The organism is Paraburkholderia sp. BL17N1 (assembly GCF_003634175.1).
GTDB lineage: Bacteria > Pseudomonadota > Gammaproteobacteria > Burkholderiales > Burkholderiaceae > Paraburkholderia.
In genome coordinates this window covers 2,747,814-2,863,156 of sequence record NZ_RBIW01000001.1, presented here as the reverse complement: position 1 = coordinate 2,863,156, position 115,343 = coordinate 2,747,814, and the positions used below count along the sequence as shown (strand labels likewise).

Genomic DNA, 115,343 nt, shown 5'->3' with positions numbered 1-115,343 from the left:
GCAGGGTCTTCTCGGCCAGATCGCGCGCGATGCGCCGCTCCCCCGAGTTGTACGCCGGTTGCCCGCAACAGGTTTGCGCAGGCGGCACCATCACCTCGAATCCGGCGCCTTCAATCAATTTGATGACGGAAAAACCGATCTCGGGACGCATCAGGTCGATCAGGCAGGTAACGAACAATCCGACTCGCATGAGCCCTCCTTCGGGAAAACGTGCCTGATTATCCGCTGTTTGCCGCACAATACCAACGGCCGGAAGGCATAGGACGAAAGCGGCCTGATTTGGAATAGGCGTTCCAACCGCTTTCCATCTTTTCACGATACGGGATACAATCAATTTCCGCTGTTTGACGCGTCAACCGATTCCTCCCATGAGCGATACGAACCCGGATCCCAAAACTTCGATCCAGGTGATCGAACGCATGATGCGCTTGCTCGACGCACTGGCTGCGCATAGCGACCCGGTCAGCCTGAAAGAACTCGCCATCCGCACGGAGCTGCATCCGTCCACCGCGCACCGCATCCTGAACGATATGGTGATGTGCCGGCTGGTCGACCGGTCGGATCCCGGCACTTACCGTCTCGGCATGCGCCTGCTCGAGCTGGGCAATCTGGTGAAGGCGCGCCTGTCGGTGCGCGACGCGGCGCTCACGCCGATGCGCGAACTGCATCGTCAGACGGGCCAGACGGTGAATCTGTCGGTGCGTCAGGGCGACGAGATCGTCTATATCGAGCGCGCGTATTCCGAGCGATCCGGCATGCAGGTGGTGCGGGCGATTGGCGGACGGGCGCCGTTGCATCTGACCTCGGTGGGCAAGCTGTTCCTCGCCGCCGACGAATCCACTCGCGTGCGAGCCTACGCCACACGCACCGGTTTGTCGGGCCACACGCAGAACAGCATCACCGACCTGACCAAACTGGAGCGCGAGTTGTCGCATGTGCGCCAGCAGGCCTGCGCGCGAGACAACGAAGAACTGGAGCTAGGCGTGCGCTGCATCGCCGCCGGCATTTACGACGACACCGGCAAGCTGGTCGCCGGTCTATCGCTGTCGGCGCCGGCGGATCGCTTGCAAGACTCCTGGATTGGACAGCTTAGCCAGACCGCGTTGATGATCTCGGAGTCGCTCGGCTACCGGCCGCAACCCTCGCAAGACCATTCGCATAGCCATCACGCGTAAGCCGGCACTTCGCTTCTTCCGCTCAAAACAAAAAGCCTCGCATTTTGCGAGGCTTTTTGTTTTCATGTGGCCGGTTGGAAGCGGCCACGGAACAAACGCTTCAGGTCCCCGGGCCGCCGGCGTCCGCGCTGGTAATGCGCGGCTCACCGCCACCATTATCCAGCCAAGTGCGCAGACGTGTGGCGTCCGCGAATCGCGAGTACTTACCCGACGAATCGAGCAGCACCATGATCATCGGGCGGCCGTGAATGGTCGCCTGCATCACGAGGCACTCACCCGCTTCGTTGATGAAGCCGGTCTTTTGCAGGCCAATGTCCCACGTCGGATTGCGCACCAGCGCATTCGTGCTGTTGTACGCGAGCGAGCGCTTGCCGGTGTACACCTCGTAGCTGTGGTCGGTCGAGAACTTGCGGATCAACGGATACTGGTACGCCGCGTTGACCATCTTCACGAGATCGCGCGCGCTCGACACGTTCTGGCTCGTCAAACCCGTGGGGTTTTCAAAGTGCGTGTCGGTCATGCCAAGTTGTCTGGCCTTCGCGTTCATGGCCGCGAGAAATGCCGGACGGCCGCCCGGGAAATAGCGCGACAGCGCCGCGGCCGCGCGATTTTCCGACGCCATCAGCGCAATGTGCAGCATATCTTCACGCGACAGCACCGAACCCACCGACAAACGCGAGCCGGTGTTCTTTTCGTAATCCCGGTCTTCGTCCGTGACTTCGATCTGGTCGGTCATGGCCTCTTTCGAGTCCAGCACCACCATCGCGGTCATCAGCTTGGTGATCGACGCGATCGGCACCACGGCGCGCGAGTTCTTGTCGAACAGCGATTCGCCCGAGTTCTGATCGATCACGTAGGCGACGCTCGAGCGCAGCATGAGAGCGTCCGGCGTTTCGTGCAGACCGAAAGCCTGACCGACGCTCGGTTGACGCGGTTCATACGCGATGCGACGCACCACCGAGTGATGACGGCCGTTCGACGTGTACGTGACGCGCTTGCGCTTGACGCCCGCGCGCGGCGCGTCGTCGTCAGCGGCGGCTACGGTCTTTGCAGCCGCGCCTTTGGTCGCTTTCGAGGCCTTGCTCGACACCTTGGTCTTGGTATCAGACTCCGCAGCCGGCTTTTTCGCCGCTTTGGCGTGTTTGGAAGTTTTTGCAGTTGCAGCGGGCGTAGCGGCAAAAGCGCTCACGGGCGTGGCGAACGCCGCTGCGATGACCATGGAGACGGCCACCGACAGCGCGGTGCTGCGGGCCGCGCCGTGGATCACTTTTAGCGACGAAAACATGTCGGTTTTCATGGGTGTTCGGTAGGGAGCGGCGAGAGGTTTCCGCAAGTGTAGTAAAACAACGAAAAATTAGCAATTTGAAGCACTTATACGCGCTCCTTAAACCGGCTTGTAAGCTCCGATCGCAAAAACACGAATAAGTGCCGCGCATCGATCGAAAAAAACGATCGCGGGCGCGTTACGCCTCGCCGCTGCCGCCCTATGCAGGAATCGAGGTGATTCTTCCAGCATAACGGCAATTTCGAGGCAACCTTGATCAGGGGAAATACGGTAGAGCACGTGCGGTCAAAAACCGCCGGACCAACAGGGCGGGAGTCGAACAGCGAGGTTGTTAAACGCCTGCTGCAGACCGCCAACGCGCATTCGACCAGCATCTAGCATTAACGTTCCGTGACACTTTTCGGTTTACACCGGAACGCCCATCGAGCGCTTTTTTAACAAGTGCCGGCTGTTAGCCGCCCCGCGTTAAGCACGCACCTGCCGCTCAGATAGACCTTACCATTTCGTAATAAATACAGCATGATTGAGCACCAGTGCGGTGCGGCATTTAAGTTGACCTGCGTCATGAAGATGTCATGCCGATCGCATAACGCTATGTTTTATCAGTAGTTTCTTAATATTGTGCGACGCACAAAAAGCACTTGACATTCCTTGCAGCCATCCTAAAATAGCAGTCATTGCTGCGATGCACAATTCATCGCGGTCCGGCGGGATGCACCAATGTGTCCCACCATTCACCCAATGCGGTCCGCACAGACAGACCGCGATTCCAGGAGCGTAAACCATGACTCTGCTGACCCCTGAGCAATTCGCCGCAGCCCAGAAAGCCAACTTTGAAACGTTGTTCGGCCTGACGACCAAAGCATTTGAAGGCGTCGAAAAGCTGGTTGAGCTGAACCTGCAAGTCGTGAAGTCGACGCTCGCGGAAAGCCAGGAAAATGCCCAACGCGCCCTGTCGGTCAAGGACGCGCAAGAATTGCTGGCACTGCAAGCAAGCCTTGCACAGCCGGTGGCTGAAAAGGCGCTGTCGTACGGCCGTCACGTGTACGAAATCGTTTCGGCAACGCAAGGTGAATTCACCCGCGTCGCGGAAGCGCAATTCGAAGAGCAAAACCGCAAGGTCCAATCGCTCGTCGAGAACGTCGCAAAGAATGCACCGGCTGGTTCGGAAACCGCTGTCGCCGTCCTGAAGTCGGCTATCACGGCTGCCAACACCACGTACGACACGGTCCACAAGGCCACCAAGCAAGCTGTCGAAATCGCTGAAAGCAACTTCAATGCAGCTGCAACGGCCGCATCGAAGGCAGCTTCGCAAGCCGCCGCACAAGCATCGCGCTCGGCCAAGAAGGCAGTCTAAGTTTCAGTTTCAAGCATCACCCAACGCCGGCACAGCTTGAACGCTGCGCCGGCGTTACCGCAAGCAACAGCGTAGTGCCGTTGCCGTTCACACGGCGTTACTGGCCGAACGCTCCGATACGTTGAATAGCGTATCGTTTGCCCGGCGAAAGGCCGGGATTTTTTTATGCGACGCTTTCTCGCCGTCGCATGAATCGTTCAGCATGTGTTGATGAGACCGTCGTCCCGACGGCAACCGCACTACTCCGCTGCCCAAAGAAAAAACGGCGCGCCCCGCAAAGGGCGCGCCGTTTTTTGCTTCATCGAGCCCGCCTGCACGAGTGCAGACAGACCGAATCGCGTTACTTCTTTTTCTGCGGCGGCAGGTCGGTACAGACGCCTTCGTACAACTCGGCGGCCATGCCGATCGATTCGCCGAGCGTCGGATGCGGGTGAATCGTCTTACCGATATCCGTTGCGTCCGCACCCATCTCGACCGCGAGACACACTTCGCTGATCAGGTCGCCCGCATTTAGACCGACAATCCCGCCGCCGATCACGCGATGCGTTTCCTCGTCGAACAGCAGCTTCGTGAAGCCTTCGTCTCGGCCGTTGGCGATCGCGCGGCCCGACGCCGCCCACGGGAACACCGCCTTGCCGTACTTGATGCCCTCGGCCTTCAACTGGTCTTCCGTCTTGCCGGCCCACGCCACTTCCGGATCGGTGTAAGCCACCGACGGAATCTGCAGCGCGTCGAAGTACGCCTTCTCGCCGTGTGCGACTTCGGCGGCGACGTGAGCTTCATGCACGGCCTTATGCGCGAGCATCGGCTGACCGACGATGTCGCCGATCGCGAAGATGTGCGGCACATTCGTGCGCATCTGCTTGTCCACGTCGATGAAGCCGCGATCCGTCACCGCGACGCCGGCCTTGTCGGCGCCGATCTTCTTGCCGTTCGGCGAACGGCCGACGGCAACCAGCACCAGGTCGTAACGTTGCGCTTCCGCCGGCGCCTTCTCGCCTTCGAACGACACATAAATGCCGTCGTCTTTCGCTTCGGCTGCGGTGGTCTTGGTCTTCAGCATGACGTTAGCGAAACGCTTGCTGTTGTACTTCTCCCAGACCTTGACCAGATCGCGGTCCGCGCCGGCCATCAGACCGTCGAGCATTTCGACCACGTCGATCTGCGCGCCGAGCGTGGCATACACCGTCGCCATTTCCAGTCCGATAATGCCGCCACCGATCACCAGCATACGCTGCGGGATCTGGCGCAGTTCAAGCGCGCCGGTCGAATCGACCACACGCGGATCTTGCGGAATGAACGGCAGCTTCACCGCTTCCGAGCCCGCGGCGATGATTGCCTGCTTGAACTTGACGACCTTCTTGCCGCCCTCGACCTGCACTTCCATATGATGCGGATCGACGAACGAGCCCGTGCCCGTGACCACTTCGACCTTGCGCATTTTCGCCATGCCGGCGAGACCGCCGGTGAGCTTCTTGACGACGCCCGACTTGAAGTCGCGCAGCTTGTCGAGATCGATTTGCGGCTTGCCGAACGTGATGCCGTGCGAGCCGAGCGCTTCGGCCTCGTCGATCACGAGCGCCGTGTGCAACAGCGCTTTCGACGGAATACAGCCGACGTTCAGACACACGCCGCCAAGCGTCGAATAACGCTCGACCAGCACCGTCTTCATACCCAGGTCGGCCGACCGGAACGCCGCCGAATAGCCGCCGGGGCCCGAACCGAGCACGAGCATGTCGCACTCGATATCCGCGTTGCCGGAGAAGCTACCCGCTTGCGGAGCAGGCGCGGCAGCCTTAGCCGGAGCCGCCGCTGGCGCGGCTTGCGGTTTGGCGTCCGCCTGAGCGGGCGCCTTCTCGGGCTCCTTGGCTGGAGCCTTCGGCGCGTCTTTCGCGGGTGCTGCATCCGCCGATGTTTCGACGAGCGCGATCACCGTGCCTTGCGAGACTTTATCGCCGGCTTTGACGCGAACTTCCTTGACTGTGCCGGCGGTATCGCTCGGCACTTCAATGGAGGCCTTATCGGACTCGAGCGTCATGAGAGCCTGTTCGTTCTCGATGACATCGCCCGCTTTGATATTGACTTCGATGACATCGACGTCTTTGAAGTCACCGATATCCGGCACTTTTACTTCGACGAGACTCATTAGTGTCCCCTTCTCGTATTGATCGTGATGAAGGAAGAACCTACGCAATGCAGCCCAAAAGCTGGCAGCGTGGCGAACAGAATCATCCTTTGCAGTCCGCCTAAGGACGCGCCTTTCTTTTGCCTACTTTTCTTTGGAAGACAAAGAAAAGTAGGTGCCGCCCCGCACAGGGGCGACGCTAATAGACCGACAAGCAATCAGGTTCTACAGAGAGACGCGGATAACAGAAGCAGAAAGAAACCCGCGCCCCACGCAACTACACGATCAAAGAATCACACGCCGGAAATCGGCAAGAAGCGCCCCAAGATACGCATTGAACCTGGCCGCCGCGGCACCATCAATCACACGATGGTCATACGACAAAGAAAGCGGCAGGATCAAACGCGGCACAAACTGCTTACCATCCCAAACCGGCTTCATCGCACCACGCGACAGACCAAGAATGGCCACTTCAGGCGCATTGATAATCGGCGTGAAGTTCGTACCACCAATGCCACCCAAAGAAGAAATCGAGAAGCACCCACCTTGCATCTGATCCGGCTTCAGCTTGCCGTCACGCGCAGCCTTCGACAGCTCGGCCATTTCCTTGGCGATATCGATCAAACCCTTCTTATCCGCATCGCGAATGACAGGAACGACCAGCCCATTCGGCGTATCAGCCGCGAACCCGATATGGAAGTACTGCTTGAACACCAGGTTATCGCCATCGAGGCTGGCATTGAACGTCGGGAACTGCTTCAAAGCCGAAACCACAGCCTTGATCACGAAAGCCAGCATGGTGATCTTCACACCCGACTTTTCGTTTTCCTTGTTCAACTGCACGCGCAATGCTTCGAGCTCGGTGATATCCGCTTCGTCGTTATTCGTGACGTGCGGAATCATGACCCAGTTGCGATGCAGATTCGCGCCCGAAATCTTCTTGATACGCGAGAGCGGCTTCGGATCGACCGGACCGAACTTCGTGAAGTCGACCTTCGGCCACGGCAGCAGGTTCAACTCGCCGCCACCGCCCGCGGCCGCCGGTGCGGCCGCACCAGCCGGCGCAGCACGCTGACCGGTCATGACGCCCTTGATGAAAGCGGTCACGTCGGCTTGCGTGATACGGTTCTTCGGACCCGTGCCCTGCACCTGCGTGACATCGACACCGAGCTCACGCGCGAATTTACGCACGGACGGCGACGCATGACTCGCGTGCCGCGCGCCACCTTCGCCAGCCGGAATCACCGGCGCCTGAGCGAGCGCCGACGGAGCCGCCGGAGCCGGCGACGGAGTGGCCGGTGCATCCGACGGCTTTTCGACCGCTTGCTTCGGAGCCGGAGCCGGAGCAGGAGCCGCGGCCGCGCCGCCTTCGGCTTCCACGACCACGATCACCGAGCCTTCCGACACGGTATCGCCTACCTTAACCTTCACTTCCTTGACGACGCCGGCGGCCGAGCTCGGCACGTCCATGGTCGCCTTATCGGATTCGAGCGTGACCAGCGACTGCTCTTTCTCGACGCGATCGCCGACCTTCACCGCGACTTCGATCACGGGAATGTCTTTGTAGTCGCCGATATCCGGCACTTTGACTTCCTGCAGACCGCCGCCGCTCGCCGCGGGCGCGGGTGCGGCCGCGGGGGCCGCAGCCGGTGCCGCCGACGGAGCCGGAGCCGGTGCGGCAGCAGGCGCCGGAGCCGGCGCAGCCGCGCCGCCTTCCGCACCTTCCAGCACGACGATCAGCGAACCTTCCGACACGTTGTCGCCGACCTTGACCTTCACTTCCTTGACGACGCCGGCGGCCGAGCTCGGCACGTCCATGGTCGCCTTATCGGATTCCAGCGTAACGAGCGATTGCTCTTTTTCGACGGTGTCACCCGCCTTCACCAGCACCTCGATCACAGGAATGTCCTTGTAATCGCCGATGTCCGGCACCTTGACTTCGATCGCTTGACTCATTGTTAGTGTCTCCTGGGCCGCGCACGCGGCCTGCCCCTGCCAACGCAGGAGCGGGCGCGCACGCCATGGCACACGGGGAATGATGCCTTAGACGGTCATCGGGTTGGGTTTGGCGGGATCAAGGTTGTACTTCTTGAGCGCCTCGGCGACTACCTTGCGTTCGATCGTGCCTTCATCTGCGAGTGCATTCAACGCGGCAACCGTGACCCAGTAGCGGTCGACTTCGAAGAAGTGGCGCAGCTTTTCGCGCGTGTCCGAACGGCCATAGCCATCCGTGCCCAGCACGACGAACTTCTGCGGCACGAACGCGCGGATCTGCTCGGTCAGCGCGCGCACATAGTCGGTCGATGCGATGACCGGACCTTGTGCGTCTTTCAGCAGCTTCTCGACGTGCGAGAGCTTCTTTTCTTCCGTGGGGTGCAGCAGGTTCCAGCGCTGCACTTCGTGGCCCTCGCGCGCGAGTTCGGTGAAGCTCGGCACGCTCCACAGATCGGCGGCGACACCCCAGTCGTTCTTCAGCAGGTCGGCGGCGGCGATCACTTCGTTGAAGATGGTGCCCGCGCCCATCAGCTGCACGCGCGGCGCCTTCTTGTCCGCTTCGGCCTTACGGAACGCGTACATGCCCTTGATGATGTCGGCCGCCACGGAGTCGCCCTGCGGAATCGCCGGGTGCTCGTAGTTCTCGTTCATCACCGTGATGTAGTAGTACACGTCTTCCTGATCCGCGACCATGCGGCGCAGACCGTCCCGCATGATGACCGCGAGTTCGTAACCGAACGTCGGGTCATAGCTGACGCAGTTCGGCACCGAAGCCGCCCACAGCAGCGAGTGGCCGTCTTCGTGTTGCAAACCTTCGCCGTTCAGCGTCGTGCGGCCGGCCGTACCACCCAGCAGGAAGCCGCGCGAACGCATGTCGCCGGCTGCCCATGCGAGGTCGCCGATACGCTGGAAGCCGAACATCGAGTAGAAGATGTAGAACGGGATCATGATCTCGCCGTGCGTCGAGTACGACGTCGCGGCTGCGATCCAGTCACACATACCACCGGCTTCGTTGATGCCTTCCTGCAGGATCTGACCGGTTTCCGACTCGCGGTAGAACATCAGCTGGTCGGAATCTTCCGGCACGTACTTCTGGCCTTCCTGATTCCAGATACCGATCTGACGGAACAAACCTTCCATACCGAAGGTACGCGATTCGTCCGGCACGATCGGCACGATGCGCTTACCGAGCGCCTTGTCTTTCAGCAGGATGTTCAGGATCCGCACGAACGCCATGGTCGTGGAGATCTCGCGGCCTTCGCCCGTGCCCTTCAACAGCGGCTCGAATGCCGACAGTTCCGGCACCGGCAGCGAGTCGGCCTTCTGGCGGCGCGCCGGCAGATAACCGCCGAGGTCCATGCGCTTCTGGCGCATGTACTCGAGTTCCTTCGAACCTTCTTCGAACTTGAGGTACGGCACGTTGACGAGGTCTTCGTCGGCGATCGGCAGGCGGAACTGGTCGCGGAATTTCTTCAGCTGATCCACGTGCAGCTTCTTCTGCTGGTGGGTGATGTTCATTGCCTGGCCGGCTTCGCCCATGCCGTAGCCCTTGATCGTCTTCGCGAGAATGACGGTCGGCTGGCCCTGCGAATTCGACGCTTCCTGGAACGCCGCGTAGATCTTGTGCGGATCGTGTCCGCCTCGGTTCAGGTTCCAGATTTCCTCGTCGGACCATTCGGCGACCAGCGCCTTCAGTTCCGGCGTGTTGAAGAAGTGTTCGCGCACATACGCGCCCGACTCCGACTTGTACGTCTGGTATTCGCCGTCGACCACTGCCATCATGCGGCGCATCAGCGCGCCCGACTTGTCGCGTTGGAACAGCGCATCCCAGCGGCTGCCCCAGATGACCTTGATGACGTTCCAGCCAGCGCCGCGGAATTCGCTTTCCAGTTCCTGGATGATCTTGCCGTTACCGCGCACCGGACCGTCGAGGCGCTGCAGGTTGCAGTTGATCACGAACACGAGGTTGTCGAGCCGTTCGCGGCCGGCCATGCCGATCGCGCCGAGCGATTCCGGCTCGTCTGTTTCGCCGTCGCCGAGGAAGGCCCAGACCTTGCGGCCGTCGGTCTTCGCAATGCCGCGCGCCTGCATGTACTTCATGAAGCGCGCCTGATAGATCGCCATGATCGGGCCGAGGCCCATCGAGACGGTCGGGAATTGCCAGAAGTCCGGCATCAGCCACGGGTGCGGGTACGACGAGATGCCCTCGCCGCCCACTTCCTGGCGGAAGTTGTCGAGCTGGTTCTCGGTCAGGCGGCCCAGCAGGAACGCGCGCGAATAGACGCCCGGCGACGAGTGGCCTTGCACGAACACGAGATCTCCGCCATGTGCAGCGGACGGCGCATGCCAGAAGTGGTTGTAGCCGACGTCGTAAAGCGTGGCGGCGGAGGCGAACGAGGCGATGTGGCCGCCGACATTGGTGTCCTTGCCGGCGCGCAACACCATCGCGATGGCGTTCCAGCGCGTGTACGAGCGAATGCGGTGTTCGATGTCCTGATCGCCGGGGATCTTCGCCTGGCGCGAAACCGGGATCGTGTTGATGTACGGCGTGTTGGCCGAGAACGGCAGATGTTCGCCATGCACGCGCGCGAATTCAATCTGTTTCTCGATCAGGTAGTGAGCGCGATCGGGGCCCACAGCAGAAATCACGCCATCCAGCGCTTCAAGCCATTCGCCGGTTTCCTGGGGATCGTCGTCTTTTTCAGCAGCGACATATTTCATGACTTCGTCGGGTACAGCGGACATGCTCGTCTCCTGGATGTAGAGGAACGCTCTTTGAACAGACGACGCGGACGAAGCACGGCCGCGGCAGCTTCGGCCGATTGTAATAAGGGTCCCGACGTCAGCGCAACAAAATTTTCGAATTGCGAGATCGAATCTCATAATGCGGAAAATTGTTGCGGCGCAACCTGATTTGACTGCCGATCGACGGATACGCTGGCTAGTTTGCGCCGATTAATGGTCCTTTCCGCGCTTTTTTGCGCCATTTGCTAGCTTCACGCTGCGCTACAATGCCACGCATGTTGACCGAACGGCTTTTCGCACGCTCGGCGCGCACCGCCGGTTCGCCGACGGATTCGACGCCGTCCTCCCGCTGGCACCATGGACCATGGTGGTCCAATTCCTATTTGCTCACGCCGCTTCTGTCGATCCTGGTGTTCCTGGTCGTCATGAGTCTGATTTTGTGGAGCCTGAACCGGCGCGAACAGCAACAGCAGGAAGACACGCTTTACCGTAACGTCGCGTGGGCGCAGCAGCAGATCCGCCTGTCCATGACCGGCGCGCAGGAACAGATCCAGGCGCTCGCGCGCGATCTGGTCGCCGGCCGCGCCGATCCGCATTCGTTTCAGGTGTCCACCACGGACATCATGCAGGGGCATCCCGAGATCCTCTACATGAACTGGTATACCAGCGCGCAGCAACCGCGCTGGCCCAATACCGCGCTACCCGTGTTCGGCCAGCGCCTCGCCAAGCCGAACGACGCGCAGATGGACGAAGCCGTCAAAGCCGCCTTCACCGAAGCCCGCAACACGCGCCGCCAGGTGTATTCGCCGCTCATCTACGACGACGTCGGCAACGGCTACATCACGCTGCAAACGCCGGTGTTCCGCGACCGCGACTTCCTCGGCACGATCGCCGCGGTGTTCTCGGTGGAAGGGATTCTCAAGCACGACATCCCGCCCGAGTTGTCGGCCAAGTACAAAATCTCGATCATCGACGTGAACAATCGCGAGTTGACCACCACGTCGACCCGCCCGCGCCTGCCGCGCGACATGTTCTACGACCTGCCGCTCGACCCGCCGGGCCAGGGTGTCTCGGTGCGCGTCTACGCGTTCCCGCAGATGACCAACTTCACCAACAACACACTGGTGTGGCTGGTGGCCGGTCTGTCCTGTTTCGTGCTGTGGAGCCTGTGGAGTTTGTGGAAACACACGCGGCAGCGCTTCGAAGCGCAGCAGGCGCTATATGCCGAAGCGTTCTTCCGCCGCGCGATGGAAAACTCGGTGCTGATCGGTATGCGCGTGCTCGACATGCATGGGCGCATCACCCACGTCAATCCGGCCTTTTGCCGCATGACCGGCTGGGACGAAAGCGATCTGGTCGGCAAGAACGCGCCATTCGCCTACTGGCCGCGCGACGCTTACCCCGAAATGCAGCGCCAGCTCGACATGACGCTGCGCGGCAAGGCGCCCTCTTCTGGCTTCGAATTGCGGGTGCGCCGCAAGGACGGGTCGCTGTTCCACGCTCGCCTCTACGTGTCGCCGCTGATCGACAGCTCGGGCCGCCAGACCGGCTGGATGTCGTCGATGACCGACATCACCGAGCCGAAACGCGCGCGCGAAGAACTCGCCGCCGCGCACGAGCGCTTCACGACGGTGCTCGAAAGTCTCGACGCCGCCGTCTCCGTGCTCGCCGCCGACGAAGCCGAACTCCTGTTCGCCAACCGCTATTACCGGCATCTGTTCGGCATTCGCCCGGACGGGCATCTGGAATTGGCGGGCGGCGGGTTCGATAGCGCACAGGCGTCGTCCGATTCGATCGATATGGTGGACACATACGCTGGCCTGCCCGCCGCCGCGTTGACCGAAAGTACCGCGGATGCGCAGGAAATTTACGTGCAGAGCATTCAGAAGTGGTTCGAAGTGCGCCGCCAGTACATTCAGTGGGTGGACGGCCACCTCGCGCAGATGCAGATCGCCACCGACATTACGACACGCAAGCAGGCGCAGGAACTGTCGCGCCAGCAGGACGAGAAGCTGCAGTTCACCAGCCGCCTGATGACGATGGGCGAAATGGCCTCGTCGCTCGCGCACGAACTGAATCAACCGCTCGCCGCGATCAATAACTATTGCTCCGGAACTGTAGCGCTGGTTAAATCCGGTCGGACGACGCCTGACAATCTGCTGCCGGTGCTCGAAAAAACCGCCCAGCAGGCGGTGCGCGCCGGCATGATCATCAAGCGCATTCGCGAGTTCGTGAAACGCAGCGAGCCGAAGCGGCAGGCCACGCGCGTCGCCGATATCGTTGCCGACGCCGTGGGCCTCGCCGAAATCGAGGCGAGGAAGCGCCGCATTCGCATCGTCACGGATCTGCGCTCGCGCCTGCCGGTGATCTACGTCGACCCGGTGCTGATCGAGCAGGTGCTCGTCAACCTGCTGAAGAACGCCGCCGAAGCGATGGCCGAAGCCCGTCCGAATGCAGTCGATCCGGTGATCCGCGTCGTCGTGCGGCTGGAAAGCGGGTTTGTCTGCATCAGCGTCGTCGACCAGGGGCCGGGCGTCGACGAAGCAACAGCCGAGCGGCTGTTCGAACCGTTTTACAGCACCAAGTCCGATGGCATGGGCATGGGGCTGAACATTTGCCGTTCGATTATCGAATCGCACCGCGGTCGTCTGTGGGTGGTCAACAACGTCGAATCCGATGGCCACATCACAGGCGCCACGTTCCATTGCAGTCTGCCTATTGGAGAGCCTGATGGCCCGAGCAACGGCGGGGCACAGGCGCCGACACCACAAACCGTTACGGGAGAGCTATGAACAGCCCAGTCACCACACAGGAAACTGTCTTTGTCGTCGATGACGACGAGGCCGTGCGAGATTCGCTGCGCTGGCTGCTGGAGGCGAACGGCTACCGCGTGCAATGCTTCTCCAGCGCCGAGCAGTTCATCGACGCATGGCAGCCGCATCAGCATCCGGGCCAGATCGCGTGCCTGATTCTGGATGTGCGGATGTCCGGCATGAGCGGGCTCGAGTTGCAGGAACGCCTGATCGCCGACAACGCGTCGCTGCCGATCATCTTCGTGACGGGCCACGGCGACGTGCCGATGGCCGTGTCCACAATGAAAAAAGGCGCGATGGACTTCATCGAAAAACCGTTCGACGAAGCCGAGTTGCGCAAGCTGGTCGAGCGAATGCTCGACAAGGCGCGCAGTGAAAGCACCAGCGTGCAGCAGCAGCGCGCCGCGGCAGAACGTCTCGGCAAGCTGACCGCGCGTGAGCATCAGGTGCTCGAGCGCATCATCGCCGGCCGCCTGAACAAGCAGATTGCCGACGACCTCGGCATCAGCATCAAAACGGTCGAAGCGCACCGCGCGAACATCATGGAAAAGCTCAACGTCAACACGGTCGCCGATCTGCTGCGACTGGCGCTGTCGAACAAGCCGCAACCGGCGCAATAAGCTTCGTACGGCGGCGAATCTCCCGAAGAAGGGCCCTTTGGGGAATTCGTCGCGAGACTGGAAGTGACTGTGCACCAACGGCCGGACTATCCAAATGTCCGGCCTGTTTCGCCCTCTTTTCCCCGCCTTCCCTCCTCTCCATTGCACGGCAATCAACGCTAAACGCGTTATATCGACGCACCCGGCGTGCGCACGATACTACGCATTACTCAGCAATTACTTACACTAATCCGCAACGGGTTATTTCCTCAGACAAGATTGACCGATTCCGACGCGCCCATTAATTTAGGCAGAACTCCTTAGCAGACATCGCCATGCGATGCTCGACGCTGGAGTGGCATGCTGCGAAACGCCGCATACGGTGTTGCCTGGTATTGCGAAAGAATTGCGATGGCTTGAGCAGTTTCCAATGCATCGAGTCGTGTCGACCTCATCGTCCAACCACACACCGGACGCCGGCCCAACGCGTCATTTTCCTCGCCGTATTCCTTCGCGGCGAAGCGACGCAGCCCGCGTTACGCACCGACATCTCGTCGTATAAACCCCACGGGGAGGAATTCATCGTGAAACGATCCGGAGCACACGCCATACGTGTGTTGCTTGTTTGCGCCGTTTTTGCGGGAGCGCCGCTATTGGTCGGACTGGCCGCGCCGAACGCCGTCCATGCGCAAGGTGGCGCAAAGATATCGAGCCAGCAGCTCGATTCGCTGGCCGCCCCTATTGCTCTTTATCCGGACGCGCTGCTCGCCCAGGTGCTGATGGCGTCCACTTTTCCGCAAGCCGTGCAGGCCGCCGCCATATGGTCCAGAGCCAACTCCACGCTGCAAGGCGACAGCGCCGTCAAGGCAGTCGCGTCAGAGCCGTGGGACCCGAGTGTGCAGTCGCTGGTTGCCTTCCCTCAAGTGCTCGCCACCATGGCCTCGAAAGCGGACTGGGTCACGCAACTCGGCAGCGCGTTTCTCGCCCAGCCCGGCGACGTGATGGACTCCGTGCAGCGTCTGCGCAAGCAAGCGCAGGCGGCCGGCAATCTGAGGACGACGTCGCAGCAAACGGTCGTGGTCGAACAGAGCACGATCCAGATCGTGCCCGCCAATCCGCAAGTGGTGTACGTGCCGACCTACAACCCGACGGTGGTGTACGGCGTGTGGCCCTATCCCGCGTATCCGCCGGTGTATGTGCCGCCGCCGCCCGGTTATGTCATCGGCACCAGTTTCTTTGCGGGCCTCGCGTTCGGCGCCGGCATCGCGGTGGCGAACGCGCTGTGGGGCGGCTTCGACTGGCACTCGCATGACGTCAACATCAATGTGAACCGGTACAACAATATCAACGTGCACAACCGCCTCGACGTGAACGGCCGCACGACGAACTGGAACCGCAATGCCGACGTCAATCGCAACATCGGCGGCGCGAATGTCAATCGCGGCTTGAACAACGTCGGCAGCGCCCAGCGCGATGCGTATCGCGCACGCGACGACGCCCGCGCCCGGGCGCAGCACACGCTGCAAAACCGCACGGGCCAGAATCTCGGCGGCAGCGCGAGTCAGCGTGTGCAAGGGATTCATCACGGCGGCACGGCGAACGTCGATTTGCAGAAGCGCGCGCAGAACGTGAATCGCGACAACGCGCTACGCAGCGCCGGCGACGGCAATGCGGCGCGCCAGGACGCCCGGCGCGGCCAGGCGAGCCGCGACGCGCTCGCCGGCCGCGGTGGCCAGCAACATGCAAGTGGAGCGAATGGCGACGGCCTGCGACGCACGAGCGGAGGTTCTGGCGCGAACGGCGGCGATCCGCAACAACGGGCGAGCGGAGGTCTTGGCGCGAATGGCGGCGGCGTCCAGCGCAGCGGCGGCATGAGCGGTGGCGGCGGTGGCGGAGGTCTTGGTGGCGGTGACGGAGGCCGCGCCCTGGGCGGTGGCGGCGCAGGCGAACATCACCTCGGCCGCGGCCGTTGAACAAAAAGGAGCGAGTTCGATGATGCATCTATTCTCACGGGGCACACTGCGCGCCCATGCTCTGACGCTTGCTATCGTGCTCGGCACCACCGGTACACTGCTGCTTGCGCCGGTTCTGCTGATCGGCGCGATCCCGGCCCATGCGCAGGCGGTCTATCCCAGCGCGGACGACGCCGCCAACGCCTTCGTCGAAGCCCTCGCCCGCAACGACGAAGATGCGCTCAAGCGCGTGCTCGGCAGCGACTTTCATCGTTTCATTCCAACCGAAGACGTCGGCCAGGACGACATCTACCAGTTCCTCGGCGAATGGTCGAAAAACCATCAGATCGTCGAGGATCCGATCATGGACAACGGGCTCGCCACCGCGCATCTGACGGTCGGCTACAGCGGCTGGACGTTGCCGATTCCACTCGTGCACGCGCGCAACGGCTGGCGTTTCGATCCACCGGCGGGACGCGACGAGATGCTGACACGACGCATCGGCCGCAATGAACACGCCGCGATCCTGACCTCGCTCGCCTATCTCGACGCGCAATACGACTATCACAACCTGACCCGGCACTATGCACAGCGCTTCGTCAGCACGCCGGGACAGCACGATGGCCTGTACTGGACGACGGCGCCCGGCGAAGCGGAAAGCCCGCTTGGTCCGCTCGCCGCCACCATGCGCGACGGCACGCAGCCGGAAAACGCGTATCACGGCTATCACTTCCGCATTCTCGCCGCGCAAGGGGCGCACGCGAAGGGCGGCGCGAGAAACTACGTCGATAACGCCGTGCTGAGCAAAGGATTCGGATTGATTGCCTCGCCGGCCGACTATGGCAAGACGGGCGTGATGAGTTTCATCGTCAACCAGGACGGGCAGGTCTATCAGAAGAACCTCGGGCCACGAACCGCCCGCGCGGCGGCGGCGATCACATCGTTCGATCCGGACTCGGGTTGGCAGGCGGTCCAGCCGTAGCGGCTCAGGTCGACAGCATTGCTCGCGGCTTGGCTTGGCTTGGCTTGGCTTGGCTTGGCTTGGCTTGGCTTGGCTTGGCTTTGCCCGCCGCACCAAGCCGCGGGCGCGGTCCTGAGCGTGGACCTGCCAGCGGCCGCCCCCCGAAGCCGCCGTCCGAACCGCGCCCCCGTGCGCACCAGGGCACACGCGCAAGGCACGCGGCGCCCGTCTGCGCTGCGCTCCGTTGCGCCGCGCCCGTAATCCCGACGCAGCGCCCCAGGCAGGGCCGGTATAATGTCGCACTTTGCAGCGCCGCTTAACCCCGATTCGCGCCGCGCGCTTTTCACGTGCCGACCCATTCCTGTTGAAAAGCGCCATCGCGCGCGGCATGCACAAGCGTCTGCGCGCTGCCCCGCTTTCCAAACTGCCCATCTCGACCCGACCATGACTGCCAAACTGATCGACGGCCTAGCCCTTTCCAAGACCCTGCGCGCCGATGTCGCCGCGCGCGCCGCCGCCCTCACCGCCCGCGGGCATCAGCCGGGCCTCGCGGTGGTGCTGGTCGGCGACAATCCGGCCAGTGAAGTGTATGTGCGCAACAAAGTGAAGGCGTGCCACGACAACGGGCTCGGCTCGTCGTTCGACCGCTATCCGGCCGATCTGCCGGAAGCCGAACTGCTCGCGCGCATCGACGAACTGAACCGCGACCCGCGCATCCACGGCATTCTGGTGCAACTGCCGCTGCCGCCGCATATCGACAGCCACAAGGTGATCGAGGCGATCGCGCCGGAAAAGGACGTGGATGGTTTTCACGTCGCCAACGCGGGCGCGCTGATGACCGGCCAGCCGTTGTTCCGTCCGTGCACGCCGTACGGCGTGATGAAAATGCTCGCCGCTTACGAGATTCCGCTGCAGGGCGCGAACGCGGTGGTGATCGGCCGCTCGAACATCGTCGGCAAGCCGATGGCGCTGCTGCTGCTCGAAGCCGGCGCGACCGTCACGATCTGCCACAGCAAGACGCGCGATCTGGCCGCTCACACCCGTAACGCGGATGTCGTCGTCGCCGCCACCGGCTTGCGCAACATTCTCACGGCAGAGATGGTGAAACCGGGCGCAGCGGTGATCGATGTCGGCATGAATCGCGACGAAGCCGGCAAGCTGTGCGGCGACGTGGATTTCGCGAGCGTCAAGGAAGTGGCCGGCTACATCACGCCGGTGCCGGGCGGCGTCGGCCCGATGACCATCACCATGCTGCTCGTCAATACGATCGAGGCCGCCGAGCGCGAAGCGGCAGCGAACGCGTAAAGCGGTAGAAGAAAAGCCGGCGAAGCGTCTTCGCCGGCTTCGCGGACTTTTCAACCTTGGCGTCGTGCCAGGGTATCGACATCCCTCGGCGCTAACGCGAGCCACAGTTCTCAGCGTTCGCATCGATCGTCTGAACGCCGGCGAAACGCCCTCGCCGCCTTCGCGATCTTGCTGCCTCGGCGTCTTGCCAAGGTATCCGCATCCATCGGCGCACGCGCGCCTCATACGTCAACGCATCTCAGCGCACAGCCTGATCGCCAGCCGGCATGCCCGCGGCCAACGGCGTCGACGGCCGCGCCAGACGCCCGCGACACCACTTCAGCACCGGCCGCTCCACGAAGTGCCACGACAGCGCCGCGCACAGCAGAATGAACGGCGCGGCGATCAACACGGCTGTCACATGGCTCAACTGCGGCGCGATGTTCGCGACGCATTGCTGCACCATGAAGCCGTACAGATAGATGCCGTACGAATAATCGTGACGCGGCACGAAGCGCCGCAAGAGCGGCGTCGTGCCGATCCACAGCACGCCATACACGAAGGCCAGATAGAACAGCGGCTGCGCGCCGGCGGTGTCGCGGAACACCAGAAACACCATCGTGAACGCCAGCGCGGTCAATCCGTTGATGTCGATCCGTTCACGCCAGCCATACAGCAGCATGCCCAACATGAAAAACGGCTCCGGCCAGAACGAATAGCCGTCGGGCGTTTCGCTGAAATCGCGCAAGCCGATCTGCCAATGCGCGTGATCCACGTGCAGCATGAAGAAGGCGCAGCCGAGCGCGGCCGCGACCACGACACCGCGCGAGCTGGACAGCAAACCCACCATGCCGGTCAGGAGCACGAGCAGATAGCAGCGCACTTCGACCGGCAGCGTCCAGAGCGGCCCGCAAATGTCGACCGGATAACGGTTGTGCTCGAACACGCCGGGCAGCGCCCAGCCGGCCGAGCGCACGATGGTCGAGAAGTTGTCGAGATTGGTCCACGTCATACCGGAGGCGAAATACTCACGCAGCGGCAGCGTCGTGAAAAGCGGACCGACGATGAACACCGTCACCAGCGACCCGGCCGCCACCGCCGGCCAGATCCGCGCGATGCGCAACACGGCGAAGCGCGGCACGGACCGCTGCCGGTCGAAGCTGGCTGTCACCAGCATGCCGCTCAGCAGAAAGAAAGCGTAGACGCCCAGCGCGCCGAAACCGTCGAAACCCAGCGCGTTCTGGACCCAGTCCGTGCTGCCGTCGGGCGCCTGAAGCACATACGAATGGCCATACACGACGGCAACGGCGGCGAACAGCCGTACCAGATCGAAATTGTTGCCCTTGTGCGCGAGAGCGTCCGAAAGCGGATTCATCTGTACCTCTTTGCAAAAAACGCCGCCGACCGACAGCGACGCTCCACATTGCCGCATAGCAGCAATCGAAACCGTGCGCTTTCGCACAGAGCACAGCGGCGAATTTCGGCGCGCGGGGCGCTCGGCTGCGATGTCGCGCTCGCGCACCGGGCCGTGACATTGGATAATTTGTCTGCCGACGGATTGGAATCAACGCGCCCTGCCCCAATAATGTCTGTATCGGCTGTTATGGGGCGTCATAGCGCGCGCCCCGAAGGCAGTCCCCTCGGGGGACGCCCGTCGATGCACCGATTACCCGTTCACCCGCGTCAGACAGGAAGCCTCATGTCCACTACCGCCTCGAATCACGACAATCCGCTCCTCGATTTCTCCGACCTGCCGCGCTTTGGCGAAATCCGCCCCGAACACGTCACGCCCGCCCTCGATGTACTGCTCGCCGATGCGGCCGCCGCCGTCGAGCGCGCTGCCCAGCCGATCACGCCCGCCTCGTGGGCCGACGTGGTCGAGCCGGTCGAGCGCGCCACCGAACCGTTGTCGCGCGCGTGGAGCGTGGTCGGCCATCTGAACGCGGTTGCCGACACGCCCGAGTTGCGCGCCGTGTACGGCGAGAATCTGCCGCGCGTCACCGAGTTCTGGTCGAGTGTCGGGCAGAATCTCGCGCTGTACGAGAAGTACAAGGCGTTGAATGCCAGCGTCGAGTTCGAATCGCTGACCGGCGAGCGCAAGAAGATCCTCGGCAATGCGCTGCGCGATTTCCGCCTGTCCGGCGCGGAATTGCCGGAAGACCAGAAGCCTCATTTCGCCGAATTGCAGGAACGCCAGGCGGCACTTTCGAAAGCGTTTTCCGATCACGTTCTCGATGCGACCAACGCTTACGCGTATATCGTCGAAGCCGGCAATGAAGCCGAACTGGCTGGTTTGCCCGAAGACGTGATCGAAGGCGCGAAGGAAGCGGCCGAACGCGAAGGCAAAACCGGCTACAAGTTCACGCTGCACTTCCCGTCGTATTTCCCGGTCATGCAGTACTCGGAAAATCGTCCGATGCGCGAAGCGATGTATCGCGCCTATGTCACGCGCGCCTCCGAGCTCGGCCCGCAATACGGCAACGGCAAGCCCGAGTGGGATAACACCGCCGTGCTCGCCGACCAGCTGAAACTGCGCGCCGAGGAAGCGCATATGCTCGGCTTCAACAATTTCGCCGAAGTCTCGCTCGCGCCGAAAATGGCCGAGTCGCCCGCCCAGGTGATGAGCTTCCTCGAAGATCTCGCCACGCGTGCGCGTCCGCATGCCGAGCAGGACTGGAAAGAACTGCGCGAGTTCGCCGCCAACGAACTGGGCATGACCGAACTGCAACCGTGGGACATGACGTTCGCCGCCGAGCGTCTGCGTCAGAAGCGCTATTCGTTCTCGGAGAACGAAGTCAAACAGTACTTCCCGGAAGACGCCGTATTCAAGGGTCTTTTCAAGGTCACGGAGACACTCTTCGGCGTGCGTATCCGTCGCGACGAAGCGGCTGTGTGGCATCCGGACGTGCGCTTTTTCCGCGTCGAGAATCAGGACGGCGGCCTCGTCGCGCAGTTCTACCTCGATCTGTATGCGCGCGAAGGCAAACGCGGCGGCGCCTGGATGGACGACGCGCGCGGCCGTCACAAGCACACGCACGGCAGCGTGCAAACGCCCGTCGCGTATCTGACGTGCAACTTCTCGGCGCCGGTCGGCGGCAAGCCCGCCTGCTTCACGCACGACGAAGTCATCACGCTGTTCCATGAGTTCGGCCACGGTTTGCATCACATGCTCACGCGCGTCGATGAGCTGGGCGTGTCGGGCATCAACGGCGTCGAGTGGGACGCCGTCGAACTGCCGTCACAATTCATGGAGAACTTCTGCTGGGAGTGGGACGTGCTGAGCGACATGACCTCGCACGTCGAAACGGCCAAGCCGTTGCCGCGCGATCTGTTCGACAAGATGCTCGCCGCGAAGAACTTCCAGAGCGGCCTGGGCACGCTGCGCCAGATCGTGTTCTCGATGTTCGACATGCAGCTGCATACTGGCTTCGACGCGTCCGGCACGAAGAACGCCACCGAACTCGCAAGCGAAATCAACGAGCGCTTCCATGTCGTGCCGCAGGCGCCGTTCTCGCGTTGGCCGAACACGTTCAGCCATATTTTCGCGGGCGGTTATGCGGCCGGCTACTACAGCTACAAGTGGGCTGAAGTGCTGTCCGCCGACGCCTACGCGGCCTTCGAAGAAGCGGCGCAAACGGCGAGCGGCAGCGTGCTCGATCAGGCGACCGGCATGCGTTACCGCAAGGAGATTCTGGAAGTGGGCGGCAGCCGCCCGGCGATGGAATCGTTCAAGGCGTTCCGCGGCCGCGAGCCGAATATCGACGCTTTGCTGCGCCACAACGGCATGTCGCCGGGCGCGGCGCATTGATCGGTTGATGCAAGCGTCGGCGCTTTACATGGGCCGATAAAAAACCGGTGACCTGCGTTATGCAGGCACCGGTTTTTTTGTTTCGCGCGAAACTCCGAGCCTCGCTGCGATCAGCCGCGATGCAGTTTGAAATCCACTTGCGCAGGCCGGCCTTCGAGCGACAGCGCCGCGCGCGCGGCCGGCGCGCGGCTCACCACCTTGCCGCGGCTCACTACCACAAGGCGCGCGGCGCGCAAGCGGATGGCTTCCACCGGATCGCGCGCGTCGAGCAGCACCAGATTGGCCACGCATCCCGGCGCGATGCCGTAGCCTTCCAGACCGAGAATGCGCGCGGCGTTCACCGTCACCGCGTCGAAACAGGCGCGCATACCGTCGACGCCCGTCATCTGCGCCACATGCAAGCCCATGTGCGCGACTTCGAGCATGTCGCCCGAACCGAGGCTATACCAGGGGTCCATCACGCAATCGTGGCCGAACGCGACGTTGATGCCGGCCGCCATCATCTCCGGTACGCGCGTCATGCCGCGCCGTTTCGGATACGTGTCGCTGCGGCCTTGCAGCGTGATGTTGATCAGCGGATTCGCGATTGCCGCGACGCCCGACTCGCGCATCAGCGGCAGCAGCTTGCTGACATAGTAGTTGTCCATGGAATGCATCGAGGTCAGATGCGAACCGGTGACGCGCCCGTGCAAACCGAGCCGGTGCGTTTCGGCCGCGAGCGTCTCGATGTGCCGCGACATCGGATCGTCCGATTCATCGCAATGCATGTCGACGCGCAAGCCCTGCTCCGCCGCGTACTCGCACAACAGGCGCACGGACTGCGCGCCGTCCGCCATGGTGCGCTCGAAATGCGGAATGCCGCCGACCACGTCCACACCCATCGCGATCGAGCGCTTGAGATTCTCGAAAGCGCCCGGGCTGCGCAGCACGCCGTCTTGCGGAAAGGCCACCAGTTGCAGGTCGAGATACGGCGCGACGCGGCGTTTCACCTCGACCAGCGCCTCGACCGCGAGCAGGCGCGGGTCGCACACATCCACGTGGCTGCGGATGGCCAGCAATCCGCGCGCGACGGCCCAGTCGCAATACTGCAGCGCGCGCTCGATCAACGCCTCCTGCGTCAAATCCGGCTTCAGTTCGCCCCACAACGCGATCCCTTCGAGCAGCGTGCCCGACGCGTTCACACGCGGCAAACCGTACGAGAGCGTTGCGTCCATATGAAAATGCGGATCGACGAACGGCGGCGTGACGAGCGAGCCCGCTGCGTCGATTTCCTCGCGCGCGTTGGCGGCCAGATTCGGCTCGACCGCAACGATACGGCCCGCTTCAATGCCGATGTCGACCGGCTCTTTATGTTGCGGCGCGGCGCCTGGCGGCAGCATCGCGCGGCGGATGATCAGATCCATCTATCGCTCCCTTTGATCCCGTCCTGATTGATTACGATTCTATCGGCGTCAGAAAGCGCGTGGCGGCGATTTCGTTCGACGATTGTTCATTCGGCCGTACCGGCGAGCGGCGCACGATCCGTACCGGCAGTGCATCGCGGCACCCGCCTATACTCGCCGGACAGACGGTCGATGCCGCGCCGTCATCCACTCACGGAGCAAGCACATGAAAACGATCGGCGTGATCGGCGGGATGAGCTGGGAATCGTCCACCGAGTATTACAAGCTCCTCAACCGCCACGCCAAGGCGCGCCTGGGCGGCCACCACAACGCCCGCAGTCTGATGCTCACCGTCGACTTCGCGCCGATCGAAGCGAACCAGCGCGCGGGCGACTGGACCGCGCTCGGCCAGCAGATGGCCGACGCCGCGCGCCAACTCGAACGCGGCGGCGCCGATCTGGTGATGCTCGCGACCAACACGATGCATCGCGTGTATGAATCGATCGAAGCGGCGATCGACGTGCCCTTCCTGCATATCGCCGATCCGACCGGCAGCGCGCTGCGCGTGGCAGGTGTCGAGCGGGTAGGCTTGCTGGGCACGCGCTATACGATGGAGCAAACTTTCTACACGGGGCGGCTGCGCGAGCGCTACGGCCTCGAGACCGTGACTCCCGACGAAGCCGAACGCGCGGACGTGCATCGCATCATTTACGACGAGCTATGCCACGGCAAAGTGAACGACGCTTCGCGCGCGGTGTATCAGCGTGTGATCGAAGCGCTGGCCGCGCGTGGCGCGCAGGCGGTGATTCTCGGCTGCACCGAGATCACGTTGCTGATCAAGCCGGAAGATTCCGCGTTGCCCGTGTTCGATACGACTGCGTTGCATGCGCAAGCGGCCGTTGAATGGGCGATTGATGCGGAGTGAAGGTGCATGCGCGCGTGTGCTTCAACGTATGCGCACGCGCACGCCGCACAAGTTAAAAAGCCCGCGTGGCTTGCGCCAGCGGGCTTTCAACAATGCTTGGTTGCGGGGGTAGGATTTGAACCTACGACCTTCGGGTTATGAGCCCGACGAGCTGCCAGACTGCTCCACCCCGCGTCAGAGAAAACGGATTGTATAGAGATGTTCACAAGACGTCAAACAATCGCGCGAATTATTTCATGCTCGTGAAATGACGCACACGCGGCTCACAGATCCTGGACCGTCGCGCCTTCCACCTTGCCGTCGATAATGTCCGCGCCGTACTGGCTCGCGCTGCGTTTAGCCACGCCGAAATCGGAGAACGTGAGCGGCAGCACGAGACGAAATACGCGGCTCGCCTTCGAGCCGCTGATCGCGCCCGGCCGGCAGACGCGCACCGCGACGTCATAGCCTTCGGAGTGGCGCTTGTGTCCGTCGAACTTGTCGAATGCTCGCGAAAACACCAGCGGGTGCACTTCGAAGTCCTTATAAAGAGCTGGGTAAAGTTCGGCCATGATGCCTCCCCGATGCGCAAAAGCGCGAGTGTGAGTCGTCTCACTATACGCCGCGGCATGGGTGCCTCGCGCTTTTATTTTCGATGCCGCGACGGGACCATTTTCACTGCCGCCTCGTTCGCGCGATAAGATGCGGAACTATCGGAATTACGCAAGAAAAAGAGAATGTCATGAAAATCGCCACCTGGAACGTCAACTCCCTCAAAGTGCGCCAGCAGCATGTGATCGACTGGCTCGAAACCAGCGGCACCGACGTGCTGTGCCTTCAGGAACTGAAGCTGCCCGACGAAAAATTCCCGCGCGCCGAACTCGAAGAGAAGGGTTACCGCAGCTGGTTCGCCGGCCAGAAGACCTATAACGGCGTCGGCATTGTGGTGCGCGGCGGCCTGACGGTCGACGAAGCGAGCATCGTGCGGAATATTCCGGGCTTTGAAGATCCGCAGCAACGTGTGATTGCCGCGACCATCGAAGGCGTGCGCATCATCTCCGCGTATTTCCCCAACGGCCAGGCGCCGGGCACCGACAAGTTCGCGTACAAACTGCGCTGGCTTGCTGCGCTGCACGACTGGATCGCGAGCGAGATGGCGCTGCATCCGAAGCTCGCGCTGCTCGGCGACTACAACATCGCGCCGGAAGATCGCGACGTGCACGACCCGAAAGCGTGGGAAGGCCAGAACCTGGTATCGCCCGAAGAACGCGCCGCGTTCGTGCGGCTCATCGAGCTCGGTCTTCTCGACGCATTCCGCCAGTTCGAGCAGCCGGAGAATATCTACTCGTGGTGGGACTACCGGATGATGGCGTTCCGCCGCAACGCGGGGCTGCGCATCGATCACATCCTGCTGTCGAAGGCGCTGGCCGACGTGTGCTCTTCGTGCGATGTGGACAAGGTGCCGCGCAAGTGGGATCAGCCGTCGGACCACGCGCCGGTCGTCGCGCAGCTCGGCTGATCTTTCCTCACAGCGTCAGGCCTGCGTCGACGGGTTCAACGTACGCCACAGGAATTCGAACACCATCGCATCGTGCTCGGCCTGCTCCAGTTCATCGGAGCCGCCGTGCCCGCCCTCGGTATTCTCCCGATACCACACGTGCTGCGCGCCCAACGCCTGCATATGCGCGGCCATCTTGCGCGCATGGCCGGGATGCACACGGTCGTCGGCCGTCGATGTGGTGAACAGCACAGGCGGATACGCGACGTTCGCCGCCACACGATGATACGGCGAGTAAGCGGCCAGCATGCCTGCCTCATCGGGCTCGTCGGGGTCGCCATATTCGTCGATCCATGACGCGCCCGCATGCAGCAGATGGTAGCGGCGCATGTCGAGCAAGGGCACCTCGCACACCACGGCGCCGAACAGCTCGGGGCGCTGCACCATGCACGCCGCCACCAGCAGGCCGCCGTTGCTGCCGCCCTGAATGCCGAGTTGCGTGGCGCTCGTCACGCCCGTGTCGATCAACGCCTCGGCCACCGCGATGAAATCGTCGAACGCACGCTGGCGATGCTCGCCTTGCGCGGCCGTATGCCAGCGCGTGCCGAATTCGCCGCCGCCGCGAATATGCGCGACCACATACACGCCGCCGCGCGCCAGCCAGCCGATGCCTTGCCCGGTGAGATAGCTCGGCAGCAACGGAATCGCAAAGCCGCCGTAGCCGTTGAGCAGGCACGGGCGCGCGTGCTGTTGCGCATCGCGCGGGCCGACAACGGTGTACGGCACGCGCGTGCCGTCTGCGGAAACAGCGTGACCGCGCGTGACGGCGAACTGGGTCGCGTCGAATTGCGTCGGCCAGCGGTCGAGCAATTCCCATTCGCTCAGATCCTCGCGCGCGAGGTCGGCGAGCCAGTACGCAGGCGGCTGAAGATAATCGTCGGTGTCGACGAACACCTCGTCGTCGAGCGTCGGCTCGACCGGCGACACGTCGGCTTGCGCGTCGTCGCGCGTCGGAAAAACGCGCTGCTGCCAATGCCACGCCTGGTTGTCCGCTTGCGACGGCGTCAATAGCAAGGTCTTGTTCCGCACATCTTGCAGATACGACACGATCAGGTGGTTGAGCGTATGCGTCCACTCGCAGGCCGACGTTTGCGGCGTCGGCGTGAATAGCGGCAGTACGTCGCGCTCGCCGCGCAGGAACGCATCTTCGCGGATCGCCAGCAACGCGCCGCCCGGATAGTGCACGCCATTGCAATCCCAATCGAGCCGCGGCTCGAGCAACAGCCAGCCTTGCCAGCCGCTCACCGCGACGTGCGACGGCACCTCGTAGCGGCGCCATGCGTCGGCGGCCCCTTGGGCGCCATCGAGGTAGTACGTGTGCGAATCGAAGAAGTCGACGCTACTCACCACCGTATGCCGCTGCTCGACCGGATCGTAGTGCGCTTCCACGCCGATATCGCCGAACGCGCCCTTGAACACCACAGGCGCGTCGGCGAGCGCCGTGCCACGCGTCCAGCGCCGCACTTCGCGCGGATAACCGGAGCGCGTCAGGCTCTTGCGGCCGTTATCCCAGCCAACGTAAAGCGTGTACCGATCGATCCACGACGCCGTGTGCTTGCCGGCCTTCGCGATCACGAAACCGTCGTCGACGAAGCGTCGCGCGTCGATGTCGAACTCGCGCACCACGAGCGCGTCCGAGCCGCCCGGCGACAGCGTGATCAGCGCGCGGTCGCCATCGGGATAGAGGATATCCAGCTCCACGCACACCCAGGGCGTGCCTTCATCTGCGCCGAGCGCGTCGAAGTCGAGCAGGTTCTGCCACTCCGGTTTGCCGCCACGCCATGCCGCCCACGTCGTACGCCGCCAGATGCCCTTGGGATTGCGCTCGTCCTGCCACAGGTCGTAAGCCCACTCTTTCCAGCGATCGGGAATCACCGGACGTTCGCGCGGCAGATAGGCGTCGGCAAGCCGCTGCCTGAGCGAGGCGAATTCCGCGCTGCTGCACCACGCGGCGCGCGTGCGCGCGTTCTGCTGTTCGACCCACGCGAGTGCGTCAGGGTCGTCGAGCGCTTCGAGCGACAGGAAAGGATCGGGGGAAAGCGGCCAGGAGAAAGGAGCGGTGAGAGTGCGAGGTGCGGGCATCGTCGGCTGTCGAATGAAAACAGCGTTGATTATGCCTTGTGGGAGCGCGTGGCTCGTTCGACAAGCGAATGAGCGGCGCGGCTCCCGCGCCGCCCCGCTCTGCAATCAGGCACTCACGGCTCGAGATTCAGTTCCTGAATCTTGCGCGTAATCGTATTGCGGCCGATGCCGAGGCGCTCCGCCGCTTCGACCTTGCGTCCGCGCGTGAAGTCGAGCGCTTCGCGAATCACCGCCGCTTCGAAACGGCGCGCGAGTTCGTCCATGACGTCCGCGGCGTTCTCGCGCAACATCCGCGCGACTTCGGTGCGTAAGCCGCCTTCCCAGGCGCTCACGGTAGTCGCGACCGGCATGCCGCCCGCCGCGGCCGGATGCGTTGCCGCACTTGCGCCGTTGACCGGCACGCCGCCCGCGAGAGTCGCATCACCCGCGCCGATCGCCCCGCCACCACCGCCGGTCAGATCGCTCACGCCCGCTTGCGCGGGGCCGAGATCAGGCGGCAGGTCCTTGATCTCGATGGTCTGCGCCGGCGCCATCACCGTGAGCCAGTTGGCGAGATTCTCCAATTGACGCACGTTGCCAGGAAACGGCAACGACGCGAGATAAGCCAGCGCCTCTTCGGACACGCGCTTCGGCTCGACGCCGAGATCGCGTGCGCTCTTCTGCAAAAAGTGCCGCGTGAGCAGCGGAATGTCCTCGCTACGCTCGCGCAAAGCCGGCAAGCGCAAGCGGATCACATTGAGGCGGTGATACAAGTCCTCGCGGAACAGGCCCTGACGCACGCGCGATTCGAGATTCTGGTGCGTCGCCGCGATCACGCGCACATTGGCGCGCAACGGATTGTGGCCGCCCACGCGATAGAACTGCCCGTCCGACAACACCCGCAATAGACGCGTCTGCAGATCGAACGGCATATCGCCGATTTCATCGAGAAACAGTGTGCCGTTCTCGGCCTGTTCGAAACGGCCCTGACGCATGGCCTGCGCGCCGGTAAAGGCGCCGCGCTCGTGGCCGAATAATTCGGATTCCAACAGATCTTTTGGAATCGCGGCAGTGTTCAGTGCGATGAAGGGACCGTTCGCGCGTGGGCTATGTCGGTGCAACGCACGCGCGACCAGTTCCTTCCCGGTGCCTGATTCGCCGGTAATGAGCACGGTTGCCGCAGAATGGGACAAGCGGCCGATGGCGCGGAACATATCCTGCATCGCTGGTGCCTGGCCGAGCATTTCCGGTGCTTCGGTGACGCGTTCATCCCACGTCTGTTCGCCGCGCATGCTTTCGTCGACGGCACGGCGGATCAGTTCGACCGCCTTGTCGACGTCGAACGGCTTGGCGAGGTATTCGAACGCGCCGCCCTGGAATGCGGCGACGGCGCTATCCAGATCCGAGAACGCCGTCATGATGATGACGGGCAAGCCCGGCACCTTGTCGCGCACGGTTTGCAGCAATTCGAGACCGGAGCCGCCGGGCATCCGGATGTCGGACACCAGCACTTGCGGACTTTCATGTTCGAGCGCGGCCGACGCTTCGCGCACGTTCGCGAAGCTGCGAGTCGCGAAGTTTTCGCGGGCCAGTGCTTTTTCGAGCACCCAGCGAATCGATTGATCGTCGTCTACTATCCAGATCGGCTTCATATGGGTCGGTCAGAAGTCTTGAGTACGTTTGAGTACATATGGTGTTAGCAGTCGAGCGGCAGCAGAATCTGAAACTCGGTGTGGCCCGGGCGGCTATCCACTTCGATCAAACCGTCATGCTGTTGCACGAAGGTCTGCGCGAGCGTCAGTCCAAGACCGCTGCCGTCCTCGCGCCCTGACACGAGCGGATAGAAAATGCGGTCACGGATTTCTTCGGGAATGCCTGGGCCGTTGTCAGTGATATGCAAGTCCAGTGCCAGCTTACATAAGCGTTTCGACACCGTAATCTTGCGGGCAATGCGGGTGCGCAATTCGATTCGCGCATCGCCTTGCGAAATACGTTCGCGCAGCGCTTCAGCCGCGTTGCGCACGATGTTCAGGAGCGCCTGGATCAGTTGCTCCTTGTCGCCACGCAGGTCCGGCACGCTCACGTCGTAATCGCGCTCGATGGTGAGGCCGCGCGGAAACTCCGCGAGAATCACCTGACGCACGCGCTCGCACACCTCGTGAATATTCACGTCGCCGACGATATGCGGATGACGGTGCGGTTCGAGCAACCGGTCGACCAGCGTTTGCAGCCGGTCCGATTCCTTGATGATGACCTGCGTGTACTCGCGCAACTCATCGCGTTGACGCTCGCCGAGTTCGAACTCCAGCAGTTGCGCCGCGCCGCGAATGCCGCCGAGCGGATTCTTGATCTCATGCGCGAGGTTGCGGATCAGTTGCTTGTTGACCGCCGTGAGGTCGTTGATGCGCTCCTCCCGGTCGGTGCGCAGATGCCGCTCGTTTTCGAACAGTTCGAGCAGCACGTAGTCTTGCGCGCTTTCCAGGAAGCCGACGATCGCATGCACATGCAGCGGCTCGTGGGCCGGCCGTTCGAGCACGGCGTCGAGATGCGTCGCGTGAAAGCGGTGGGCGGCGATCGCGGAGATGGTCGCGACCAGTTCGTCGGCATTCGAGAAGATGTCCGGCCACGCCATTTGCGTCAGTTGCCGGCGCGAGAGCTCCAGCATCGACTCCGCCGACGGATTCGCAAACGCGACGCGCAGCGTGCGCTTTTCGAGCACCAGCACCACTGTCGGCAACGCCTCGAAGCCCGGCAGCAAACCCGAGCTAACGAGTTGAGCGTCGTCCGAGAGCGCTTGCTCGTGCCCTTTCCTTGCCTTGATCAGATTCTTAAGAACCATCTTGCAGTCTGGCCGATAGGAGATGGTGATAAATCAGGTAGTCCGCCTGCTGTTTTGCTCAATACCTCAACAACGCCCATACGCCGCAAACGTTGTGCGCGGTCTAACGAAAAAGGGACGGCGCCGCCGTCCCTTCGTGACCGATCGCGAGCGTCGGGCAAAGCGCTTCGCCGTGTGAAGGGCGAAGCGCCATGGCCGCTTACAGCGAGTAGTACATTTCGAATTCGATCGGGTGCACCGACTGACGATAGCGTTGCAGCTCGCCCGTCTTCAGTTCGATGTACGCGTCGAGCATCGAATCCGTGAACACGCCACCGCGCGTCAGGAATTCGCGGTCCGCGTCCAGCGCGTCCAGAGCCTGGTCGAGGCCGGCGCACACGGTCGGGATCTTTGCATCCTCTTCCGGCGGCAGGTCGTACAGGTTCTTGTCGGCAGCTTCGCCCGGGTGAATCTTGTTCTGCACGCCGTCCAGACCCGCCATCATCAGCGCGGAGAAGCACAGGTACGGATTCGCCATCGGATCCGGGAAACGCGTTTCGATACGGCGGCCCTTCGGGTTCGACACGTGCGGAATGCGGATCGATGCCGAACGGTTGCGAGCCGAGTAAGCCAGCTTGACCGGCGCTTCGAAGTGCGGCACGAGGCGCTTGTACGAGTTCGTCGACGGGTTCGTGATCGCGTTCAGCGCGCGAGCATGCTTGATGATGCCGCCGATGTAGAACAGCGCGAATTCCGACAGACCTGCGTAACCGTTGCCCGCGAACAGGTTCGTGCCGTCTTTCCAGATCGACTGGTGAACGTGCATGCCCGAACCGTTATCGCCGACCACCGGCTTCGGCATGAACGTTGCCGTCTTGCCGTACGTGTGCGCGACGTTGTGGATGATGTACTTCATTTGCTGCAGCCAGTCGGCGCGTTGCACCAGCGTCGAGAACTTGGTGCCGATTTCGTTCTGGCCTTGGCCCGCGACTTCGTGGTGATGCACTTCGACCGGAATGCCGATCTGTTCGAGCAGCAGACACATTTCCGAACGGATGTCCTGGAACGTGTCGACCGGAGCGACCGGGAAGTAGCCGCCCTTCGTGCCCGGACGGTGGCCGGTGTTGCCGCCTTCGAATTCCTTCGCCGACGACCACGGTGCTTCTTCCGAACCGATCTTGATGAAGCAGCCCGACTGGTCCGTGTTCCACTGGACCGAGTCGAAAATGAAGAATTCCGGTTCCGGGCCGAAGAAGGCCGTGTCGCCGAGGCCCGTGCTCTTCAGATAGGCTTCAGCGCGCTTTGCCAGCGAGCGCGGGTCGCGCTCGTAGCCCTTGCCGTCCGCCGGTTCGACGACGTCGCAGGTCAGCACGAGGGTGGATTCTTCGTAGAACGGGTCGATGAAAGCCGTGTTCGCATCGGGGACCAGCAACATGTCCGAGGCTTCGATGCCCTTCCAGCCGGCAATCGAAGAACCGTCAAACGCATGGCCGCTTTCGAACTTGTCTTCATCGAATGCCGACACCGGCACCGAAACGTGTTGCTCTTTGCCGCGCGTGTCGGTGAAACGAAAGTCGACAAACTTGACGTCTTCGTCTTTGACGAGTTGTACGACGTCGGCCACGGATTTACTCATAACCTATCTCCTGATTAACGAATTCGGCGGATTCAGCCGCCGCCCAATCTAGCTGACCCGTCCCGGCGCGTCCACCCTCAATCGTTGAGGAGGAACATAAAAGTCTGCCTGGACAAATCGATCGGCACCAATAAAGCAGCTTCTGTGCCATGTGTGCGCCAACCCGGCGCAGCGCCACACTGCGCGCGCGATTGCGGGGAATGGGCGCACCGCACCGCATGCAGCCCCCAAATCCCCGAGCCCGAGCTAGCACCAAATGCGTGCATTCACCGGATTGGGAACCGACGACATCTTTATTTTGGTGCATTTCACGAAAATTGCACCATATTTGCGCATTCGCCCGCTTGCGATGCAAGCCTATCTTCGCCGTTCGTGCAAGACGCGCGCGCCGCACGGCGCGCGCTAAAATGGTCGTTTGGTCCGAAGGAGATTTGCGCTCATGAGCACGCTCGAACAGTTGTACGCCAGCGCGGACAAGCGCCGTAGCGAGAACCAGTTGCCGTACGCGGGCGCGATATCGCCCGCCGAAGCGTTCGAACTGCTGCAACTCGACCCGCGCACCCGCCTCGTCGATGTGCGCACCCGCGCCGAACTCGATTGGGTCGGCCGGCCGGTGATCGGTGACGGACAGTATGCACACGTGGAATGGACGCGCTATCCGGGCGCCGTGCCGAACCAGGAATTTCTCGCGCAGTTGAAGCAGGTCGCCACGCCCGATACACCCGTGCTGTTCCTGTGCCGCAGCGCCGCGCGCTCGAAGCTCGCCGCGATCGCCGCCACGCAGGCCGGCTTCACCAAGGCGTATGACCTGCTGGAAGGCTTCGAAGGCGACAAGGATGGCCAGGGGCATCGGAAGACGGTGTCGGGCTGGTGCTTTCGCGGATTGCCGTGGATCGGCGCGTGAGTGCGGCGGTTGGGTGCGGCGGTTGGATGACTGCTGCGTAGCGGCTGTGCGGCAGTTTCAGGCGCTTACGCTAGCGCTGCCCACTCGCAGACTGCTCGCTGATTGCTCGTCGGCAGTCACGGCGGCTTCTCAGGACCGGTTCGACGCCGCTATTTGCCTGCCGCAGATAAGGACAGCCACATCGTCGACGCTGAATATGACAGGCCCATGATCCGCCTCTGCCCCGCTCCGAATCGGCGACGAGCGCGATGAAAAACGGGCGCCGCAGCGCCCGAACCAGAATGAACGTGTAACGCGCGGATCAGCCGCGCGGCTTCACCGCCGCAGCCGCCGCCTCGGGCTCGACAATATCGCCGCCCAGCAGATGCACGCCTTCCCGCAGCTTGACGAACGCCGCCGCCACCGCTTCGGGCTCGCCCTTCACGCCCAGATCGATGTGATGCCGCGCGTACACGCCACCCCGTTCCGCATCGCCGACGCTCGGCAGGCTGAAGACCCGCACGCCCGGAAAATCGCGTTCGATTTTTTCCATGAGCGGCGTGACGCGTGACTCCGGCAACTCGAACACCAGCAGCGACTTCTCCGCGTGCGGCATGGCGTGGTGCAGGTCGGCGTACTGCGTATCCAGCACCCACTCGATCATCGGCCACGCCATCACCGGAAAGCCCGGCACGAAGTGATGCCGATTGATCGAAAAGCCCGGAATCTTGTTGTAGCCGTTCGGAATGATCGACGCGCCCTGCGGATACGTGCCCATATTCAGCCGATGCCGATTCTCCGGCGACTCCAGATCGAGCGGTGCGGCCGCGTTCGCCGGATACATGTCGCGGATACGCTCCTGAATCAGCTTTGCGGCCTCCGGATGCAGTTCGAGCGGCACGCCGAGCGCGGCCGCCGCGCATTGGCGCGTGTGGTCGTCGGGAGTGGCGCCGATGCCGCCCGTGGAGAACACGATGTCGCCCGAGGCGAACGTGCGCCGCAGCGTCGCGGTGATGCGCTCCGGATCGTCGCCGATGTACTCCGCCCAGCCGAGCGACAACCCACGCGCGCCCAGCAATTCGATGACCTTCGGCAGATGCTTGTCGATACGTCTGCCCGACAGAATTTCATCGCCGATGATGATGACGCCAAATGCCATTGCCGCCTCTTTTTCGCTTAGTCAGTAATGCATCAGTAGGGAACCGGCGCCGCGTGCCGCACGCCGCCGTGCTCTTCCGCGCGCATGCGCTGCAGCGCGCGCAAACAGTAGTAGCCGAACCATAGCGCCGAAAATATGAGGATGAACGCATAGATCCAGATCGTCACGGCCGTGACAACCGGGAACAGCACGATCAGCCAGACCGACGACACCCACAACAAAGTCGGCAGCGAACCCAGCAAGCCGCTCGCAATGCCGATCAGCAGCAGCGGCAAGCGGAAGCGCCGCACCAGCGCGCGCCGCTCGTCACGCGTGGCATGCAGCGCGAGCGCGTCGTAGCTCATTACACGATACGTCAGCCAGCCCCACAGGAGCGGCGGAATCAACGCGAAGAACGGCGGCACGAGCCAGAGCGGCAGCGTGACGATCAGCAGCACCAGACACACCAGCGTGGTCCACAGCGCCTGACCGAGGCTACCGTACCACGTTCCGCCACGGCGCATTTCGAGGCTCGGGAATTGCCGCGCCGACAGGAAGCGGATCACCGCGGGCATCGACAGTGTGGCGATCAGCAGCAGCACCGTGACGACAATCAGCGGGATCGCCATCGCGATCACGATAAACGGCGCGATCGCTGCATGCAGCGCAGAAAAACCGAGCCAGTCGAACAGTCGATAAAGCGTGATCGTGAACGACCAGCCTTCGAGCCAGGTACGCGTCGCGCCGATCAGCGTCTGCCAGGAAAACCACAGGATCACGCCCCAACCGACCGTTGCCGCCAGAAACGGCATGAAGGTCAACCAGAGCATGCGCGGGTGGAGCGCGCTTGCGAGCGCACGTCCGAACGAGCGCAACAGATCATTCATGCGAGCCAGTGCCGGTGAACAAAACGATGGAATGGAGCGAACCGCGCGACGAATCCGCCGGGCAGCCCCGCGCTTGGTCGCAAAAGTGAACAGGATAAACCACGTGACGCGCCGCCGGGGAAACCGGCGGCGTGGGAGGAAGCGGGCTCAAACGGCGGCGGCGTCGTTGCTTTCGGTGCGGCGCTTCGGCGAGAGACGCCCGGCGATGCGCACAAAGGCGAGCCAGTGCTGCGCCCAGAAGCCGTCACCGTAACGGCGGCCTGTGAGTTGATCGCGGATGCCGGTCGGTTCCATCTCGCGGCTCCATGACACGCTGCGGAACAGCATGTCCCACCACGGAAACAGCACGCCGAAGTTGCAGCCGTATTTCAGCCCTTCGTGTCCGTAACCGATGGCATGGTGGCGCCGATGAAACGTCGGGCTGACCAGCAGCCGCTCGCCCAGCCAGCCGAAGTACATGCGGATGTTCGCGTGTTGCACGCTCTGCGCCAGATTCGTGATGGCGACCAGCACGACGAACTGCGACGGCGGCACGCCGATCACGAGCGCGATGACCGCGAAGAACGAGGCCTGCAGCAGATCGTCGAGAAGATGGTTGCGGTCGTCGGACCACAGCGACATTTGCTGCTGGCTGTGATGCACCGCGTGCAACTCCCACCACACGCCGATCCGGTGTTCCCAGCGGTGATACCAGTAGCCGGCGAAATCGAGCACCAGCAGATACATCACGAACGTGACGAGCGGTTGCGTGGTCACGCCGGGCCAGAGATTGTCGAACTCGATATTCGAAATGTTATGCAGCCGCAGCCACGCCTGCACGGCGTCGAAGAACGGCTGAAGCGCGAAGAAAAAGAACAGGTTGAGAATGCCGAGCTTCGCGATCCACGTATAGATCACGTCCACGCGCACCGCCTTGCGGCTCTGCCATTGTTCCACCGGGCGCAGCGCTTCGAGCGGACGCAGAACCGCGTACATGGCCAGCACTTCGACGACGCCCACGATCACCCAATACAGGCTGTCGTAGGTGTCTTCGTCGTAATCCATCAGATTGAAGCGGAACAGCAGCGGCTGCACCACGTCGACGTACAGCAACGTCTGCACGGCGGAGACGAAGTTGTCGAGGGAAGAAAAAATCAGATGGAACATGGTGCTAGTCTGGTTACTTCATCCGTGACGGTTCGCGTGGTGCGGCATGAGCCTTTTCGCATCAGGCGCCGTTCGGCGCCGTGACCGGCGCGCGATTGAAGAAATAGATGCCGTGCGGCGAACGGCCGACGGCGATCGTCTGGATCAGCTTACGCGTGTTCAGGTCGATGATGCCGACGTGCTTCGCGAAGCGGAACGTAACCCACAGATAGCGTTTGTCGGCGGAAAGTTCCATGTCGTCCGGTCCAGGCATCAAGCCGGTGATGTCGCCGACGTTGGTGAGCGTGTCCTCGTCGATGATGCTGATGGTGCTTGCCACGCGGTTCGACACTGCGACGTGCTTGCCGTCGGCCAGGGAACGGAAGTTGTGCGCGCCGTTGCCGGTGTGGATCGTCTTGACGATCTTCTGGTTGCGCCAATCCACTACCGCGACGTAATCCGAGCCGGTCATGCCGATCAGCAGATATTTCTCGCCCGGCGTCATCCACAGGCCCGCCGGCACCTTGCCGACCTTCATTTTCCATTTGACGGTTTGCGTGGCCAGGTCGATCGCGGCCAGCTCGCCCGACACCTGCAGCGTGACGAATACCGTCTTGCTGTCAGTCGTGAACGCCATGTGGCTCGGCATGACCGCGAGCGGCAGGCGCGAGGCCAGCGTCATCTGGTTCTTCTGGCCGTCGTAGTGATAGATGTCCAGACGGTCCAGACGCAGGCCGGTGGTGACCAGCCATTTGCGATCAGGCGAAAAACCGATCTGGTACGGGTCTTCGATATTTTCGACCCAGCGCTGCACCTGGCCGGATTTCGGATCCACGAACATCAGGTTGTTCGACACCGAATTCGCGACGATCAACGACGAATTGTCCGGCGTAGCCATCAGGTGATGCGGTTCCTTACCCGTGGGCACCGTGCCGACGACCTGGCGGGTCGCCTCGTCGATCAGGCTCAGCGTGGCCTCGCCGGAATTGAGCACGATCACGTTGTTGGCGTGGGCCGCCGGAGAAAAAAAGCCTGTGGCGGCGACCAGCACCGCGCCCGCGGCGACCGTGGCAGTCAAGCCGGGAAGAAAAAATTTACGCATGAAAACTCACTTCGGAGAACAACCATCATTGTAGAACGTTTGCCGCGGCCAGCGGTTGACGCAGGTCGGTGTAAGGCCAGGAGAAATCAGGGGCGGGATGACCCGGCTGCCTGGATGGCGAGCGGGTCGAACACACACGCGAATCGCGTCGTTCTGAAAGCGCCGGTGGCGAGTATCACGCGTGAAAAGTGGAATCTCATTGAAGACGTATAAACGCAGGAGAATGCTTAGATTGACCAAACAATTACCAGAATATATTTTGAACATTCCTTATTTAACGCCTCTTACATATTGATCAATCGAGACACGCCAACATAATGTGATTTTTCCGCACCTGCTGCAGATTTAACTGATCGCCCGCGCCGCCGCCGAACCTGAAAATCCCCCCGCCTCATCCCTATCCACTCATTCCTGGATGCACGGGCGTGACGCGGGCGTTTTGCACGTACGAGATAACGATCGGCCTGCTCTGGCAAAGCCAAAGCTCGCGGATTTATTTTTGCGTGATTTATCCAGGCGATGAATCCATACAAGAACACCCGCGCTCATGTGCCGCGCATTCACGCACTACCGCGGAGTTTCTAAAACAATGAATAGCAATAACCGATTGGTTTGGTGTGAAGCGACGGCAATGTCGCCGGCGGCGCCGATAACGGCAAGATCAAAGACGAAGCGCAAGAAGGCCATCGCGCGTGCAGTGCTGATTCTGGCTGCGCTGGCGGGGGGCGCGCCGGCGGCGCATGCCGCCCTCTTCGTAGACACGAGCGTCAATTCGCCCGGAAACGATCTCGCCCCCTATGCGGCAGGCCCGGGCGCGATTGCGATCGGCATCGGCGCAACTGCGGCGGGCCCCTACGCGATGGCGACGGGCTTCCAGGCCGTTGCGCAGGGCGCGATGTCGATCGCAACCGGCGTTCAGGCCAACGCGAACAGCGTCAATTCGATTGCAATGGGCGTGCAGGCGACAACCGCACCCACTGCGCTCTACGGAATCGCAATCGGCAATCAGGCTTTCGTCAGCGGAGTGGGGGCGATGGCGTTCGGCAAAGCCGCGCAGGCTGGCGGCCTCAACTCGGTCGCCATCGGTTATGCGGCGTCAGCCACGCTCGCCAACAGTGTCGCGCTCGGCGCGGGTTCACTCACGACCGTCGGGGCCCAGACCGGCTACGCCGCTTACGGCCTCACCGCATCACAATCTTCGGCCGGCGAAGTCAACGTCGGCAACCGGTCCGTTAGCGGCGTCGCCGCCGGCGCAGCCGACACCGATGCCGTCAACGTCAGCCAGCTCAAGGGCGCCATTACTGCTGCCACGGCCAACGCTGTCTCATACGGCACTAATGCGGACGGCACCGTCAACACGAACAGCGTCACGCTCGCGGGTCCCACCTCCACGGACGGCGGCGTCACGGGCGGTACGACGATCACCAACGTGCATCAGGGCGCAGTATCTGCCAGCAGCACCGATGCGGTGAACGGCGCCCAGCTCTACGCCGTCGCCGGCGACACCAGCGCGGCCTACATCAGTCAGAACGGCAACGGCGTCAAATACGTCCGGACCAACGACAACTCGCTGACGCCGGACGACGCTCACGCAATCGCCACCGGCGCTTCGGCGATCGGCTACAAGGCCCAGGCAGACGGCGATAACTCGGTCGCGCTCGGCCGCGGCGCTCGCTCGGAAATTGCCGCCGCCGGGGCCGTTGCAATCGGCTACAACTCCGACGCGGCGGCGACCGGCGCCGTCGCCACGGGCAATCAGGCAAGCGCATCCGCAGCGAATGCTATCGCGGTTGGCTATGCCGCATCGGCGAGCAGCCTGAACGGCGTCGCCATCGGCAATGCCGCGCTGGCGAACGGCACCAATGCCGTGGCGCTCGGCGCCGGCGCCCGCGCCTGGCAAAATGGCACAGCGCTCGGCCGGCTCGCCACCGCGTATGGCGCCAACACGTCCGCGCTCGGCTACGGCTCGCTCGCCTACGCCGACGGCTCCACGGCGCTCGGCGCCAATGCGAAGGTCTCCGGGACCAACAGCGTGGCGCTTGGCTACAACGCCAGTGTCACCGCCGCGAACAGTGTCGGCGTCGGGGCGAACTCAACCACCACCGCGAATCTCGGCCAACCCGGCGCGGAATTCGGCACGAGCGGCGTGGTCGCTGCGACCACCGCTTTCGGCGAAGTGTCCGTCGGCTCGACGGGCAACGAGCGCCGCCTGACTAACGTGGCAGCCGGCGCGGCGGCAACCGATGCCGTCAACGTCAGCCAGTTGAGCGCGGTCGACGGCAAGATCGTCGCTATCGCGCAAAGCGGCACCCAGCACTACTTCAAGGCCAACGGCATCGCCGACGGCACGGACGACGCCGTCGCCGCCGGTACGCATGCGGTCGCGGCAGGGGTGCTGGCGAGCGCATCGGGCGACAACGCCACCGCGCTCGGCGCCAATTCCGCGGCCGCCGCAACCGGCGCCGCCGCGCTCGGTGCGTATGCGTCCGCCACCTCGGCCGGCAGCGTCGCGATTGGTTACAACGCCGTCGCCGGCAACGTCGATTCAATTGCGATAGGCCATGACGCGAACGCATCGGCCGACGGTTCGGTCGCCTTGGGCCAAGGTTCGGTGGCCGATCGGGCGAACAGCGTCTCCGTCGGCTCCGCCGGCAACGAACGTCAGATCACCAACGTCGCCGACGGCACCAGCGCGACCGACGCCGTCAACCTGAGGCAATTGCAGGCCGCCAGCGCGAGCGCCTCGCGCTACTTCAAGGCAAACGGCCTGAACGACGGCACCGACGACGCCTCGGCCACCGGCAGCAACGCAGTCGCCATCGGAAGTTCCGCGCTCGCCGCCGGGCAAGCAGCCTTTGCCGCTGGCGCGAGCTCGCAGGCGAACGGCGCGTTCAGCACCGCGGTCGGCGGCGCCGCGATCGCTCAGGGCGACGGCTCCACCGCGCTGGGATATCAGGCCGGCGCAAGCGGCGCAAATTCGACCGCGCTCGGTTATCAGGCGAGCGCCTCGGCCGCCAACTCGGTCGCACTCGGCCAAGGCTCGAACGCGACGCGGGCGAACACGGTTTCGGTCGGCTCCGCCGGCAACGAACGCCAGATCACGAACGTCGCAGCCGGCACGGCGGACACCGACGCCGTCAACGTCGCGCAGTTGAAAGCCGTGAGCGACCAGGGCGCCGCAAACGCCGCGAAACTCGACGGTGCGCTCACGTATGACCAGAACGCCGACGGCAGCGTCAACAAGAACAGCGTCACGCTCGGTGGCGACGCGGCGAACGGCGGGACGGCGATCCATAACGTCGCGGCGGGGGCGGACGGCACCGACGCGGTCAACGTCGATCAGTTGAACGCCGCCATCGCGGGCGCGGTCAACAACGTCGTGGTCAACTCGGGTAATCCGTTCTTCAGCGCGGAAGGCAACCGCGACACCCAAGGCGCCGTGTCGTCCGGCGCGCAGTCTGTCGCCGCGGGCGCCAACGCTCGGGCAACCGGCACCAACGCGGTCGCCATCGGCGCGAACTCGCTGGCGAGCGGCGCCAATGCCACCGCGCTCGGCGCAGCTGCAAACGCCAGCGCTGACAACTCCGTCGCATTGGGCCAAGGCTCGATCGCGGACCGCGCAAACACGGTCTCGGTCGGCGCGGCAGACCAGGAACGCCAGATCACCAATGTCGCAGCCGGTGTGCAAGGCACCGACGCGGTCAACGTCAACCAGTTGCAGCAAAGCGTGAGCGGAGCGGTCAGCCAGGCGAACAGCTATACCGACGACCAGATCCGCTCCGCCCGTCGCGATGGTTATGGCGGCACGGCATCCGCCATGGCAATGGCCGGCTTGCCGCAGGCAATTCTGCCTGGTCGCGGCATGGTCGCAATGGCCGGCGGCACCTATGCGGGGCAGTCGGCGTTGGCCATCGGCGTATCGCAAATCTCGGAAACGGGGAAGTGGGTCTACAAGCTGCAAGGCACGACGGATTCGCGCGGACAGTTCGGCGCGGCGATCGGCGCCGGCATGCACTGGTAACGGAACTGGTAGGACAGACCGGGCCAACGCGAGTCGCAGCAGCAGCCCGGTCGATCGACTTTTCATATGCGACGAGCGCGGGCTAGACCCAAGCCCCGCGCCCGTTTTTGCCCGCGCCGCTATGCCCACAAGGCATGGCGGCGCGCGCCCTGTTATCTCGCCGCGAAAGACCGCGGGCCTATCACGCCGATCTGTAGCCGACCCGATCCGCGCGAGGCGCCCCTGCGCCCCGATTAGCGCTGCATCGACTCCCATACCTTATAAAGCCGCTTCACCGAAATCGGCATCGGCGTACGCAACTCCTGCGCAAACAGCGAGATCCGCAACTCTTCCAGCAACCAGCGGAACTCCGACAGGCGCGGATCCAGCACGCCGCCGCGTTGCGCCACCGCGCGCTGGTAGTTCTGCAGCAGCGGCTGGAATTCAGCGAACTGCCGTGCGTCGCGCGCGGGGTCCGCCTTCAACTTGTCGATGCGCAGCGCGATCCCCTTGAGATAGCGAGGGAAATGCGCCAGTTGTGCGTACGGCGTGTCGACCACGAAGCGCTTGCCGATCAGTCCGTCGAGCTGGTTCTGCAAATCGGCATGCGCCGCCGTGAACGACTTCGCCTGCACCAGCTTCTTCGCGACGCTCGCGTATTCGCCCAGAATCTGCCCGACCAGCCGCGCAATTTCCTGAGCGAGCAGGGTCAGGCGGCTGCGGCCTTCGTCGCGGCGCGTGTGGAAACTGACGTCGTCATCGGGCAGCGGGTCTTGCAGGCAGGCGCGGTCGAGCGCGGTGTCGATCAGTTGATCGCGCAACTCTTCCTGCGTGCCGCGCGGCATGAACTGCATCGCCATTTCGCGCAAACCCGGCAGATTCTTTTCCAGATACTTGATCGGCTCCTTCAACTGCAACGCGAACAGTCGACGCAATCCCGCGCGATGAATCCGCGCGGCTTCGTCGGGCGAATCGAACACTTCGACGTCGCAATGCGTGCCGCGATCCACCAGCGCCGGATAACCGAACAGCGTCTGCCCGCCGCGACGGATTTCGAGCAGCTCGGGAAGCTTGCCGAAATTCCATGTCGTCAGCTTTTCATACAAGGCGGTGCCCTGCGCGCCGGCTTGCGGCGCGGTCTGCGGGCCTGACACGCCAGCGCCGCCCTTGCCTCGCTGCGCACCCGCGCCGGCCGCACCACCGGACGCTTGCGACGGCGTCGCGACACCGCCGCCGCCCGCGTCCGCCAACGCCGCCCCGGCCGCGCTCGATGCGATCTTCTGAAAATGCTGCTGCGCCTGGCCGCCGAGTTCGGCGCGCAGTTGCGACATGTTGCGGCCCATCGCGAGCTGGCGACCGTGCTCGTCGACGACCTTGAAGTTCATGAACAGATGCGGCGGCAAGGTCTCGAGCTTGAAGTCCGACTGCTTCATCGCGACTTGCGTCTGCTCGCGAACATCGGCAATCAGCGACTCGAGCAAACCGCCCGCACCGAAGCGCGGACCGCCGTGCCGGTCGACGAAACCCGCCGCGTACTCGGGCAGCGGCACACAATGACGGCGCAGCTTCTGCGGCAAGGACTTCAGCAGCAGTTGCGTCTTCTCTTTCAGCATGCCGGGCACGAGCCATTCGCAGCGCCGCGCGTCGACCTGATTCAGTGCATACAGCGGCACGGCGAGCGTCACGCCGTCACGCGGCGAACCCGGCTCGAAATGATAGGTGAGCGCCATCTCGACGCCCGCCATCGTCATCCGCTTCGGGAACAGGTCGGTGGTCACGCCGGCGGCTTCGTGCCGCATCAAGTCGTCACGCGACAGATACAAGAGGCGTAGTTTGTCCTCCGGCAGACCGCTCTTTTTCACCTCGTCGCGATACCAGCGCTCGAACGACGCGCCGGTGTAAATGCCCTTCGGCAGCGCCTGATCGTAGTAGGCGAAGATCAACTCGTCGTCCACCAGCACGTCCTGGCGGCGCGACTTGTGTTCGAGCTGCTCGATATCGGCGAGCAGTTTGCGGTTGTGCGCGAAGAACGCAAGCTTCGTGTCGAACTCGCCTTCCACCAGCGCGCCGCGAATGAACAGTTCGCGGGCGCGCCCCGGATCCTGTTTGCCAAAACTCACGCGCCGCCGGTGATAGATCGGCAGCCCGTACAGCACCGCGCGTTCGAACGCCGAGACCTGCGCCGCGCGCTTCTCCCAATGCGGCTCGGAGAGCGACTTCTTCAGCAGATGCGCGCCGATCTTCTCGATCCACTCCGGCTCGATCTTCGCGATGCAACGCGCGTACAGGCGGCTCGTCTCCACCAGTTCGGCGGCCATCACCCACTTGCCGGCCTTCTTCACCAGCGCCGAGCCTGGCCACAGATAGAACTTGATGCCGCGCGCGCCGAGGTAATACGGTTCGTCATCGGCTTTGAGGCCGATGTTGCCGAGCAGGCCCGTCAGCAACGCGAGATGGATCTGCTCGAAGGTCGCTTCCGCTTCGTTCAGACGCCAGCCGTGCTCGCGCACCACCGTCAGCAGTTGCGAGTGCACGTCGCGCCATTCGCGCAGGCGGAGTTGCGACAGGAAGTTCTTGCGGCACTCTTCGTGCAGTTGCTTGTTCGACTTCTTGTGCGCGATCGCTTCTTCGAACCAGTTCCAGATTTTCAGCCACTGCAGAAATTCGGAGCGCTCATCGGCGAAACGGCGATGCGCCTGATCGGCCTGCTCCTGCGCTTCGATCGGCCGGTCGCGCGGGTCCTGCACGGACAACGCGCTCGCGATGATCAGCACTTCCTTCAACGCCTGCTGGTCGCGTGCGGCCAGAATCATCCGGCCGACGCGCGGGTCGAGCGGCAGGCGCGCGAGTTCGCGGCCGAGCGGCGTGAGCTGGTTGTCGTCGTCGACGGCGCCGAGTTCGTTGAGCAGCTGATAGCCGTCGGCGATGGCGCGGCCAGGCGGCGGCTCGATGAACGGGAACGTCTCGATCGCCGTCAGATGCAGCGACTTCATGCGCAGAATCACCGACGCCAGCGACGAACGCAGAATCTCCGGATCAGTGAAGCGAACGCGGCCCTGGTAGTCGCTTTCCTCGTAGAGACGAATGCAGATGCCATCGGCCACGCGGCCGCAACGCCCGGCCCGCTGATTCGCGGCGGCCTGCGAAATCGACTCGACCTGCAACTGCTCGACCTTGTTGCGATATGAGTAGCGCTTCACGCGCGCGAGGCCGGTGTCGACCACATAGCGAATGCCCGGCACCGTCAGCGAGGTTTCGGCGACATTCGTGGCCAGCACGATGCGGCGCGCGTTCGAGGTGCGGAACACGCGCTCCTGTTCGGCCGCGGAAAGCCGCGCGAACAGCGGCAAAATTTCCGTATGCGGCGGATGATGCTTGCGCAGCGCCTCGGCGGCATCGCGGATTTCGCGCTCGCCGGGCAGGAACACGAGCACGTCGCCCGGGCCTTCGCGGCAGAGTTCGTCGACGGCGTCGACGATCGCGTCCATCAGATCGCGATCGGTTTCGCGCTGCGATTTCGGCCGGTCGCCGCCGCGTTGCGCAGCAGGCGCATCACCTTGCGCGCCCTTCACAGCAGGGCTGTCTTCCGCGACCGGGCGATAGCGCACCTCGACCGGATACAGCCGCCCGCTCACCTCGATCACCGGCGCGGGCTTTTCTTCGCTGCCGAAGTGGCGCGCGAAACGATCCGCGTCGATCGTCGCCGAGGTCACGATCAGTTTCAGATCGGGACGCTTGACGAGGATTTCCTTCAGATAGCCGAGCAGAAAATCGATGTTGAGGCTGCGCTCGTGCGCCTCGTCGATGATCAGCGTGTCGTATGCCTTGAGCAGCGGATCGGTTTGCGTTTCGGCGAGCAGAATGCCGTCGGTCATCAGCTTGACCGAGGCGCCCGGCGACAGATTGTCGGTGAAGCGCACCTTGTAGCCGACCACTTCGCCGAACGGCGTGCCGAGTTCTTCGGCGATGCGGCGGCCGGTCGCCGACGCAGCGATCCGGCGCGGCTGCGTGTGGCCGATCAGCCCGGAGCCGCCCGCGCCGAGACCGCGGCCGAGTTCGAGGCAGATTTTCGGCAGCTGGGTGGTTTTACCGGAGCCGGTTTCGCCGCAGACGATCACGACCTGATTCCGGGCGATGGCTTTGGCGATTTCCTCGCGACGGCCGGAAACCGGCAGCGCTTCCGGGTAAGTAATCGGCGGAATCGGATTGGGCTCGACCACACGCGGCGCGCGGGGTGCGCGGGGTGCATGGGGCTCACGGGGCTGCTGCGGTTCACGCCGGCTCGCGCCGCGCTCGGACGCCCGCCGCGATTCATCGCTTGCAGCGTGTTTCGGCGCCGCGTCTTTTCCAGGACCGCGCACGTCGCGGTCCGAATCATGCTCGTGCGCCCGCGCATTTTCCGCGGCGCGCTGCGGCTCGCGCGCCGTGTGCGGCGTGTTGCGTTCGGCGTCCTGCGCATCGCGGCGCTTCGCGTCGCCGGCCTTCGGTTGATCGACGGCCGGCGCCGGATTCTCGTTCGCCGCAGCGGGACTTTTGGGTACATTCGACATGGGGGCGCATTATAATCCCCGGCATGAATTCCCAAACCGACCTCGTCCCCGCGCCCGCGAGCGCTCCGGCCCCCGCCGGCGCAACGGAAGATCTCGCCCAGCACGCGCAATTCGTCGACTGGATGCGCTCAGTCGCCCCTTACATCCATGCGTTCCGTAACAAGACGTTCGTCGTCGGGTTCGGCGGCGAGGTGGTGCATCAGGGGCTCCTGAACGCGCTCGTGTCCGACATCGCGCTGCTGCAGGCCATGGGCATCCAGATCGTGCTGGTGCACGGCTCGCGCCCGCAGGTCGAAGAACAGATGAGCCTGCACGGCGTCGAGTCCGAGTTTTCGCACGGCATGCGCATTACGGACGCGCGCGCGCTCGAATCCGCGAAAGAAGCGGCCGGCGAAGTGCGTCTGGATATCGAGGCCGCGATCAGCCAGGGTTTGCCGAATACGCCAATGGCACACGCGCACATCAGCGTGGTGTCGGGCAACTTCGTGACGGCGCGGCCGGTCGGCATTCTCGACGGGGTCGATTTCGCGCACACGGGCGTGGTGCGCAAGATCGACGCCGACTCGATCCGCCACTCGCTCGCGAGCCGCAAGCTGGTGCTGCTCTCGCCGCTCGGCTTCTCGCCCACCGGCGAGGCCTTCAATCTGGCCATGGAAGACGTGGCGTCCGCCGCGGCGATCGCGCTGCGGGCCGACAAGATCGTGTTCCTGACCGAAACGCCGGGGCTGATGCAAGCCGGCGAAGAAGGCCCCGAACTGGTGCGCGAACTGTCGCTCGACGACGCCTACAAACTGCACGAAAGCGGTGAAGTCACCGGCGACGCGGGCTTCTATCTGAAGCACTCGATTCGCGCCTGCCGCGGCGGCGTGGCGCGGGCGCACATCATCCCTTACGCGCTCGACGGCAGCCTGCTGCTCGAACTGTTCCTGCACGACGGCGTGGGCACGATGATCTCGTACGAGAACCTCGAAAGCCTGCGCGAAGCCACGCCGGACGACGTCGGCGGCATTCTCGCGCTGATCGAGCCGCTCGAATCGGACGGCACGCTGGTGCGGCGCGGGCGTCACCAGATTGAACGCGACATCGACCATTTCTCGGTGATCGAGCACGATGGCGTGCTGTTCGGCTGCGCGGCGCTGTATCCGTACACGCAGGAGCGCATCGGCGAAATGGCGTGCCTGACGGTCGCGCCCGAAGCGCAAGGCACCGGCGACGGCGAACGGCTGTTGAAGCGCATCGAGCAGCGCGCGCGGGCGCGCGGCCTGACGCGCATTTTCGTGCTCACCACGCGTACCGAACACTGGTTTCTCAAGCGCGGCTTCGTCAAGGTCACGGTCGACGACCTGCCGGAAGACCGCCGCCGGCTCTATAACTGGCAGCGCAAGTCGCTCGTGCTGATGAAACAGCTCTGAGCGGCCCTATATAGCGACTGTCCGCCCCCACACCGATTTTAGGAGAAGCACAGCATGACTCGTATGGTTCAATGCGCGAAGCTCGGCAAAGAAGCCGAAGGCCTCGATTTCCCGCCGCTGCCCGGCGAACTCGGCAAGCGGATCTACGAAGGCATCTCGAAGGAAGCCTGGCAGGCCTGGTTGAAGCAGCAAACCATGCTGATCAACGAAAACCGCCTGAACATGGCCGATCCACGCGCGCGCCAATATCTGATGAAGCAGACCGAAAAGTTTTTCTTCGGCGAAGGCGCGGACACGGCGCAGGGTTATGTGCCGCCGTCGGCTGAGTAAAGTAAAGGCTTTCGCGCTTTCAAACTGCATGACCGAAATCCGCGCCGCGTGCGCGGATTTTTTTCGTCTGCGCGCGCCACCGGATTCGCCGAATCGAGACCGCCAGATCGCCGCTTCAACCTCACCGTGAAAATTCCCCAAACGGTACATTTTCGCACCGTTTTAAGCCGCTTTTTCAGACCGCCAGGATCCGCTCGACCCCCCGCCCGGCAAGGGATTGAGCGTGCCCGCCAAGGCCCTCGGCGGACACCGGGTTTGCACGATCCTCTGTTATCGTGCTATCATGTGCCTCGTTCCAACAGCATTTCACCTTCATTCACGTTCTCTTCAATCTGGCGCGCAGTGCGTGTGCCATCCCGAATTGAACAGTTTTTATACAAGAAGGCTTGTCGGTCGTTTCCCCGTTTCGCGTCACACGTGAGCGGCGAATAAAGCACCGGCCTTTTTCGTTTCAAGCCTTCCAGCGGCGCATGGGCCAGCTTTCAGCCACCCAGCGCCCTCATGCATCTGCCCCCCTTCCACGGCCACGCAGGTGCAACGTCAGCACAATCTAGACGAGTGTTTTTTCGCGACCTGTCTCGCGAGGCACGGGCGTTGTGTTTTCTATCACGCCCCGCTCCATCGCCCTGCAACGGCGACGGAGATGCTTTCGCCTTGCTCGCGAAACTGCACTTCCCAGCAACCGTGGCGGAACGTTCATGCGCGTCATGAGTTTCGTCGCAGTCATTGGAGTTTTCACCTTGACCGCTTCCAGCAACGGCTTCTGGCGACACCACAAAGAAGAACAACGCCTCTCTCTGGACGACATCACCGTCGTCGACAAATCTCTCCTCAAGCGGGCCGTCGGCGCCATGGCGCTCGGCAACGCCATGGAATGGTTCGATTTCGGCGTGTACAGCTACATTGCAGTCACGCTCGGCAAAGTGTTCTTCCCGTCGGCTAGTCCGGCTGCGCAGCTGATCGCCACGTTCGGCACGTTCGCCGCGGCGTTCCTCGTGCGGCCGGTGGGCGGCATGGTGTTCGGACCGCTCGGCGACCGCATCGGCCGGCAGCGTGTGCTCGCCATGACCATGATCATGATGGCGCTCGGCACCTTCGCGATCGGTCTGATTCCGAGCTACACGACGATCGGCATTTTCGCGCCGGTGCTGCTGCTGGTCGCGCGTCTGGTGCAAGGTTTCTCGACCGGCGGCGAGTACGGCGGCGCGGCCACCTTCATCGCCGAATTCTCGACGGACAAGCGCCGCGGCTTCATGGGCAGCTTCCTCGAGTTCGGCACGCTGATCGGCTACGTGCTCGGCGCGGGCACCGTTGCCGTGCTGACCGCGACGCTCTCGAACGACGCGCTGCTCTCGTGGGGCTGGCGTGTGCCGTTCCTGATCGCCGGGCCGCTGGGTCTGGTGGGTCTGTACATCCGCATGAAGCTCGAAGAAACGCCCGCGTTCAAGAAGCAGGCCGAGCAACGTGAAGCGGAAGACAAGGCGGTGCCGAAGCAGTCGCTCGGTCAGTTGCTCGCGCAGCAATGGAAGCCGCTGCTGCTGTGCGTCGGCCTCGTGCTGATCTTCAACGTCACCGACTACATGGCGCTCTCGTATCTGCCGAGCTATCTGTCGGCCACGCTGCACTTCAACGAAACGCACGGCCTGTTCCTCGTGCTGCTGGTCATGGTGCTGATGATGCCGATGACGCTCGCCGCCGGCCGTCTGTCCGACACGATCGGCCGCAAGCCGGTGATGCTGTTCGGTTGCGTGGGCCTGTTCGCGCTGTCGATTCCCGCCCTGCTGCTGATCCGCATGGGCACGGTGCTGCCGGTGTTCGGCGGCTTGATGATTCTCGGCACGCTGCTGTCGTGCTTCACCGGTGTGATGCCGTCGGCGCTGCCGGCGCTGTTCCCGACCAAAATCCGCTACGGTGCGCTGGCGATCGGCTTCAATGTTTCGGTGTCGCTGTTCGGTGGTACGACGCCGCTCGTGACCGCATGGCTGGTGAACAGCACCGGCAATCTGATGATGCCCGCGTACTACCTGATGGGCGCGTCGCTGATCGGTATCGTCTCGGTGGTGGCGCTGCGCGAAACCGCCCGCAAGCCGCTGCTCGGCTCGGGCCCGTGCGTGGCGACGCGTGCGGAAGCGCATGCGGTGTTGCGCGGTGAGCGTGAAGCCGAGGAGATGGACGAACGCTTTGCGGCAGCCGCGACGGCGCGTGCCTGAGCATGGGTTGTTTGATAGTTGACGCGGCCAGTCCGCGAGCAGTCTGAGAACGGGCCGGCAAATTTTTTGCCGGCCCGTTTTTTAGGGCATCAGCGAATCGAAGCTCGCGCTTGCGTGCGCGCCTTGGACGATCAGTATCCCTGCTGAAATCGGCAACTTGAAACGGCGTGGTCCGGCGCTGCCTGGATTGACGAACAGCACGCCGTCGCGTTCGCGGATCAATGGTTTGTGCGAATGGCCGGTTACCACTACGTTGATGCCGTGGCTGTGCGGATCGGGGCCTACGTCGGCGATATCGTGCACGACGAGAATCGTCACTTGCTGCACGGTCAGCGTGGTGTGCGTCGGCAACGACGCGGCCCAGTCGCCGGTGTCGTTGTTGCCGCGCACCGCTGTGACCGGCGCGATCTGGGTGAGTGCATCGAGTACGGCTTCGTTGCAGATATCGCCCGCGTGGATGATCGCATCACAACCGGCCAGATAGTGCAATGCCTCCGGGCGCACGAGGTTGTGCGTGTCGGAGATCAGGCCGATTCGTGTGCGTGTGGGTTGTCGAGGGCGCGAAATCATGTTGGAAGTATCGGGCAAATGAGCGGACTGCGTGCGCGGTGGTTCCGCTGAGCGGGCGTGTCCGCGCTTCGAGTCTCTAGCAACACGATGCCTCGCATTGAGCCGCTTGAGGTGCTTGAGGTGCTTGATGCGTTTCAGCCGCAATGATCCGCAATAAGCACGTCAAACTCACCCCGCTCAATCCGCCGACTGCCGCTCCGCAAGTCCGCGCGACCCAGCCTGAACCGGCCGTTTCGCGCCGAGCATCCGTTTAGTCGCGCCCTGCACGATCATCGAAGCCACCGACGCGCACGCAAAGCTGAGCCACACGCCGTACCGCGGCAACATCGTCGCCGTCACGGCAAAGAACGCCGCGAACGAGGCGCGGCCGATCACCATGCCGCGCATCAGCAAGGCGACGAAGTCCGCGCCGTGCGCGCGCTGCGCCGAGACAGCGAGCACGATGCCGAGCAACGGAAAAACCGACAGCAGTCCGCTCCACGTCGCGCCCACCGACGCGGACAGCGTAGTCACCGCGACCGTCAGCAACGCGCCGGCGAGCATGCGCGCGACGAGATCGCCGAGTCCGAGGCGCGCCGCCGGCACGCGGCCGGTCACGCGCGGCAAGCCGCTTTGCGACACCGCCACCGCCACGCAAGCCGCCGCGACCGCCCATGCAAGTCCGGCGGGAAGCTGCGTGAGCACCATTGCCACGCCGACCCAGCCCACCATGCCCGCGATCGACGCGAGCGGCCACGCGACACGCCGGCAGGTCCACGCATACGCAAAATTGAACGCTTCCGACGCGGCAATCGCCGCGATCGAAGCCGCCGACGCCTGCGCCGCGAACGAAGGCCCGCGCTCCAACGCGAGCAGCAACACGATCGGCCCGGCGACCATCGGCAGCCCCGCGAGCCACCCCGCCACCGACGGCCCCCACACGCGTCCCGCCACGGTCAGCGCGGCGAGAAACGCCGGCACCAGCACCAGCTTGAGCGCGAGCAGCACGCTTACGATTCCAGCACGTGTTCGATGCGCCGGTCCGGCACCAGCCACCACGCGGCAGCGAGCGTATAAAGCGCAGCCGAAACCCACGGCACGACAAACGCCAGCGCAATGCCCGTCAGATAGATCACGACCGAAACCTTGCCCTTGATGTCGCTGCCGACCGCCCTGGCTAGCGTCGAGTCCTTGCCGTGCTCGCGGATCAGCACGCCCATCAGAATGAAGTACGCGATCGACGACATGAACAGCACCACGCCGTACATCGCGGTCGGCCAGGAAGCCAGATGGTTTTCGCCGACCCAATGCGTGACGGCCGGTAGCAGCGACAGCCAGAACAGCAGATGGAGGTTGGCCCACAGCACCGCGCCGTTGACCTTCTGCACGGCATGGAACATGTGATGATGATTGTTCCAGTAGATGCCGACGTAGATAAAGCTCAGCACGTACGCGCAGAACACGGGGAGAACCGGACGCAGCGCGGCAAGATCGAAGCCTTCCGGCACCTTCAACTCGAGCACCATGATCGTGATGATGATGGCGATCACGCCATCGCTGAAGGCTTCGACACGTCCCTTGCCCATCGGTTGAATTCCTGATGATGAATGCGGTTGCGCGCACCGTTCGCCCGCATTCCGCGGACGACCTACGCCGTTGCCGATTATCCGCGATGGCCCAACGCTTTGTCGATGCGTCTGATCGATCGGCAGATTGCCGAGTTCAGGTTGAAGCGTCGTCCGGGTAGTAGACGGCGAGCCACACGCTGGGCTCCCGATCGCTTGTCCATGCCACGCGATGCCGGCAATGCGCGTCGATCAGCACGTGATCGCCGGCCTTCATCTGGTGAGGCGCGGCCTCACCTTCGAATACGAGCGCCGCCGCGCCGCTCAATAGCACGACCCACTCGGCGCGCGGACTGTCGTACCAGAAGCCCGGCGGGCTGGCGTGACCCATGGAGACGATCCGCTCGATGCTTACGCCGCCCTGCTCGACCAGCGCGTCGATCTGCTCGTCCGCGTCCGCGGACGCGTCGTGATCGAACAGATTGCCGCTTCGGATTGCGCGCTTCATCGTACGTGCTCCGCTCGCGTGCGCCGCTCACTTCATCGGCTTGAGTCCATCGAGCAAGGTCGGCACCAGTTCGCTGATGGTCGGGTGAATATGCATCGCGTACTGCAAGGTCGGATACGGCGCGCCCGCCGTCATGATGTCGATGAACGTGTGAATCGCCTCGTCGCCTTCGATACCGTGAATCGCCGCCCCGAGAATCCGCTTGCTCTCCTTGTCGACCATCACCTTCATGAAACCGTCGGTCTCGCCGCGTTCGCGCGCGCGGCCCACGCGCGTCATCGGCATGGTGGCGATCAGCGCGTCGCGGCCCGATTTGCGCACCTCGGCCTCCGAGGCGCCGACGCGCGCGAGCGGCGGGTCGACGAATACGGCATACGCCATGATCCGCGTATCGACGCTGCGCGCGCCGCCGTCGAGCAGATTGGCCGCGACGATCTGATAGTCGTCGTAAGAGGTGTGAGTGAAGGCGCCGCGCCCGTTGACGTCGCCGATCGCCCAGACGCCCGGCACGCTGGTGCGCAACTGGCCGTCGACGGGAATCGTGCCGTGCTTGTCCAGCGTGATGCCGGCGGCGGCAAGGCCGAGGTCGTCGGTATTCGGCTCACGGCCGGTCGCGAACAGCAGGTGCGACGCTTCGAGCGCGGGAATGTTCTGCTCGAAGCCGATGCACACTTCGTTCTCGCGATGCGGATGTGGCTCGACCCGCGAAGGCTGCACATTGAAGCGAAACTCCACGCCCTCGCGCGCGAGCACCTTCTGCACGGAATCGGCGAAATCGGCGTCCTCACGCGTAAGCAATCGTTCACCGCGCACCAGCACGGTCACCTGGCTGCCGAAGCGGCGAAATATCTGCGCGAATTCGAGCGCGATATAACTCGCGCCGACGATCACCAGATGACTCGGCAATTCCGTCAGATCGAGCAGGTTGGAATTGGTGTAGTAGCGAATCCGCTCGAGCCCGGCGAGTGGCGGCACGACCGCGCGCGTGCCGGTGTTGATGAAGATTTCGTCGGCGTTGATCTCATCGAGCAGATTGCCGCCCGGGCCGCTGATAGCGAGCGCATGCGGTCCGGTAAAACGCGCGTGACCGTTGAACACGCTCACGTTCTGGGTGCCGCGCAGCCATTTCTCCACGCCGTCGCGCGACTGCCCGATGATCTTGTCCTTGCGCGCCTTGACCGCGGCCAGATCGACGTTGATCGCGCCGCCCACCTGCACGCCGAATTCCGCGGCATGACGCGCGACATGCGCGGCGCGGGCGCTCGCTACATAGGATTTGGTCGGCGTGCAGCCGACGTTCACGCAGGTGCCGCCAAAGGCAGCCCGTTCGATGACCGCCGTTTTGCGGCCGCTTTGACCGAGACGCACGGCGAGCGGTGAGCCGCCCTGTCCCGTACCGATCACAACTGCGTCGAAGTGCTGTGGCATGGCAACTCTCCCGAGGCTGGGCTGCTGGTCGTAGCATCTTACCCTTCGGCCCTGGAATCACCATGCTGCGCCGCTCATTACTGCCGCGGATTGTTGCGAATGACTGCTGTTTTCCGTCTGTTGGACTCAGGCGTGGCAATGCACGGCGCAGATCAGCTCGCGCGAACGTTGCAGCGCGGCCTGCGCACCGCGGGACGCCATCACCCAGCCGACCTGGCCGAGATTGAAGTCCTGCGACACCATCACCTGCATGAGGGCGACCATCGGTAAGACCACCGACGGCCGGTAGAGCTGGTCTCTGATTAAATCTGGCATGACAACTCCCATCGCACGACGCCGCTTCGACATCGCGCTCAATTTACTTTTCGATGGGAGGATTTTAGGGAGACCGGCCTCGCGGATAAATACCGCGAACGCGAAGTCACTTGTCCAGCAAACCGAACAATCCCGTCAGCATGTGCGCGGCGCGCGCCGTTCAAGGCCGCATTCGCAAGCCCGGCAAGGCTTCCGGCCTCGCGTGCGGAACGGCCGGCACGTTCAGGCGTCGGCCACGTTGAGCTGCGCGTCCCACAAACCGCGGGCATACGCACTGGCCCCAACCGGACGGCTGTACAGATAGCCCTGCTGCTTGTCGCAGTCGATCGCGCGCAGGAACGCCGCCTGTTCGGCGGTTTCCACCCCTTCGGCGGTGACGTTCATGCCGAGCGAGTGCGCCATCGCCACCACCGCCTGGGTAATTGCAATCGAGTCGCGATGATCCGGCAAACCCGCGACGAACGAGCGATCGATTTTCAGGTTATGCAGCGGGAAGCGCTTCAGATACGACAGCGACGAATAGCCGGTGCCGAAATCGTCGACGGAAATGCGCACGCCCATGGCATTCAGCGCGCTCAGCATCGGCAGGACGGTTTCGCTGTCGCTCATCAGCAGCCGTTCGGTGATCTCCAGCTCCAGCGCCGTCGGCTCGAGCCCCGACTGCGCCAGACACCGTTCGATCCGCTCCACCAGGCCGTCGTTGAACTGCCGCGGCGACAGGTTCACCGCGACGATCAGTTCCGGCGCCAGCGTGCGCCGCCACTGCGCCACCTGCTCGCAGGCCCGCGCCAGCACGAAGTCGCCAATCTCGACGATAAGCCCGGCATCTTCGGCCACGGGGATGAATTCCCCCGGCGACACGTTGCCCAGTTCGCTGTTGTACCAGCGCAGGAGCGCTTCCGCGCCGATCGTGCGGCCGTCGTGGCTGTCGACGATCGGCTGGTACACGAGGCTCAGTTCGTTGGCGGCGAGCGCGCGCCGCAGCGACTGCTCGATCGTGAAGCGCCGCTGCAGATGCTGATTCAGCTCGGCGGTAAAGAACTGGAAGTTGTTGCGGCCGCGCTGCTTGGCGTGATACATCGCCGAATCGGCGTTGCGCATGAGCGTGGCGACGTCCTGGCCGTCTTCCGGAAAACGGCTGATGCCGATCGACGCGCCCAGGTAGTACTCGTTGTCCGCCACCGCGAACGGCACCGCGATCATGTCGAGAATGCGGCGCGCGAGGCCGATCAGACGCGCGGTGTTTTCATACGCGCTGACCACGATCACGAACTCGTCGCCGCCCACGCGCGCGAGCGTGTCCTCCGGCGAGATGCACGCCGAGAGGCGCTCCGCCACGCTGCAGAGCAGGGTGTCGCCGGCCTCGTGGCCCGCCGTGTCGTTGACCTTCTTGAAGCCGTCCAGGTCGACGAACAGCACGGCGACACTCGCCAGTTCGCCCATGCCGGACGACATGTCCGGCGTGAACAGGTCGCGCATCCGCTCCGTGAGATAGGCGCGGTTGTAGAGGCCGGTGAGCGAATCGCGGGTAGCAAGGAACTTGAGTTGGCGCTGCGCCTCGCGCACTGGTCCGATGTCGGTAAACGAAATCAGCACCGAACCCGGTTCGCTCTCGCCCGGCTTGATGATCGGCACGACGTTCTCGGTGATCCAGACGATGTCGCCGCCGATCAGCTCCACGCCGATCGTGACGCCGAGCACGGGCTTGCCGGTGCTCAGCACCTGGGCGGTCGGGCGGGCCGTGTCGGCGACGAGCGAGCCGTCCTCGTGATAGGCGCGCACCATCACCGTATGAATACTGCGGCCGACGATCTGCGGGGTCGCCCGCAAAATACGCTGCGCGCTCGGATTGCAGGCAAGCACGATACCGGCACGCGACTGCACGACGATCCCTTCGATCAGATGATCGACCACCAGCCGGTGATGCTCCTCGCTGTGCGCGAGGCGCTGGACCATGGTGTCCTGATGCACGGCGAGACCGACGCTGTGGCCGATGTCGCGCAGCATCGCTTCTTCGCCGGCGCTCGGACGGCGCGGCGCGCGGTAGTAGACCGCGAAGGCGCCGAGCACCACGCCGGAATCGTTTTCAAAGGGCACCGACCAGCAGGCCCGCAGACCGAGCGGCAACGCGAGGTGCCGGAAGTCGGCCCACAGCGGATCGGTTTCGATATCCTCGACGACGACGAGGCGCCGCTCGTACATCGCGGTGCCGCACGAGCCGGCCCGTGAACCGATCGCCGCGCCGTCGATCGCGGCGCTGAAATGCGCCGGCAGCGACGGCGCGCCGCCCACTCTGGCGTGCACGCCGTCCGGATCGAGCAACAGGATCGAACAGGACGCGCCTTCCCCCAGCAGCGCTTCCGCGCGGCGGCATACTTCGTCGAGCAATTCCGGCAGCGGCGTGTTGCGGGTGATCAACCGCAACACCGTGCGCTCCGACGCCACCACGGCTTCGGCGAGATTCGGTCCATAGCGGCCTTCAGGCGCTGCTTCCAGCTTGTTTTCTGATGTCGCTTCGCAAGTCATATGTGCGCCCCCTAACCCGACATCGGCAACTTAGTGTACGCGGCACACCGGGGTTTACGCGAGGCCGGCGAATTTAATTCGTCGCGGACGGGAGACGGCCTGGCAAATGGGGCCGGTTAAGGGGCCGAAGAAATGGCGCAAAGGCCTTGCTGGAGCGGGTGACGGCGCCTTGGCGCGGGCCGCACGGGCGCAGCGCGGGCGCGGTTGTTCCGGCGCCTGTTGCACAGGCGGACCCCAAATTATGCCGGGACGCTTCGCGGCGACTTGCCTGGACTCCACGTGTGACCTGCCGGCCGGTCCCGCTGGTGTGGTGAGTGCTTGTGGTCCCTGCACGGAACGCCGCATTGCCCTGTGCTGCCGAGCGATGCGTCCGCTCACGGGCGAGTTGCCCGGCACATGCCTGAAATCATTAAGTCATCCGCCCGCGACGATTCCCTCCGCCGCGGGAGGCAATATCTGGTAACGACCCACCCGAAGTCAGGCGTTTTTCTGGCCTCCGTGTTCCGGCAACTCGGTCGATCATCCATTGCATGAAAAAGCCATGCACTGCCGGGACCGCCGTGACCCTCATCCGCCCACTGCTGATCGCCGCGCTGATGCTCGCGCATCCAGTCGCCCACGCCACCAGCTTCGACTGCAACCGGGGACGCTCGCTAACCGAGAAGATGATTTGCAACGACCCCGCACTGTCGAAGCTCGACGACACGCTGGGGCAGCTGTACTGGAAAGCGCGCCGGCAAGTCAGCGACCGGCGCGCCTTTCTCACCGACAGCGACAGCAAGTGGGCGTGGCGTGAAGCGAACTGCCGCGACGCGGTGTGTCTGGGGACGTGGTACGCGACGCGTATCGAGGAACTACGGACGCTGATCGACGGGATGCAAACCGCCACGCCGCCGCTATCCTCCACGCCTTATGACCCGGACACACGACGCAGACCGCTCATGGCGCCCGCGCAAGCCACCGAGGTGGCGATGCGTCAGTGCACGGCGGCGAATCCTGGGATCGTGGTGAACGAGCAGTGTTCCACCGTGCTCAAGGAAACCAGCGGTCAGTGGAAACATCAGCCGCACGGCGGCGACTGGTTCTGCGGCGTCGCGATGCTGGCGCCGGCGGAAACGCAGGTGGACGCCGCGCAATGACCAAAGCATGCTTTGCATGTCGGCTCAGCGAGACCGAGCACGCAAGCACGGGTGCAAACGTCGCGATTCTCTCTCGCGAGCGCGCACCAAGCACAGCTAGCGGCTGCTCCAGAATCCGCGCTGCACCGCCATGACCTCGGCTTCCACTTCGGGCACCGGCCCGATCACCTCGACCGGTTTCTGGCAGTGATCGAACACGTACCGGCAGTCCACGCTCATGGTCGGATTCTCGGCGTGATCGCCGGTCGCTTCCAGCAAGCGCTTCTCGGTCATGCCGAACACGACCCGGCCGATGTTGGCCCAATACATCGTCCCGGCGCACATGCAGCAGGGTTCGACCGACGTGTACAGCGTGCAACTCCACAAATACTCAGGCGTGAAGTTCAACGCCGCCACGCGCGCCAGCACCGACTCGGCGTGATTCACCGTGTCGACGTTGCCCTGCTCCATCAGCACCGTCTCCTGGTCGGGTCCGACCAGCACCGCACCGAACGGATGATGTCCCAGCAGCGTCGCCCGTTCGGCCACCCGGCTCGAATGCCGCAGATGCCGCACGATCTGCTCGTGCGTGGGCGTCAAACCCTGCGGCGGATAGTTGGCGGCCGTTGCGGCGGCCGCCGTCGAAACCGTCAGACTCACGGGCGATCTCCCTGATTAATAGTTAGATTAGCGAAGCAAATTTTTACTTGGGCAGCGAGCCGTCCACGCCCTGCACGAACCAGTTCAAACGCAGCAGTTCCGGATCGCTCAGCGACTTGCCGGCGGCGACCTTCACCGCGCCGGATTGATCCATGATCGGACCGGCAAACGGATTGAACTTGCCGGAGATGATGTCATCGCGCTTCTGGCTCAAGGCCTTTTGCGCGGCCGGCGAAACGGCGTCGGTGTTGATGTCGGCGAGATCGATCGCTTTCTCTTTCAGCCCCCACCACACCGGCGAATTGTTCCATGTGCCCGCCATCACCTGATCCACCAGATGCGTGTAGTACACACCCCAGTTGCTCACGCAGGCGCCGAGTTGCGCATTCGGCCCGAACTTCTTCATATCCGAATCCCAGCCGAACGCATGCACTTTCTTCTGCTCGGCGGTCTGCATCGTGGCCGTCGAATCGGTGTTCTGGATCAGCACGTCGGCGCCCTGGCCGATCAGCGTTTCGGCGGCCTGCTTTTCGCGGCCCGGATCGAACCAGCTATTGATCCACACCACCTTCACGCGCGCATTCGGATTGACCGAGCGAGCGCCCATCGTAAACGCGTTGATGTTGCGCACCACTTCTGGCACCGGTACGGAACCGACGAAGCCGAGCGTGTTCGACTTCGTCGTATAACCCGCGACGAGACCCGCCAGGTAAGCGCTCTGATAGGTGCGCACGTCATAAGTCGCGAAGTTGGCGGCCTTCTTGTAGCCGGTGGCGTGTTCGAACACGGCATCGGGGAAGTCCTTGGCGACCTTCAGCTCGAAATCCTGAAAGCCGAAGCTCGAACCCACCACGATCTTGTTGCCCTTTGACGCCAGATCGCGGAACACACGCTCCGAATCCGCCGACTCCGGCACGTTCTCCACGCGCGTCACCTTGATCTTGTCGCCGAATTTCGCCTCGAGCGCCTTCACGCCCTGTTCGTGCGCGTAGGTCCAGCCGGCGTCGCCCGGATTGCCGAGGTAGACGAAGGCGATGCCGATTGGCTGCGTGGTGGCCGCGGCCGCCCCTGCGGCGCTGAACGCCAAGGTCGCGCCAAGCGTCGCGGCGAGAACGGTTCGGACAGTTTTGATGCGCAGTGATTGATGCAGCGCTCGCGCCAGCGTTGTTTTCATGGATTCTCCGAAGATGGTTGAAGGTGCCTGCCCCAGCGCACGGGATAACCCGGGCAAGGCTCCAGCATAGGGGGCCATATTCGAAGGCCAATTTCCGTGGAAAAATTATTATTCGTTATCTCACCCATAACGAATCCAGTATTCTGGGCAGCACGGAAACATGTTCGATGATTTCGAACGAGTGCATCGGAAAAGTGGTACGGCAAGCACTCCGCACAGGCGCAATATCACTCTCACTAACCCGCAACACTCTTTCGGAGATTCAAAATGACTCGCTTCCAAGGTAAGTCGGTTCTCGTCACCGGCGGCAGCAGCGGCATCGGCTTCGCGGCCGCCCAGGCATTCGCCAATGAAGGCGCCCGTGTGGTCATCACCGGCCGCGATGCCGACGCGCTCGAAACGGCAAGAAAGGCGCTCGGCGCCAATGCCGTCGCGGTGCGCAACGACGCCGGCTCGGTAGCGTCGGCGCGTGAACTGGCGGCTGCGATCAGCGCCGCCGGCATCCGCCTCGACGCGGTGTTCGTCAACGCCGGCATGGCGAAATTCGCAGCGTTTCCGGATGTCGACGAAGCCTTCTGGGACGCGATGTTCAACACCAACGTCAAGGGCGCCTACTTCCAGATTCAGGCACTGCTGCCGTTGCTCAATCGCGGCGCGTCGATCGTGATCAACGGATCGATCAATGCGCATATCGGCATGCCGGCGTCGTCCGTGTATGCGGCGAGCAAGGCCGCGGTGATTTCGCTGGCGAAGACCCTCTCGGCGGAATTGCTGCCGCAAGGCGTGCGCGTCAACGTGGTCAGTCCCGGCCCGGTGCAAACGCCGCTGTACGGCAAGCTCGGCCTCGACGCCGCCGCGCTCGAAGCCACCGCCGCGCAGATTCTCGGCCAGGTTCCGGTCGGCCGCTTCGGCACGCCGGAAGAAATCGCCTCGACCGTGCTGCATCTGTCCGCGCCGGAGTCGGCGTTTATCGTCGGCACGGAAATCATCGCCGATGGCGGAATGAGCCAGCTTTAAGCCACGCTCAGGCGAGCCGCGCACGCGGTTCGCGCTGCGCGCCACGCGATTCAATGAAGTTTCGGCGACGCGTCCGCCTGATCCTCGTCGGGCGGCTCGCCGTCGCCGTTACCGAACAACTCGCCGCACAGACTTCGGCCCAGTTCGCTCAGGCGCGCCGCGCCCGTGCCTTCCTCGTTGAAGGTGGTATCCACCAGACCGCCGTCGACGAGCGCCGTCAACTGACGCCGCAAGCCGCTCATCGGCACGCCCGCCTGCTTCGACAGTTTGGCGAGCGACCACGCGCCGCCCGGCGTTTCACGATGCGCGCGCCACAACTGCGTCAGGATGGCCGCCAGCACCGGATCGAGTTCGTCGTCTTCCATGTCAGTGTCTCCTTCTTTTTTACGCCATCCGCGTGACCAGTTCGCCGAGCGTCTTCAAAGCCGCTTCGGTCTGCGCGGTCCACGGATAGCTGTAGTTGAGCCGGATGAAGTGGCGAAAATCGTCGCGCATTGAAAACATCATGCCCGGCCCGACCGTGATGCTGCGCGCGAGCGCCGCCTGGTAGAGCCGCATCGAATCGACGCGCTCGGGCAGTTCGACCCACAGCACGTAGCCGCCCTGCGGCGTCGACATGCGCGTGCCGGCCGGAAAAAACCGCTGCACCATCGCCGTCATGATGCTGGCCTGCTGCCGATAAACCTTGCGCACGTGCCGCAGATGCCGGTCGTAGCCGTCCTGCCGCAAATAATCGGCGACCGCGACTTGCGGCACCGACGGCGTGGTCAGCGTATTGAGAAACTTCAGCTTCTCGACCTGCGCGCGATAGCGTCCCGGCAGCGCCCAGCCGATCCGGTACGACGCGGTCAAACTCTTTGAAAACGACGCGCAGTGCAGCACCAGCCCTTTGGTGTCGAAGTTCTTCAACGTCGATGGCCGCGTCTCGCCGAAGTACAGTTCCTGATAGACGTCGTTCTCGATCACGGGGATTTCGTGCACCGCGAGCAGTTCGACTAGTTGTCGTTTGCGCGCGTCGGGCATCTGGAAACCGAGCGGGTTCTGGAAGTTCGGCATCACCATGCACGCCGCGACCTTCTGTTCGCCGATCACCTGAGCCAACGCCTCGATATCGATGCCATGCACCGGATGCGTCGCCACCTCGATCGCGCGCATGCCCAGACGTTCGATGGCGTGCAGCATCGCGTAATAGGTCGGCGACTCCACGGCCACCGTGTCGCCAGGTTTGGCGACCGCCTGCAGGCTCAGGTTGATCGCCTCGGTCGCGCCGAGCGTGATGACGATTTCGTCCGGATCGACCGGCACGCCGTTCTCGGCATAACGCCGGGCGATCTGCCGGATCAGTTCGGGGTTGCCGGGCGGCAGGTCGTCGATCAGATTCCAGCTCGCGTGACGTCGCGCGATCGCGTTCGCGTACTGGTTGATGCGCCGCCACGGGAACAGCGACGGATCCGGATACGGCGAGCCGAACGGCACGGCGTCGTGCGCGCGGATGCTGCGCAAAGTCGACAGCACGAGGCGGCTTACGTCCACCGCGGCGGCCACCGGCGGCGTTGGCGGCATATGCGGGATATGCGGACGGCCGGGCCGCAACTCGTCGAGTGCGAGCGCCCGCGCCGCCGCATCGCGCACGAAATAGCCCGACTGCGGGCGCGTTTCGACAATCCCACGGCTTTCCAGCAACGCGTACGCATGCAACACCGTCTTGATACTCACACCGTGCTGCTGGCTCGCCTGCCGCACCGACGGAATCCGCTCGCCCGCCGCGAACACGCCGCGGCGCACGGCTTCAGTCATTTCATCGGCGAGTTTTTCGTACAGTTTCAAGGACTTGAGTCACACGAGAGCGTGGGCTGAAGCGCCAGTCTATGACAAAACCCGCCAACTGTATCCCTTTCCTTTCCAATTTTCTGTATGCTGCGCCCTTTTTGGAACACAGTAGGCTTGCACCTATCGGCTCAACAGCCACGTCCAAGCCCGATCCGGCGGCACCATCATGAAGAAACCCGAAGCTCGCATCGAACCCTATACGCACCCCGCCGCTGGCTGGGGCGCGCTCAAATACGTCGCCATCAACCTGATCAAGGAGAAGGTGACGGGCGGCGACTACCGCATGCTGTTCAAGCAGAATCAGCCGGACGGCTTCGACTGTCCCGGCTGCGCGTGGCCGGATCGCGAGCATGCGTCCACCTTCGAATTCTGCGAAAACGGCGTGAAGGCCGTGGCCGCCGAGGCAACCAGCAAACGCGTGACGCCGGCGTTCTTCGAAAAACATACGATCGCCGAATTGATGACGCAGTCGGACTTCGAACTCGAACAGCACGGCCGCCTGACCGACCCGCTCGTCTACGACGCCGTGAGCGACCGTTACGTGCCGATCGGCTGGGACGAAGCGTTCGACCTGATCGCCGATCACCTGAAGCGCCTCGACGATCCGGACCGCGCCGCCTTCTACACCTCGGGCCGCGCGAGCAATGAAGCCGCGTTCCTGTACCAGTTGTTCGTGCGCATGTACGGCACCAACAACTTCCCCGACTGCTCGAACATGTGCCACGAGGCGACCAGCCGCGGCTTGCCGCACACGGTCGGCATCGGCAAAGGCACGGTCACGCTCGACGACTTCGAACACGCCGACACGCTGCTGATCTTCGGCCAGAATCCGGCCACCAACCATCCGCGGATGCTCGGCGAACTGCGCGAGTGCGCCAAACGCGGCGCGACCATCGTGTCGATCAATCCGCTGAAGGAGCGCGGCCTCGAGCGCTTTGCGAGCCCGCAGCATCCAGTGGAAATGCTGACGATGGGCAGCACGAAGATCAGCTCCGTGTTCATTCGCCCGAAAGTCGGCGGCGATTTCGCGCTGATCAAGGGCGTCGCCAAACGCGTGATCGAGCTCGACGACGAAGCCTTGGCGTCGGGCCTGGAACGCGTTCTCGATGTCGCGTTCATCGCCGAACACACCGTCGGCTTCGACGCGTTCGCCGATGACTTGCGCGCCGAGAACTGGGACACGACCGTCGCCGAAGCCGGCGTGCCGTTCGAAGACGTGCTGCAACTCGCCGACATCTATGTGAAGGGGCGCGCCGTGATTTCGACGTGGGGCATGGGCCTCACGCAGCATAAGAATTCGGTGCCGACGGTGCAGATCCTGTCGAACCTGATGATGATGCGCGGCAATATCGGCCGGCGCGGCGCGGGCCTGTGCCCGGTGCGCGGACATTCGAACGTGCAAGGCGACCGCACGGTCGGCATCGAGGAAAGGCCGACTGAGGCGTTTCTCGACCGCCTCGGCGAGGTCTATGATTTCGAGCCGCCGCGCGAGCACGGACTCGACGTCGTCAATACGATTCAGGCGATGCTCGACGGCAAGGTGAAGGTGTTCATCGGTCTCGGCGGCAATTTCTCGATCGCGACGCCCGACACACCGCGCACGTGGGAAGCGATGCGCTCGTGCGATCTCACCGTGCACATCACGACCAAGCTGAACCGCAGCCACCTCGTGCATGGACGCGACGCGCTGATTCTGCCGACGCTCGGCCGCACCGAAATCGACATGCAGAACGGCGTGGCGCAAGGCGTGAGCGTCGAGGACTCGATGAGCATGGTGCATATCTCCTACGGCATGAACAAACCGGCATCGGAGAATCTGTTGTCGGAAATCGCGATCGTCGCGCGCATGGCGCATGCGACGCTCGGCAGCGGGAAAGTGGATTGGCTCGCGCAGGCTTCCGACTACTCGCTGATCCGCGACGGCATCGCGCAAGTGATCGAGGGCTTCACCGACTACAACGAACGCTTGAAAAATCCTGGCGGCTTCCACCTCGGCGTGGCGTCGCGCGAACGGATCTGGAAAACGCCGAGCGGCAAGGCGCAGTTTCTGGTGCATGCAATCGATATGGCGACGCCGATCCACCAGGCGCGCAAGGAGCATGGCGAGCGGCTGATGACGCTGATGACGACCCGCTCGCACGATCAGTACAACACGACGATTTACGGTCTCGACGACCGCTATCGCGGCGTGTACGGGCAGCGCCGCGTGCTGTTCGCCAACAAGGACGATCTCGCGATGCTCGGGTTCGTGGCGGGACAGCGCGTGGATATCACGAGCGTGTGGGCCGACGGTATCGAGCGTCACGCAGATGGTTTTCTGCTGGTGGAGTACGACATTCCGCGCGGCTGTCTCGGCGCTTATTATCCGGAGACGAATCCGCTCGTGCCGCTGTCGTCGGTTGCCGACGGCGCGGGAACGCCGACGTCGAAGTCGATTCCGGTTTTGTTGAAAGCTTCCGAAGTCGAGGCGATCGCGGCTTGATCGTTAGACGGGCTTTTTTGCCAGCTCGCGCTGCGTCAGATAGAGACGCAGATCGAACTCGATCTGGTGATAACCCGGTTGCATGAACTCGCAGAGGCGGTAAAAGGCCTTGTTGTGGTCGCTTTCCTTCAGATGAGCGAGTTCGTGCACCACGATCATTTTCAGAAATTCGGGCGCGGCCGCTTTGAACAGCGACGCGATGCGGATTTCTTTCTTCGCCTTCAGCTTGCCGCCTTGCACGCGGGAAATGCTGGTGTGCAAACCGAGTGCGTGACGCACGACGTCGAGTTTGCTGTCGTAGGCGACCTTGTCGATCTGGTCCGCGCTGCGCAGGTGTTCGCGCTTCAGGTCGGCGCAGTAGGCGTACAGCGCCCGGTCCGTTTGCACGTCGTGGGTGTTCGGATAGCGCGTGGCGAGGTACTGGCCGAGTTGGTCGTCGGCGATCAGCTTTTTGACTTTGTCTTGAAGCGTGGGCGAGTAGCCGGTCAGGTATTTCAGGTGGGACATGGTTCCGCTCGGCACTCGCTCAAACGCTGCGGCGATTGTCTTCGCAATCGTCCCAGTACCGCAGCGGATCGCGGTGATCGGGGTATTCCTTGTCCAGCCAGTCGGACAGAATCTTCCATTGCGGATGGTTCGGGCCGCTGCGCGTGTCCCAGAACGAATCCTTCAGGACGCTGTTGTTACGGCCGCGATCCCGTACGACGATCCGGCAATGGTCGTTCGATTCATGAAATTCCGCCTTCAGGTAGTAGCGCGGAAGAATCTGCAACGCGGCGCCCTCCACGATGCGGCCTTGCGCTCGAACGACGCCGGCGGCTTCGATACGCAAAACACCATCCACCGATTTGTCCGCGCGCCATCCGACCGGCAGCCTGACCACGCATTCGCCTTTGCCTACCTTGATCCAGTCCATGCGCCAGGTGCGCGCGAGCGCATCGCGCATGGCCGCCGCGTCCGCATAGCCGGGCGGTAGTTCGAATTGGCCCGGCAGGACGACCAGTTCGTCCCCGCTCGGCGTCACGCTGGCGGGACTGTCGAATGGGTCGTTGTCGAAAGGATTCGAGGGCCGGCTGGCGGTGGTGCTGCTGGTGGTCGGCAAATCCCCGAAAAGGCTTTCGGCAGCACGACGTGCGCGCTTTGATTTTTCGTTGGCCATTGATTTTCTCGGTTGGGGCTGGGTTGGCCTGGTGGGAAACACTTGTTATGCGGATCGACATGCAGATTGCTTGAGCCGAGCCGACGGCTTGAACCCGAGATACCGAATCGGCGCCTTGGGTTCAAGCCATGCAGAAACCGCTATTGTAGTTTTTCCAGCGGATGATCGTCGATGGCGCGAAGGCGGAGCGATCAAACGCGCGGCAGGTCGTCAATGCATTTTTCGACGTGGGCGCCGGGGACGTCGGTGTCGATCCCATCGTGGCCGTCCGTGTGCGAGACAGAGACGATTTTGGGCCCCAGAAAGCGCGTGCCGCCGAGCGTAAAAAGGGACCAAACAGCATCTCCGCGACGGATCGCGGCGACGACTTCCGGCACTTCGACAATCGCCGTGGGGGACAACCAGTCACGCGTCGACGGGTCGACGGGAGCCCAACGCACGTGCGTGATCCGGTCGCTCGTCGGGTTGATGCGAACGGCGTCAATAGCAAAGGTAGTCACGTCGACCTCCGTCATCCTGATAAATGGATTTCAGCATTATGCGCCGCTTAATCTGCGGGCGATAAGGTTGACGTGGCCGTGCTACCTCCTGGGCGTCAGCAACGCTCTTTGTCGAAATGGCGAGTCGCGTCGGCATCGACGTGCGGCAAGCTCCGCGCCAGCCGCGGAATCAACTCCATGACGGGCAGCCGCAGCGTTTGCGCCAACTCGTCGATCGCGATCGACTGATCGCCGTCCCGGCCCAGCAGCGTGACGACGCTTCCGGTCCGCGCCTGCGCAACGTCCGTAATATCGACCACGGTATGCTGGAAAGAACGGCGCCCGAGAATACGCGCAGTCTGTCCGTGCACCAGCACGCGGCCCAGCGGCGGCACATGATTCAGTCCGTCCCAGAAACCGATCGGCACCACGCCAATGCGCACACCGCGTTCGAGGCGGATCGGCTCCGCATAGCCGATCCCGAGCACGGATCCGGCCGGATGTTCCTGAACGTGAATAATGCGGCCGCGAACCGCCCGCAACATCGGCCGCAGCGGCGCGCGCGCCATCCAGTCCGCGTCGAGTGCACCGTAGAGAAACCGCCCGGGGTCGACCGCCTGATACGCGAGATGCGGATGCGCGAGCATCACGCGCGAGCTCGCCAGCATCGTCGTGACTTCATCGAATCCCGCCGCGCGCGCGTCGGCCAGCGCGGCATCGAACACGCCCGCCTGCCGGCGTGTCACGTCATCGCTTTCCGGCGAACTCAGATGCGTGTAGACGCCCTTGAGCCGCACGGTCGATTGATCCCGCAGCGCCGCAAACGCGGCTTGCCATTGGGACGGCAGAAAGCCGAAGCGCCCGAAGCCCGGATCGATTTCGAGGAACGCATCGACGGCGACGCCGGCATGGATAAACGCGCGCAGACTTTCCTGACTCTGGATCGTCACCGTCAGTCCCAACGCGGCGACCTGCGCCGCATCCTCCGGCAAGGTCGCGGCGAACAGCAGAATCTCGCGATCGATGCCGGCGTTGCGAATCGCGACGCCCTCTTCCGGACTGCCGACGCAAAAGCCGTCGACACCCGCTTGCGCCGCCAGGCGCGCGACGTTTGCGGCACCGAAGCCGAAGCCGTCGCCCTTGCAAACGAAGTAGATTTTCGTGGCTCGTCCCACCTGTTCACGCGCGACCGCGAGATTCGCCGCGATGGCGCCATAGTCGAGCTCGGCCCAACTGGGCCGCAGCAGGCGCACGCGCTGGGTGTCGAGAATTGGCTCGATAATTGAAGCGGACATAGATAGCGCCCTGTCGTGGTCAGAGTTTGCCGATAGCCGCAGCATCGACGCCGGTCGATTGCAGGAATAGCGCCTCCTGCTTCGCGACGCGCTCCCGCCCGGAAAGCGTCTGCAAGCGTCCACGCATCTCGACGGTGCGCTGCGCGTCGATCTCGCGCCCGGGGCCTTCGAGCACGACGCCATAAACTTCACACGCCATCTGCTCCGTGATGCGGTCATCCAGCACATCCTCGCGCACGGCTTGCGGCGAACGTGTCAACGGATCGCCATGGCCCGCGCCGCCCGCCGCGATATGGCAGAAGCGGTCGCCCTTGAAAAGCGCGGTCACGGTGCTCGGCATGGTCGGCAGCAACGTGCTTCGAGCGTCGCGGGTCAGCAGATTGAGCGACGGCGATCCGCTCAACCCGCCATGCGAGCCGGACGGCCGATGCGCGCGCCGGTCCGAGCGCAGTCCGAGCAACGCGTGGTCGCTGCGCAATTCATAAGCGCGGCGCATGGCGAGGCCGCCGCGATGCCGGCCCGCGCCGCCCGAGTCCGTGACGAAGCCGTACTCGGTGATCTTGAGCGGCAGACGTGCCTCGATCAGTTCGACCGGCTGGTTCGACAGATTGCCGAGCGGATTCGCAATACCTTCGCAGCCGTCATTGCGACCGCCGCCCCAACTGCCGAGCACGCCGTCGGTGATCAGCCAGTTGCCGCCACGCGCGCCGCCCTCGCCATCCGGGTTGCGCCCGGAAATCGACACGACCGACGGGCCGCCCTCACCCAGCGCCGGAATCGTATCCGGCACGATCTGCGCGAACGCGCCTTGCAGCACGTCGAACATCCGGTACGCGATAATCCCGCGCGCCGCGCAGGCGGCCGGTTCCACCGGATTCACAATCGAGCCGCTTTCCGCGTAGACCTGAACCGGCCGCGAAAAACCTTCGCAGTTCGGCACGTCGACACCAATCGCGCAGCGCACCGCCGCATACGCAACCGATTGTGTGGTCGCGAACGGGCCGTTGATCGCGCCCTGCACCTGCGCATCGGTGCCGGTCCAGTCGATGCAGATCGCGTCTTCCGCCACTGTCACCTTGACGCGAAACGCGATCGGCACGGGCGTATCGCCCAGGCCGTCGATGAAATCCTCGTAACGGTATTCGCCATTCGGCATCGTAGCGATGGCCTGACGTGTCAGCCGCTCCGCGTAATCGTGCAGTGCTTCGACCAGCCGTCCGAAACCGTCCGCGCCGTATTTGTCGAGCAACTGCACGAGTCCCCGCTCACCGGCCTTGCACGAGGCGACCTGCGCGCGCAGATCGCCGCGCAACTGGCCCGGCATGCGTGAATTCGTTTCCAGTAACGCGACGAGCGCGTCGTTGACACCGCCGGCATCGCACAGCTTCATCAGCGGAATTCGCAAGCCCTCCTGATAGATTTCCGTCGCGCCGATCGCCATGCTGCCCGGTGCCATGCCGCCGATATCGGCATGGTGGACGATGGTCGCCACATAGCCTTCGATACGCGACTCGTAGAACACTGGCTGAATCAGATACACGTCCGGCAGATGCATGCCGCCCGACGTGTAGGGATCGTTCATGATGTAGATGTCGCCGGGCTTGCCGGCCGTGCCGAAACGGCGCACCACGTTGTCCATCGCGGCCGGGAACGCACCGAGGTGAATCGGCAAGGTCAGCCCCTGCGCGATCACGCGACCGGCGCGGTCGAATACCGCGGTGGAAAAGTCCATCGAATCGCGCACGATCGGCGAATATGCGGTGCGCAGCACGACGAGCGCCATTTCGTCGGCGATCGAGCCGAGCGCGTTCTTGACGATTTCAAGCGTGATGGGGTCGGTGCCCGCCGCAGCGGCCTGCTGGGTAGTCATACGGAGTGCTCCAGAAACGTGATGACAATGTTTTCGTGGGCATCGACGCGCGCGCCGGCATCCGGCGGCACGACGCAGGTCGAGTCGTATTCTTCGACGATCAACGGGCCGCTCATCGGCGCGGCGCGCAGATCGGCACGCGAGATCACCGGGGTGTCGATAAAGCCGTGGGTCTTGCCGAAGTACGCGCGGCGCCGCACCGGCGCGTGCGCCGCCGACGAATTCGCCCGGCTGCCGCCGGCGCGTTGCGCGTCGTAGGCGCGGTCTTTCTGCGAGCGAAGCGAACCGACCGCGCGCAGATTGACGAGTTCGATCACCTCGTCCGCGGATGCGTGGCCGTAAGTGCGCTCGTGTTCCGCATGAAACGCGGCGGCGATCGGCGCAATGTCGAGCGGCTGACCGGCACGCCATTCGATCGGCACAGTCAGTTCGTAGGCCTGACCCGTGTAGCGCAAGTCCAGCGCGCACGTCACGGCGATATCGTCGAACGCGTTACCCTCGGCCGTCATATCCGCCGTGGCGCGCGCCACCAGGTCTTCGAGCGCGTTGGCCAATGCTACTGCGGTCAGATGATCGAGGCGGCAGAACATCGTCTGCATGAACTCGTGTTGTGTCGATGAGAACAGCAGCCCGAGCGCGCTGAACACGCCGGGGCTCGGCGGCACGATGACCGTCTTCATGTCGAGCAGTTCGGCGATCGCATGAACGATCACCGGTCCATTGCCGCCGAAAGCGAACAACGCAAATTCGCGCGGGTCGCGGCCGCGATACGTCGACACGGCTTTCACCGCGCGCGTCATTGTCGAGGCCGCGATCGAGAATACGCCATAGGCGGCTTCGTAGAGATCCGTTTGCGTGGGCTCGGCGATCTGCGTGCGCATGGCCTCAAGCGACTTCTGCTGGTTGATGCGCAACTCGCCGCCGGCAAGGAACGACGGATTCAGATAGCCGAGCGTTAGCACGGCGTCGGTGAGCGTCGGAATGGCGCCGCCCGCGTCGTAGCACACGGGCCCGGGCACCGAGCCCGCTGAATCCGGGCCGACCTTGACCAGTCCGCCCGCGTCGATACGCACCAGACTCCCGCCGCCCGCGCCGATCTCTGAGACGTCGATGAACGGCAGCTTGACCGCGTGCCCGCCGCCCTTCACGAGCTTGCTGCTGACGTTGATGCCCGCGCCGACCTCATATTCGGTGGTGCGAGCAGGCTCGCCCTTCTCGATGATGGCCGCCTTCGCCGTGGTGCCGCCCATGTCCACCGTTATGCAATCGGCGTAACCCGATGCGGCCGCCACGGAGGCGCCCGCGATCACGCCGGCCGCCGGCCCGGACTCGATGATCGTGGCCGGCTTCTGCATGACCATGGCCGCGCTCATCACGCCGCCGTTCGAATGCATGATCTGCACCGGGCCAGTCATGCCGATGCCGCGCAGCTTGCCGATCAGCGAATGTAGATAGCTGACCACCACCGGCCCGAGATACGCGTTGACGACGGTCGTGCTGGTGCGTTCGTATTCGCGGATCTCCGGCAGGATTTCGTGCGAGCAGGTCAGATAGACGGCGTCGCCCAACGCGCCGCGCAGCAGATCGCGAATGCGGATCTCGTGTTCGGGATTCGCATACGCATGAATCAGACTGATCGCTACCGCTTCGATTTTCTCGCCGGCGATACGTCGCGCGATGTCCAGCACCTGCGCGTCGTCGAGCGGCGTGTCGATCGAACCGTCGGCGAGCAGCCGTTCGTCGACCTCGTAGCGGTGCCGGCGTTTCGCGAGCGGCTCCGGCTTCTGATACGCGAGGTTGTAGAGCATCGGCACGCGCAGCCGGCCGATCTCGACCACGTCGCGAAAACCCCGCGTGGTGATCAGCGCCGTGCGCGCGCCCTTGCCTTCGAGCACGGTATTCGTGGCGATAGTGGTGGCATGAACCAGCTCGGTTATCTGGCGCGGTTGCGCGTCGAGCGAGGCCAGCAACGCCTGCAAGCCCGCGACGATCGCAATGCCATAGTCCTGGGGCGTGGACGAAACCTTCCTCGTGTGAATCACGCCGTCATCGCCGATCACGACGATATCCGTGAAGGTCCCGCCGATATCGACACCGGCCCGGTAAAGTCTTTGAGTCATTACACACCTTGCTTGTTAGTCGATGCGGCGCAAACGCGTGGCCGGTTTGCGCCGGTCAATCCAGCACTGCTAGAACTTGTGCACGAGTCCGACACTGACCACCGCCTGGTTCTGCCCCGAAGACGGCAACATGGTCTGAATCTGCGAGGCCAGCATGCCGTTCGACGTCGCCGGCAACGGTCCGCCCGTGGGTCGCGGAAAGCCGCCGCCGGCCGCGCGCAGATAGATCACCTCGGTATGGATGGAGGTCCGCTTGGAAAGGAACTTGTCGACCAGCAGATTGACCTGATGCCAGTGCACCTGCGTGGGCCCGCCAGGACCGCCGGTGATGTTGTCGCTCGTGTACGTGTACGCCATGCCGAAGAACAGCGTCGGATCGAGCGTGAAGCGCGCATTCGCTTCATAGTTGTTGAAGCGGTAGTTGATGCCGCTCGTGAGCGTCGTGCCCACGTTGTTGTAGATCGCGTTGCTGTACATCAGGCTCAGCTTGGCCGGTCCGATCACATACGACGCACCGATGCCCGCAATCTGCTCGCGTTCGGACGTGATCGGCGCATCGCAGCAGGTGATGGCGCCGTTGGTGTTGACGTTGGCAGTGGTGTTCACGCCCGGTCGATCGTAGAGCGAATACGCCGCTGCAATCGAGAACGCACCCTGCGAATAGATGCCCCCTACCGACCACATGCGATTGTTCGCAAAGGCGCCGGGCGCATTGCTGAACGCGTACATCGCCGTGCCGGTAAAGCCCTTCAGACTCGGCGAGACGTATTTGATCGAGTTATTGACGCGCAGATAGTCGTCGGTGTTGTCGTTGTCGTACGGATGCGAAAACATCACGCCGCCCCATGCACCGTTGGACGTCATCGTCTGCAAGGTGCCGACAATCGCGTCGTATTGCCGGCCGAATGTCAGCGTGCCGTAGTCCGGATTCGAAAAACCCACGAACGCCTGGCGCCCGAACATGCGGTTGTTCTGACCGAGCGCGCCGTTGGTCGGGTTAAAGCCGTTCTCCAGCGTGAAGATCGCCTTGGTGTTGCCGCCGAGGTCTTCTGCGCCTCGCAGCCCCCAACGGCTGCCGTACTCGCCGTTGCCGGTCAGTTGCACCGCGCTATGGCCGCCCTGGTTCGACGAGTAGGTGATGGCCTCGTTGATGATCCCGTACAGCGTGACCGAACTCTGCGCGTGAACGAGACCGCTCCCGCCCAGCAGAGCTGCCATGATGAATAACTTTTCCTTCACCGCTCTTCTCCAAACAAGGAATCGCGACACCCCGGTCGGCTAGCGATCGATTGACGATAACAAATGAATCGATTCACCAAAGGTTTAAAAAAATATCCCAAGGTGGGCCGGTTCACTGCTTGACCCGGATCTTCTTTCTACTGCTCGGACCGCCTCTCCTGTGTCGACCAGAGTGAGTGCCTAGCTCTTACTCTGGTCCCCCTATGGGGTAACGGCCGATGCCTTTCGGGATCGCCGCCAGCAACTCCATCGTGTAGCGCTCGCGTGGATCGAACAGCACCTGATCCACGGCGCCCGTTTCCACCACACGCCCTTCCCGCATGACCACCACTCGTTGGCACAGTTCGCCGACCAGCGCCAGATCGTGGCTGATCACGACCAGCGAGACACCGGCGCTTTGGTGAAGATCGCGCAGCAGCCGGATGATCTCCGCCTGGATCGACACGTCGAGCGCGGACGTCGGTTCATCAGCGACGACCAGTTCCGGACGGCGCGCGAGCGCTCGCGCGATGCCCACGCGTTGGCGCTGACCGCCTGACAGCTGATGCGGATAGCGCGCCAGCACGAAGGCCGGCAACCGCACCATGTCGAGCAACTGACGCACCGGCACGCCGTCGTCGCCGATCGCTTCGGCCAGCGTCGTGGCAATCGCCTTGCGCGGGTTCAGCGAATTCGTCGTGCTCTGGAACACCATCTGCACGCGCTGACGAAACGTCGCGTTCTGCGCGCGCGTCATCGTGTTCAACGCGTTGCCTCTGAAACAGATCGAGCCGGCGGTCGGCGCAGTGAGGCCGACCATCATGCGCGCGACAGTCGATTTGCCGCTGCCGCTTTCGCCGACGATAGCCAGCGCGTCGCCCTTCGCCACCTCGAGCGTCACCCCCGATACGGCATGAAAGCGGCGCCGGTTGAACATGCGTTCGAGCGGGGAACGCGCCAGCGCATAAGATTTGCCGACCTCCCGCAGCGCGAAGATCGGCTGCGCGGCGAGAGCCACGTTCGGCACGTTAGCGGACATTGCGCGGCTCCTCGGGTTGATGTCGGCTTGCGGCACGCGTAGCCGGCAAACGCGGAATACTCGCGATCAGATGCCGCGTGTAGTCGTGCGCAGGCCGCAGAAAGATATCCTCCACCGGACCGGCTTCGACCACGTATCCCCGCTTCAGCACGACGGCGCGTGAACACAGTTCCGCCATCAGGTCGAGGTTGTGCGTGATGAACACCAGACCGAGATCCATCTCGGTCACCAGCGTTCGCAGCAGCTCGACGATCTGCGCCTGCACGGTTACGTCGAGCGCGGTGGTGGGTTCGTCCGCGAGCAGCAGCGCCGGCTCGCAGACAATCGCGGCGGCAATCATCGCGCGTTGCTTCATGCCGCCGCTTAGTTCGTGCGGATACGCGCGCTCCGTGGCGCGCGGGTCCTTGAAACCCACCCGTGCGAGCACGGCCAGCACTTCGTCGCGTATCGCGCGCCCACGCAGCGGACGGTGGGCGCGGATCACGTCGGCGAGTTGCGCGCCGATCGTGAAGGCGGGATTGAGCGCCGTCGCCGGATCCTGGAAGATCATGGAGATGCGCCGTCCGCGCAATGCCCGCATGCGCGCCTCGGACGCATGGCTCAAGTCTTCGCCGTCGAGCACGATCCGCCCGCCACTAATGTGCCCCGCGTTGCCAAGCAAGCCGAGCACCGCCAGCGAGGCGACGCTCTTGCCCGAACCCGATTCGCCGACGAGACCGACCGCCTCGCCACGCCCTACTTGCAAATCGAGCCCATGCAACACTTCGGTCTGCGTCTTGCCCGAACCGAACGTGACGCGCAGGTTTTCAATCGACAGCAGCGCTTCGTTCATAGCGACGCTCCCGCTACATCGGCCGCCTGCGCATTGCGCCGCCGCGGGTCGAGAATTGTGCGCATCGAGTCGCCGAACAGATTGAAGGCGAGCACGCTGACGAACACCGCCGCGCCCGGGAATACCGACACCCACCAGTTGTTGGTGAAAATCAGTGCGCGCGCGTCGGAAAGCATCGCGCCCCAACTCGGCGTCGGCGGTTGCACGCCGAGTCCGATGAAACTCAGCGACGCCTCCACGATGATCGTCACGCCGAGCAGCAACGACGCCTGGATCAGCACCGGCGAGATGATGTTCGGCAGAACGTCGGAGAACAGGATGCGCGCTTCGCTCGCGCCTTGCAGAACCCGCGCGGCGACATACTCCGCTTGCGACTCGGCCTTCGCGAGACTATGGGTGAGCCGCGCAAGACCCGGCGCGTACAGCACGCCGATCAGCAGCACTAGCTTGGTTTCATTCGAAATGGCGAGCATGCCGACATGGAGCGTGTCGGTGCCGGTAACGCCGACGAGCGCGATCGCCCAGATCAACAGCGGAATCGACGCGAGCACTTCCATCGCTTTCATCAGCGTTTCGTCGAGCCATGAGCCGGCCTTACAGCCTGCCACGAGGCCGATGCCCGTACCGAGCACGAGGCCGATCGCGACCGCGCACAGTCCAATGGACAGCGACGCGCGAGCGCCCCAGATCGTGCGGCTCAGAATGTCGCGGCCCACCTGATCGGTGCCGAGCCAGAACGCCGCGCCTGGCGCTTCCAGTCGATGTTCGATATAGAGTTGCAGCGGATCTTTCAAGGGCAGCCACGGCGCGCACACTGCGATCACGACGAGCAGCACGATCGTCACGACACCGATCGCACCGGTCGGTTCGTGCATCAGCGCGCGCAGCAAGCGGCCGGCCGATGCGAGCCATGTGCCGAGCGCATGCGGCTTGCGGTGCACGTTGGGTAGAGATGAATCAGCCATCATGTTCTATTCGCCTTCGGGTCGAGATAACCGTGCAGTACGTCCGCGCAGGTGTTCGACGCGATGAAGATCGTCGTGATTGCGAGCACGATGGCCTGCACCGTCGGATAGTCGCGCTGGAAGATCGCCGTGAGCAACGCGCGCGAGACGCCCGGCAAATTGAAAATCTGCTCCACGATCAACGCCCAGCCGAACATGTAGCCGTAACTCATCGCGGCCGTGCTCACCAGCGACGGCAACGCATTCTTCAACGCATACAGGTGAATACGCGACGGCGGCAAACCGAGCGCTCTGGCAGTTCGCACATAATCCTGCGAAAGCGCGTCGACCATGTTCGCCCGCACCAGACGGCTCAACACCGAGATGTAGTACACGGACATCGTCAGTACGGGCAACACTAGCGCGAGCAAATGCGACGCCATGCCGTCCGACCAGGGCGTGAGCCCGCCCACCGGAAACCACCCAGTCTTCAAAGCGACATAGCGGATCAACAACAACCCCAGCCAGAACGACGGCACGGATAAGCCGACGATCGCCACGGCTCGCAGCAAATGGTCCGTGCCGCTGTTCTCCTTCAACGCAGCGACGGTGCCGAGCACGATCGACACCACAATCGTGAACACGAACGACAGCGTGACGAGTTCGACCGTGTTCGGCAACGTATCGGCGATTTGCGGGCCGATCGGGTTGCCGGTCGCGTACGACTTGCCGAAGTCGAGCGCGAGCGCACCGTTCAGCCACCTGCCGTATTGCGCGGCGACAGACCGGTCCAGTCCGTATTGATGATTGAACGCGACAATCTGTTCGACGCTGGCGTCGCTGCCCAAGGTCAGACGCGCGGGCGACACGGGCGTCGCGCGGCACATCGCGAACAGCAGCGCGCTCACCACCAGCAGCACGAGCACAGACGAAAACAGCCTCATAACGGCTTTCATATCGACCTCATGCTTTCGCGAGATAAACGTTGTCGAGCTTCAGCGAGAAACCGGTGTTCACCTGGAAATCCCTGACGTTGCTGCGCCACAGGTTCTGCACTTCCAGCGCGCCGATCCAGACGGCCGGGCAGTCGCGCGCCAGCACCTGCTGAATTTTCGCGAGGATCGGCTTGAGCGCGGCCGGATCGTCGACCAGATAGCTGTCGTCGATCAGTTTCAGCAGTTCGGCGCTCTCGTAGCCGCTCGCTTTCCAGAGACTCTCGCCGGGTCTGAACAGCGCGTTCAGCAGATACGTCGGCTCAGGTGGTGCGATGAACCCGGTCAACGCCGCCGCGTGGTTGCCGACCAGTACCTGCGAGATCATCTGGCCGAAATCGAGCGGATGCAGATTGACGCGCACGCCCAGCGACGCCAGTTGCGCCTGGATGAAAAGCGCCGTCGATGATGTATCGATCAGATACGCCGGCTGCACATACAGCAGATCGAACGATGCGCCGCTCGCGTACTTCGAGCTTTTCAACGCCGCTCGCGCCTGGTCCGGATTGAACGCCAGGCTTCCAGCGGCGCCCGCGTCGTACCACGAGGATTCCGGCGCAAACGGCATGCTGCTCGCTTTGACCGCGCCGTAGCACAGATCGCGGCAGACCTTGACCCGGTCCAGCACGAGCGACACCGCACGGCGAAACGCCGGATCGTCGAACGGCGCCTTTCGGTTGTTCAGACACATCATCAGCGGGCTGGTCGGCGAGGGCCGGCTGTCGCCCGCGAGGCCTGCCGACGTGCGGATCTGCGCGAACGTCTGGGCCGGCGGCGCGCTGATGATCTGCGTCTGGTCCGACATCAGCGAGGCAAGCCGCGACGACTCTTCAGGGATGATGCGGAACACGATCTTGTCCCAATGCGGCTCGCCCTTGCCCCAGTACGCCGGATTGCGCTTCAGTTCGACGAAGTCGTTTGCCTTCGACTGCACGAAAATGGCCGGTCCCGTGCCGACACCGATCGGCGTCTGCTTGAAGTAGTCGGCCGGGTGCTGCTCGCGGCTGCCTATTGGAAAAATACCCATGTACTTGGACATGTAGTCGAGCAAAGGACGGTAAGGACGCTTCAGACGGATCACGGCGGTGTGCGTGTCCGGGGCGCTGACCGACTCGATCACGGTCCAGAACGGCCGCCGGAACGCCTTGTTCGCGGGATTCAGCACGTAGTCGAAGCTGTATTTCACGTCCGCGGATGTGAACGGCTGACCGTTCTGAAAATTGACGCCGCGCTGCAGATCGAACGTGTACGTCAGTTTGTCCGGCGAAATCGTCCATGCGCGCGCCAGTTGCGGCACCCGCTGACCTCGCGCGTCGATGCCGACCAGATTCTCGAAGATCAACTGATTGATCGCCATGACGTCGTGATTCGGCTGGTTGATCGGATCGAGTGTTTGCGGATTGCTCGGAATCGCGACCGACAGCACGCCGGCCCCGGCCGCGAACACGCGGCCTTCGAATGCGAACGGCACGGAAAGCCCCGCGATGCCCGCGGCGCCCGCACGGAGCAGTAGTCGTCGCCTGCTGCTGAAAGTCATGAAATCCTCTGCTTTTTCAATGCCGCCGGTCCACCACAATTTCGTGAATCGATTCACAGACAGTAGTCAGATCAGCACGGCGAGTCAACTTTTAAAAAATATCGGAAACCCTGGCTGGCAGTTTCAAAACGTTCTGCGGCGGGTCTAGGCGAGCAGCAACGAGGCGTCGGCGAGCGACAGCACCGTCGTGCGCGAATCGAACGCCGTGGAAAAAAGATGATCGTGCACGACCTGATCCGGGTCGTAGCAGCAATCTTTGACGGTGTACAACCGGAAGTCCGCATCGCTAGCATAGGCAACCGACGACAGCACGACACCCGTCGACGCAATGCCCACCATGATCAACGTGTCGATACCCTGCGCGGAAAGTCGGGCCTGCAGATCGGTACCGAAAAACACGCTCACACGGTGCCCGACGATGAGCGCTTCGCTGGCCCGCTGGCCGAGTTCCGGCGCGATCTTGTCGTCGATGAAAAGGCCGAGTTGCTTGAGTCCTTGTCCGTTCTTGTTCAACGGGCTGACCTCCGGATAGCCTGGACTGAACTGGATCTTGGCGAAATAGACGCTGACGCCTTTGGCCCGCGCGGCATCGCACAACTTGCGCGTGTTGGCGAGCAGCGTGGGCGCGACAGACGGAAAGAGCCCCAGGATGTCGGTCTGAAAATGCATCACAACAAGCGCCGTTTGCGCCGGCACGATCGCCGGAAGCGGCGCACCCACGCTCTGCGCCGACGCGGCGCTAATGCCGCCGTCTCCGCAACCATCGAGACCGAGTCCCGTCGCAACCGCGCCGGCCAACGCGCCTGCCGTTTTCATAAACCGCCGACGGCCTGCACGGCCGCCCTCCTCGCTGTCGCCCTGCCCCGACCGTAACGCGTCTTTCCTGTCGCTCATGTCTTGTCTCATGATTTTGGTGAATCGATTCATTCATCGTCTAAACGCAATGTCGGCGGCGAAAAATCCGCTGTCAAGCAACTTTGCGATCGGACAAACCCTGGGGGATCGAACCAGGCTAGCGCTTTTTGCGGCGTGCCGGGCTGCGCGGCGCGCCGCACGACTCACGCACGATCATCCGCATGGGATGTTTGGAGCGGCGGATGCCGGACGGTGCGCTGCCGTCGATCAGCTGCAACATCATGTCCGCTGCTTCACGGCCGACGTCGCGCGGGTTTTGCGTTACCACGGTCAAGGCCGGCGACGCGATGCCTGAATACTCGTGCTCGCCGATGGAAATCACCGACAGGTCGGCCGGGATCGACAGCCCGGTTTCCCGCACCACTTCAAGCACGATGGCCACGTCGTTCAGCGTGGCGATGATCGCGGAAGGCGGCTGCGCAGCGCTCAGCAGCGCCCGGCAGACGTCCTTGCTGAAGGCGCTGGTACGCAGCACGAGCGCCGGATCGAGCCCGATGCCGGCGGCCTCGCACGCGCCCTGATAGCCGCGCACCATCTCGCGGCCCACCCACGTATTTTCGTGGCCGGCCACGAGCGCAATCGCGCGATGTCCGAGCGACGCGAGATAGCGCACAGCCTGGCGACAGCCGTCGGCGTGATCGGTCAGCACCGAATTGAATTCGCCCTGGGCATCGCGCTCCCACAGCACGACGGGCATATTCAGGGTATGCAGGAAGTTGAAATAGGAAGGCGTCTCGTCGTCGGAAATCGCGCCGATGAATCCGTCGATGCGGCGCTGCTTCAGGCTCGACAGAATGGCCCGTTCGCGCTCGAGATCGTAGTGGGAATTGGCGATCAGAATCTCGAAACCTCTTGCCCGCAGGCGCTCTTCGGCGGCGCTCACCATCTGTGCGGCGGTGTGCTGCGTGATGTCGGAAATCAGGCAGCCAATCGCACTCGAACTACCCTTGCGCATGCTGCGCGCCACCACGTTCGGCACAAAATTCAGTTCGGCCACCGCAGCGCGCACCGCCTCCTGAATGGCGGGCGCCACATTCTCGCGGCCGTTCAGCACACGCGACACCGAGCCGACCGACACCTTCGCGAGACGCGCCACGTCCTGCACGGTGGGCGAGCCCTGCGGAGACTTGCGGCTACGCAACGCAGGCTTGACGGGTTTGCTGGCTCTCTCTTTGGGCATGACGGAAGGCGAAAAGGTCGTCGGTCAATTCTCAATGAATCGATGCATCGGGGCGATTATAGTGCGTCCTGGCTCGGGCTAATGCCGGCGCAGTGTTGCGGCGTGAGCCGACAGTCGTTCGTGCAGGAAGAAAACAATGGTGAGGCTATGCGAAAAACAGATACGCATCTTCCGCCAGCTTCAATTCCCGCAATGCAGTGTCAGTCTCGCCGGCCCGCACACGCCCTGCTTTCAACTCCCGCATGCATGAATGAGGAACTGCTGAAACGCAACCGCAGCCGTATCCAGCGTTGCGCCCTTGCGCCATAACATGCCCGCGTCCATCTGTGGAATCGCGTTGAGAATGGGCCGAGCGTCGATCCGCTTGCCTTCCAGCGACCACGGGCGAAACACCATATCGGACAGAATCGTCACGCCGAAACCATGCGCGACCAGACCGCGCAACGCTTCCATCGAACTCGTGCGAAACGCGATATTCGGCTCGACGTCGTTCTGCTTCCAGTAGCGCAGCGTCGACTGCTCGCCTTCGTCCACGGTAATCAAAATGTACGGATAACTCGCGATATCCGCGAGCGAAGGCGCATTGAGTTGCGCGAGAGGATGCGTGGGCGAGGTCCACAACTGCCGGCGCGAGCGGATCAACACGTGGTGCCGGAAACGCCTGAGATTTTCGACGTTGGAGAGCAGAACGATACCGAGATCGATGTCGCCGGCGAGTACGGCCTGTTCGATCGATTCGCGATCCAGGTCGTGCAGATCGATCGCGATGTCGGGATACGTCGCGCGAAAACGCGCCATCAACTCGGGCAGAAAATAGCCCAGCACCGTATACGACGCCGCAATGCGCACGATTCCCTTCAGATCGTGCGAGCGAAACGGCGCCTTGTAGACCGCGTCGCGCACTGAATCGAGTATGTGTCTCGCGTGATTCAGAAAATCATGCCCGTCCGGCGTCAACGTGACGCCCTGAGGCAGGCGTTCGAAGAGCCGCGTACCCAGGGTTTCCTCCAGTGCGAGCACGGCATTCGTGATCGCCGATTGCGACACATGCTCGGCCGTCGCCGCCATCGAAAACTGCCCGTTCTGGGCTGCCGCCACGAAGTAGCGCATCTGCCGCAAGGTAACGTCTTTTGACATGTGTTTTTCGAATAGCAGGATTCGGTATTCGTGATTTTACGTTGGAAATTCCGCTTCCTATACTCCGCCTCTAATAAAAGCCCCCGGAGACTTCCCCATGAACGCCCCGCTGACGCCCCCGCTACGTGACGCGCTTGCCTCCGTATCGCTCGACGACAAATACACGCTGGAAAAGGGCCGCGTCTATATGAGCGGCACTCAGGCGCTGGTGCGGTTGCCGATGCTGCAGAAGGCGCGCGACCGCCGCGCCGGCCTCAACACCGCGGGCTACGTGTCCGGCTATCGCGGCTCGCCGCTCGGCGCGCTCGATCAGGGTCTCTGGAAAGCGAAGCAGCATCTGAAGGAACACGATGTCGTGTTCCAACCAGGGGTTAACGAGGATCTGGCCGCGACTGCCGTGTGGGGCACGCAGCAGCTCAATCTCTGGCCGGGCGCGCAGGTCGACGGTGTATTCGGCATGTGGTACGGCAAGGGGCCGGGCGTCGATCGCAGCGGCGACGTCTTCAAGCACGCGAATGCGGCCGGCACCGATCCGAACGGCGGCGTGCTGGTGCTGGCGGGCGACGACCATGCGGCGAAGTCGTCGTCGGTCGCGCATCAGTCGGAGCATATGTTCGTGGCAGGCGGCATTCCGGTGCTATATCCGGCAAGCGTGCAGGAGTATCTCGACTACGGTCTGCACGGCTGGGCCATGAGCCGCTACGCGGGTTTGTGGGTGGCGATGAAATGCGTCACCGACGTGGTCGAATCGAGCGCGTCGATCGACATCGATCCGGACCGTTTGCAGATCGTCCTGCCGGAAGATTTCGACATGCCCGAAGGCGGCCTCAATATCCGCTGGCCCGACCCGCCGCTCGCGCAGGAAGCGCGTCTGCTGAACTTTAAGTGGTACGCGGCGCTCGCCTACGTTCGCGCGAACAGGCTGAACCGCGTGGTGATCGACAGCCCGAACCCACGCCTCGGCATCATGACCGCGGGCAAGGCGTATCTCGACGTGCGGCAGGCGCTCGCCGACCTCTCGCTCGACGACGAAACCTGCGCCCGCGTCGGCATCCGCGTGCTGAAAGTGGGTTGCGTATGGCCGCTCGATGCGCAGAACGCACGCGACTTCGCAACCGGGCTCGACGAGATTCTGGTGGTGGAAGAAAAGCGCCAGATTCTCGAATATGCGCTCAAGGAGGAACTGTATAACTGGCGCGACGACGTGCGTCCCAAGGTATTCGGCAAGTTCGATCAGCGCGACGACGAAGGCGGTGAATGGTCCGTGCCGCGTGGGCAGACGCTGCTGCCCGCGCACTACGAACTGTCGCCCGCCCTGATCGCGAAAGCGATCGCCCGGCGCCTCGCCAAAGCCGATCTGCCCGCCGATCTGCGGGCGCGCATCGAAGCGCGCGTCGCGGTGATCGAGGCCAAGGAACGCGAGGCGGCCACGCCGCGTTCCGTGACGGAGCGCCAACCGTGGTTCTGTTCGGGCTGTCCGCACAACACTTCGACACGTGTGCCGGAAGGCTCGCGCGCACTGGCCGGCATCGGCTGCCACTACATGTCGATGTGGATGGACCGCAACACGGAGACCTTCAGCCAGATGGGCGGCGAAGGCGTCGCGTGGACCGGCCAGATGCACTTCACGAATGAGCGTCACGTGTTCGTCAATCTGGGCGACGGCACCTATTTCCATTCGGGTCTGCTCGCGATCCGCGCTTCAATTGCGGCCGGCGCGAACGTCACCTATAAGGTGCTTTACAACGACGCGGTCGCGATGACCGGCGGCCAGCCGGTGGACGGCGTGCTCACCGTCCCGCAGATCGCGTTTCAGGTCATTGCGGAAGGCGCGAAGCACGTGCTGATCGTGACCGACGAGCCGGAAAAATATGACGCGAGCATTCGCCTTCCAGACGGCGTGAAGGTCCATCACCGGGACGAACTCGACCGCTTGCAGCGCGAGTTGCGCGACATGACGGGCACGTCGATTCTGATCTACGACCAGACCTGTGCAACCGAAAAACGCCGGCGTCGCAAACGCGGCACGTATCCCGATCCGGCGAAGCGCGCCTTTATCAACGATGCGGTATGCGAAGGTTGCGGCGACTGTTCGGTGCAATCGAACTGTCTGTCGGTCGAGCCGCTGCAAACGCCGCTCGGCACCAAGCGCAAGATCAACCAGTCGTCGTGCAATAAGGATTTTTCGTGCGTGAAGGGCTTCTGCCCGAGTTTCGTCACGGCGGAAGGCGCACAGGTGAAGAAGCCCGCCAAACCCGAATCAACGGCTGCGTTGCCCGATTTCGCGGCGCTGCCTCGGCCCGCGATTGCTTCACTCGCGAAGCCGTACGGCGTGCTCGTGACAGGCGTCGGCGGAACCGGCGTCGTGACGATCGGCGGCTTGCTAGGCATGGCGGCTCACCTGGAAAACAAAGGCGTCACCGTGCTCGACATGGCCGGGCTCGCACAGAAAGGCGGCGCCGTGCTCAGTCATGTGCAGATCGCGGCGGCACCCGAGCAATTGCACGCCACGCGGATTGCGGCCGGTGAAGCGCGCCTGATTCTCGGCTGCGATGCGATCGTCTCCGCTTCCGCTGAAGTGCTGGCACGCACGCAACGCGGCATCACGAAAGCGGCGATCAACAGCGGCGCCACGCCGACCGCGCAGTTCGTGCGAGACCCCCAATGGAGTTTCCCGGCCGACCAGACGCAACAGGATCTGCGCGCGAGCATCGGCGACGACTGCGACTTCATCGACGCCAATCGTCTCGCGCTCGCGCTGCTGGGCGACACGCTCTATGCCAATCCGATGCTGCTCGGCTTTGCCTGGCAACGCGGCTGGCTGCCGCTCGGCTACGACAGTCTCGATCGCGCGATCGAACTGAACGGCGTGGCCGTCGAAAAGAATCGCCTGGCGTTCGAATGGGGCCGCTATGTCGCGCAGCACGGTGAAGCCGCCGCGGATGCTTTTACGCCGCAGCCCGCCAGACAACAGGCCATTGTCGTGCAGATGCCGGAGTCGCTGGACCGGTTGATCGAGCGCAACGTCGAGCGGTTGAGTGTCTACCAGAACGCTCGGTATGCGGCTCGCTATGTCGAAGCGGTTGAACGGCTGCGCGCGAAGGAAACGGCGCTCACGGGCGGAGCAAAACCGCGCCTCACGCCGGTGGTCGCGCGCAATCTGGCGAAACTGATGACCTATAAGGATGAGTACGAAGTGGCCCGTCTCTATGCGGATCCGGCTTACATGGACAAGCTGCGGGCCCAGTTCGAAGGCAAGCCGGGCCGCGATTACAAGCTCGCGTTTCATCTCGCGCCGCCATTGCTCGCCAGACGCGACGAGCACGGCCACCTGAGGAAGCAACGCTTCGGGCAATGGACCCTCACGTTGTTCCGCGTGCTCGAAAAAATCAGGTTCCTGCGCGGCACGACGTTCGACGTATTCGGCAAGACGGAAGAACGGCGCAATGAACGTAAGCTGATCGCGCAGTACTTCGCGCTGGTCGACGAATTCTGCGCGACGCTCGACACCGCTCGATTCGATACGGCAATGAAGCTCGCCAATCTGCCTGATGAGATTCGCGGCTTCGGTCACGTGAAAGAGCAAAATGTGCTTGCCGCGGCGGCGAAGCGCGAGCGGTGGCTTGCGGAATACCGGGCCGATGGGGGCGACTCGCGGCCTGTTTCGTCTTCTCGACTTTTCGAACAGGCGCTATGAAAATTTCAGTGCATGACCGTGACGGCGTGATCTGGCTGGATGGCGAACTGGTGGACTGGCGCGACGAATAGTTTCACTTCCTGACCCACTCGCTTCACTATGGTATGACGGTAGTTGAAGCCGCCAGGACATGCGGGACCGCGGCTCTTCCCGGGATCGTGCGGCTCGACGACGCACGAAAAGACTTTTCAATTCCGCAAAGATCTTCGAGATGAACGTGCCCTTCGGCTTTGAAACGTTTCGCGACGCGCCGCTTGCGGTCGCCGGCCCAATAGCCTCACAATCCCGCAAACAACGGGAATCACATGAAAACGCAAGCAACCTTGGCGGCACTGACCATGCTCGCCGCATGCACAACCATAACTGACGTGACACCGGCCGGCGACGGTAACTACACCGTCACGACCCAAGTCCGCGGCGGCATGACACCATGGGGCGAAGTAAAGGCGTCAAGCCTGAAACGTGCCGACGAGTACTGCAGCCGGCAAGGCAAGCAAATGCACTCGGTGGACATGCAGACGCATGGCGTCCGTGGCTGGACGCCTCAGGAGGCGGAGCTGACATTTTCGTGCGTCTGAGCTGCCTTCGACTGCGTGAGGCGTCTGTATGACTTGAATGCGGAACGCTCAGCTCGGTCAGCGTCATGGAAGCAAAAGCTGCTTGTTATCTCGTCGTCGCCGAGCTTGTCGCGATGGCGCGTCGCCGCTTCGCTTCATCCGGCGTCAGTCTGACACGTCTGCGGACGGGCACTGCTGTCAATCACGGTACTGATGCAACGCTCACCCGGAATGTTGGCCAACTGCCCAGATGCAAAAAAGCCCAGCGCGGGGCTAGGCTTTTAAATCAGGTGACGTTTGGGTCGAAGTCGAGCGCTTGATAGGTCGCCCGCTCGGCATCAATCAGAGTTGCCTTTTGGGGCGGATCGAAGAACAATCGCTTCTGCCTGACATGAGGAGAGACGATCCTGTAGGCATTGCCGGTCCTGAATTCATGGTTTCCCCAAACGACGGCCGCCAAGATGTCGACGAACTGAAGGCCCAGCGAGTCCTTGCTCTCCCAAGGCGTCGTCTCAAGGAAGGTGTCAGCACCCAATGCGGATAGCTTCGTGCACAGATAATCGTGCATGGCATGCTTGAGTTCGATGCGGACGCTACGTGCGTCCGGGATGAAAGCAACGGACTGCTCTTGCGCCATCATCTCGAGCAACAGAAGCCCAACCATGTAGTTGTAGAGCCCATTCGGATGACGCCGGAAACCGGCCGAAACGTTCTCTTTCCTCACCGTTATGGTTGCGAATTGAAAACCGGCCCGGTCCCGCTTGATGGCGGCCAACTGTCGCGCAAAATTGTCACGCTCAGCAGGCGAGAGTGAAACGGATTTTATTTCGTTCTTGATGGGACGGCCGCGCCGCTTATAAATGCCGCGGACAACGCGATTTAAGACTGCATCCTCCCCCTCGGGAAGCACCGCTGCGGCGAGCGTGAAGTGCCTGCTGGATCCTCCGCGCCCATACGCTTCCTCCAGCTTCCAGCCCAAACACCCACTCTCATCCAGATAAATTGTTTTCGCCATATAAAAATAGCCTCCCAATTGGGAGGCTATGGAATAGTGCAGTACCCGGGCCTGACGTACTTACAAGTACGCTTACGATTGTCGGCGCTGATTTGTCGCAGGTTGATCCGGGCGGAGCTATTTAAACCGCAACGCCGCTACAAAGCAATTATGGGGTCTACAACTACCGGTTGCAAGATAAACTTGCGTCCTAAAAATACTCCATAAGTCATTGATTGTTAGTAACAACGTCGAGATCATGCTCCAATCGCAGCAAGTCAGATCGGCATTACCGAGACCGATCTTCGCGTTGCCGAACAGAGTAGACATAGACTTGGCCGAAACCGGTCTTCAATTGAGCGTCTCTTTGCCCAAGCCAAGCAGTTCCTTGGCCGTGTACCGCCGCGCAACGCCGCCATATAGGCGCGAGACCTCCCGATTTTTGGTTTCCGGCTCCTGCCCGGTCCGATAGACGAGCCAGCGCATGATTCGTCGCGTTTCTTTCCGAGGATCCGGCGCCGCTCACGCGGAGAACCGTCCGGTGGCTCGCAGACATCCGTGAAGGGGTTCGTGTCGATCCACTTCCACTCCTTGCGCGCGATTGTGAAGACGTTCCGGCAGAAAATCATTTCGCGCAACATAGTGCCCGTTTTGACTGGGCGCGCTGGTGTGCCGCGCGCGCGAGCGAATCCCTCGATACTTCCCGCAAACCCATGACTCAACGGGTTTTTCGATAGTTCTCAGGATGTCTTGGGATATGACTTGGTGCCGGGGATCGGACTCGAACCGACAAGCCGTGAGGCGGCGGATTTTAAGTCCGCTATGTTTACCAATTTCATCACCCCGGCGGGCGTCGAAACGCGTGTGGACGCGAATTCTACCATTGCCCGCCGGGCGTACCAAACCGCCCGCCGACGCTTCGCCCGTCTCAAGTTCCACACGCCGCAACCGCGAATCCCGGCGTCATCCTCAAGTCACAAACCTTCCCGATAATCCGCTCACGAAAACGTTTACATCCCGAGCGGAAACCCATGATCCCGACGATCAAAGATGTCGCTGCGCACGCCGGCTTCTCCATCGCCACCGTGTCGCGCGCGATCAACGCGCCGCACACCGTCAACCCGGTCACACTGGACAAGGTGCGCCGGTCCATCGACGCCCTGAACTTCCGCCCGAGCCCGCTCGGCCGGCAATTGCGCGGCGAACGCACGCGCCTGATCGGCGTGGTCCTGCCGACGCTCGCCAATCCCGTGTTCGCCGAGTGCCTGCAAGGCATCGACGAACTGGCGTCGGCGCAAGGCTACCGGCTCATGCTGATGACCACGCAGTACGACGCCGACCGCGAACGCCATGCCATCGAAACGCTGCGCGAACACCGCGTCGAAGGCCTGATCCTGACTGTCGCCGATGCCGACACGCACCCGCTGCTCGACGAACTCGACCGCGCGGGCCTGCTCTATGTGCTGATGCATAACGACACGGTGCGTCGTCCGTCGGTCTCGGTCGACAATCGTCTGGCCGCCTACGACGGCGTGCGCATGCTGATCGCGCACGGCCATCGCCGCATCCTCATGCTCGCCGGCACGCTGGCCGCCTCGGATCGTGCCCGTCAGCGGCATCTCGGCTACTCGCAGGCCATGCAGCAAGCCGGCCTCACGCCGGCGCCCGCGCTCGAAGTCGACTTCAACGCGGAAGAACTGGCGCCCTCGGTGCTCGCTCATCTGACGAGCGGCCCGAACCGCCCGAGCGCCCTCTTCTGCAGTAACGATCTGCTGGCGATGGTGGTCATGCGCGGCCTGCGCCGCGCGCGTCTGCAGATTCCGCACGACATGTCGATTCTCGGCTTCGACGGCCTCGCAATGGGCGAGCTGCTGTCGCCCGCGCTCGCCAGCATCTGCGCGCCGAATCGCGAAATCGGCTGCGCGGCCTGGCGGCGTTTGCTGGCGCGCGTCACCGGCACTCACAAAGCGTTGAGCGAAACCTCGCTCAGGCTGACCTTGCCGCACAGCTTGCGCCAGGGCGCCACGATCGCGGCGATTTCGAGCCGTGACGACGCAACGCCCGCGCGTACGCCCCTATCCGCCGAGCGGCCGATCGCCTGAAGCGCCAGGCAAAGCGCCATTGGCTAACACGCGTGAAATGCATCCACACGTGCCGGCATGAAAACGTTTAACCCGCTGTCCTGCAACACGACTTTGAGTCACCCACCCCAAAACCCGAACCACCCGCTCCCTTCTTCTCCAGGAGACCCGCAGTGATCCGCTCTGCCAGCCATTTCGCTTCGCCCATCAAACCGCTCAGACCGCTCTGGCGCCACCTCACGCGCCGCATAGCCGCCGCGCTGTCGGCCGGCACGGTGGTCGCCGCCGCGCTCGTCGCGCTCGCACCGCAAGCAGCGCACGCCGACGAAACCGCCATCTGCTACAACTGCCCGCCCGAATGGGCCGACTGGGCGAGTCAGATCAAGGCGATCCAGCAAAAGACCGGCATTCGCGTGCCGTTCGACAACAAGAACTCCGGCCAGTCGATCGCGCAACTCATGGCCGAGCAGAAGAGCCCGGTCGCCGACGTCGTGTATCTCGGCGTTTCGTCGGCCTTCCAGGCGAAGGACAAGGGCTTGATCCAGCCATACAAGCCCGCGCATTGGGACGACATTCCCGCCAATCAGAAAGACCCGCAAGGCTACTGGTTCTCGATTCACTCGGGCACGCTGGGCTTTTTCGTCAACAAGGACGCACTTGAAGGCAAGCCGGTGCCGCGCTCGTGGGCGGATCTGCTCAAGCCTGAGTACAAAGGCATGATCGGCTATCTCGATCCGTCGAGCGCATTCGTCGGCTATGCAGGCGCGGTGGCGGTGAACCAGGCGCTCGGTGGCACGCTCGATAACTTCGAACCGGGCCTCGACTGGTTTCGCAAGCTGAAGGCCAACGCGCCGATCGTGCCGAAGCAGACCGCTTACGCGCGCGTGATGTCCGGTGAAATTCCGATCCTGCTCGACTACGATTTCGACGCATACCGCGCGAAATACAAGGATCACGCGAACGTCGAATTCGTGATTCCGAAGGAAGGCACGATCTCGGTGCCGTACGTGATGAGCCTCGTCAAAGGCGCGCCGCACGAAGCAAACGGCAAGAAGGTGCTCGACTTCGTGCTCTCCGACGAAGGCCAGAAATTGTGGGCCGACGCCTACCTGCGTCCGGTGCGCCCGAACGCGATGAGCCCGGAAACCGCCGCCAAGTTCCTGCCGGCCAGCGACTATGCGCGCGCTAAACCTGTCGACTTCGGCAAGATGGCCGAAAAGCAGTCGAGCTTCGGCGAGCGTTATCTGCAGGTGATGCATTGAACGACATCACGTTTCCGCTGCGCTGGCGCATCGCGTTGCTCGCGCCGGCGCTGGCAGTGTTCATCGCCTTCTGGCTGCTGCCGATGGGCGCGCTCGCGCAGTTGAGCGGCGACGGCCACGCGTTCGCCACCTATCGCGCGATGCTGACGAATCCGCGCTACATGTCGAGCCTCGGCGCGACCGTGTTGCTGTCCGCAGCGGTTACGGCGGCGACGCTGGTGCTCTCGGTGATCGCGGGTCTGTTGCTGGCGCGGCGCGAGTTTCCTTTGAAACGCACGCTGCTCGCCTTGCTCACGTTTCCGCTGGCGTTTCCCGGCGTGGTGGTCGGCTTCATGGTCATCATGCTGGCGGGACGCCAGGGGCTGATCGGCGCGCTCTCGCTGAAACTCACGGGCGAGCGCTGGGTGTTCGCGTATTCGATGAGCGGGCTCTTTCTCGGCTATCTGTACTTCTCGATTCCGCGCGTGATCGTCACCGTCATGGCCTCGGCGACCAAGCTCGATGCATCGCTTGAAGAAGCCGCGCGTTCGCTCGGCGCGTCGCCGTGGCGCATCACGCGCGACATCGTGTTGCCCGCGCTCTCGCCTGGCCTGATCGCGGCGGGCGCCGTGTGCTTCGCCACCGCGATGGGCGCGTTCGGCACCGCGTTCACGCTCGCCACCGACATCGACGTGCTGCCGATGACCATCTACACCGAGTTCACCCTCAACGCGAACATGGTGACGGCCGCGGGACTTTCGATCGTGCTCGGCATCGTGACGTGGGCCGTGCTGGCGCTGGCGCGCAGCGTGAGCGGCTCGGCCGTGGCGGCAAGCGCATGAACGGCGTTTCCGAACCGGGCGCTTCCAAAGCGGAGAATCGTACTTCAATGAGTTCAATCACTACCTCTCTACAACCACCCGCCAAACCGCGTTCACGCGTGCGCTGGCCGGACGCAAGAACGTGGCTGGCAACCGGCCAATGGCTTGTCACGCTGCTGCTGTGCGCGTTCCTGATCGTGCCGGTCGTCATGTCGATCATGGCGGGCCTGACGGTCAACTACTTCAAGGGCGTGTCGAGCGGACTCACGCTGCGCTGGCTCGGCGAAGTGTGGACGCAGTATCACAGTTCGGTGTTTCTCTCGCTCGAAGTGGCGGCGGCTACCTTGCTCATCACGCTGCTGACCGGTGTGCCTGCGGGCTATGTGCTCGCGCGCAGCAAGACGCGGCTCTCGCGCATCATCGAAGAGTTTCTGGTGCTGCCGATCGCGCTGCCCGGTCTCGCGTCCGCGCTCGCGCTGCTGGTGGTCTACGGCGGCTTCACGATGTTCCGCATGAGCGTGGCGTTCATCGTGGTCGGGCACGTGGTGTTCACGCTGCCCTTCATGGTGCGCGCGGTCGCGGCAGTCTGCGCGAGCAGCGATCTGCGCACGCTCGAGGAAGGCGCGGCGAGTCTCGGCGCGAGCTTCTTTCAGCGCTTCGTGACGATCGTGCTGCCGAACGCGCGGCCCGGCATCGTGGCCGGCGCACTGGCGGTGCTGACGCTGTCGATCGGCGAATTCAACCTCACCTGGATGCTGCACACGCCCGATACCAAGACGTTGCCGGTGGGTCTCGCCGACACTTACGCGTCGTTGCGCATCGAGATCGGCAGCGCCTACACGATTCTCTTTTTCATCATGACGATGCCTCTGCTCGTCGCGATGCAATGGCTCGGCGTCGATGCGACCGGCCAGCGCAGCGCGGCGAAAAAACGCATTGCGGCACCTCCTTCGAAGTCCATCAAGCCATGAAACTCGCTTCCGTTCCCATCACGCTGACGCAATGCGCGAAAACGTTTCGCGGCACACGTGTGCTCGAACCGCTCGACCTGCATATCGACGCCGGCGAAACGCTCGTGCTGCTCGGCCCGTCCGGCTGCGGCAAAACCACGACGCTGCGCATGATCGCGGGTCTGGAGACACCGGACGCCGGCGGCCGCATCGCGTTCGGCGACGACGACGTCACCGCACTGCCGATCGAAAAGCGCCAGGTCGGCATGGTGTTCCAGAGCTACGCGCTGTTTCCGAATCTGACGGTGCGCGGCAACATCAGCTACGGTTTGAAGATCAAGCGCGTGCCCGCTGAGACGGCACGGCAACGCGTCGACGAATTGCTCGGCATGATGCGTCTCACGGCTCACGCCGATAAGCCGATCGATCAGCTTTCCGGCGGCCAGCGTCAGCGGGTGGCGCTCGCTCGCGCGCTCGCCGTGCAGCCGCGCGTGCTGCTGCTCGACGAACCGTTGACCGCCCTCGACGCCCGTCTGCGCGACACCTTGCGCAGCGAAATGAATACGCTGCTGCGCGAGTTGGGCATCACGACCGTCTACGTCACGCACGATCAGGCCGAAGCGATGGAACTGGGCGACCGCATCGTCGTGATGAGCGCAGGACGCATCGAACAGATCGGCTCGCCGCGCGAGATCTACTACCGTCCGGCCAACCGGACGGTTGCGCAGTTCGTCGGCACGATCAACCGGCTTGCGGGTGAGCGGCGCGACGGCATGCTGAGTACCACCGGCGGCGCCGTGCCGCTGCCCGTGGGCTCCGTGCATGCGAACTCGGCGCACGAGATTTTCTTCCGGCCGGAAGACGCTTACCTGGCCGATCCGGCTCACGCGCAATTGCGTGGACATATTGAAAGCACCGCCTTTCTCGGGGAACGTACGCGCCTGACGATCGGCGGCGCCGCGCCGGACGCGTTGCTGATCGACGTAGCCGGCCGCGTGGAATTGGCGCGCGGCACGCCGGTCGGCATTTCCATCGCGCAGGACGCGCTGATTGCGCTATCGTAATGAAGCCGCGCTGTTTTCATAGCGCGCTATAAAAAGGACATCCCCCATGCTGCTGGCTCAAATTAGCGACTTGCATATCAAACGGCCCGGCGCGCTCGCTTATCGGCGCGTCGACACCGGCGCCTATCTCGCACGCTGCGTCGCCGCCCTCAATGCGCTCGAGCCGCGTCCCGACGCGGTGATCATGACCGGCGACCTCGTCGATCAGGGTGATCCGGAACAGTACGAATACCTGAAGACGCTGCTCGCGCCGCTTGAGATTCCCTACTTCATGCTGGTCGGCAATCACGACGAACGTGCTGCCTTGCGCGCCGCGTTTCCCGATCGCAAGGAATTGCAAAACGGTGGCGAATTCGTGCAATACGCCGTCGATGTCGGTCCATTGCGGATCATCGCGCTCGATTCGATGGTGCCGGGACAAAGCGCCGGCCATCTATGCGATGCGCGGCTCGCATGGCTCGCCACGCAACTCGATGCGGCCCAGGGCAAGCCGACGGTGGTCGCGTTGCATCATCCGCCGTTTGTGTGCGGCATCGGTCATATGGACGAACTGCGGCTCGATCCCGCTGCGGCGGGCAAACTCGCGGCGTTGATCGCGCGTTATCCGAACGTGGAGCGGGTGATCTGCGGGCATGTGCACCGGCCCATGTTCGCGCGATTCGGCGGCACGATCGCCTCCGCGGTGCCGGCGCCCGCGCATCAGGTCGCGCTTGATCTGCGCGAGGATGCGCCGTCCGCGTTCATGATGGAACCGCCCGCGTATGCGCTGCATCACTACGATCCGGCGACCGGCATCGTCACGCATCACGCGTATGTGGAAAAAGCCGACGGCCCGTATCCTTTCTATGAGCCCGAAGGCGATCTGATCGACTGACGCGTGCGGGTCAGGCGTCGACGAAAGTCTCACGAACGCGCCGGGACAGCCTGAAATACGGAATCCCGAGCGCGGCCGCCACGACAGCCTGAATGAAGCCGTCGTACGGAATGGCGATGTCGATGCCGATCGCGTGCGTCATGTTATCGCCGAGCAGATACGCGATGGTGCGCAGCACGACGATCCCCAGCAGCCACGCCTGAACGTGCGTGGTAAAACGCGGCGACTTGCGCCATGCGAGCAGCCCCAGCCAGCCCGTCCCCGCGACGATGAACATGCCCGTGAGCACGTCGCAGCCCACCATCACGATCACGGCGCGATACCAGCCGTGTGTTTCGGGCCGCGCGAACACGGCCAGCACTTCCCATTCGAGCATCAGCTTGAGCGGATCGCGCATCGCGATCGCGGTGTAGAGCGCCCACGCCGCCAGGCAAATCAAGGCGACGAGCAGCGAGCCGCCGATGCGTCGAGGTTCGTGTTTCGTGATCGAGGTCATGGAGTCGTTCTTGTAAAGCGTCGGTCGGTTAAGGCGCGCCGATTTTACGAACGTAAGCCGAAACTCCGTCTCATTTTGTCGGCAAGGCGTCGTGACGCCGCTGCGCGAGCGGGCCGCTCCGCCTCGCCGCCGTCAGCACGATCCGCCATGCTCCGGTATGATCGGCACGCTTGAGGACCGTGCATGGGCCGGTCCGTCGACTGTGCCCTCTCATGTCCACTTCCAACGCGTCCACTCCCGCTTCCGCCGACCGGTCGTTGCGCGGCCTGCTGTTTCTGCTCGCCACCATCGCCGGTGTCTCGGTTGCGAACATCTATTACAACCAGCCGCTGCTCGACGACTTCCGCCAGTCGTTTCCGCGCAGCGCGTCGTGGGTCGGCGCGGTGCCGGCCGTCACGCAACTCGGCTACGCGGCCGGCATGCTGCTGCTTGCGCCGCTCGGCGACCGTTTCGACCGGCGCCGTCTGATCCTCTTGCAGATCGCCGCCATTTGCGTCGCGCTGGTCGTGGCCGCCGCGGCGCCGACGCTGACCGTGCTGATCGTCGCGAGTCTCGCGATCGGCGTGCTCGCCACCATCGCGCAGCAAGCGGTGCCGTTCGCGGCGGAAATCGCACCGCCGTCCGAACGCGGCCACGCGGTCGGCACGGTGATGAGCGGTTTGCTGCTGGGGATTCTGCTGGCGCGAACGGCGTCGGGCGTAATCGCTGAATATTTCGGCTGGCGCGCGGTATTCGGCGCGTCCGTGGTCGCGCTGCTGGTGCTGGCGGTAGTCATCATGATGCGTCTGCCGAAGAGTCAGCCGACTTCCACGCTGCCCTACGGCAAGCTGCTGGTGTCGATGTGGCATCTGATCGTCGAGCATCGTGAATTGCGTGAAGCCTCGCTCACCGGCGCGGCGCTGTTCGCGGCATTCAGTATCTTCTGGTCGGTGCTGGCCTTGCTGCTGGCCGGCGCGCCGTTTCATCTCGGGCCGCAGGCGGCCGGGCTATTCGGTATTGTCGGCGCGGCAGGCGCGATGGCCGCGCCGCTCGCCGGCAAGTTTTCCGATCGACGCGGGCCGCGCGCGATCATCACCCTGTCTATCGTGCTGGTGGCGATTTCGTTCGTCGTATTCGGCGTATCGGCGAAGAGCATCGCGGGATTGGTGGTCGGCGTGATCATTCTCGATATCGGCGTGCAGGCCGCGCAGATTTCCAATCAGTCGCGCATCTACGCGCTCAAGCCGGACGCGCGCAGCCGCGTCAATACGGTGTACATGGTGGCGTATTTCATCGGCGGAGCACTCGGCTCCGGTGTCGGCGCGGTGGTGTGGCCGGCGTTCGGGTGGATCGGTGTGAGCGTGGCCGGGATCGTGTTCGCGGGGCTGGCGGCGTGGAATCATCTGGCGCTTCCCGCACGCGCGGCGAGCTAGTCCGCTATCTGCGCGGCGCGGAGCGCTTACTTGCTGCTTCGCGCATACGCATATTCATGCAGCGCGTCGATCACGCGATCGAATTCGAACGACTTGTCGTAAAAGTGCCGCACGCCATATTGCTCGCAGCGCTCCCGGTAGGCAGGCAACGCGTGATTGGTCAGCACCGCGGCGAACACTCTGTCGATCAATCCCTCCCGCTGCAAATAAGCGAGCACGGGCACGCCCGAGCCCTGCTTCAACTGCAGGTCGACGATCACCGCGTCGAAGGACTCGTCGCTCAGGAGCGCAATGGCCTGATCCGCGGAATCCGCGTACGCCGCGACCTTGAGCAATCCGGACGCGTCGATCGTTTCAACGAGGCTTCTGCGAATCAGCGGCGAATCCTCGATCAGCAACACACGCAATGGCGCGTGGCGGGCTGGGTCGACAACAGGGTTCGATTCGCTGTTCATCGGAATATCTCGATCGTGCATTATTCGATCAAGCCGTTCTTGATCGCGTAATAAGTCAGATCGGCATTGTTCGCCAACCGCATTTTCTCCAGCACGCGAGCCCGGTAAGTGCTCACGGTCTTTACGGACAGATGCAATTCCTCCGCGATGTCGGTGGGAATTTGCCCCGCCGCGAGCTTGCAGAAAATCTGGAATTCGCGCTCGGAGAGCGCTTCGTGCGGCCGCCCTGCCGCTGGTTTGTCGAGGTTGTCGGCGAGCGTGTCGGCGACCGCCTCGGATAGGTAACGATGCCCGCGCGCCACCGCGCGAATCGCCCGCACAATTTCCTCCGGCTCGCAGTCCTTGTTCAGATAACCGTTCGCGCCCGCGCGCAGCAGATTGATTGCGTACTGGCTCTCCGGGTAGCCCGACAGAATCAGCACGCCTTGTTCAGGGCGCACCTGCTTGATGACACGCAAGGTATCGATGCCATTCTTGTCCGGCATGGCGATGTCGAGCAGCACGACGTCGAAGGCCTGTTCGCGCACGAGGCTGATGGTCTGGTCGCCGGTGGCCGCTTCGGCCGCGACGCACATATCCGGCTCGTCGGCGACGAACTGTTTGAAGCCACCTCGGACGATCGCATGGTCGTCAGCTATCAGCACTCGAATCATCGGTTTGGGTGTCCGTGCAATGAAATCGCTCCAAAGCAGACATTGTAATGATCTCCGGCATGGCTTCCGCCGGATGGGGAAAACCGGCGGCGCATGCCGGCGCGCGCAACCTTGCGGCCCACCTGCGCCGTCAGCGCTGTCCGCCGCGCTGCCTGAACTGGCTGAGCGGGCCAAGATGTACAGCGCTGCCGCTCGCCGCCGTGCTACGTTTCCCTCATGCGCTGTTCGCGTCTACGTTCCACGTTTTGCGCGCCGCCGCGCGCAGTCGCGCGCTCCCGATTACTCGCGGCCTTCGAGCAAGTCCGCCATGTCGTCGGCATGCTCCTCTTCGACAGCGAGAATCTCTTCGAACATACGGCGCGTCGTCACGTCCTTATCGCCGAGATAACGAATGATCTCGCGGTACGTGTCGATCGCAATGCGCTCCGCGATCAGGTTCTCCTTGATCATGTCCGTGAGGTTTTCGCCTTCCTTGTATTCCGAATGCGAGCGCGTCTTCAGACCGTCCGGCGCGAAATCCGGCTCGCCGCCCAGTTGCACGATCCGTTCGGCGATGCTGTCGGCGTGTTGCTGTTCCTCGGCCGCGTGCTCAGCGAACTCTGCGGCGACGGCTTCCGAATTGATGCCCTTGGCCATGAAATGATGCCGCTTGTAGCGCAGCACGCAGACGATTTCGGTGGCCAGTGCGTCGTTACACAGCTTCAGCACCGTCTCGCGGTCCGCGCCATACGATTGCGTGACCGGACCATCCGACATGTGCTTGCGTGCGTCTTCGCGGATTTTTTGAAGGTCCATCACGAACGGATCGCTGGATTGAGTCGGCGCGCCCTGAGCGGTAGATGACTTCGACATTGAATTTCTCCTTTATCCGGTATGAGTGGGAACTGCGCATCACGCACGAAACGCGCCTGATGCGCCGTCACAAGGAACGATGGCCACGACGGGCCACCCGTCTATGTTCGGAACACGCCGAGCAGCAGCGTGACCACGAATACGACGAGGAAAATGTAGAACAGAATCTTGGCGATTTCGGCCGCGCCCGCCGCAATGCCGGTAAAACCGAACACGGCGGCGATGATCGCAATCACGAAAAAGACGATGGCATAGTGAAGCATGACGATTCTCCTTCTTGCTGTAACTGCGCGGCATAGGCGCACAATATTGACCGGCGGACCGGTCTCCCGTCTTCAGAAACGGCTCGCAACTTACCTGCGAGCAGCGCTAATCGACGATCTTTTTCGTCACCACGAAGCCCAGCACGAGGAACACCACGCACAGAATCACAAACACGATGAACAGGAACTTCGCGATTGCCGCCGCGCCTGCCGCGACACCGGTAAAGCCCAGAACACCTGCGATCACCGCGATGACGGCGAAGAACAACGCCCATTTCAGCATGATGGCTTCCTCCCAAAACATTGATTGAACGATCAGGACCATCCTATCCATCAGCCACGCGCGGCGCATTCCGACGCACGCCGGTTTTCGTGTGAGAATCCGCTTACATTGGATTACGGCGGCGTTACGGCGGGCATGTCCGCCTCGCCGGTCCGGCTTGCAGCGCCGCAACGGCCGCGTGGTGGCGGCACCGTCGCCGAACGCGGCGGACGTTAAACTGATGCTCCATCAGAGGAGCCCAATGTGCCAAATGTGCAGAACGTGCCGGACGCGGATAAAGCCGGTTCCACAGCGCCTGGGGCCGCCGCCCGGCTGAGCCACTGGATGCACAGCCGCAGTTGGGCGATCGCCATGACGGTGGCGATCGTCATTACCGTGGGCGGCCTCGTGATACTCGAGACCGCGCGCCAGCGCATTGCCGCCGAATACGAAACCGCGCTCGAAGCGCGCGACGTCACCGTGCAACTGAGCATGCTGGCGAGCCAGCTGTCGCGCCTGAGCGCCCTGCAAAGCGATTTTCTTCTGACGAAGCAGGACGCCGCCGCGCACGAGTTCTGCGCGACCGCGGTGCGCATCCGCCAGAGCGAACAGACGTTGAACCGTTTCTACCGTGGCGGCAAAGCGGACAGCGCCGAGCTCGCCAGCTTCACGCAGATACTTGCGCTGATCGAAGCGCGGATCGGCGCGGGCGCGTCCGCGCTGCAACGCGCAGCGCCCCATCCGCTCGATCTGTCCGCTTGCGGCGGCGCGAGCGAGGCCAACCCGGCCGACGCGTCGCTGGTGGACAGCACGCTCTCGCTGCTGCGCGACAACGAGGAACGCCGCGCCCAGCACGCGCTCGCCGCGAGCCGCGGCGATCAGCGCATCTCCACGCTGTGCGCGGCGGGTCTCTCGGCGCTTAACATCGTGCTGTTCATTCTGCTGTTTCGCAATCTCGGCATTCAGATCGATCGCCAGGCACGCGTGCAGCGTCAATTGATCACACAACAGGAGAGTCTCGATCAACTCGTCAACGAACGCACCCGGCAGCTCGAGGCGCTCGGCTGGCACTTGCAGGCGGTCAGTGAAAACGAGAAGACCCAGCTCGCGCGCGAATTGCACGACGAACTCGGCGCGATTCTGACCGCCAGCAAAATGGATGTGGCGTGGGCCAACCGCAAGCTGAAGGACAGCGAGCCGGACATCGCCGAGAAACTCAAGCGGGCGCTCGCCAATCTCGACCAGGGCATCGCGCTGAAGCGCCGCATCATCGAAGATATGCGGCCTACGGTGCTGGCGAACTTTGGGCTCGTCACCGCCTTGCGCACGCTCGCCGACGAAGCCGCGCAGCGCAACAGCTGGACGCTCGACCTGCATCTGCCCGCCGACGACATCAAGCTCGACGAGCAAACGGAGATCGCGCTGTTCCGCGTCGCGCAGGAGTCGCTGACCAACGCGGCCAAGTACGCGCGAGCTTCGAAGGTATCGATCGCCTTGCAGGTCGGCGACGGCCAGGTGGCGCTGCATATCGCCGATAACGGCGTCGGCATCATGCCGGCCGATCTGAAGCGCACGCACACCCACGGGCTGCTAGGCATGCGCCAGCGCGTCGCCGCGCATGGCGGGCGCTTCGATATCCGGCGCGGCGTGCCGAACGGCACCGACATCCATGTGGAGATGCCGAGCGTCAGCACCGCGACGCCATCGGTCGATCTGCCGCCGGCGACTCCTTCGCGAACCTCCGTCTAGCAGGGCAAGCGCCGCGCCGCGGCGGACTTGTAGGAGTGCGCCGACGCAAACACCGGCGCACGCCTACACGAAAATCGCAGCGCAGCCGACAGCGCCGCCCCCGCCCTTTTTTTACCATGCAATCAGACCGGATCGACTGGCGTAAGCCCCGGTCGGACGACAGCTAGCTCAGCTGGCGCGTGCCGTACAACATGGGCACGTCAACCAATGCATTCTCGACAAGGAGAACTTTCATGAATCGACTGATCGCTTTGCTTCTCATTGCAGGGACAGCTGCGCTCGCCGGTTGCAACACGATGGCGGGGGCCGGGCAGGATATTTCGAAGGGTGGCAATGCCATCACGAACTCGGCCGAACAGGCCAAGTAAGCAGCGCATAACGAAGCAGACGCCGGGCGCTTGATAGCGCCTGGCTTGCGCAGTTCAGGCAGAACCCGCCGCGGGAAATCGTGGCGGGTTTTTTTTGCGCCCGCTTTAATCGTCATCGCGGACTTTTGTCGAAGCGGCTGGTGTTGCAGATGTTGGTCCGGGCTGCAAACAAAACGGCGATCCACTCAAGTGGATCGCCGCTCCGTCCTCCCCAGGACTTATCGTTTATTGCATGTGCTCAGCCTGCGCTTTCATCAGCGCTTATTGGCCATTGAGCGTGTTCGTCAACTCGACGCTCGGTGTCTGCGTGTTGCCGTTCTGCGCAACCAGCAGATGGATCTGGCCCGGCACGAGCTGGCTCAGCGCACCGGCGATCGGCACCGACGTGACCAGCCAGTCGGCATTGTTCGACAGCGTGAAGGCCGGCGACTGGAAGATCGGCGTCTTGCTGCCGGCCGTGGTCGCGATCAGCACGTAGGTGCCGCCCGACACATAGATCGAATCCTGACCGCTCGCCGGCACTGCATTCTTGAAGGCCACGCCGGCCATCGTCGGCGAGACGTTGGTGATGTCGGTCGAGGTGGACTGGACCAGGTACAGGTCGAGGTTCGTCGCGTTCGCCGACGCGTTGAAGCCGCGCAAACGCGCGCTATTCGACAGCAGGCCCTTGTCGAACGGATCGTCGATCAGGCCGATAGCCGGCGCGGCCAGACCCGGCAAGGCGAGCACGGTGTATTGGTGGCCCTTGGCGACATCCGGAAAGCTGCCGCTCGCGAGCGCGGTCGTCGTGCCGGTCGCGGAGTAAGCGACCGTGGTTGCGCCCGTGTTGATATTGGTGAAGTTCGTCACACCCTTATAGCTGATATTGGTCTGTCCCGAGGGCGCGGTGCCGTTGACGAGAAAGTCGACCGCCGGGCCGCTGGGAATGGCATGAATGAAATGGATCTCCGGATTGGTCAGCCCGAGTTCCTTGCCCACGTCGTCGGAGCCGCCACCGCATGCGCTCAGAACGGATGCAACGGCAGCCATCGCCACCATGGTTCGGATCAGTTTCATTATGTTCACCTGTATCGATTTGTCGGGCTCACGGCCCATTGATTTTGTGGACTTCCGCTTCGCACAACACGCCGTCTGACGCTGGTTCGTTGGTCATACGAACAGTCAGGCCAGCTCTGCGAAACGGAATGCCCCTCCTATCCCTTCTGCCATCGCACGGCTCGTGTCGACGGACGCCCGCTTCGAGCAATGCGCGTGCCGCGGCCTCTAATCTGTCCGCGGGCGACTGAAGAATGTCTTACGGAGCAACGAGTTACGAGGATTAGAAAGTTTCCTCGGAGGGATGGCACGCCGCGCGGTGTATTGTTCGTGCGCGCCCAATACTTACACGGTCCTCCGCATGTCTTACCAACACTTACTCGCCGAACTCGACCTCGGCTTCACCCGCCTGCGTAACCGCGTGGTGATGGGTTCGATGCACACCGGCATGGAGGACCGCTTCTGGAATTATCCGAAGCTCGCGGCGTATTTCCGCGAGCGCGCGAAGGGCGGCGTCGGCCTGATCGTCACGGGCGGGATCTCGCCGAATCGAGAGGGTTGGCTGCTGCCGTTCGGCGGCACGCTGAATTCCGTGCTCGATCTGCGCAATCATCGGAAGTTGACCGAGGCCGTGCATGCCGAAGGCGGCAAGATCGCGCTGCAGATCCTGCATGCGGGCCGCTATGGCTATCAACCGTTCGTGGTCTCCGCGTCGGCCATCAAATCGCCGATCTCGAAGTTCAAGCCGCGCGCGCTCAGCATCGCCGGCATTGCGAAAACCGTGCGCGACTACGCGCGCTGCGCGCGCCTCGCCCAACGCGCGGGCTATGACGGCGTCGAGATCATGGGCAGCGAGGGCTATCTCCTCAACCAGTTCCTGTGCCCGCGCACCAATCACCGCGCCGACGCGTACGGCGGCAGCATCGAGAACCGCATGCGGCTCGCGCGCGAGATCGTCGAACGGGTGCGCGCGGTGTGCGGCGAACGCTTTATCGTCGTGTACCGGATCTCGCTGATCGATCTGGTGGAAGGCGGCAATACGTGGGACGAAACCGTGCAGGTCGCCAAGGCGCTCGAAGCGGCCGGCGTGACGATGTTCAATACCGGCATCGGCTGGCATGAAGCACGGGTGCCGACCATCGTGACCTCGGTGCCGCGCGCGGCCTTCGCCGAGCTGAGCGCGCGATTGAAGGCGGCCGTCACGGTGCCGGTGATCGTGTCGAACCGCATCAATACGCCCGAGGTCGCCGAAGCACTGCTCGCGCAAGGCGCCGGCGATCTGGTTTCCATGGCGCGGCCGCTGTTGGCCGATCCCGAGTTCGTCGTGAAGACCGCCGAGGGACGCGCGCAGGAAATCAACACCTGTATCGCCTGCAATCAGGCCTGTCTCGATCACACGTTCAGGAACCAGCGCGCCACCTGCCTCGTCAATCCACGCGCGGGACGCGAGACCGAACTGGTCTACCGGCCGGTCGCCGGAGCGCGGGCCGCGCGTTCCATCGCAGTGGTCGGCGCGGGTCCGGCGGGATTGTCGGCGGCGACCGTAGCCGCCGCGCGCGGGCATCGCGTGACGCTGTTCGATGCCAGCGCAACGATCGGCGGCCAGTTCAATCTGGCCATGCGCGTGCCAGGCAAGGAAGAGTTCAGCGAGACGATCCGCTATTTTCAGAGCCAGTTGCAGCGCCACCGCGTCGACGTGCGGCTCGACACGCGCGTCGATCCCGCGCTGCTCGCCGCCGGCGCTTACGACGATGTGATCGTTGCCACCGGCATCGTGCCGCGGCGGCCGGCGATTGCCGGCATCGACGGGCCGAACGTGCAGTCTTATGTCGATGTGCTGCGCGGTGCGCCGGTCGGTCAGCGCGTCGCCGTGATCGGCGCGGGCGGCATCGGCTTCGACGTCAGCGAGTTTCTGCTGCATCGCGCGGGCGAGCCGCTGCCCGTGCCGCGCGATGCGTGGCTCGACGAATGGGGTGTCGATCTGGCCGTGCGGGAACGCGGCGGCCTGAAACCGCCCGCGTCGGCAGAGCCGCCGCGGCAGATCTGGCTGTTGCAGCGCAAGGCCGGCAAGCTCGGCATGGGACTCGGCAAGACCTCCGGCTGGGTGCATCGCGCGACGCTGGCGAGAAACGGCGTGAAGATGCTCGACGGTGTGTCGTATCGGGAAATCAGCGCGCGTGGTTTGAAGATCGCGCGTGAGGGCGTCGAGGAGTGGCTGGAGGTGGACACGATCGTCGTGTGCGCGGGGCAGGAGTCGCTGCGCGATCTGCTTCCGCAGACGGCGGCGGACGCAAAGGCGGACAGCGCCAACGGCCCGCGCTACCACGTGATCGGCGGTGCGAAGGTGGCAACCGAACTGGATGCGAAACGCGCGATTCGCGAAGGCGCGGAAGTGGCGGCGGCGTTGTGAAACAAGCGGGTCGTCGCCCGCTTCAAGCTGGACTCAGGCGAGTCCCTTCTTCCGGTAATCGAACCAGAACGACAGCCCGACGCTCGCCAGAATCACGATAGTCGCGACCACCGTGGAATGAGTGACCGGTTCGCCGAGCAGCAGCGCGCCGAGCGCGACGGCCACCACCGGATTCACATACATGCAACTGCTGGCGATGATCGGACTGGTGTGCCGGATCAGAAAACCGTAGGCGACGTAAGCGGCCATCGTTCCGATCAGCATCAGGTAGATAAACGCCAGCACCGGCAGAACATGCACCTCGAGCATCCGCTCGCCCGAGACCCACGCGACCAGCGTCGACATCGCGCCGCCCAGGCCGATCTGCAGCGACGTCGAGAGAAACAGGTCCGAGGGCAGCTTCAAACGGCCGGCCAGATGCGCGCCGCCCGCCCAGAAAAGCGCGCCGCACAGAATCGCCAAGCTGCCGCCCGCCGAGCCTGGCGCGCTGTCGCCGTGACTAAGAATCGCAATGCCGACCAGACCGAGGCCCACCGCGAACCACTCGCCGCAGCCGATCTTGCGCCCCGCCACCGCCGCGATCACCGTCGCGAACAGCGGCACGGTCGCGACCATGACGGCTGCGGTACCGGTGCCGACGGTGCGCATCCCGTAGGCGAGCATGCCGCTCGACAAACCGACCAGCATGGTGCCGACGAGCCCGGCATTGCGGATTTCGGCGGCGCCCGGCCAGACCGGGTTGCGGCGCGCGGCGAATATGAACAGCCCTACCCCGGCGAACAGGTTGCGCAGTCCGGAGAGCAGCAGCGGCGGAAACGAACCCAGCGCGACGTGCACGGCGAGATACGTCGAGCCCCACACGAGATAGACGACGGCGAGCGCGAGCGCGATCTGCCCGTTGCGCGATTGCGGCAAACGGATCGGGAACCCACGCGGAAAACGATTCAGGAATTGCAGCGACATGCGTTCAGCCCGCCCATGCCGCTCGAGATGCAGCGCCCCCGCTAAAGACCCGGAGGCGGGATGGCGGACACCGCATCGGCGATGCGGTCTGACGGGCGAGGCTGGCGGACATGTCGGTGGAACGGAAGGACGATAGATGGCCAATGGGGCCACAACGCCACGGCGATCGGGAGAGATCGAGCCACGGCGAACACGCGCCAAACGTTTGGCGCGCATCGCATTATGCAGTAAGCGCCCACCGCGTCGCTTGAAAGAATCGTAACTTGTTGGCGTACTTGCAACAGAAAGCCGGGGACATGCCCCGGCTTTCTGTCGTGCGGGCCGCCGGCGCGTTCGCGCTATGCGAGCCGCATAGTCAGGACGGCTCAGTTGGCCATGGCGCCCGACGCTTCGTGCTTCATCGCGCCGCCCTTTTTCATCTTGTCATGTTTCATCGTGTCCTTCTTCATGCCGTCCTTCGACATGCTGTCCTTGGACATGGCGTCTTTCGACATGGTGTCCTTCGACATCGCGTCGTTGGACATGGCGCCGCTTGCCTGGGCGAACGCGGCGCCGCCGCTGGTGAGGAGAGCGACGGCCAGTGCTGCGAGTGCGAACTTTTTCATGGGATGACTCCTTGGTTATGGACAAATCAAATCCGGCCAGAGCACCAGCCGGTGTATTTCCGAAGCTTCTGCCGTCCGGGGTCGCGCCGCCGCCTCAGCGGCGCCGACCCGCGCGCGTCAGGAGCCTCCGAACCAGTTGTAGCCCTGGTCGACCCAATAGCCGCCGGGATACGTGTTGGTGACGAACATCTCGACGATGTGCTTCGGGTTCTTGTAGCCGAGCTTGGTCGGCATGCGCAGTTTCATCGGGAAGCCGTATTTCGCGGGCAGGCGCTCGCCGTCGTACGAGAACGTGAGCAGCGTTTGCGGATGCAGCGCGGTCGGCATGTCGATGCTTTCGTAGTAGTCGTCCGCGCATCTGAAGCCGACGTACTTCGCGCTCGTGTCCGCGCCGATGCGCCGCAGAAAGTCGCTGAACGGCGTGCCGCCCCAGCGGCCGATCGCGCTCCACCCTTCCACGCAGATATGCCGCGTGATCTGCTCGGCATGCGGCAGCGCGTACAGTTCGGGCAAGGACCAGACGCGCTGACCGGTGACGAGCCCGCTGATCTGCAGCTTGTAGTCGGCGCCGTTCACCTCGGGCACGTCGTCGATGCCGTAGAACGCGTTGAACGGAAACGGCCGCGTGATCTGCGCTTCGGTGTAGGTCGGCGCGAGTTGCTTCGGATCGAACAGCGCGGCTTGCGCCCGGTCGTTCAGGCGCGAGACGGCGGTGAGAAATTTGTTGACCGAGTCGTCGTCGGTGAGCGAGCAGCCGGTCAGCATCGACAGGCCGCCGAGCGTCAGAAGGCGTTTGCCGAACAGACGCCGCGACGGCATCGCGAGTTCGCGGCGGGCGTCGATCAGAATCGATTCGCGATCGAGCTTCTGGCCGGCAGAACGAGTGGAGTTTCGAGCGGGTGTGTTCATGATTCGGTATCCGTAACGTTCGCTTTAGCGGATGAACGGCTCAGCGTCCGCGCAACATGGCGAGCAGCGAGCGCGGCACGAGCGCCACCATCGCGAGATGCACGGCGATGAACGCGGCCATCAGCGACATCGCGCAGAAGTGGACGATGCGCGCGTTGTCGTAGCCGCCCATCAGTTCGCGCAGAAGCGGAAACTGCACCGACTTCCAGATCGCGAGGCCCGAGAGCACCAGCACGATCAGATCGCAGACCACGAACAGGTACGCGAATTTCTGCACCGCGTTATAGACGCGCAAGTCAGCGTGCGAGAGCTTGCCGGTCAGCGCGGCGACGAAGTCGTGCAGCACGGCGCGCGGCGACACCGGCAGGAACTTGCGCACGAAGCGCCCGCTCGCGAGGTTCAATGCGAGATACAGCAGGCCGTTGAAAACCAGCAGCCACATCGCCGCGAAATGCCATTGCAGCGCGCCGCCGAGCCAGCCGCCGAGCGTGATGGCGGGCGGAAAATGGAACGCCGGGAAGATCGGCGAGGCGTCGTAGATGCGCCAGCCCGACAACATCATCACGATGGCGGCGAGCGCATTGAGCCAATGCGTGAGACGCACCCACAGCGGATGGATCGCACCGCTTTTTTGCGGCTCGGTGGACGGCACAGTGTCGCGAAGTGCATGATGGGTTGCCATGAAACTCTCCTCTGAGCGCGGACGCGGCGATCAATGGCACGCGGCCAGTTCGGCCACTTGCAGAACATCGCCGGTCGCCTCGTTTTCGACGAAGGCGACCACGCCGAAGCGGTCGGCGGGCGCGTTGACGTTGGCATCCGCGGTTGCGTCCTGGATGCGGATATCGCGGCGAATCTGTGCGTTGCCCGCGACGAGCGGCACCGGGCCGATCCATTGCCGCACAACGCGTTCGTGATGCAAGGTGACGCCGCTGTTTTCGCCGGCGCCGACTTGCGAGCTGAGCGAGTTCTCATAGACAGCGAGGTAGGCGTCCAGCTGGCCCGCTGTGTCCGCCGACTTGCTGGTGAATTGCGCCGTGACGTTGAACGCACCCGGCGTCTGCTGTTGCTTGAGTTCGAGCGCGACGTTCGCTTGCGCCGGCTCGCCGACGACTTTGCCGATGCTGCTCTCGAAACTGTCGCGTCGCGACCAGCTACGCAGTTCGCGTCCCGAGACGAAAATCTCCGGCGTGTAGATGGTGTGACCGCCGCCGAGATCGGTGAGCGCCTGCTGACGTTCGGTGAAACGATGTTGCGAGAAGCGGTCAGTCCAGCCGAGACTATTCCAATAGTCCACGTGCAGCGCCAACGGCACGATGCTTTGCGTCGCGCCGCTGTTTTTCCATTGGCTCAGCCAGTTGTCGGCGGGCGGGCAGCTATTGCAGCCTTCGCTGCTGTACAGCTCGACCAGCGCCACGCGATGCGCCGGGCTATGCGCGCTGCAGACGGCGCTGGCCGCGTCCGCGAGGCCGCTGGCCAGCAGCGTGGTCAGCGCGATAGCGAGCGCGACGCTTCGAGTGAAACGCCGATGGTCTCGGCGGAGTCCGGCGGTTTGCATGACATGCTCCAATCAGGATCTGCACGTTTGTCGGACCACACGGCGGGTTATGACAGCGCGTTTGCAATTTTTCCCAGCTTTTTTCCTGAAGCGCGAACACGTCCGGCGATGCACGACTCGCGTGCTAACATTGCCCTTTCGATCGCGCGCATTCAGTAAGACGAATGGCGGCGCCCTCTTCACTCTCTTTCGCTGCCTGCCGACTACCTCGATGCGCTTTCCGACTTCCCGTGCCTTCTTCCGTTTGCGCCCCCGCCGCGCAACCGGCTGCGCGCGCGCGGAACTCATGCCGCGCCACGCCGGCGAGCCGTCCCGAACGCTCCCGCTCCACGCCGCCCGGCGCTCGATCTAACGCTGCCCGCTCCATTGCCTGAGCCGCGTTGTCGGGCTCCGGGCCGATCTCATCCGCACGCTGTTCCCTCAAATGCAGATCGAATTGGAGTACCCGTCGTGAAAAAGACGAAAACCTGTTACCTCACCGAACTCGACGTCGCCCGTCTCGAGAAACACGCCGCCAGGCCAGGCGCGGACGCGCGTTTGCAAGACATGCTCGACGACGTGCTGGAACGCGCGGTGATTGTCGATTCGCGCGAGATACCTGCCAACGTCGTCACGATGAACTCACAAGCCACGCTGGTCGACGAAACCAGCGGCGAGCAGATGACCTGGACCGTGGTCTATCCGCCCAATGCGGACTTCGCGCACGGCCGCCTGAACGTGTTCTCGCCCGCCGGCATTGCCTTGCTCGGCGCCAAACGCGGCGAGCGCATCCGCTTCACGCCGCCAAGCGGTACTGAGAAAGTGCTGAAGCTGGAAAAGATCCTGTTTCAGCCAGAAGCCGCCGACGATTTCACGCTGTAAGCAACGCCCCGCGCGCCACGCGAAACTTTTTGCCGCGGCATCTGCGGCCGCCCCGTCGATCCGCAACAAGCGCGTAGCGGCCCGCTGTTATTTCCATCATCCGACTTTTCAAGATGGGTTGCCAAGCAGCGGGCGCCCGGTGTATCGTGTGCGCTGCTAACGCGGGGGTCCTGCGTCGCACGGAGGTTGGAGGTCCGTGCCGCGTGGGTGAGAAATACCCTTTGAACCTGATCTGGATAATGCCAGCGCAGGGAAGCGTACGGATTTCGCAGCCAAGCTTTATTGGCTCATCTCTCGCGAATTCCGACTACTTCCGTCTCGTCTCCTGCTTAGCCGCCCCACTCAACGCCATGCTCTGCATGGGACCAGAGTAAGGCGCTAAAGCGCCAACTCTGGTCGACTGCTCTGCATGGGACCGGAGTAAGCGCTAAAGCGCCAACTCCGGTCGACACAGGAGATACGATGAACGCCAATCCGAAGTTCCTTTCCGCCGACGCTCACGTCGACGAAGCCGCTGTCGCGCCGTTGCCGAATTCCCGCAAGGTCTACGTGACCGGCTCGCGTGCCGACATCCGCGTGCCGATGCGCGAAATCTCGCAGGCCGACACCCCCGACAGCTTCGGTGGCGAAAAGAATCCGCCGGTCTATGTCTACGACACGTCGGGCCCTTACTCCGATCCGGAAGCCAAGATCGACATCCGCGCGGGTCTGCCCGCACTGCGCCAGGCCTGGATCGAAGAACGCGGCGACACCGAAGCGCTGACGGGTCTGTCGAGCGACTTCAGCCGCGAGCGCGCCGCCGACACGGCCACCGCCGATCTGCGCTTCAAGGGCCTGCATCGCACGCCGCGCCGCGCGATCGCCGGCAAAAACGTCTCGCAGATGCATTACGCCCGCAAAGGCATCATCACGCCGGAAATGGAATACATCGCGATTCGCGAGAACCAGCGCCGCGCCGAGTATCTGGAGAGCCTCAAGACAAGCGGGCCGAACGGTGAAAAGCTCGCGGCGATGATGGGCCGCCAGCATCCGGGCCAGGCGTTCGGCGCCAGCGCGTTCGGCCCGAACGGTCTCACGGCGATCACGCCGGAATTCGTGCGCGAAGAAGTCGCACGCGGCCGCGCGATCATCCCGAATAACATCAATCACCCGGAAAGCGAGCCGATGATCATCGGCCGCAACTTCCTCGTGAAGGTGAATGCGAACATCGGCAACTCGGCGGTGACGTCCTCCATCGGCGAGGAAGTCGACAAGATGACGTGGGCGATCCGCTGGGGCGGCGACACGGTGATGGATCTCTCCACCGGCAAGCATATCCATGAAACGCGCGAGTGGATCATCCGCAATTCGCCGGTGCCGATCGGCACGGTGCCGATTTACCAGGCACTGGAAAAGGTCAACGGCAAGGCCGAAGACCTGACGTGGGAAATCTTCCGCGACACGCTGATCGAACAGGCCGAGCAAGGCGTCGATTACTTCACGATTCACGCGGGCGTGCGTCTGCAATACGTGCCGCTGACGGCCAAGCGTATGACGGGCATCGTCTCGCGCGGCGGCTCCATCATGGCGAAGTGGTGCCTCGCGCATCACAAGGAAAGCTTCCTGTACGAGCATTTCGAAGACATCTGCGAAATCATGAAGGCGTATGACGTGGCCTTCTCGCTCGGCGACGGTCTGCGTCCCGGCTCGATCTACGATGCCAACGACGAAGCGCAACTCGGCGAACTGAAGACGCTCGGCGAACTCACGCAGATCGCGTGGAAGCACGACGTGCAGACCATGATCGAAGGCCCCGGCCACGTGCCGATGCAGTTGATCAAGGAAAACATGGACCTGCAACTCGAATGGTGTGACGAAGCACCGTTCTACACGCTGGGACCGTTGACGACCGACATCGCGCCGGGTTACGACCACATCACGTCGGGCATCGGCGCCGCGATGATCGGCTGGTTCGGCACGGCGATGCTCTGCTACGTCACGCCGAAGGAACACCTCGGGCTGCCGAACAAGGACGACGTCAAGACCGGCATCATCACCTACAAGCTCGCCGCGCACGCCGCCGATCTGGCGAAGGGCCATCCGGGCGCGCAGGTGCGTGATAACGCGCTCTCGAAAGCGCGTTTCGAGTTCCGCTGGGAAGACCAGTTCAACCTCGGTCTCGATCCGGACAAGGCGCGCGAATTCCACGACGAAACACTGCCGAAGGATTCGGCGAAAGTCGCGCATTTCTGCTCGATGTGCGGGCCGCACTTCTGCTCGATGAAGATCACGCAGGACGTACGCGAATTCGCCGCGCAACAAGGCGTCACCGACGACGAAGCGCTGAAGAAAGGCATGGAAGTGAAGTCGATCGAGTTCATGAAGAAAGGCGCCGAGATTTATCAGCGGCAGTAAGGTTCGGTTCGCGGGGCGGGCGTCGTTATTACGCCACCCGACCCGCCAAACCTCTGCATTGCAGCAACGAAGCCCGCCAATGGCGGGCTTTTTCGTTTGCGCCGCCCGGGCACGCCGCGTGCTAGACGGAGGGAAACACTTGATTACGAAACCGTCGTTTCGCTGACAAGCGCACACATCCGGATACAGGATGCGGCGATACCATCAAACGCATGGGCGGTGTGTACTGCCGACCGTAACCACTGGAGTCAACATCATGAAATCGATACGTCAAATCGGTATGTTTGCGGCCATCGCGGCCGTCCTGATGAGCCTTTCCGCATGCGACGGCATGAGCCGTCAGGGGCGCGACACCGCCATTGGCGCGGGTCTGGGTGGCGCGGCGGGTGCAGCGATCGGCGGCAATGCGCTGTCGACGCTCGGCGGCGCGGCGGCAGGCGGCGTGATCGGGCATGAGGTTGGTAAGTAACGGAGAATCATGCGCATGACATGCGTCGCAAGTCGTCGCGTGTCATGCGAGCGTGGGCCGAACAATGGTTCGCCCACGCTGACCTGCAAGCGGTTCCGCGTCTCAACAGCCATCGCGAGTACGCAGTTCAACCGTTCCGTTCGACCCGCCGCAACGAGGTGAAATAAGCCGTTACGGTTTTGCAATCCTGTTGGTGCCCAGGCGGCGTAAGCTCATGACGTCACGCCCCTGATGGCGGCGTTCGATTCAACCAGGAGCGCGTCATGAAGTCCCGCCTCATCAACACGGCGTGCGCGGTAGGCCAGCGGTGGCCGCTGCGCTTTTCCCCGTCTTTCCCACGCCTTTCGCAAACAGGCATCGCGCTTGGTGGCGCGGTCTGTTTAATGACGCTGTCTGGCTGCTATTACCCGTACGGCTACTATCCGGCGTATTCACCGTATTACGCGACGGTCCCCGCAGCGGGAACGCAACAGGCAGTCCCGGTCGGGCAAGACACCTATTCGGCAGATCAGCAGCAGCAACAACAAGCGCAGACAGGCCAACCAGCCCCGCCGCCGACGTACGCGGTCGCCGCCCCGCCAGTGTATGTCGCCCCCGCTCCCGTTTACTATCCGCCGCCGGTCTACCCGGCCTACTACGGCTATCCGGGCTGGTATGGGCCGTCGGTGTCGATCGGCGTCGGCTTTGGTGGTTACTGGGGCGGTCACGGTGGTGGCGGATGGGGCGGTCACGGCCATTGGCACTAATACCCGCCAGCACGTTTTGACCGGAGCGGTCTATCGACGCGCCCGCACAACGTCGCGCGCCATGTGCCGCGTCGACCAGTCCCGCAAGCCGCGCTCCCAGCGCCCATTCGCTGCGCCCGTAGTTTCCCTTCTTGACGCGGCCGGACTGGGTTCTATGCTTGGTAAGCCACATGCAGTAGCCGTTTAAAAAAAGCGATCCCGGCCACTCCCGCGAGTCGGCGACGCCCATCCGTCATGCCATGGCGACGCGCTCCGGAGTGCGTGGTGCCGCGTCGAGTCCTAACAACAATGAAGGAGACGTGATGTTTCACCAACTACTCACTCCTGTCGGCAATTCGCTATTGCCATCGTTCCTCGTCGCGGCGCTGCCCATTATCGTCGTGCTGCTTCTGCTTGGCTGGGCCCGGCGGCCGGCTTGGCAGGCGTCGCTCGCGGGGTTGATCGTCGGCCTGATCGTGGCGATTCTGGTCTGGCAGTTTCCCGTGGGACTCGCGGTCGATTCGGTCGTCGCCGGCGTGGTGTTCGCTTGCTGGCCGGTCATGTGGATCGTGTTCGCGGCGATTCTGCTTTACAACATCTCACAACGCTCGGGCCGCTTCGCGGCCTTTCGCATGTGGATGATCGACAACCTGCCGAACGACCGGCGCGTGGTGCTGGTCGTGATCGGGTTTTCGTTCGGCGCGCTGCTCGAAGGTATTTCGGGCTTCGGCACGCCCGTCGCCATCACCAGTTCGCTGCTGATTCTGCTCGGCTTCCCCACGCTCGAAGCGCTCACCTTCACGCTGATCTTCAATACCGCGCCAGTCGCGTTCGGCGCGCTCGGCGTGCCGATCACCGTGCTCGGTGCGGTCACGCATTTGCCGGCCGATACGCTCGCCAAGATGGTCGGCCGCCAGTTGCCGTTCTTCGCCTTCCTGCTGCCCTTCTATGTGATCGGCGTCTATGCCGGCTTTCGCAACATGCTGCGGGTGTGGCCCGTGCTGCTGGTGTCGGGCGCGAGTTTCGCGCTGACGCAGTTCGTCGCGTCGAACTATGTGAACTACAGCTTGACCGACGTGTTGTCGTCGATGGTCTCGCTTATCGTCACGATCGCCTTCCTGCGCGTCTGGAAGCCCGCGGCGGATCCGAAGTTCGCGGTCAACATCGACCGCGTGGGCGAAGTGCGCGGCAAGATCGGCGGCGGCCAGGGCTGGTATCCGTGGATCATCGTCTCGGTGGTGGTGATCATCTGGACCGTGGCGAAGATATTCCTGATCGGCGACGTCAAGGTGCCATGGCCGGGACTCGACAAGGCCGTCTTCATCACGCTGTACAACACGCCGTACAGCGCGGTGTGGGACTTCCAGCCGCTCGCCACCGGCACGGCGATTCTGGTCGCCGCGCTCATTACGGCGGCCGTGGTCAAACTGAGCCCGCGCGAATTCGGCGCGGCGATCGCCGACACGTGGGTGCAGACGCGCATCGCCATCCTCACGGTGGCGACCATCGTCGGGCTCGCGTATCTGATGAACTATTCGGGGCTGACGTACACGCTCGGCCTCGGCGCGTCGTCGGTCGGACCGTTCTTTCCGCTGGTGTCGGCATTCCTCGGCTGGGTCGCGGTGTTCCTGTCGGGCAGCGACACGTCGGGCAATGCGCTGTTCGGCAACCTGCAGGTGGTCGCGGCCAATCAGCTGAATCTCAACCCGATCCTGATGGCGGCTACGAACTCGTCCGGCGGCGTGATGGGCAAGATGATTTCGCCGCAGAACATTTCGACCGGGGTGGCGACCACAGAACTCAAAGGCAAGGAAGGCGTGGTCTTCGCCAAAACCTTCAAGCACTCGATTCTGTTGACGGTGCTGCTCGGCGTGCTGGTGTGGCTGCAGCAGAATGTCCTGCAGTGGATGATTCCGCATTGAGGCGGGTCGGTTGTGCGGGCTAAAACGCCTGCACAACCCGTTGGCTCGACACGCGCGATGCGCTCCGAGTGGCGGGCAGCGGGCGCGTGGACGCCGGCGTGCGCCGCTTTAGCCTGAACAGGCTGGAGCAAGGTTGCCGGCTCTCCGCCGCTGCCGCAAAATAATTCACGTTGCGCGCGCAGGCCTTTTCTTCCACCTTGTCATTTCAGCCCCACTCCAACGTCCTGATCGCAATATTTCTCACATCAGCGTGAGAATTGCTCGTTATGCGCGGACCGCCACTGCGCTTACGATCGACGATTATCAAACGCCTCCGTCTCCCGGAACTTGCCGTTTCATTGCAGCCTGAAACGTTTCGCCCGACTGCACTGCTACGATGCACAGGTGTCTCGACTCAACCGCGCGCGGCGCCACCTCGATGAATGCTAAAAACCTGCTCCAGTTGCTGATCCTCGCCGCCCTGTGGGGCGCCTCGTTCCTGTTTATCCGGGTTGGTGTCACCGACTTCGGCGTCGCGCCGTTAATGGCACTGCGCGTCGGCATCGGCGCGGCGTTTCTCGCGATCGTGCTGATCGCGCGACGTCCGCTGCGCCAGTCCGCGACGATCCTGCGCACGCGCGCCTTCCCGCTGCTAGTGGTCGGCATCCTGAATTCGGCGGCGCCTTTCTGCCTGTTCGCCTATGCTGAGTTGACGCTGTCGGCCGGCGTCACGTCCGTGA

General features: G+C 63.3%; 93 protein-coding genes, 2 tRNA genes, 1 pseudogene and 1 riboswitch (2 of these 97 cut by a window edge). Of the genes and pseudogenes, 37 read left to right on the top strand and 59 right to left on the bottom strand.

Going from position 1 to position 115,343, the window contains the following annotated elements; translation table 11 throughout:
• A protein-coding gene (locus B0G82_RS12900) for a (Fe-S)-binding protein (protein WP_106279429.1) crosses the window boundary here: on the bottom strand, positions 1 to 190 show its beginning. Its footprint begins 533 nt before the window's first position; the window shows 190 of its 723 coding nt (coding positions 1–190); it begins with the start codon at positions 188 to 190; its stop codon lies beyond the left edge, outside the window.
• Positions 191 to 368: 178 nt separating this feature from the next.
• Here B0G82_RS12900 and B0G82_RS12895 point away from each other — a divergent pair, with 178 nt between their 5' ends.
• On the top strand, positions 369 to 1,175 hold the full coding sequence (locus tag B0G82_RS12895; protein ID WP_106279427.1) for an IclR family transcriptional regulator: 807 nt from the start codon (positions 369 to 371) through the stop codon (positions 1,173 to 1,175).
• A gap of 100 nt (positions 1,176 to 1,275) precedes the next feature.
• Here the strand turns inward: B0G82_RS12895 and pbpG are convergent, their stop codons facing one another.
• Positions 1,276 to 2,472 (bottom strand): D-alanyl-D-alanine endopeptidase, encoded by a 1,197-nt coding sequence (gene pbpG / locus B0G82_RS12890; protein ID WP_106279425.1) that lies wholly within the window; start codon positions 2,470 to 2,472, stop codon positions 1,276 to 1,278.
• Between the two features lie 772 nt (positions 2,473 to 3,244).
• Here pbpG and B0G82_RS12885 point away from each other — a divergent pair.
• Positions 3,245 to 3,817, top strand: a complete 573-nt coding sequence (locus B0G82_RS12885; RefSeq protein ID WP_012433576.1) for a phasin family protein — start codon at positions 3,245 to 3,247, stop codon at positions 3,815 to 3,817.
• Positions 3,818 to 4,157: 340 nt separating this feature from the next.
• On the opposite strand, the gene lpdA is transcribed toward B0G82_RS12885, so the two are convergent.
• The 3 genes from lpdA to aceE all read right to left on the bottom strand — a co-directional run bounded on the left by lpdA (position 4,158) and on the right by aceE (position 10,682).
• A complete protein-coding gene (gene lpdA / locus B0G82_RS12880; protein WP_121307578.1) occupies positions 4,158 to 5,963 on the bottom strand; it encodes a dihydrolipoyl dehydrogenase in 1,806 nt (601 codons plus the stop codon).
• Positions 5,964 to 6,227: 264 nt separating this feature from the next.
• Entirely contained in the window at positions 6,228 to 7,898 is a 1,671-nt protein-coding gene (aceF, locus tag B0G82_RS12870) for a dihydrolipoyllysine-residue acetyltransferase (RefSeq protein ID WP_116140112.1), read from the bottom strand.
• An 87-nt stretch (positions 7,899 to 7,985) separates the two neighbouring features.
• Entirely contained in the window at positions 7,986 to 10,682 is a 2,697-nt protein-coding gene (gene aceE / locus B0G82_RS12865) for a pyruvate dehydrogenase (acetyl-transferring), homodimeric type (protein ID WP_121307577.1), read from the bottom strand.
• Between the two features lie 275 nt (positions 10,683 to 10,957).
• On the opposite strand from aceE, the gene fixL reads away from it, so the two are divergent.
• From fixL to folD, 5 genes are all read left to right on the top strand, one after another.
• Positions 10,958 to 13,474 carry an oxygen sensor histidine kinase FixL gene (fixL, locus tag B0G82_RS12860; RefSeq protein WP_121308678.1) on the top strand — a complete coding sequence of 839 codons (2,517 nt, stop codon included), beginning with the start codon at positions 10,958 to 10,960 and terminating at the stop codon, positions 13,472 to 13,474.
• On the top strand, positions 13,471 to 14,115 hold the full coding sequence (fixJ, locus tag B0G82_RS12855) for an oxygen response regulator transcription factor FixJ (RefSeq protein ID WP_006051254.1): 645 nt from the start codon (positions 13,471 to 13,473) through the stop codon (positions 14,113 to 14,115). The genes fixL and fixJ overlap by 4 nt, the downstream gene beginning before the upstream one ends.
• A gap of 563 nt (positions 14,116 to 14,678) precedes the next feature.
• Positions 14,679 to 16,067: a DUF3300 domain-containing protein gene (locus B0G82_RS12850; protein WP_121307576.1), complete on the top strand. Its 1,389-nt coding sequence runs from the start codon at positions 14,679 to 14,681 to the stop codon at positions 16,065 to 16,067.
• A 19-nt stretch (positions 16,068 to 16,086) separates the two neighbouring features.
• On the top strand, positions 16,087 to 17,028 hold the full coding sequence (locus B0G82_RS12845; protein WP_121308677.1) for a DUF2950 domain-containing protein: 942 nt from the start codon (positions 16,087 to 16,089) through the stop codon (positions 17,026 to 17,028).
• 423 nt (positions 17,029 to 17,451) lie between these two features.
• Complete coding sequence (gene folD / locus B0G82_RS12840; RefSeq protein ID WP_121307575.1) at positions 17,452 to 18,312, top strand: bifunctional methylenetetrahydrofolate dehydrogenase/methenyltetrahydrofolate cyclohydrolase FolD; 861 nt, start codon at positions 17,452 to 17,454, stop codon at positions 18,310 to 18,312.
• Between the two features lie 238 nt (positions 18,313 to 18,550).
• Here the strand turns inward: folD and B0G82_RS12835 are convergent, their stop codons facing one another.
• The gene (locus tag B0G82_RS12835; RefSeq protein ID WP_121307574.1) at positions 18,551 to 19,666 is read right to left on the bottom strand and encodes an acyltransferase; all 1,116 of its coding nucleotides are present in this window, start codon (positions 19,664 to 19,666) and stop codon (positions 18,551 to 18,553) included.
• A 324-nt stretch (positions 19,667 to 19,990) separates the two neighbouring features.
• On the opposite strand from B0G82_RS12835, the gene B0G82_RS12830 reads away from it, so the two are divergent.
• Positions 19,991 to 22,099 (top strand): M3 family metallopeptidase, encoded by a 2,109-nt coding sequence (locus B0G82_RS12830; protein WP_116117722.1) that lies wholly within the window; start codon positions 19,991 to 19,993, stop codon positions 22,097 to 22,099.
• Positions 22,100 to 22,209: 110 nt separating this feature from the next.
• On the opposite strand, the gene B0G82_RS12825 is transcribed toward B0G82_RS12830, so the two are convergent.
• Complete coding sequence (locus tag B0G82_RS12825; RefSeq protein ID WP_121307573.1) at positions 22,210 to 23,502, bottom strand: amidohydrolase family protein; 1,293 nt, start codon at positions 23,500 to 23,502, stop codon at positions 22,210 to 22,212.
• Positions 23,503 to 23,707: 205 nt separating this feature from the next.
• On the opposite strand from B0G82_RS12825, the gene B0G82_RS12820 reads away from it, so the two are divergent.
• Positions 23,708 to 24,406, top strand: coding sequence for an aspartate/glutamate racemase family protein (locus B0G82_RS12820; RefSeq protein ID WP_121307572.1), 699 nt, complete (start codon positions 23,708 to 23,710; stop codon positions 24,404 to 24,406).
• Positions 24,407 to 24,503: 97 nt separating this feature from the next.
• Here B0G82_RS12820 and B0G82_RS12815 read toward each other — a convergent pair.
• Positions 24,504 to 24,580 (bottom strand) — tRNA-Met (locus B0G82_RS12815).
• A gap of 89 nt (positions 24,581 to 24,669) precedes the next feature.
• A complete protein-coding gene (locus B0G82_RS12810; protein ID WP_106279408.1) occupies positions 24,670 to 24,957 on the bottom strand; it encodes a hypothetical protein in 288 nt (95 codons plus the stop codon).
• A gap of 170 nt (positions 24,958 to 25,127) precedes the next feature.
• Between B0G82_RS12810 and xth the strand changes: the two genes are divergently transcribed.
• The gene (xth, locus tag B0G82_RS12805; RefSeq protein WP_121307571.1) at positions 25,128 to 25,904 is read left to right on the top strand and encodes an exodeoxyribonuclease III; all 777 of its coding nucleotides are present in this window, start codon (positions 25,128 to 25,130) and stop codon (positions 25,902 to 25,904) included.
• A gap of 15 nt (positions 25,905 to 25,919) precedes the next feature.
• Here xth and B0G82_RS12800 read toward each other — a convergent pair whose 3' ends face one another.
• The 4 genes from B0G82_RS12800 to glnA all read right to left on the bottom strand — a co-directional run bounded on the left by B0G82_RS12800 (position 25,920) and on the right by glnA (position 32,458).
• The gene (locus B0G82_RS12800; RefSeq protein ID WP_121307570.1) at positions 25,920 to 28,025 is read right to left on the bottom strand and encodes a prolyl oligopeptidase family serine peptidase; all 2,106 of its coding nucleotides are present in this window, start codon (positions 28,023 to 28,025) and stop codon (positions 25,920 to 25,922) included.
• Positions 28,026 to 28,138: 113 nt separating this feature from the next.
• Complete coding sequence (ntrC, locus tag B0G82_RS12795; RefSeq protein WP_106279403.1) at positions 28,139 to 29,656, bottom strand: nitrogen regulation protein NR(I); 1,518 nt, start codon at positions 29,654 to 29,656, stop codon at positions 28,139 to 28,141.
• 44 nt (positions 29,657 to 29,700) lie between these two features.
• Positions 29,701 to 30,843: a nitrogen regulation protein NR(II) gene (gene glnL / locus B0G82_RS12790; RefSeq protein ID WP_106279401.1), complete on the bottom strand. Its 1,143-nt coding sequence runs from the start codon at positions 30,841 to 30,843 to the stop codon at positions 29,701 to 29,703.
• A gap of 199 nt (positions 30,844 to 31,042) precedes the next feature.
• Positions 31,043 to 32,458: a type I glutamate--ammonia ligase gene (gene glnA, locus B0G82_RS12785; RefSeq protein WP_073427532.1), complete on the bottom strand. Its 1,416-nt coding sequence runs from the start codon at positions 32,456 to 32,458 to the stop codon at positions 31,043 to 31,045.
• 439 nt (positions 32,459 to 32,897) lie between these two features.
• On the opposite strand from glnA, the gene B0G82_RS12780 reads away from it, so the two are divergent.
• Entirely contained in the window at positions 32,898 to 33,362 is a 465-nt protein-coding gene (locus B0G82_RS12780) for a rhodanese-like domain-containing protein (protein WP_106279399.1), read from the top strand.
• Positions 33,363 to 33,663: 301 nt separating this feature from the next.
• On the opposite strand, the gene B0G82_RS12775 is transcribed toward B0G82_RS12780, so the two are convergent.
• The 4 genes from B0G82_RS12775 to B0G82_RS12760 all read right to left on the bottom strand — a co-directional run bounded on the left by B0G82_RS12775 (position 33,664) and on the right by B0G82_RS12760 (position 37,593).
• On the bottom strand, positions 33,664 to 34,500 hold the full coding sequence (locus B0G82_RS12775; RefSeq protein WP_121307569.1) for a molybdopterin-binding protein: 837 nt from the start codon (positions 34,498 to 34,500) through the stop codon (positions 33,664 to 33,666).
• Between the two features lie 32 nt (positions 34,501 to 34,532).
• Positions 34,533 to 35,366, bottom strand: coding sequence for an EI24 domain-containing protein (locus B0G82_RS12770; protein WP_116140094.1), 834 nt, complete (start codon positions 35,364 to 35,366; stop codon positions 34,533 to 34,535).
• A 147-nt stretch (positions 35,367 to 35,513) separates the two neighbouring features.
• Complete coding sequence (locus B0G82_RS12765; RefSeq protein ID WP_121307568.1) at positions 35,514 to 36,512, bottom strand: sterol desaturase family protein; 999 nt, start codon at positions 36,510 to 36,512, stop codon at positions 35,514 to 35,516.
• 61 nt (positions 36,513 to 36,573) lie between these two features.
• Positions 36,574 to 37,593 (bottom strand): beta-propeller fold lactonase family protein, encoded by a 1,020-nt coding sequence (locus tag B0G82_RS12760; protein WP_106279391.1) that lies wholly within the window; start codon positions 37,591 to 37,593, stop codon positions 36,574 to 36,576.
• Positions 37,594 to 38,182: 589 nt separating this feature from the next.
• Here B0G82_RS12760 and B0G82_RS12755 point away from each other — a divergent pair.
• A complete protein-coding gene (locus tag B0G82_RS12755) occupies positions 38,183 to 41,614 on the top strand; it encodes a YadA-like family protein (protein WP_121307567.1) in 3,432 nt (1,143 codons plus the stop codon).
• Positions 41,615 to 41,847: 233 nt separating this feature from the next.
• Here the strand turns inward: B0G82_RS12755 and hrpA are convergent, their stop codons facing one another.
• Positions 41,848 to 46,143, bottom strand: a complete 4,296-nt coding sequence (gene hrpA, locus B0G82_RS12750) for an ATP-dependent RNA helicase HrpA (RefSeq protein WP_121307566.1) — start codon at positions 46,141 to 46,143, stop codon at positions 41,848 to 41,850.
• Positions 46,144 to 46,166: 23 nt separating this feature from the next.
• Between hrpA and argA the strand changes: the two genes are divergently transcribed.
• From argA to proP, 3 genes are all read left to right on the top strand, one after another.
• Positions 46,167 to 47,555 carry an amino-acid N-acetyltransferase gene (gene argA, locus B0G82_RS12745; RefSeq protein WP_106279386.1) on the top strand — a complete coding sequence of 463 codons (1,389 nt, stop codon included), beginning with the start codon at positions 46,167 to 46,169 and terminating at the stop codon, positions 47,553 to 47,555.
• 54 nt (positions 47,556 to 47,609) lie between these two features.
• Complete coding sequence (locus tag B0G82_RS12740; protein WP_012433611.1) at positions 47,610 to 47,885, top strand: oxidative damage protection protein; 276 nt, start codon at positions 47,610 to 47,612, stop codon at positions 47,883 to 47,885.
• A gap of 707 nt (positions 47,886 to 48,592) precedes the next feature.
• The gene (gene proP, locus B0G82_RS12735) at positions 48,593 to 50,095 is read left to right on the top strand and encodes a glycine betaine/L-proline transporter ProP (protein ID WP_241974681.1); all 1,503 of its coding nucleotides are present in this window, start codon (positions 48,593 to 48,595) and stop codon (positions 50,093 to 50,095) included.
• Between the two features lie 81 nt (positions 50,096 to 50,176).
• Here proP and B0G82_RS12730 read toward each other — a convergent pair whose 3' ends face one another.
• The 7 genes from B0G82_RS12730 to B0G82_RS12700 form a co-directional block, all read right to left on the bottom strand.
• A complete protein-coding gene (locus B0G82_RS12730) occupies positions 50,177 to 50,665 on the bottom strand; it encodes a metallophosphoesterase family protein (RefSeq protein ID WP_121307565.1) in 489 nt (162 codons plus the stop codon).
• Positions 50,666 to 50,842: 177 nt separating this feature from the next.
• Complete coding sequence (locus B0G82_RS12725) at positions 50,843 to 51,649, bottom strand: hypothetical protein (RefSeq protein WP_121308675.1); 807 nt, start codon at positions 51,647 to 51,649, stop codon at positions 50,843 to 50,845.
• 5 nt (positions 51,650 to 51,654) lie between these two features.
• A complete protein-coding gene (locus B0G82_RS12720; protein WP_116117734.1) occupies positions 51,655 to 52,230 on the bottom strand; it encodes a TMEM175 family protein in 576 nt (191 codons plus the stop codon).
• 136 nt (positions 52,231 to 52,366) lie between these two features.
• On the bottom strand, positions 52,367 to 52,717 hold the full coding sequence (locus B0G82_RS12715; protein WP_121307564.1) for a cupin domain-containing protein: 351 nt from the start codon (positions 52,715 to 52,717) through the stop codon (positions 52,367 to 52,369).
• A gap of 27 nt (positions 52,718 to 52,744) precedes the next feature.
• Positions 52,745 to 54,145, bottom strand: a complete 1,401-nt coding sequence (locus B0G82_RS12710) for an FAD-containing oxidoreductase (protein WP_116140082.1) — start codon at positions 54,143 to 54,145, stop codon at positions 52,745 to 52,747.
• A gap of 126 nt (positions 54,146 to 54,271) precedes the next feature.
• A complete protein-coding gene (locus B0G82_RS12705) occupies positions 54,272 to 54,460 on the bottom strand; it encodes a hypothetical protein (RefSeq protein WP_106279765.1) in 189 nt (62 codons plus the stop codon).
• A 222-nt stretch (positions 54,461 to 54,682) separates the two neighbouring features.
• Positions 54,683 to 56,986, bottom strand: coding sequence for an EAL domain-containing protein (locus B0G82_RS12700; RefSeq protein ID WP_121307563.1), 2,304 nt, complete (start codon positions 56,984 to 56,986; stop codon positions 54,683 to 54,685).
• A gap of 560 nt (positions 56,987 to 57,546) precedes the next feature.
• On the opposite strand from B0G82_RS12700, the gene B0G82_RS12695 reads away from it, so the two are divergent.
• Positions 57,547 to 58,125 (top strand): hypothetical protein, encoded by a 579-nt coding sequence (locus B0G82_RS12695; RefSeq protein ID WP_121308674.1) that lies wholly within the window; start codon positions 57,547 to 57,549, stop codon positions 58,123 to 58,125.
• 96 nt (positions 58,126 to 58,221) lie between these two features.
• Here the strand turns inward: B0G82_RS12695 and B0G82_RS12690 are convergent, their stop codons facing one another.
• Both B0G82_RS12690 and B0G82_RS12685 read right to left on the bottom strand, forming a co-directional pair.
• Positions 58,222 to 58,764: a nucleoside deaminase gene (locus tag B0G82_RS12690; protein WP_181916713.1), complete on the bottom strand. Its 543-nt coding sequence runs from the start codon at positions 58,762 to 58,764 to the stop codon at positions 58,222 to 58,224.
• Between the two features lie 43 nt (positions 58,765 to 58,807).
• The gene (locus B0G82_RS12685) at positions 58,808 to 59,938 is read right to left on the bottom strand and encodes a BMP family ABC transporter substrate-binding protein (protein ID WP_106279372.1); all 1,131 of its coding nucleotides are present in this window, start codon (positions 59,936 to 59,938) and stop codon (positions 58,808 to 58,810) included.
• A gap of 267 nt (positions 59,939 to 60,205) precedes the next feature.
• Here B0G82_RS12685 and B0G82_RS12680 point away from each other — a divergent pair, with 267 nt between their 5' ends.
• Entirely contained in the window at positions 60,206 to 60,955 is a 750-nt protein-coding gene (locus B0G82_RS12680; protein ID WP_121307562.1) for an SDR family oxidoreductase, read from the top strand.
• 50 nt (positions 60,956 to 61,005) lie between these two features.
• Here B0G82_RS12680 and B0G82_RS12675 read toward each other — a convergent pair whose 3' ends face one another.
• Positions 61,006 to 61,320, bottom strand: coding sequence for a helix-turn-helix domain-containing protein (locus B0G82_RS12675; protein ID WP_121307561.1), 315 nt, complete (start codon positions 61,318 to 61,320; stop codon positions 61,006 to 61,008).
• 19 nt (positions 61,321 to 61,339) lie between these two features.
• The gene (locus tag B0G82_RS12670; RefSeq protein ID WP_121307560.1) at positions 61,340 to 62,782 is read right to left on the bottom strand and encodes a PLP-dependent aminotransferase family protein; all 1,443 of its coding nucleotides are present in this window, start codon (positions 62,780 to 62,782) and stop codon (positions 61,340 to 61,342) included.
• Positions 62,783 to 62,951: 169 nt separating this feature from the next.
• On the opposite strand from B0G82_RS12670, the gene B0G82_RS12665 reads away from it, so the two are divergent.
• Complete coding sequence (locus B0G82_RS12665; protein ID WP_121307559.1) at positions 62,952 to 65,267, top strand: FdhF/YdeP family oxidoreductase; 2,316 nt, start codon at positions 62,952 to 62,954, stop codon at positions 65,265 to 65,267.
• A gap of 3 nt (positions 65,268 to 65,270) precedes the next feature.
• Here the strand turns inward: B0G82_RS12665 and B0G82_RS12660 are convergent, their stop codons facing one another.
• From B0G82_RS12660 to B0G82_RS12590, 15 genes are all read right to left on the bottom strand, one after another.
• Positions 65,271 to 65,774 carry a M48 family metallopeptidase gene (locus B0G82_RS12660; protein ID WP_116140065.1) on the bottom strand — a complete coding sequence of 168 codons (504 nt, stop codon included), beginning with the start codon at positions 65,772 to 65,774 and terminating at the stop codon, positions 65,271 to 65,273.
• A 19-nt stretch (positions 65,775 to 65,793) separates the two neighbouring features.
• Complete coding sequence (locus tag B0G82_RS12655; RefSeq protein ID WP_121307558.1) at positions 65,794 to 66,426, bottom strand: hypothetical protein; 633 nt, start codon at positions 66,424 to 66,426, stop codon at positions 65,794 to 65,796.
• Positions 66,427 to 66,617: 191 nt separating this feature from the next.
• Entirely contained in the window at positions 66,618 to 66,926 is a 309-nt protein-coding gene (locus tag B0G82_RS12650) for a hypothetical protein (RefSeq protein WP_106279757.1), read from the bottom strand.
• A gap of 95 nt (positions 66,927 to 67,021) precedes the next feature.
• Positions 67,022 to 68,200: an alanine racemase gene (alr, locus tag B0G82_RS12645; RefSeq protein WP_121307557.1), complete on the bottom strand. Its 1,179-nt coding sequence runs from the start codon at positions 68,198 to 68,200 to the stop codon at positions 67,022 to 67,024.
• A 19-nt stretch (positions 68,201 to 68,219) separates the two neighbouring features.
• A complete protein-coding gene (locus tag B0G82_RS12640) occupies positions 68,220 to 70,070 on the bottom strand; it encodes a hydantoinase B/oxoprolinase family protein (protein ID WP_121307556.1) in 1,851 nt (616 codons plus the stop codon).
• Positions 70,067 to 72,190: a hydantoinase/oxoprolinase family protein gene (locus B0G82_RS12635; RefSeq protein ID WP_121307555.1), complete on the bottom strand. Its 2,124-nt coding sequence runs from the start codon at positions 72,188 to 72,190 to the stop codon at positions 70,067 to 70,069. The genes B0G82_RS12640 and B0G82_RS12635 overlap by 4 nt, the downstream gene beginning before the upstream one ends.
• A gap of 69 nt (positions 72,191 to 72,259) precedes the next feature.
• The gene (locus B0G82_RS12630; protein WP_241974540.1) at positions 72,260 to 73,408 is read right to left on the bottom strand and encodes a porin; all 1,149 of its coding nucleotides are present in this window, start codon (positions 73,406 to 73,408) and stop codon (positions 72,260 to 72,262) included.
• Positions 73,409 to 73,616: 208 nt separating this feature from the next.
• Positions 73,617 to 74,447, bottom strand: a complete 831-nt coding sequence (locus B0G82_RS12625; RefSeq protein ID WP_121307553.1) for an ATP-binding cassette domain-containing protein — start codon at positions 74,445 to 74,447, stop codon at positions 73,617 to 73,619.
• The gene (locus B0G82_RS12620) at positions 74,437 to 75,279 is read right to left on the bottom strand and encodes an ABC transporter ATP-binding protein (RefSeq protein ID WP_121307552.1); all 843 of its coding nucleotides are present in this window, start codon (positions 75,277 to 75,279) and stop codon (positions 74,437 to 74,439) included. The genes B0G82_RS12625 and B0G82_RS12620 overlap by 11 nt, the downstream gene beginning before the upstream one ends.
• Positions 75,276 to 76,247: an ABC transporter permease gene (locus B0G82_RS12615; protein ID WP_121307551.1), complete on the bottom strand. Its 972-nt coding sequence runs from the start codon at positions 76,245 to 76,247 to the stop codon at positions 75,276 to 75,278. The genes B0G82_RS12620 and B0G82_RS12615 overlap by 4 nt, the downstream gene beginning before the upstream one ends.
• The gene (locus B0G82_RS12610) at positions 76,244 to 77,179 is read right to left on the bottom strand and encodes an ABC transporter permease (protein ID WP_121307550.1); all 936 of its coding nucleotides are present in this window, start codon (positions 77,177 to 77,179) and stop codon (positions 76,244 to 76,246) included. Before B0G82_RS12610 ends, B0G82_RS12615 begins: the two co-directional genes overlap by 4 nt.
• Positions 77,180 to 77,186: 7 nt before the next feature.
• Positions 77,187 to 78,752 (bottom strand): ABC transporter substrate-binding protein, encoded by a 1,566-nt coding sequence (locus tag B0G82_RS12605; protein ID WP_121307549.1) that lies wholly within the window; start codon positions 78,750 to 78,752, stop codon positions 77,187 to 77,189.
• A gap of 144 nt (positions 78,753 to 78,896) precedes the next feature.
• Entirely contained in the window at positions 78,897 to 79,568 is a 672-nt protein-coding gene (locus B0G82_RS12600; protein ID WP_121308673.1) for an isochorismatase family cysteine hydrolase, read from the bottom strand.
• A gap of 196 nt (positions 79,569 to 79,764) precedes the next feature.
• Complete coding sequence (locus tag B0G82_RS12595; protein WP_121307548.1) at positions 79,765 to 80,847, bottom strand: LacI family DNA-binding transcriptional regulator; 1,083 nt, start codon at positions 80,845 to 80,847, stop codon at positions 79,765 to 79,767.
• 231 nt (positions 80,848 to 81,078) lie between these two features.
• Positions 81,079 to 81,984: a LysR family transcriptional regulator gene (locus tag B0G82_RS12590; RefSeq protein ID WP_121307547.1), complete on the bottom strand. Its 906-nt coding sequence runs from the start codon at positions 81,982 to 81,984 to the stop codon at positions 81,079 to 81,081.
• A 97-nt stretch (positions 81,985 to 82,081) separates the two neighbouring features.
• On the opposite strand from B0G82_RS12590, the gene B0G82_RS12585 reads away from it, so the two are divergent.
• The 3 genes and pseudogenes from B0G82_RS12585 to B0G82_RS12575 all read left to right on the top strand — a co-directional run bounded on the left by B0G82_RS12585 (position 82,082) and on the right by B0G82_RS12575 (position 86,259).
• Positions 82,082 to 85,681, top strand: a complete 3,600-nt coding sequence (locus tag B0G82_RS12585; RefSeq protein WP_121307546.1) for an indolepyruvate ferredoxin oxidoreductase family protein — start codon at positions 82,082 to 82,084, stop codon at positions 85,679 to 85,681.
• A gap of 2 nt (positions 85,682 to 85,683) precedes the next feature.
• Positions 85,684 to 85,919, top strand: a pseudogene (locus B0G82_RS41205) (branched chain amino acid aminotransferase); the annotation flags it as partial.
• A 67-nt stretch (positions 85,920 to 85,986) separates the two neighbouring features.
• A complete protein-coding gene (locus B0G82_RS12575; protein WP_106279356.1) occupies positions 85,987 to 86,259 on the top strand; it encodes a hypothetical protein in 273 nt (90 codons plus the stop codon).
• A gap of 265 nt (positions 86,260 to 86,524) precedes the next feature.
• On the opposite strand, the gene B0G82_RS12570 is transcribed toward B0G82_RS12575, so the two are convergent.
• From B0G82_RS12570 to B0G82_RS12565, 3 genes are all read right to left on the bottom strand, one after another.
• Positions 86,525 to 87,253 carry a DUF3800 domain-containing protein gene (locus tag B0G82_RS12570; RefSeq protein WP_199730081.1) on the bottom strand — a complete coding sequence of 243 codons (729 nt, stop codon included), beginning with the start codon at positions 87,251 to 87,253 and terminating at the stop codon, positions 86,525 to 86,527.
• A gap of 330 nt (positions 87,254 to 87,583) precedes the next feature.
• Entirely contained in the window at positions 87,584 to 87,718 is a 135-nt protein-coding gene (locus tag B0G82_RS41065) for a hypothetical protein (protein WP_277872784.1), read from the bottom strand.
• A 277-nt stretch (positions 87,719 to 87,995) separates the two neighbouring features.
• Positions 87,996 to 88,080 (bottom strand) — tRNA-Leu (locus B0G82_RS12565).
• 183 nt (positions 88,081 to 88,263) lie between these two features.
• On the opposite strand from B0G82_RS12565, the gene B0G82_RS12560 reads away from it, so the two are divergent.
• The 6 genes from B0G82_RS12560 (at position 88,264) to B0G82_RS12535 (ending at position 94,263) form a co-directional block, all read left to right on the top strand.
• A complete protein-coding gene (locus B0G82_RS12560) occupies positions 88,264 to 89,334 on the top strand; it encodes a LacI family DNA-binding transcriptional regulator (RefSeq protein ID WP_121307544.1) in 1,071 nt (356 codons plus the stop codon).
• Between the two features lie 152 nt (positions 89,335 to 89,486).
• The gene (locus B0G82_RS12555) at positions 89,487 to 90,575 is read left to right on the top strand and encodes an ABC transporter substrate-binding protein (protein WP_116140047.1); all 1,089 of its coding nucleotides are present in this window, start codon (positions 89,487 to 89,489) and stop codon (positions 90,573 to 90,575) included.
• Positions 90,572 to 91,396 (top strand): ABC transporter permease, encoded by an 825-nt coding sequence (locus tag B0G82_RS12550; RefSeq protein WP_106279350.1) that lies wholly within the window; start codon positions 90,572 to 90,574, stop codon positions 91,394 to 91,396. Before B0G82_RS12555 ends, B0G82_RS12550 begins: the two co-directional genes overlap by 4 nt.
• Before the next feature lie 47 nt (positions 91,397 to 91,443).
• Positions 91,444 to 92,346 carry an ABC transporter permease gene (locus B0G82_RS12545; protein WP_121308672.1) on the top strand — a complete coding sequence of 301 codons (903 nt, stop codon included), beginning with the start codon at positions 91,444 to 91,446 and terminating at the stop codon, positions 92,344 to 92,346.
• On the top strand, positions 92,343 to 93,389 hold the full coding sequence (locus tag B0G82_RS12540; protein WP_121307543.1) for an ABC transporter ATP-binding protein: 1,047 nt from the start codon (positions 92,343 to 92,345) through the stop codon (positions 93,387 to 93,389). The genes B0G82_RS12545 and B0G82_RS12540 overlap by 4 nt, the downstream gene beginning before the upstream one ends.
• A gap of 46 nt (positions 93,390 to 93,435) precedes the next feature.
• A complete protein-coding gene (locus B0G82_RS12535; protein WP_116140043.1) occupies positions 93,436 to 94,263 on the top strand; it encodes a phosphodiesterase in 828 nt (275 codons plus the stop codon).
• 10 nt (positions 94,264 to 94,273) lie between these two features.
• On the opposite strand, the gene B0G82_RS12530 is transcribed toward B0G82_RS12535, so the two are convergent.
• Positions 94,274 to 94,759, bottom strand: a complete 486-nt coding sequence (locus B0G82_RS12530; RefSeq protein WP_121307542.1) for a DUF2569 domain-containing protein — start codon at positions 94,757 to 94,759, stop codon at positions 94,274 to 94,276.
• Positions 94,760 to 94,971: 212 nt separating this feature from the next.
• On the opposite strand from B0G82_RS12530, the gene B0G82_RS12525 reads away from it, so the two are divergent.
• Entirely contained in the window at positions 94,972 to 96,171 is a 1,200-nt protein-coding gene (locus tag B0G82_RS12525) for an MFS transporter (RefSeq protein WP_116140039.1), read from the top strand.
• A gap of 26 nt (positions 96,172 to 96,197) precedes the next feature.
• On the opposite strand, the gene B0G82_RS12520 is transcribed toward B0G82_RS12525, so the two are convergent.
• The 5 genes from B0G82_RS12520 to B0G82_RS12500 all read right to left on the bottom strand — a co-directional run bounded on the left by B0G82_RS12520 (position 96,198) and on the right by B0G82_RS12500 (position 98,677).
• Positions 96,198 to 96,626, bottom strand: coding sequence for a response regulator (locus tag B0G82_RS12520; protein ID WP_116119588.1), 429 nt, complete (start codon positions 96,624 to 96,626; stop codon positions 96,198 to 96,200).
• Positions 96,627 to 96,646: 20 nt separating this feature from the next.
• On the bottom strand, positions 96,647 to 97,279 hold the full coding sequence (locus B0G82_RS12515) for a response regulator transcription factor (protein ID WP_012433643.1): 633 nt from the start codon (positions 97,277 to 97,279) through the stop codon (positions 96,647 to 96,649).
• Positions 97,280 to 97,558: 279 nt separating this feature from the next.
• On the bottom strand, positions 97,559 to 98,131 hold the full coding sequence (locus B0G82_RS12510; protein ID WP_106279342.1) for a ferritin-like domain-containing protein: 573 nt from the start codon (positions 98,129 to 98,131) through the stop codon (positions 97,559 to 97,561).
• Positions 98,132 to 98,232: 101 nt separating this feature from the next.
• Positions 98,233 to 98,394: a DUF1328 family protein gene (locus B0G82_RS12505; protein WP_006052455.1), complete on the bottom strand. Its 162-nt coding sequence runs from the start codon at positions 98,392 to 98,394 to the stop codon at positions 98,233 to 98,235.
• Positions 98,395 to 98,500: 106 nt separating this feature from the next.
• Positions 98,501 to 98,677: a DUF1328 domain-containing protein gene (locus B0G82_RS12500; RefSeq protein ID WP_106279750.1), complete on the bottom strand. Its 177-nt coding sequence runs from the start codon at positions 98,675 to 98,677 to the stop codon at positions 98,501 to 98,503.
• A 243-nt stretch (positions 98,678 to 98,920) separates the two neighbouring features.
• Between B0G82_RS12500 and B0G82_RS12495 the strand changes: the two genes are divergently transcribed.
• Together B0G82_RS12495 and B0G82_RS12490 are read left to right on the top strand one after the other, a co-directional pair.
• The gene (locus tag B0G82_RS12495; RefSeq protein ID WP_121307541.1) at positions 98,921 to 100,405 is read left to right on the top strand and encodes a sensor histidine kinase; all 1,485 of its coding nucleotides are present in this window, start codon (positions 98,921 to 98,923) and stop codon (positions 100,403 to 100,405) included.
• A gap of 233 nt (positions 100,406 to 100,638) precedes the next feature.
• Positions 100,639 to 100,773 (top strand): entericidin A/B family lipoprotein, encoded by a 135-nt coding sequence (locus B0G82_RS12490; protein WP_012433647.1) that lies wholly within the window; start codon positions 100,639 to 100,641, stop codon positions 100,771 to 100,773.
• A 261-nt stretch (positions 100,774 to 101,034) separates the two neighbouring features.
• Here B0G82_RS12490 and B0G82_RS12485 read toward each other — a convergent pair whose 3' ends face one another.
• Complete coding sequence (locus B0G82_RS12485; RefSeq protein ID WP_106279336.1) at positions 101,035 to 101,829, bottom strand: DUF4397 domain-containing protein; 795 nt, start codon at positions 101,827 to 101,829, stop codon at positions 101,035 to 101,037.
• 340 nt (positions 101,830 to 102,169) lie between these two features.
• Here B0G82_RS12485 and B0G82_RS12480 point away from each other — a divergent pair, with 340 nt between their 5' ends.
• The gene (locus tag B0G82_RS12480) at positions 102,170 to 104,218 is read left to right on the top strand and encodes an NADPH-dependent 2,4-dienoyl-CoA reductase (protein WP_121308671.1); all 2,049 of its coding nucleotides are present in this window, start codon (positions 102,170 to 102,172) and stop codon (positions 104,216 to 104,218) included.
• Positions 104,219 to 104,251: 33 nt separating this feature from the next.
• Here the strand turns inward: B0G82_RS12480 and B0G82_RS12475 are convergent, their stop codons facing one another.
• From B0G82_RS12475 to B0G82_RS12455, 5 genes are all read right to left on the bottom strand, one after another.
• Positions 104,252 to 105,181, bottom strand: a complete 930-nt coding sequence (locus B0G82_RS12475; protein WP_121307540.1) for an EamA family transporter — start codon at positions 105,179 to 105,181, stop codon at positions 104,252 to 104,254.
• A gap of 365 nt (positions 105,182 to 105,546) precedes the next feature.
• Positions 105,547 to 105,786: a pentapeptide MXKDX repeat protein gene (locus tag B0G82_RS12470; protein WP_106279332.1), complete on the bottom strand. Its 240-nt coding sequence runs from the start codon at positions 105,784 to 105,786 to the stop codon at positions 105,547 to 105,549.
• Positions 105,787 to 105,903: 117 nt separating this feature from the next.
• Complete coding sequence (locus B0G82_RS12465; protein WP_106279330.1) at positions 105,904 to 106,695, bottom strand: molybdopterin-dependent oxidoreductase; 792 nt, start codon at positions 106,693 to 106,695, stop codon at positions 105,904 to 105,906.
• Between the two features lie 40 nt (positions 106,696 to 106,735).
• Positions 106,736 to 107,377 carry a cytochrome b/b6 domain-containing protein gene (locus B0G82_RS12460; RefSeq protein WP_116140031.1) on the bottom strand — a complete coding sequence of 214 codons (642 nt, stop codon included), beginning with the start codon at positions 107,375 to 107,377 and terminating at the stop codon, positions 106,736 to 106,738.
• A 30-nt stretch (positions 107,378 to 107,407) separates the two neighbouring features.
• Positions 107,408 to 108,253, bottom strand: coding sequence for a DUF1223 domain-containing protein (locus B0G82_RS12455; protein ID WP_121307539.1), 846 nt, complete (start codon positions 108,251 to 108,253; stop codon positions 107,408 to 107,410).
• Positions 108,254 to 108,703: 450 nt separating this feature from the next.
• Here B0G82_RS12455 and B0G82_RS12450 point away from each other — a divergent pair, with 450 nt between their 5' ends.
• From B0G82_RS12450 to B0G82_RS12425, 6 genes are all read left to right on the top strand, one after another.
• Positions 108,704 to 109,114, top strand: a complete 411-nt coding sequence (locus B0G82_RS12450; RefSeq protein WP_106279326.1) for a GreA/GreB family elongation factor — start codon at positions 108,704 to 108,706, stop codon at positions 109,112 to 109,114.
• A gap of 153 nt (positions 109,115 to 109,267) precedes the next feature.
• Positions 109,268 to 109,386, top strand: a riboswitch (TPP riboswitch).
• Positions 109,387 to 109,576: 190 nt separating this feature from the next.
• On the top strand, positions 109,577 to 111,508 hold the full coding sequence (thiC, locus tag B0G82_RS12445) for a phosphomethylpyrimidine synthase ThiC (RefSeq protein WP_012433656.1): 1,932 nt from the start codon (positions 109,577 to 109,579) through the stop codon (positions 111,506 to 111,508).
• A gap of 256 nt (positions 111,509 to 111,764) precedes the next feature.
• Complete coding sequence (locus B0G82_RS12440; protein WP_116140025.1) at positions 111,765 to 111,977, top strand: glycine zipper 2TM domain-containing protein; 213 nt, start codon at positions 111,765 to 111,767, stop codon at positions 111,975 to 111,977.
• Positions 111,978 to 112,240: 263 nt separating this feature from the next.
• Entirely contained in the window at positions 112,241 to 112,723 is a 483-nt protein-coding gene (locus tag B0G82_RS12435) for a hypothetical protein (RefSeq protein WP_121307538.1), read from the top strand.
• 302 nt (positions 112,724 to 113,025) lie between these two features.
• Entirely contained in the window at positions 113,026 to 114,624 is a 1,599-nt protein-coding gene (locus B0G82_RS12430; protein WP_116140021.1) for an L-lactate permease, read from the top strand.
• Between the two features lie 418 nt (positions 114,625 to 115,042).
• On the top strand, positions 115,043 to 115,343 hold the 5' end (the start) of the coding sequence (locus B0G82_RS12425; RefSeq protein ID WP_121307537.1) for a DMT family transporter. The gene runs 626 nt beyond the window's last position; 301 of the gene's 927 nt are visible here — the first part of the coding sequence; the start codon lies at positions 115,043 to 115,045; its stop codon lies off the right edge, out of view.

Excerpts from the sequence above, each read along its gene's own strand:
- B0G82_RS12895 (WP_106279427.1), top strand. The coding sequence starts at position 369 with ATGAGCGATACGAACCCGGATCCCAAAACTTCGATCCAGGTGATCGAA.
- pbpG (WP_106279425.1), bottom strand. The coding sequence starts at position 2,472 with ATGAAAACCGACATGTTTTCGTCGCTAAAAGTGATCCACGGCGCGGCC.
- B0G82_RS12885 (WP_012433576.1), top strand. The coding sequence starts at position 3,245 with ATGACTCTGCTGACCCCTGAGCAATTCGCCGCAGCCCAGAAAGCCAAC.
- lpdA (WP_121307578.1), bottom strand. The coding sequence starts at position 5,963 with ATGAGTCTCGTCGAAGTAAAAGTGCCGGATATCGGTGACTTCAAAGAC.
- aceF (WP_116140112.1), bottom strand. The coding sequence starts at position 7,898 with ATGAGTCAAGCGATCGAAGTCAAGGTGCCGGACATCGGCGATTACAAG.
- aceE (WP_121307577.1), bottom strand. The coding sequence starts at position 10,682 with ATGTCCGCTGTACCCGACGAAGTCATGAAATATGTCGCTGCTGAAAAA.
- fixL (WP_121308678.1), top strand. The coding sequence starts at position 10,958 with ATGTTGACCGAACGGCTTTTCGCACGCTCGGCGCGCACCGCCGGTTCG.
- fixJ (WP_006051254.1), top strand. The coding sequence starts at position 13,471 with ATGAACAGCCCAGTCACCACACAGGAAACTGTCTTTGTCGTCGATGAC.
- B0G82_RS12845 (WP_121308677.1), top strand. The coding sequence starts at position 16,087 with ATGATGCATCTATTCTCACGGGGCACACTGCGCGCCCATGCTCTGACG.
- folD (WP_121307575.1), top strand. The coding sequence starts at position 17,452 with ATGACTGCCAAACTGATCGACGGCCTAGCCCTTTCCAAGACCCTGCGC.
- B0G82_RS12835 (WP_121307574.1), bottom strand. The coding sequence starts at position 19,666 with ATGAATCCGCTTTCGGACGCTCTCGCGCACAAGGGCAACAATTTCGAT.
- B0G82_RS12830 (WP_116117722.1), top strand. The coding sequence starts at position 19,991 with ATGTCCACTACCGCCTCGAATCACGACAATCCGCTCCTCGATTTCTCC.
- B0G82_RS12825 (WP_121307573.1), bottom strand. The coding sequence starts at position 23,502 with ATGGATCTGATCATCCGCCGCGCGATGCTGCCGCCAGGCGCCGCGCCG.
- B0G82_RS12820 (WP_121307572.1), top strand. The coding sequence starts at position 23,708 with ATGAAAACGATCGGCGTGATCGGCGGGATGAGCTGGGAATCGTCCACC.
- B0G82_RS12810 (WP_106279408.1), bottom strand. The coding sequence starts at position 24,957 with ATGGCCGAACTTTACCCAGCTCTTTATAAGGACTTCGAAGTGCACCCG.
- xth (WP_121307571.1), top strand. The coding sequence starts at position 25,128 with ATGAAAATCGCCACCTGGAACGTCAACTCCCTCAAAGTGCGCCAGCAG.
- B0G82_RS12800 (WP_121307570.1), bottom strand. The coding sequence starts at position 28,025 with ATGCCCGCACCTCGCACTCTCACCGCTCCTTTCTCCTGGCCGCTTTCC.
- ntrC (WP_106279403.1), bottom strand. The coding sequence starts at position 29,656 with ATGAAGCCGATCTGGATAGTAGACGACGATCAATCGATTCGCTGGGTG.
- glnL (WP_106279401.1), bottom strand. The coding sequence starts at position 30,843 with ATGGTTCTTAAGAATCTGATCAAGGCAAGGAAAGGGCACGAGCAAGCG.
- glnA (WP_073427532.1), bottom strand. The coding sequence starts at position 32,458 with ATGAGTAAATCCGTGGCCGACGTCGTACAACTCGTCAAAGACGAAGAC.
- B0G82_RS12780 (WP_106279399.1), top strand. The coding sequence starts at position 32,898 with ATGAGCACGCTCGAACAGTTGTACGCCAGCGCGGACAAGCGCCGTAGC.
- B0G82_RS12775 (WP_121307569.1), bottom strand. The coding sequence starts at position 34,500 with ATGGCATTTGGCGTCATCATCATCGGCGATGAAATTCTGTCGGGCAGA.
- B0G82_RS12770 (WP_116140094.1), bottom strand. The coding sequence starts at position 35,366 with ATGAATGATCTGTTGCGCTCGTTCGGACGTGCGCTCGCAAGCGCGCTC.
- B0G82_RS12765 (WP_121307568.1), bottom strand. The coding sequence starts at position 36,512 with ATGTTCCATCTGATTTTTTCTTCCCTCGACAACTTCGTCTCCGCCGTG.
- B0G82_RS12760 (WP_106279391.1), bottom strand. The coding sequence starts at position 37,593 with ATGCGTAAATTTTTTCTTCCCGGCTTGACTGCCACGGTCGCCGCGGGC.
- B0G82_RS12755 (WP_121307567.1), top strand. The coding sequence starts at position 38,183 with ATGAATAGCAATAACCGATTGGTTTGGTGTGAAGCGACGGCAATGTCG.
- hrpA (WP_121307566.1), bottom strand. The coding sequence starts at position 46,143 with ATGTCGAATGTACCCAAAAGTCCCGCTGCGGCGAACGAGAATCCGGCG.
- argA (WP_106279386.1), top strand. The coding sequence starts at position 46,167 with ATGAATTCCCAAACCGACCTCGTCCCCGCGCCCGCGAGCGCTCCGGCC.
- B0G82_RS12740 (WP_012433611.1), top strand. The coding sequence starts at position 47,610 with ATGACTCGTATGGTTCAATGCGCGAAGCTCGGCAAAGAAGCCGAAGGC.
- proP (WP_241974681.1), top strand. The coding sequence starts at position 48,593 with ATGAGTTTCGTCGCAGTCATTGGAGTTTTCACCTTGACCGCTTCCAGC.
- B0G82_RS12730 (WP_121307565.1), bottom strand. The coding sequence starts at position 50,665 with ATGATTTCGCGCCCTCGACAACCCACACGCACACGAATCGGCCTGATC.
- B0G82_RS12720 (WP_116117734.1), bottom strand. The coding sequence starts at position 52,230 with ATGGGCAAGGGACGTGTCGAAGCCTTCAGCGATGGCGTGATCGCCATC.
- B0G82_RS12715 (WP_121307564.1), bottom strand. The coding sequence starts at position 52,717 with ATGAAGCGCGCAATCCGAAGCGGCAATCTGTTCGATCACGACGCGTCC.
- B0G82_RS12710 (WP_116140082.1), bottom strand. The coding sequence starts at position 54,145 with ATGCCACAGCACTTCGACGCAGTTGTGATCGGTACGGGACAGGGCGGC.
- B0G82_RS12705 (WP_106279765.1), bottom strand. The coding sequence starts at position 54,460 with ATGCCAGATTTAATCAGAGACCAGCTCTACCGGCCGTCGGTGGTCTTA.
- B0G82_RS12700 (WP_121307563.1), bottom strand. The coding sequence starts at position 56,986 with ATGACTTGCGAAGCGACATCAGAAAACAAGCTGGAAGCAGCGCCTGAA.
- B0G82_RS12685 (WP_106279372.1), bottom strand. The coding sequence starts at position 59,938 with ATGAAAACAACGCTGGCGCGAGCGCTGCATCAATCACTGCGCATCAAA.
- B0G82_RS12680 (WP_121307562.1), top strand. The coding sequence starts at position 60,206 with ATGACTCGCTTCCAAGGTAAGTCGGTTCTCGTCACCGGCGGCAGCAGC.
- B0G82_RS12675 (WP_121307561.1), bottom strand. The coding sequence starts at position 61,320 with ATGGAAGACGACGAACTCGATCCGGTGCTGGCGGCCATCCTGACGCAG.
- B0G82_RS12665 (WP_121307559.1), top strand. The coding sequence starts at position 62,952 with ATGAAGAAACCCGAAGCTCGCATCGAACCCTATACGCACCCCGCCGCT.
- B0G82_RS12660 (WP_116140065.1), bottom strand. The coding sequence starts at position 65,774 with ATGTCCCACCTGAAATACCTGACCGGCTACTCGCCCACGCTTCAAGAC.
- B0G82_RS12655 (WP_121307558.1), bottom strand. The coding sequence starts at position 66,426 with ATGGCCAACGAAAAATCAAAGCGCGCACGTCGTGCTGCCGAAAGCCTT.
- alr (WP_121307557.1), bottom strand. The coding sequence starts at position 68,200 with ATGTCCGCTTCAATTATCGAGCCAATTCTCGACACCCAGCGCGTGCGC.
- B0G82_RS12640 (WP_121307556.1), bottom strand. The coding sequence starts at position 70,070 with ATGACTACCCAGCAGGCCGCTGCGGCGGGCACCGACCCCATCACGCTT.
- B0G82_RS12635 (WP_121307555.1), bottom strand. The coding sequence starts at position 72,190 with ATGACTCAAAGACTTTACCGGGCCGGTGTCGATATCGGCGGGACCTTC.
- B0G82_RS12630 (WP_241974540.1), bottom strand. The coding sequence starts at position 73,408 with ATGGCAGCTCTGCTGGGCGGGAGCGGTCTCGTTCACGCGCAGAGTTCG.
- B0G82_RS12625 (WP_121307553.1), bottom strand. The coding sequence starts at position 74,447 with ATGTCCGCTAACGTGCCGAACGTGGCTCTCGCCGCGCAGCCGATCTTC.
- B0G82_RS12620 (WP_121307552.1), bottom strand. The coding sequence starts at position 75,279 with ATGAACGAAGCGCTGCTGTCGATTGAAAACCTGCGCGTCACGTTCGGT.
- B0G82_RS12615 (WP_121307551.1), bottom strand. The coding sequence starts at position 76,247 with ATGATGGCTGATTCATCTCTACCCAACGTGCACCGCAAGCCGCATGCG.
- B0G82_RS12610 (WP_121307550.1), bottom strand. The coding sequence starts at position 77,179 with ATGAAAGCCGTTATGAGGCTGTTTTCGTCTGTGCTCGTGCTGCTGGTG.
- B0G82_RS12605 (WP_121307549.1), bottom strand. The coding sequence starts at position 78,752 with ATGACTTTCAGCAGCAGGCGACGACTACTGCTCCGTGCGGGCGCCGCG.
- B0G82_RS12600 (WP_121308673.1), bottom strand. The coding sequence starts at position 79,568 with ATGAAAACGGCAGGCGCGTTGGCCGGCGCGGTTGCGACGGGACTCGGT.
- B0G82_RS12595 (WP_121307548.1), bottom strand. The coding sequence starts at position 80,847 with ATGCCCAAAGAGAGAGCCAGCAAACCCGTCAAGCCTGCGTTGCGTAGC.
- B0G82_RS12590 (WP_121307547.1), bottom strand. The coding sequence starts at position 81,984 with ATGTCAAAAGACGTTACCTTGCGGCAGATGCGCTACTTCGTGGCGGCA.
- B0G82_RS12585 (WP_121307546.1), top strand. The coding sequence starts at position 82,082 with ATGAACGCCCCGCTGACGCCCCCGCTACGTGACGCGCTTGCCTCCGTA.
- B0G82_RS12575 (WP_106279356.1), top strand. The coding sequence starts at position 85,987 with ATGAAAACGCAAGCAACCTTGGCGGCACTGACCATGCTCGCCGCATGC.
- B0G82_RS12570 (WP_199730081.1), bottom strand. The coding sequence starts at position 87,253 with ATGGCGAAAACAATTTATCTGGATGAGAGTGGGTGTTTGGGCTGGAAG.
- B0G82_RS41065 (WP_277872784.1), bottom strand. The coding sequence starts at position 87,718 with ATGCGCTGGCTCGTCTATCGGACCGGGCAGGAGCCGGAAACCAAAAAT.
- B0G82_RS12560 (WP_121307544.1), top strand. The coding sequence starts at position 88,264 with ATGATCCCGACGATCAAAGATGTCGCTGCGCACGCCGGCTTCTCCATC.
- B0G82_RS12545 (WP_121308672.1), top strand. The coding sequence starts at position 91,444 with ATGAGTTCAATCACTACCTCTCTACAACCACCCGCCAAACCGCGTTCA.
- B0G82_RS12540 (WP_121307543.1), top strand. The coding sequence starts at position 92,343 with ATGAAACTCGCTTCCGTTCCCATCACGCTGACGCAATGCGCGAAAACG.
- B0G82_RS12535 (WP_116140043.1), top strand. The coding sequence starts at position 93,436 with ATGCTGCTGGCTCAAATTAGCGACTTGCATATCAAACGGCCCGGCGCG.
- B0G82_RS12530 (WP_121307542.1), bottom strand. The coding sequence starts at position 94,759 with ATGACCTCGATCACGAAACACGAACCTCGACGCATCGGCGGCTCGCTG.
- B0G82_RS12525 (WP_116140039.1), top strand. The coding sequence starts at position 94,972 with ATGTCCACTTCCAACGCGTCCACTCCCGCTTCCGCCGACCGGTCGTTG.
- B0G82_RS12520 (WP_116119588.1), bottom strand. The coding sequence starts at position 96,626 with ATGAACAGCGAATCGAACCCTGTTGTCGACCCAGCCCGCCACGCGCCA.
- B0G82_RS12515 (WP_012433643.1), bottom strand. The coding sequence starts at position 97,279 with ATGATTCGAGTGCTGATAGCTGACGACCATGCGATCGTCCGAGGTGGC.
- B0G82_RS12510 (WP_106279342.1), bottom strand. The coding sequence starts at position 98,131 with ATGTCGAAGTCATCTACCGCTCAGGGCGCGCCGACTCAATCCAGCGAT.
- B0G82_RS12505 (WP_006052455.1), bottom strand. The coding sequence starts at position 98,394 with ATGCTTCACTATGCCATCGTCTTTTTCGTGATTGCGATCATCGCCGCC.
- B0G82_RS12500 (WP_106279750.1), bottom strand. The coding sequence starts at position 98,677 with ATGCTGAAATGGGCGTTGTTCTTCGCCGTCATCGCGGTGATCGCAGGT.
- B0G82_RS12490 (WP_012433647.1), top strand. The coding sequence starts at position 100,639 with ATGAATCGACTGATCGCTTTGCTTCTCATTGCAGGGACAGCTGCGCTC.
- B0G82_RS12485 (WP_106279336.1), bottom strand. The coding sequence starts at position 101,829 with ATGAAACTGATCCGAACCATGGTGGCGATGGCTGCCGTTGCATCCGTT.
- B0G82_RS12480 (WP_121308671.1), top strand. The coding sequence starts at position 102,170 with ATGTCTTACCAACACTTACTCGCCGAACTCGACCTCGGCTTCACCCGC.
- B0G82_RS12475 (WP_121307540.1), bottom strand. The coding sequence starts at position 105,181 with ATGTCGCTGCAATTCCTGAATCGTTTTCCGCGTGGGTTCCCGATCCGT.
- B0G82_RS12470 (WP_106279332.1), bottom strand. The coding sequence starts at position 105,786 with ATGAAAAAGTTCGCACTCGCAGCACTGGCCGTCGCTCTCCTCACCAGC.
- B0G82_RS12465 (WP_106279330.1), bottom strand. The coding sequence starts at position 106,695 with ATGAACACACCCGCTCGAAACTCCACTCGTTCTGCCGGCCAGAAGCTC.
- B0G82_RS12460 (WP_116140031.1), bottom strand. The coding sequence starts at position 107,377 with ATGGCAACCCATCATGCACTTCGCGACACTGTGCCGTCCACCGAGCCG.
- B0G82_RS12455 (WP_121307539.1), bottom strand. The coding sequence starts at position 108,253 with ATGCAAACCGCCGGACTCCGCCGAGACCATCGGCGTTTCACTCGAAGC.
- thiC (WP_012433656.1), top strand. The coding sequence starts at position 109,577 with ATGAACGCCAATCCGAAGTTCCTTTCCGCCGACGCTCACGTCGACGAA.
- B0G82_RS12440 (WP_116140025.1), top strand. The coding sequence starts at position 111,765 with ATGAAATCGATACGTCAAATCGGTATGTTTGCGGCCATCGCGGCCGTC.
- B0G82_RS12435 (WP_121307538.1), top strand. The coding sequence starts at position 112,241 with ATGAAGTCCCGCCTCATCAACACGGCGTGCGCGGTAGGCCAGCGGTGG.
- B0G82_RS12430 (WP_116140021.1), top strand. The coding sequence starts at position 113,026 with ATGTTTCACCAACTACTCACTCCTGTCGGCAATTCGCTATTGCCATCG.